Genomic DNA, 111601 nt, shown 5'->3' with positions numbered 1-111601 from the left:
TCGCCGCCGCGCACATGCTGGTCCGGGCCAGCGGGACGCTGCTGAACGGCCGCGAGGTCGACTACTTCGTACGGGTCAGCGACATCCTGCGCCGTTCACCCGAAGGCTGGCGGATCGCCCACGAACACGTCTCGATCCCGGTCGACCTCGCCACCGGAACCGTCGCGCTGGACCTGCGGCCCTGACGTCGTTCCTCGGCCCGTCGATGTGCGGCTGTCCGATTCCGCGCGGCCGGTTCGTAGAGGGGGCAAGCGGACCGATGACGGTCCAGACCCGAGGAGTATCACGATGAACGAGCAGGCCGAGCGAGCGACCAGGCCCCTCCGATTCGGCGTCGTCGCCCCGATCACGTCCGACCTGGCGACCTGGCGAGACCGCGTCCGCCTTATTGCCGACAGCGGCTACTCGACCCTGTTGATGCCCGACGTACCCACCTGGCAGCCGTCGCTCGGTCCCACGCTGGCCACCGCGGCCGCGCTGACGGACCTGCGGATCGGCTCCTGGGTCTACGCTGCCGCGCTGCACCAGCCGCCGGAGGTGGCGTGGGAGGCCCACTCGCTCTCCGTACTCACCGAGGGCCGCTTCGAGATGGGACTCGGCGCGGGCCGGCCCGGGATCGAGGTCGAGCTGGGACGACCGGCCGTCTCGCCGGCGGAACGTCGCGCCCGGATGCGCGAGACAGTGGCCGCCTTGCGGACCTTCGACGGCCCGGACCTGCACACCCCGGTCGTCCTGGCGGTCAGCGGACCGAAGTCGCAGGCGCTGGCGCTCGAGGTCGCCGACGCGGTCACCTTCGTCCTTCCCGCGGACGACGATCGGGCCGAGACCACGCGGAGCGTACGAGAGTTCGGTTCGCACCGGGACCTCGAACTCGCCCAGCACGTCGCGGCGATCGGCGACCGCGTCGCACCGTTCATGGCGCCGCCGGACCTCGACACGGCGGCACTCCGCGCGGCGGACTCGCTCGTCATCCTGCCGAGTGACCCCTCGGCGGCGGCCGAGGAAATTCAACGGCGACGCGAGGAGATCGGCTTCTCCTACTTCGTCATCGGCGCCGACTTCGCCGAAACGCTCGCGCCGGTCGTCGCCCAACTGGCCGGGCAGTAGGCGATCCCGACGGGTCCTGAGCGATCGATCGCCCAGGACCGGCCCCTCCCAGCGCCGTCATCCGTAGGCTGAGCCGCATGCGATGGCGCCGGGCGACGGTCGATGATCTTGCCGATGTGCACCGGATCCTGACGGCCGACGCGGGCGGCCCGCCCGGCCCGGCCGAGGACCTGCTGCCGCTGCTCCGCGAATGGCACGTCGAACTCGGCACGGGCGATACCGGTCCGGATGCCGTGGTGGCGTTTCTGCGGCCACCGCCGGAGCACGGCCGCGGCTACGGCGCTTGGTGGCCGAAACCCTCCGATCCGGCACTGGCGAAGCTGATCGACCTCGCGCGGCGGTACGGGGTGTCGGTGCTGCAGGTGACGCTCGACGATGATCGCCCGGACGCCCGGGAACGCTGCCTCGCCCACGGGTTCGATGCGGCGTTCCCGCTCTGGTCCATGGCCCACGACGGCGCCACCTGGCCGAGCACGAGAACGCTGCCCGTACCTCTGCGACTGGTGTCCTGGGACGAGCTCGCGCCGGGCGCCTTCCAACGCGCCTACGAGGCCGCGTACGCCGACCAGCGCATCGTCGAACCGCACAGCGCCGAGACCTGGGCCGGCATCCTGGCTCACGGAGCCCTGCACCGCGACGTCACCGCGATCGCGCTGGACCCGGACGATCAGGTGGCCGGCTTCGTCCTCGCCTTCGGCCTCGACACCAACGCCGACCTCGGCCCGATCGGCACCGTCCCGGCCTGGCGACGCCGCGGCATCTCCGACGCCCTGCTGGCCCTTGCGCTAGACCGCTGTCGCGAGAACTCGCTCGCGCCGATCACGCTGACCGTTGACGGCGCCAGTCCGACCGGCGCCCAGAACCTCTACCTGCGGGCCGGCTTCGTCGTCGAACGATCCCACCACGCCTACCAATTCCGCTTCGACGGTCAGTGAGCGTGGTCGCCGCGGTAGAACTCGTAGACCAGGCCGGTGCAGGTGACGATCCCGACGCCGAAGCCCAGCAGCATCAGCCACCAGCCGAACACCGGGCCGAGCACGATCAGCACCAGGGTCAGCGCCACGTACAGCGGCCAGATGCTCGACGGCGGGAAGAAGCCCAGCTCGCCCGCACCCTCGGCGATCTCGCCGTCCTTCTTGTCCTCCGGCCGCTGCTCCATCCGGCGCGCGATCAGGCCGAGGTAGCCGGTGATCATCAGCGTCAGGAAGAAGCAGAGGGTGAGCGCGGCGGTGCCGGTCGGGTCACCGCTCATCAGGTAGTAGATCGGGGTGACGATCAACAGGAAGATCGCCAGGATCGCGAAGATCCACGCCTCGGCCTTCATCAGCGTTCCTTCCCATCCTCGTCGACCCGCTGCTCCAGGACCTCGACCCGGCCCTCGTCCTCACCGTCGTCGGTTCCGGCCTTCAGCAGGCGGCCGTCGTCGGCGGCGTTGTCCTCGTACTCCTCCAGAGCCAGCTCCGGATGGTGCAGGTCGAAGGCCGGCGACTCGGAACGGATCCGCGGCAGCGAGACGAAGTTGTGCCGCGGAGGCGGGGAGGAGGTCGCCCACTCGAGCGACCGGCCCCAGCCCCACGGATCGTCCACGCCGACCAGCGGTGCCCGCCGGGTCTTCCAGACGTTGTAGAGGAACGGCAGGATCGAGGCGCCGAGCAGGAAGGCACCGGCCGACGAGACCTGGTTGAGGATCGTGAAGCCCTCGGTCGGCAGGTAGTCGGCGTAGCGCCGCGGCATGCCCTCGGCACCCAACCAGTGCTGCACCAGGAACGTCGTGTGGAAGCCGATGAACAGCAGCCAGAAGTGGATCTTGCCCAGCGTCTCGTCGAGCATCCGGCCGGTGAACTTCGGCCACCAGTAATAGAAGCCGGCGAACATCGCGAACACCACGGTGCCGAACACCACGTAGTGGAAGTGCGCCACCACGAAGTACGAGTCGGACAACTGGAAGTCCAGCGGCGGGCTGGCCAGGATGATGCCGGTCAGGCCGCCGAACAGGAACGTGGTCAGGAAGCCGATCGCCCACAGCATGGGGGTGTCGAAACTGACACTGCCGCCCCACATCGTGCCGATCCAGTTGAAGAACTTCATCCCGGTCGGCACCGCGATCAGGAACGTCATGAACGAGAAGAACGGTAGGTTCACCGCTCCGGTGACGAACATGTGGTGCGCCCAGACCGCGATCGACAGTGCGGCGATCGACAGCGTCGCGATCACCAGGCCGACGTAGCCGAAGACGGGCTTGCGGCTGAACACCGGCAGGATCTCGGTGATGATGCCGAAGAACGGCAACGCGATGATGTAGACCTCGGGGTGCCCGAAGAACCAGAACAGGTGCTGCCACAGCATCGGACCGCCGGTGGCCGGGTCGAAGACCAGCGAGCCGAGCGTACGGTCCGACTCCAGCAGCAGCAGCGCCGCGGCCAGGATCGGGAACGCGATCAGCACCAGGATCGACGTGACCAGGATGTTCCAGCAGAAGATCGGCAGCCGGAACATGGTCATGCCCGGGGCCCGCATGCACAAGATCGTCGTGATGAAGTTCACCGCGCCGAGGATGGTGCCGAGGCCGGCCAGGTAGAGGCCCATGATCCAGAGGTCGCCGCCGACGCCCGGGGAGTTGATCGCGTCACTCAACGGGGCGTAGGCGAACCAGCCGAAGCTGGCCGCGCCGCCCGGAGTGAGGAAGCCGGACACGGTGATCAGGCCGCCGAACAGATACAGCCAGTACGACAGCATGTTCAGCCGCGGGAACGCGACGTCCGGCGAACCGATCTGCAGCGGCATGATCGCGTTCGCGAAGCCGGCGAACAGCGGCGTCGCGAACAGCAGCAGCATGATCGTGCCGTGCATGGTGAAGAACTGGTTGAACGTCTCGTGGGAGACGTACTGCAGGCCGGGGAACGCGAGCTCCGCCCGGATCGCCAGCGCCAGCAGCCCGGCGAAGCCGAAGAACACCATCGAGGTGATGAAGTACAGATTGCCGATCACCTTGTGATCGGTCGTGGTCAGCCAGGACCACGAGATCGTGCCGAGCCGGCGTCGTGCCGGCGTGATCTCGGCGTCGACGGTCCGTTCCGCCGTCGTCATCGCGCGCCTCCTGCTTCCGGAATGGCCGGGCCGTTCTTGTTGGCCGACTCGTTGCCCAGGGCCTCGCCGATGTTGCCGCGCTCGGCCAGTCCCTTCAGGTACGCGTTGTACTCGGCCTCACTGACCACGTGCACGTTGAAGATCATCGCCGAGTGGTACGTGCCGCAGAGCTCGGCGCACTTGCCGGCGTAGACACCCTCCCGCGTCGGCGTCACGTCGAAGCTGCTCGTCCGGCCCGGGATCACGTCGCGCTTGAACGCGAAGGACGGGATCCAGAACGAGTGGATGACGTCCGGCGAGCTCAGCTCGAACCGGACCGACTGACCGACCGGCAGGTAGAGGTCCGGCGAGTGGTTGACCGTACCGGCCTCCCACACGTTCTCGCCCACCGCCGGGTTGTCGGCCTCGTTGTAGTTGAAGGTCCAGGACCACTTCTGGCCGACGACCTTGACCACGTGGTCCGGCTTCTGCACCGGTGCCAGCACCTGATCCTGGGCCAGCACCGTGTAGTAGAAGAGCACGCCGATCACCACGAACGGGGCGATCGAGTAGAAGATCTCCATCGGCAGGTTGTAGCGCTTCTGCTTCGGAGCATCGGCGTTGCGCCGGCGGTACCGGACCGCCGCATAGAGGATCAGACCCCAGACGCCGACACCGACCACGGCGGCCGCGATCCAGGTGCCGATCCACAGGTCGTGCATCACCGGGGCGCGATCACTCGCCATCACCGGGTAGCCGAGCCGGGCCAGGTCCTCGACACTCTCGCAGCCGGTCAGCGCCACGACGCCGAGAGCGGAGAGCGCCAGCACCGCACGCCGAGCGACTGCCCCGGGACGTCCTACCGGGGCTGACCTGTTGCCAGTGCCACGCACATCGCGCCCTTTCACTTCTACGCCAACTCCGTGTTCTTCGGCCGATCCGGGCCACCGGACAGAACCCGGCGGCGCCCTGGTGACACGTCACCAGTCGGACCTCACCCTAACGCAGATCCTCCGGCCCGAAGCGGCGGGGCGCGGGTGCGCTGCGCCACGGTTTCCGAGGGTAGGTTTACGCCCGTGACGGGACCGAATCCGACGGTCTTTCTGGACGCCTCGACGGCCGAGCCGCTGCTGCCGGAGGCCAGGCAGGCCTGGCTCGCCGCGCAGGACTCCGGCTGGGGCGATCCGCTGCGGCTGCACCGTCCCGGTCGGCTCGCCGCGCAGGCCCTGGACCGCGCTCGTGAACTGGTCGCCGAGGCGGTCGGGGCCCGGCCGGACGAGGTCGTCTTCACCGGCGCCGGACCGCAGACCGCGACCGCGGCGATCGACGGGCTGGCCCTCGGCCGGCGCCGGGTCGGCCGCACCATGATCACGTCGGCGATCGAGCATTCGGCCGTGCTCGCCGCGACCGGGAAGGCCGGCGAGGCGGTACAGGTCGGGGTGGACCCGACCGGCCGGATCGACCCGGACGCCTGGGCTGCGACGGTCGCCAGGCCCGGCGTCGCGGCTGCGGTGCTCCAGGTCGCCAATCACGAGGTCGGAACCCTGCAGCCGTACGCCGAGGCGGCCGAGGCCTGCCGGTCCGCCGAGGTGCCGTTGCTGTTGGACGCGACCGCGGCCCTGGGACGGATCGACCTGACCGAGGCCGGCCCGTGGTCGATCATGATCGGCTCCGCGGCCGCGTTCGGCGGGCCGGCGTCGGTCGGGTTCATGATCATCCGGCGCGGGGTCCGGTGGCGAGCCCCTTATCCCGTGGACGATTACCAGGACGGCCGCTGGCCCGGCCCGCCGGACGTGCCGGCGATCGTCGCCGCCGTCACGGCTCTGCGGAGCTGGCTGGACGACCCCGAGGCCGGAACGCGACAGCACGCCCTGATCGACCGGGTCCGGGCCGAGGTCGGCCACCGGATCAGCGACGTCGAGGTGGTCGGCGACCCGGTCCGCCGGGTCCCGCACCTGCTCACCTTCTCGGTGCTGTACGTCGACGGCGAGACGCTGACCCTGGAACTGGACCGGGCCGGGATCGCCGTAGCCAGTGGATCGGCCTGCAGCGCCTCGTCGGAGACCCCCTCCCACGTCCTCGCCGCAATGGGCGCACTCACCCACGGCAACGTACGGATCGGGCTGACCCGGTCCAGCACCGAAGCCGACGTCGACCGGCTGCTCAACGCGCTGCCGCCGATCGTCGACCAGGTCCGCGCCCGGCTCGGCGCACCATGATCGACAGGAGTCCGTGATCATGGAAGAACTCGACTGCCTCGGCCTGAAGTGTCCCCGGCCGATCATCGAACTGGCCCGCCGGATCGAGTCCCTGGCCGACGGCGACCAGATCTTGATCATGGCCGACGACCCGGCGGCCGGGCCCGATCTCGTCGCCTGGTGCCGGATGCGCGGCCACACCCTGGTCAGCAGCGACCCGCCCCGGTTCGTGATCATGAAGAACTCTTGATCATGAACCCGGATCGTCAGGCGACTCGCCGGGCGATCTCCGCGAGCGCCGGGGCAGCCGAGTCGGCCCGGATCACGATCTCGTCGCCGTCCGCGGCCGTCAGGCCGATGGCCCGCAACCCGGCCGGCCCGTCGACGAGTCGGAGCGACAGGAACTCGAAGGTCTCGGCGCCGACGTGGTCGACGAGTTCGGCCCGGTCGGCGCCGATCTCGAGCCAGGCGATCTTCGTGACCGGACGTTCGTGCTCCACCCGGGGCTGCGCCGCCTGATCGTCACGGAGGTAGAAGTTGGGCAGACCCCGGGCCCACGTCATGGCGGCGTTGCCCGGCGCCATGACGGTCGTGGTCGTCGTACCGTCGGGCCGGTTGGCCCCCGGGGCGGTGACCACCTCGCCGCCCAGCCGGTCGGCCACGGCCTGCAGCTCGGCCCGGCTGCGGACCCGCAGGTTCCAGGTCATCCAGTGGTCGCCGGCCGCCGTGACATCTTCGAACCAGCCCGCGAACATCCTGACGCCGGGGTCCAGCTCGGCCGGCCGTGCGATGACGGACTCGACGTTGATATACGCACCGCCGGGCAGCGGTACCACCCGGTGCGCCGTCGGCATCCCGGTCAGCCAGCCCCCTTCCGCGCTGCGCAGTCCCGTGGCCCGGCGCAGTCGCTCGGCGCCGTCGTACAGATGGGACACCCCGAGCGTCACGTGGTCCAGTTCATAGGCCGTCATGCGTGCTCCGATCGCTTAGGATTGAGTTGACAACAACTCTGATTTGTTTTCAAAGCTAAATCAGGAGGTGCGCCGTTTCAAGCGATCCGAGCTCCGTAAAACCCTTGACCGTGGACCGGAGCGTGCGGGATCTGATCTTGGTGATGCCGCGACTGATGGCCCGCGCCAAGCGGATGCCGATCCCGGAACAGCTCCAGGACTTCGCCCTGACCCCCCGTCACCTGTCCCTGCTCGCGCTGCTGCTGTTCGACGACGAAGCCACCGTCAAGGACCTCGCGGCCGGCCTCCAGGTCGCGTCGACCACGGTGAGCCTGGTGGTCGGCGACCTGAGCCGGAAGGGCATTCTGGAGCGCCGCGAGGACGAGCAGGACCGGCGGCGGACGATCGTCAGGATCGCCGACGAGCACCGATCCGCGGTCGAGGGCTGGCTGGCCGCCGGCGCCGACTCCTGGCGCAAGGTGCTGCAACCCCTGACCGCGCACGAACGGGGCGTGGTGGTCACCACGCTCCTTGCGTACGAGCGCGAGTCGATGACCGCCACGGGTCAGCAGGACTGACCGTTCGGCGGGCAGCGAGATGGATCAGATGATCATGAACGACAACGCGGGTCAGCGGGCCTCGGCGAGCAGGGCCTCGAGTTCGGCGGCCCGGCGGAGATCCTTCGGCCGGCCGACGGCCCGCCGCATCGCGATCAGATCCTCCGGCCGGAGATAGCCGACGGACCAGCCGTCCGGGCTCTCCAGTCGCAGCGCGCGGCCGAGGTAGTCCTCGACCTTCAACGAGCCCCAGGGCAGTGCCGGGGTGCAGGAGTCACCACTCGCGCCCGGCGCCTCGAAGACCACCTTGGGCAGCAGGAACGACTCCGGCCCGCAGGGCACCGGCCGCCCGTCGTCGTCGGCCAGTTCGGCGCCGGCCGTCGCGAACCCGGCCGCCATCGCCGGCGCGTGCCGCGGGTCGCCGTCCCAGAGCAGGTCAAGATCACCGGTCAGCTCGGCCGAGCCGTGCAGGATCCCGGCCACCTGGCCGATGATCACGACCCGTGCGCCGGCCCGGTGCAGCGAGGCCAGCAGCGGCCGCGGGTCGTAGCCGAGCGCGCCGTCGGTGGCCAGGGTGCCGACCACGTCGTCGGCGTCGTCATGGGTCCGACCGGTCGGTGTCCGGCCACGGACCGCCTCGGCCGTCCGGTGCACGGCCCGCTCGAGGAGTTGGTACGGCGTCATCGGTTCCCGTCCGCAGAAGCAACATCGCCGCCCGGATATCCCGGACGGCGATGCAGATGATGTCAGATCAGTGGAAGCTGTCGCCACAGGCGCAGGAGCCGGTGGCGTTCGGGTTGTCGATGGTGAAGCCCTGCTTCTCGATGGTGTCGACGAAGTCGATCGTGGCGCCCATCAGGTACGGGGCGCTCATCCGGTCGGTCACCACGCTGACGCCTTCGTACGACTTCAGAACGTCGCCGTCCAGCTGCCGCTCGTCGAAGAAGAGCTGGTAGCGCAGTCCCGAGCAGCCACCCGGCTGCACCGCGATCCGCAGCGCCAGGTCGTCGCGACCCTCGCCCTCCAGCAACGCCTTCACCTTGCTCGCGGCCTCTTGGGTCAGCACCACGCCGTCGGTGGTCGGGGCCTCGGTCAGCTGGTCGGTCGCCGCCATCTCTGTCTCCAAACGTCCTGGACGAATTACACCTACAACCGGGCCAACCCCCTGCTGGGCCAATGTATTCCCCGGCCGTTTCAGTGTAGTCACCAGCGCCAGGACCGGGCGACCCGGCGAACCACCGCGGACAACTCGTCCGGCTCGATCCCCTCGGTGACCGGGGCGTCGGCCGTCGAGGCCCGTACCGGATAGGCGGATTCGATGCCCAGCGCGCGCATCTCCCGGCCGCCGATCAACACCTCGCCGGCGATCACCACGGCCGGGCAGAGCGACCGTTCGGCCACCCGGGCCGCGGCCGCGACCACCTCGCCGCCGCGCTCGGCGAAGTCGAACACGCCGCAACCGGTGACGACCAGGTCCAACCGCCGCTCCGGTACGGACTCACACGCCAGTTCGGGACCCGAGACCAGGCGCCCGCCGAGCGCCAGGACGGCGAGCGCGACGCCACCGCCGGCCCCGGCACCGGCCTGGTCCGCGACACCGAGCAGACCGGCCCAGCGCTCCAGCGTGGCGTCGGTGCGCAGCAACCGCTCCGGATCGACCGCGCTGCCGCGCCGGACCGAGGTGATCCCACGCAGCCCGAGCAGTTGCTGCCCGGCCTGGTCGGCCGGGATGACGCCGATCACCTCGGCGTCGCCGACCAACTCCCGGACCCGGTCGAGCGTGACGGCGCCGACACCGTCCAGCCCGGCCACGCCGCCGTCCAGCGGCACGTCGGCCGTCGCACCGAGCCCGGCCAGCAGCCCCGCTCCCCCGTCGTGGGCGAGCGCCCCGGCGGCACAGTCGATCACCAGCCGCTTCGGCCGGGGCTGCGCGCGCAGGGCGGTCGCGGTCACCTCGCCCAGCGCCAGCGTGCTGGCCTGGTACGGAATTCCTTGATCATCAGCGGTGGCCGCGACCTCGAGCCCGGCCACCACCGCGTCCTCCCCGGCCGCCCACCAGGCGGGGACCGAGCCGGCCATCCCGGTGATCAACTCGGCGCCGATCAGGTCCGCATAGGCGCGGCCGAACCCCGCCCCGGCACCACCGGCCGGCACCACCACCGCCCCCGGCCAGCCCTCGGCGAGCACCCGCCCGGCCTGCGCCGACGTGAGCATCCCGATCCGGTCCGTGATCACCAGCACCTGCATGCGCCGATGCTGTCACGACCGACCCGGGCCGCAACGGCGGGGAGCCCCGACCCGGGTCCGTACGTGGGCTGGGAGCTGGACAGGATTCCGCCGGCATCCGCGTCCGACGTCAGGAACCCGAACGGCCCGGTGATCTTCATCTCGCCCACGGTTCCCGGCTCTGGGACGGCGCATCCGCGGAGTTATGGTGTGCGAATGGCGATCACCAGCCCGCTCCCGCTTTTCGTCCTGGGCAGCGGCACCGATCCGGACACCGAACGTGGCGTCGAATGCCCCGGCGAGTTGCCGCCCGCGTCCGACCCGGACCTGGTCGAACGGGCCCGCCGGGCCAAGGAGGCCTTGGGCGACCGGGTGTTCATCCTCGGCCACCACTACCAGCGGGACGAGGTGATCCAGTTCGCCGACGTCACGGGCGACTCGTTCAAGCTGGCCCGTGATGCCGCGGCACGGCCCGAGGCGGAATACATCGTGTTCTGCGGCGTGCACTTCATGGCCGAGTCGGCCGACATCCTGACCGGGCCGGACCAGCGGGTGATCCTGCCGGACCTGGCGGCGGGCTGCTCGATGGCGGACATGGCCCGGCTGGCCCAGGTCGAGGATGCCTGGGACGTGCTCGCCGACGCCGGCGTCGCGGAGTCGACCGTGCCAGTCACGTACATGAACTCCTCGGCCGACATCAAGTCGTTCTGCGGCCGCAACGGCGGCGTGGTCTGCACCTCGTCCAACGCCAAGCGGGTGCTCGAGTGGGCGTACGAGCAGGGCGAGAAGGTGCTCTTCCTGCCGGATCAGCACCTGGGCCGCAACACGGCCGTCCTGCAGCTCGGGTACGAACTCGACGACTGCGTCGTCTACGACCCGCACCAGCCGAACGGCGGGCTCACCCAGCAGCAGCTCCGCGACGCGAAGATGATCTTGTGGCGCGGCCACTGCTCGGTGCACGGCCGGTTCACCCCGGAGGCGGTCGACGACGCGCGGGTCAGGATCCCGGGCGTCCAGGTGCTGGTGCATCCGGAGTGCCAGCACGAGGTGGTCCTGAAGTCCGACCTGATCGGCTCGACCGAGTTCATCATCAAGACGATCGAGGCGGCCGAACCGGGCAGCAAGTGGGTGATCGGCACCGAGCTCAACCTGGTTCAGCGCCTGGCCCGGGCCCATCCGGAGCTGGAGATCTCGTTCCTGGAGCGCAACGTCTGCTACTGCGCCACGATGAACCGGATCGACCTGCCGCACCTGGTGCAGTCGCTGGAGAACCTGGTCGAGGGCCGGGTGGTCAACCAGATCGAGGTGGACGCCGACACCGAGCGGTACGCCAAGCAGGCACTGCAGCGGATGCTGGACCTGCCGGGCGATTCCGCCCAGGACTGACCCGGACCGTGCCCGGTTCCGGGCCGGCATGACATCGAGCGGGCACCAACCCGTGGGCGTACGACGCTGTCGCCCGAGGTCGGTACCCGCTCGATGGGGTTCGTGAGGCTCGCGCCGAGGTCAGCCGCGGCGCCGGAGGACGGCGATCAGGATCACGGCCGCGCCCACGGCGGCGGTGGCGCCGACCAGGACGGCCCGCCGCATCGGTGACCAGTCGTCCGCCTCGTTCTCGGTCCGGGCGGTGGCCGCAGCCGTCATCGCCTCGTCCGGCTCGGGACCGTTCAGCCAGTCCTCGACCTCGTCCTGCGGTTCGCCGAACATCGCGTCCTCGACGGCCTGTTCGTCCGGTTCGAGTACGCCGTCCACGTCGAGCGGGTCCTCGCTCGGCGGTCGCCGCTCGTCGTACAGATCGTCCGGATCCCAGTCATTCAGCATCGTGTGAACCCCCTCAACCCCTGTAGTCACTGTCACGTTCGGCGAGCCCGCGGAGTTCCGGAAAGGCGGTGTGGTCAGGGGCGGCGCCTCGGCTCAGCCGGAAACCAGCGGGATCACGGCGCGGTGGCCGGCCGCCGAATCGCCACTGCCGCCGCTACCGCTGCCGCTGCCGCCGGTGGCGTGACCGGTGAGCAGTTGGATCCGGATCCGGATCAGGTCACCGCCGGCGGCCGGACCGAACCAGGTCCGCAGGCCAAGATCGGCGAGCGACTCCAGCTCGGCCGTACCCGCCACCCGGAGGGCCTCGCCGACCGCGACCACCGACCAGCCGACCGCCGTCTCGGGATCGACGGCATCGGCCTCGAACGCCACCACACTGCGATGGAGGGCCGCGGCCAGGCGACCGCCGTCGTCGGCCCGGAAGACGATGTCGTCGCCACGGACCCGGTGGTTCACCACGGCGATCGCCGGCAGCGCCTGATCGGTGTAGACGACCCGGCCGACGGGGGTCGACGCCAGCAGCCGGCGACAGTGCGCCTCGGACAGACCGTCCACGCGTCCCCCTTCGACCATGCCCTTGATCATGAACCGGTGTGCCGCGACGACCCAGGGCCGAAAGGCCCGAGCCGTACGGCGACCGACCCGGGGCGACGCCCCGGGGTGGAACCATGGAGCCGGGCCGGCGCAAGCCCCCACCAACGACGGGCTGCAGCACTCCCTGACACCCGACGCCCGGGGGTCACCCTGTCGTCACACCCCGTGTCGCCGGACCCCCTCCGACGATTCGACAGTGCGCCGCTCGCTCGCCCGGCCCGTTGGCGTCGACCCGGCTCCAGGGACCACTGTCAACCGGGCCGAGAGCGACCCGCCATGGCCGTTCGGCCCACCGGCTCGGGACGTTCGGACCTAGTGGCGCGTCGCCCAAGTAAGTTAACGCTTGGCGACGCCCAGGCACGCACCTCGCGGCGTTCTCCTCAGGCGATATATGACCCGATATGTCTTCCTCGTCGGCCTGGCGATGCACGCACCTGGACGCCGCCAAACGTCAACCTACTTGGGCGACACACCACTAGCGTCGTGCGTCGATCCCGGCGTCCCGTCCCATCGGGCCGGACACGAAAAAGGCCCGCCGCCGGACCACGGTGGGTCCGGCGGCGGGCGTGACGCTGGAAGGCTCGCGCCGGTTACTGCTGCGGCGGGTGCTGACCCGGATCGCCGGAGTACCCGGTCTGCCCCGGATCGCCCCCGTAGCCGCCCTGGCCCGGGTCACCCGCGTACCCGGTCTGGCCCGGATCGCCGACGTAGCCGGTCTGGTCCGCCGGCCCGGCGGCACGCGCCGGCTGCTCCGGCGCGTTCTGGGGCGGAGCCGCCAGCTGCTCGGAGATGTTCTGCAGCCAGCCCTCCCACCGCTGCTGCATCGGACGGATCAGGCCACCGCCGACGCCGACGATGATCACGCCGCCGATGGTGCCGAGGACCGTGATCAACACCGGCGTGGTCACCGTGGTCGCGACGCCGAGCTGGTTCACGGCCGCGATGGCGCCGAGCGCGATCACGAGGCCGTACACCAGATTGGCCAGCAGATTGGCGAACGAGCGCCCGCTGAGCACGGAGAGCACCAGGTCCTTCAGGACCTTGGCCACGGCCGCCGCGATGACGACCAGGATGATCGCGACGATCACCCTGGGCAGGAACGTGATGATCGTGGTCAGCAGTTGCTCGACCGGGTTCGGCCCGAATGCGCTGAACGCGAACTGCAACGCGATCAACAACACGAAGTAGTAGACGATCTTGACGATCAATCCACCGACGTCGATATTCGCTCGTGCAACGAACTGCTTCAGGCCGGCCTTCTCCAGCAGATTGCCGAAGCCGATCTTGGACAGCAGCAACTCGACCAGTTTGGACAGGCCCTTCGCGATGAGCCAACCAATCAGAAGAATGATCAAGAAGCCGAGCAACCGTGGCACGAAAGTGACCACAGCAGAAAGTCCGTCCCCGAGGGCACGGCTGAGTGCGTCGATCATCGATTTCTCCCTTCACCTGCGACCGGGGATGGTTCGACGAAAGGTTGGCGCGCCACACTCGCGAATGAACCATCCCCGAGTCGGCCGACAATAATCGATATAGAGGAACTGTGATCAGATTTCGGTTCCTGACATTGCCGCGTTAGCGATATTCTGTCAAGTGTCGCGGCCGCCGTTGATCATGGCGATTCGGGATACGACCTTGGTGCGCTGACGCCCGGAGGCTTGACCGAGTGCGATCTCATGGGCGTCCAATCGGTCCCATTCGGCCAGCGTCGTGAAGTCGATCTTCTTCACCCGGAGCAGTTCGATGATCGCCTCCGGAGCCGGCGCATCGGGCTCCGGCAGCACCTCGAGATCGGCCAGCAGCGCACCGACGGTCTCCGCCGCGTCGGATTTCGTGTGGCCGATCAGGCCGACCGGACCGCGTCTCACCCAGCCGGTCGCGTAGAGCCCCGGAACCGCCAGCTGATCAAGATCGACGACCCGCCCGGCCGTGCCCGGGACGACTCCCCCGGCGTCGTCGAACGGCACGTCCGGCAGTGCCGTCGACCGGTAGCCGATCGCCCGATACACCGCCTGCACGGGCCAATCCCGATGATCACCGGTGAAGTTGATCATGCCGTCCGGACCGGGCTCGGTGCGCTCGGTACGGAGCCCCTCGACCCACCCGCCACCCAGCACCGCGACCGGCGCCGACCGGAAGTGCAGATGGATCCGTCGCGGTGCTCCGGTGGGCTCGCGGCCGACCCAGTCGAGCAGGGTACGGAGCACCGTCCGCCGCTGCCGGCTCCGCCCGATCGAGGCCTCCTCTTCCGCCGTGACCTCCGCGCCGACCGGGTCGACGATCACGTCGACGCTCGGCGACTCGGCCAGTTCGCGCAGCTCCAGCGGGGTGAACTTCGCGTCCGCCGGACCGCGGCGGGCGAACAGGTGAACGTCCCGAACCGCGTTTCCGGCCAGGCCGCGGGCCACGTTGTCGGGGATCTCGGTGGCCGCCTGCTCGGCGACCGGCTTGGCCAGCATCCGGGCCACGTCCAGGGCGACGTTGCCGGCGCCGAGCACGGCGACCGACCGCGCGGTCAGCGGCCAGTCCCGCGGTACGTCCGGGTGGCCGTTGTACCAGGCGACGAAGTCGGCGCCGCCGTAGCTGCCGGGGAGGTCGATCCCGGGAATCGGCAGCGGCCGATCCGCCGCCGCCCCGGTCGCGACGACGATCGCGTGGTAGCACTGCCGCAGCTCGGCCAGCTTCAGGTCGCTGCCGTACTCGACGTTGCCGAAGAACCGGATCCCCGGACCCGCCAGCGCCGCCCGGAGCGCGACCACGACCTCCTTGATCCGCTGGTGATCGGGCGCGGTGCCGTACCGGACCAGCCCGTACGGGGTCGGCAGCCGATCGAACAGGTCCACCAGCACCCGTACGCCGTGTTCCGGACCCGCCGCCGCCAGGCCGGCCGCCGCATAGATCCCGGCCGGCCCCGCCCCCACGATCGCCACTCGCACCGTCCGCACCCGTACCTCCGAATTAGGAAACGTTCTTCTTGCGTAATCCTAGCGGGGTCGGTTGGGCGAACAACGTGAAACTGGCGCCCCACCAGAAACCTGGTGGAGCGCCAGTCACGATGGCCAAGCGGATCGATCAGCCGGGGATCAGGCCCTCTTCGGAGTCGTCCAGCAGCTGCCGTACCTCGTCGACGGTCGCGTCCGACGACGGCAGGATGAGGTCCGAGTCGTGCAGTTCGTCGGCCGGCAACTCGGAGCCGGAGCGCACCTTCTCCAGCAGCTCGTGCAGGGCCGTGGCCAGCCGGTCGGCGTCGTTCGCGGACACCGCCTGCTCGACCGCGTCGTCCAGGGCGTTCAGCTCGGCGAGCGCATCTTCGGCGAGGCGCCACTGGCCCTCACCGAGAATCCGGACGATCATCGCAGGTCGCCCTGGTTCGGCTGCTGCGGAGCGGGCTGGCCCAGCGACGGATCGGACGCGGCCGGCTGCTGCGGGGCTGCCTGCTGGGGAGCCGCGGCCGGCTGGCCCTCGATCGCCTGCGGCGCGCTGCCGCCGCCGATCGACGCCTTCATCTGGGCCAGTTCGCTCTCGACGTCGGAGGTCGAGGCGAGCTGCTCCAGCTCGAGCGTGATGTCGTCCTTCGCGGTGCCGGTCGGATCTTCCAGCGCACCGGAGGCCAGCAGCTCGTCGATCGCACCGGCGCGAGCCTGCATCTCCGCCGTCTTGTCCTCGGCCCGCTGGATCGCCATGCCGACGTCGCCCATCTCCTCGCTGATGCCGGAGAAGGCCTCGTTGATCCGGGTCTGCGCCTCAGCCGCCGAGTAGGTCGCCTTGATCGTCTCCTTGCGGGTCCGGAAGGAGTCGACCTTCGCCTGCAGCCGCTGGCTGGCGCGGGTCAGCTTCTCCTCTTCACCCTGCAGCTGTGCGTGCTGGGTCTGCAGGTCCGCCATCTGCTGCTGGATCCCGGACCGGCGGGTCAGCGCCTCGCGGGCCAGGTCCTCGCGGCCGACCTGCAGCGCCTTCTGCGCCTGCTGGGTCAGCTTGTCCGCCTGGGTGCTGAGACCGTTGGCCTGCAGCTCCACCCGCTTTCGGCTGGTCGCGACATCCGCCACGCCCCGGCGCACCTTTTGCAACAGCTCGAGCTGGCGCTGGTAGGAGTAGTCAAGGGTCTGACGCGGATCTTCCAACTTGTCCAAGGCCTTGTCGGTCTTGGCGCGAAAGATCAGCGAGATGCGCTGAAAGATGCCACTCATGACGAGAGCTGGTCCTTCCGATGGCGGATGTGCGGTCCACGGCTTGGCTGAGGTCGACTGAAACTGAGGTCAACCCTATGCCCGCCATGGTAACGAGCCCACCGTGCCGGGCCGAAGAGTTTGGGCATTTGGGTTGCATCCCTGAGAGAATCGGTGTCCTGGCAGGGCATGCGCCCTAGACCGAAGGACGCAGCCGACCTGACGAGCCGCGTCCGAAGAGAGATCGAGAAGCCGAGAGGGACCCGTGGCACTGTTCCGCCGCCGTACCGAAGCCGCTCCGGAGCCGGAGCAGTCGGAGCCGAACCCGTCGCCGGCCGGCGGGCCGGCCAAGAAGGACCGGCCGACGCCGACGCGCAAGGAGGCCGAGGCCGCCCGACGGCAACGCGTCGGCCGCAACCTGAACTCGAAGGAGGCCAAGCGGGAAGCCACCCGCAGGTCCCGCGAGGATCGGCTCCGGGCGATGAACGAGCGCGAGGCGACGCCGGAGAAGGTGCTGCTCCGCGACTACGTCGACTCCCGGTTCAACATCGGCGAGTTCGTCCTGCCGGCCCTGGTCGTGATCTTGGCCCTGACCTTCCTGAACACCGTGTTCCCGTTCGTCACCTACATCACCACCGTGTTGATGTACGTCTTCCTGCTGGTCGCCGTGATCGACGTGTTCCTGATGTGGCGCGGCTTCAAGAAGGTGCTGGCCGAACGGCTCCCGCGGGCGTCCACCCGGGGGCTGCTGATGTACGGCATGAACCGCTGCATCCAGATCCGGCGCTTCCGGATCCCGCCGCCCCGGGTCAAGCGCGGCGAAGGGTACTGACGCCGGTGCCGACAGCGTGAACGCGCTCTACCGGCAGCTGTACGAGAAGCTGCGGTCCGACATCGAAGAGCATCGGATCGCGGTCGGCGACCGGCTGCCGCCCGAGGCCGAGCTGGTCGAGACGCACCAGGTCAGCACGATCACGATCAAGCGCGCCCTCGACCTGCTTCGGACCGACGGGTTCATCGTCCGGCGGCCCCGGCTCGGCACGTTCGTGATCAGCGACGTGCAGACCGCCGGGTTCGCCGAACAGCCCGCCGGCGGTGCCCGTCCGCTGATCGGCTTCGTGATCACCAACTTCGACGACACCTTCGGCACCAAGATCATCGGCGGCGCCATGGACGAGGCGCAGGACCGGGCGGCGCTGGTGATCAACCGCACCCTGGGCGACCAGAGCGCCGAGGACCGGGTGATCCGGGCCCTGGTCGATTCCGGTGCCAAGGCGATCATCCTCGAACCGAGTTCGTCGGAGTTCGTACCGCCGGTGGTGCTGGAGTTGATCACCCGGTCGTTCCCGCTGGTGATCATCGACCGGCTGCTGGACGGCGTACCGGTGTCCACCGTCGCCTCGGACAACGTTGCCGGGGCCAGGCAGGCGACCGAGCACCTCATCAAGCTCGGGCATCGGCGGATCGGCCTGATCACCAGCGCCGGCCCGGTGTCCACCCTGGACGAGCGACGGCAGGGTTTCCTGCTGGCCAACGCGACCGCCAGCGTCGACCACGACGAGCGCAACGAGTTCCGCGGCGTCGAGTCGACCCGGCCGTTCTCCAGCACGCCCATCGAGGACGACCTCGACGCCCTGACCGAGTTCGTCGCGGCGCGACGCGACCTGACCGGCTTCGTCGTGTCCGAGTTCAACATCGCCCTGATGCTGCGCGAGGCCTGCCGCCGGCTCGATCTGGAGATCCCGCGGCACCGCTCCGTCGTCTGCTTCGACCACCCGGACCTGTTCTTCGACCGGGCCGCCTTTCGGTTCACCCACGTCCGGCAGGATCAGGACGCCCTCGGCCGCCGTTGCGTCGAGCAGGCGCTGGCCCAGCTGGACGACCCCGGCGCGATCGGCAAGCACACCCTGCCGACCACCCTGGTCCCCGGCGATTCAACCCGGAAGCTGCGGACCCGGAAGCCGGCCTGAGGCCGCCGATCTTGGTCAGGCGGTGGCGAAGCGGCCGAGGACCGACTCGCTGATGCCGTCCAGGGAGGCGGCGAACAGCTGCTGGTAGGCCAGTTCCTCCCGCGTCCGGGGCGGCTCGAGGTCGGCCACGCGGTGTTCTCGCCAGTCGGCCGGAAGATCGAGTTGATGGCCGTGGGTACGGATCAGGTCGGCCATCCCGCTGCCGTCGCCGAACTGCTCCTTGACCCGCCACAGCAGGTCGTCGGGCAGCCAGCCGGCGAAGGCCTCGCGGAGCAGCGCCTTCTCCTGGCCGAGCCGGCCGGGCAGGCGCCACTCGATCGGGATCTGCTCGGCCAGCGCGACCAGATCAAGATCAAGGAACGGCACCCGGGCCTCGAGCCCGAAGGCCATCGTCACCCGGTCGCAGCGCTGCAGGTTCAGGTTGTGCAGGCCGCGCACGCTGCGTTCCAGCTCCGCCTGGAGTTGATCATGGTCGAGGGCGCGCAGGTGGTCGTAGCCGGCGAAGAGCTCGTCGGCGCCCTCGCCGGTCAGCACCACCTTGACCGACCGCGCCGTGGTCTCGGCCAGCAGGTAGTTCGGAATCGCGCTGCGGACCAGGGACGGCTCGTACGACTCGATGCTGGCGACCACCTTCGGCAGCACCGCCAGCGCCTCCTCGGCCGTGTACACCCGCTCGGTGTGGTCCAGCCCGAGATGCTCCGCGACCCGGCGGGCCGCGGCAAGATCACTGCTGTCCGCCGTACCGGCCGCGAACGACCTGACCGGTCCGTGCGCCGGGTCCGCGTACCGCGCCATGATCGCGGCGACGAGGCTCGAGTCCAGCCCGCCGGAGAGGAACACGCCGACCGGCAGGTCCGCCATCAGCCGGCGCCGGACCGCCGTGATCAATCGCTCCCGGACGAGCCGCCGAGCCTGCTCCCGATCGGACGGCACCGGCGCACCGGCGACGCGCGGCCGGAGCCGGACCAGCCCGGTCGCGGCCGTCCAGGCGTGACCAGGCGGGAACTCCACCACCGCGGGCCGGACCGCCCGGTCGAACGCGCGCAGCTCCGAGGCGAACTGCACGGCCCCGTCGACGTTCGCCCAGTACAGCGGCTTGATGCCGAGCTCGTCCCGGGCGGCGACCAGGTGGCCGTCCGGGCCGGCGAAGACGAACGCGTACATGCCCCAGAGCCGCTCGATCCCGCGAATCCCTTCGGCCAGGATCAGTGCGGCGATCGCCTCGCTGTCCGACCGGGTCCGGAACGGGTAGTCGAGCTCACCGCGCAGTGCCGCGTGGTTGTAGATCTCACCGTTGGCCACCAGCCAGTGATCACCCGGCGCCACCATCGGTTGGTGCCCGTCGGCAAGATCAACAATCGACAGTCGGGTGTGGCCGAGAACGGTGGGCCCCACCGTGTGCAGCCCCTCGGCATCGGGCCCGCGATGACCGAGCCGCTCGACCATCCGCCTCCCCCGGTCGAGATCTTCCTTGGTCAGGACGACTGAATTCGGACGATGGATTGCGACGATGCCGCACAAGTGGAGATCCCTCCAGGCGCCGGTGATCTTGGTACCGGCGAAATCGGTTGCGGGTAAGGATCTTACGTGGCCGTCCCGCGTCGCGGCCCGCCGGGGTTCGACGCCCGCTGGCGTTCGCAGCCGAGAGCGGCACCAGAAGAGTGCTGGAAATGCGCCGGAGCGGGGGCGGTCCGGGACGCGGCGGAGCGGGCCGGGACGCGGGCCCGAGCGAGGGTGGACCCGAACGCGGGCGGACCGCGACGAGGGCGCCCCACAACGAGCGCGACACGGCGGCGTGCCCCTCGGTGCCCGCGCAGGAGGCGCCGTCCATGGACCGCAGAGCTGTCCTTGGCAGTTCAGGCTGGTGTCAGCGGAGGTCAGTGAAGGTCTGACGACGGTCGAGTCGGCAAGCGTGATCGCGCATCGAGTGGATGCCTAGCCGGCAGGGAGTCGACGGCGCTGTCGTCGAAGGGGAGAACGGCGGGCCGTTGCCAGGCCGATGTCAGCTGGGCCGGGACGCCCGGATCGTCGCCGTCGGTGATCTTGCCGGGACGTCACTGATCTTGTCGGGAGGTCAGTGATCTCCAGGGGCGTCGGCGGACGTGCGGATCGACGTGGACCGGCCGGTCGTCGCGCCGAAGTTCGTCGACCTGCGCGGGCACGCCGACCAGGCGATCCTGATCATCACGTCGCCATTCTCCGCCCCTCCGCGGACTCCCAAGGAGAGCTGGCCCCGATTTGGCACGTTGCCGCTGTCCCCCGGACAAGGGATCGGGGCGGTTGCGGCCGGGTGTACGCGGCCGAATGTTCCCCGATCTAGGGGTGGTGGATCCTGCCCCGCACGCGCGGTTGTCCTCAATCTGCAACGCAAGACGTCGATCGGGCCGAAATCGGCTTCAGGGAACCCGTTGCTTTGCAGACTTGTGACAGCAGGGTCGCGACGCGCCCTCAGGGGACGTAGCGGGCACGGACCTCCAGGGCCATGATCGCGCTGAGCTGGGTCGAGTAGTCGATCGGACCGTCCAGCGGTCGGCGCCAGTCGTTGGCGGCCAGTTGGGTGCCGCCGGCGGTGGAGTCGATCAGGGCGTCGGTGCTGGTGATCACGAAGTCCTTCAGCCTGGTCAGCTCGGCCGACTCCGCGTCACCGACGGCGTCCAGCAGGACGCCGAGATAGCGATAGTAGACGCCCTTGAACAGGCCGCAGTCGCCGTCGCCCTCGTCGGTGAACACCCCGCCGTCGGTGAGCTCGTCGACGGCGGTGACGGCGGTCCGGATCGCGGTGTCGATCATGGACTGCGGGTCGTCGGCGGTCCGGGACAGCTCGACCGCGGCGCCGACGTAGAGGCCCTGGTTGTAGGTGAACCGCCACTGGGTGTCGATCTTGCCGTCCTGCTGCCGGTTGATCCCGTCCTCGACGAAGCCGTTGTCCGGATCGACCAGGGTCTCGGTCAGCCAGGCGAAGGCCCGCCGGGCATAGTCGAGGTACGGCTGATCGTCGGCGAGCGCGGCCAGCCGGCAGGACAAGATCACCAACGGGCCGTTGGCCGGGGTGTTCTTGTAGTCCAGCTGGGGCTTCCGCCAGGCCAGGCTCGGGCCGAGTTGATCATTCCAGCCGTGCTCGACCACGTGGGCCCAGATCGCCTTGGCGTCAGCCAGATACGACTCCTCGCCGGTCGCCCGGTACAGCCTCAGGATGGCGAGGGCGTACCAGAGCATGTCGTCGAAGTAGTCGTTGAACAGCGAGCCGCCGTTGCGTTCCAGGATGTTGCGGTACGTGTCCGTCGCCGCGGCCAGCCGACCGGGATCGCCGGACCGGAGGTGGGCGTCCAGCCGGGCGTCGATCACGTGGGCCAGCCACCAGTAGTTGAAGGTGGCGTTGTCGCCGGCCGGATGACGGTTGTGCAACAGCTGCGGCCACGGAGCACCAAAGCTGCGGTCGAGGGTGTCCTGGGCGCGGTCGGCCAGCTCGCCGATCGTGGTGATCTTGGTGGGTTCGGTCACTTGCGCTGCTCCGTCAGGATCTGGTTGCCCCGCTTCTCGGCCTCGGCGAGCGCCTCCTCGGCGCTGATCTCGCCGGACATGAATCGCTGCAGCTGCGGGATCAGCGCCTTGCCCTCCATGTCGGCGTACCCCTTCAGGGTCGGCCGGGTCTGGGCGTACTTCATGGTGGCGACGAAGCCGGAGTACTTCTCGTTGTCGGTGAAGTACGGGTCCTCGGCGGCCTCGACCAGCGCCGGGATCCAGCCGGACAGCTTGCCGAAGGAGATCGCGTTCTCCTTCTCGGTCGCCCACCACTTCAGGAACGCCCAGGCACCGTCAACGTTCTTGGCGCCGCGCGGAATGATCAAGCCGAAGCCGCCCATGTTGGCCGCCTTGTCGCCGCGCGGTCCGGCCGGCGGCTCGGCGATGCCGTACTTCAGCGTCTTCACCTTGTCCAGGTCGGCCAGGGCCCACGGGCCGTCGTACTTCATCGCGGCCTTGCCCTCGGCGAACGCGTTACCACCGGCGCCGAAGCCGAGCTGGTACACCTTGGCGTCCAGCAACTGCTTCCAGAAGTTGAGCACCTCGACGCCCTCGGGGCTGTTGAACGCGACCGCGGACTGATCTTCGGTGAGCATCCGCCCGCCGGCCTGGCGGATCCACATGTTGAACAGGCCCGGGTCGTCGAGCGAGAAGCCGGTCCGGGTCAGCTTGTTGCCGTCCCGCTTGGTCAGCGTGGTCGCGGCCTGCTTCAGCTCGTCCCAGTTCGTCGGCGGCTCGAGGCCCGCCTCTTCGAACAGTTCGGTGTTGTAGAACAGCGAGCGGTTGTCCACCAGCAGCGGCAGGCCGTAGTGCTTGCCCTCGACGACCATCTCCTCGACCGCCGGGCCGTAGAACCGGCCGAGATCGATCTTGTCGGCGGCGATCTTGTCGTCCAGCGCGGTGAAGGCGTTCTTGCCGGCGTAGACCGAGGTGTTGAAGCGGTCCCACAGCACGATGTCGGGCACCCGGCCACTGGCCATGCCGGTGAGCAGCTTCTGCTCGACCTCCTCCTGCGCCACGAAGGTGACCTTGTAGTCGGTCTGGGCCGCGTTGAACGCGTCGGCCTGCGCCTTCAGCTGCTTGGCCTGATCACCGGACCAGCCACCCCAGAAGGTGACCTCCTTGATCTTGACGCCACCGCCGGTGCCGCCGGTGGTACCGCCGCTCGGGCCGCCACAGGCGGCCAGGACCAGGGCGAGCAGGCCGGCGACGATCGCGGTCGCGATGGATCTGATGGTGCGCATCGTGAAACTCCTATTTGCTGGCGCCCAGATGGGCGACGCCCTCGATGATGTGACGCTGGGCCAGGACGAAGATGATCAAGACCGGGACGCTGGACATCACGGTGCCGGCCATCAGGGGACCGAAGTCGGTCACCTTGTCGTTGACGAAGGTGGACAGGGCGACCTGGACCGTGAGCATGGACGGATCGTTCAGCACGATCAACGGCCAGAGGAACGCGTTCCAGCCCGCCTGGAAGGTGAGTACGCCGAGCACGGCGAGACCGGCCGCGGCCAGCGGCAGGTAGACCTGGACGAAGATCCGGAACTCGCTGGCGCCGTCGATCCGGGCCGCCTCGCCCAGCTCGTCCGGCAGGCTCTCGAAGAACTGCTTCATGAAGAACACCGCGAACGGTCCGGCGGCGCCGGGCAGGATGACCGCCCAGTACGTGTTGATCAAGCCGAAGCCGCCCTGCCCGAGCAGGTCGTTGCCGCCGGCCAGCGGCCAGTAGCGCAGTACCAGGAAGGCCGGCACCATGGTGACGATCCCCGGCACCATCATCGAGGCCAGGAACGCCCCGAAGACGATCTTGCGGCCGCGGAACCTCAGCTTGGCCAGCGCATAGCCGCCGAGCCCGCCGAAGAACAGGTTGGTCACGCAGCCGGCCAGGGCCAGCAACAGCGAGTTGAGCAGGTACTGGGCGAACGGGGTCTCGGCGAAGACGCGCTGGTAGTTCTCCAGCGTCGGCACCTTCGGCAGCAGCGAGAGGTAGTTGCTCAGCGCCTCGCTGGCCGGCTTGAACGAGGTCGCCAGCGTCCAGACCAGCGGCATCACGGTGCTGAACGCGATCGCCGACGCCCCGATCCACCAGAGCACCCGCTTGATGATCTTGCCGGGCTTGAGCGGCTTGGTCACGACTGACCTCCCATCCGGTTGATCCGTACGTTGATCACGGTGAAGACCAGGATGATCGCGAACAGGATGAACGACAGGGCCGAGGCGTAGCCCATCTCGAGGGCTCCGAATCCCTTGTCGTAGATGTAGTAGACGATCGTCACCGTCGCGTTCCCCGGCCCGCCCTTGGTCAGGATGAAGGCTTGGTCGAACACCTGGAAGGACCCGATGATCAACAACGTGGAGACCAGGAACATGGTCTTCGAGATGCCGGGCAGCGTGACGTGCCAGAAGCTCCGCCAGGCGCCGGCACCGTCCAGCTGGGCGGCCTCGTAGAGATCACGGGGCACGCCCTGCAGGCCGCCCAGGAAGATGATCATGTTGCCGCCGAAGCCGGCCCAGACGCTCATCGCGACGATCGACGGCATCGCCCACTGCGACTCGTACAGCCAGGCCGGTCCATCGATGCCGAACCAGCCGAGCACGACGTTGAAGATGCCGTACTGCGGGTTGAGCAGCCAGAACCAGATCGAGGCCGTCGCCACCGACGAGGACACCACCGGGATGTAGAACAGGGTCCGCATCACCTTGGTCGCCCGGCTGCTCCGGTTCAGCAGCAGCGCCGTGGCCAGCGCGACGATGATGCCGAGCGGCACGTACATCACCGTGTAGTAGGCGGTGTTGCGCAGCGCCACCCAGAAGAACGGGTCGCCGAAGACCTTGGCGTAGTTCTCCGGCCCGACCCAGGCCAGCTCGTCGACGATCGAGTAGTCGGAGAAGCTGAGCACGGCCGCGACGACCATTGGGACCAGCAGGAACACGACGAACAGGACGATCGGCAGCGCCAGGAACGCCCAGCCGTTGATGGTCTGCTGCCGCGCGGTGGTCATCCCGCGGCGCTTGCGTTGGACCGGCGCCACGGGTGTCAGCCGCACCGGATCGTCGGTGATCGACGCCATCGAGCCCCCTCGCCGAGATGGTGTTGGTGTGGTGTGTGCGGGCTATTCCTACACCATTGATCTCCCCATCGACAATATGAATATATTAATTGGGATGAATCCTTGACGCAGGCTCCCGGAGACACCTACCGTCAGGGCATGACCCGACGCGCCATTGGCGCCGCGATCGCGGCCCTCGCCACGCTTGGAATGATCACGCTCGCCGCCGCTCCGGCGGCCGCCTCCGAGGGGGATGCCACGACCAGACGCCCGGCCAAGGCCGAGCCCGCGGCCGTCCCACTCGCCGCGACCGAGGATCGGCTGGCCGACGGTGCCACGATCTTCGGCCGCCAGATCGAACTGCACCTGTCCGACGCCGACGCCCTCGGCTGGGCCCGGATCTCCAGCGGGGACCCGACCGACGAGGTGTGGCTGGACCGCTCCTTCGACGGCGGCGCGACCGTCGCCGACGAACGGCTCGGCTACTCGACCATCCCGGCCGGCGCCCGGTCGGTGACGACGCCCGAGTTCGCGCTGAACGTGGACGGGAAGGAGGGCGTCCTGCGGGCCTGCGGCAAGGCCGGCAACCGCGACGACGTCGTCTGCACCGGCTGGTTCGGCGTCGAGGAACCGCAGACCGAGGGCACTCCCGCCAAGCGGGCCGTCGATGCCCTGATGCGCCTGTACAACAAGGACACCGGGCTCTGGAAGACCACCGGCTGGTGGAACTCCGCGAACGCCCTGACGGCGGTGCTGGACTACCAGCTGGCCACCGGCGACGACCGGTACGAGTGGGTGATCGCCAACACCTTCGACAAGAACAAGGACGCGCAGGGCGGCAACTTCACCAACGAGTACATCGACGACACCGGCTGGTGGGCGCTGGCCTGGATCCGGGCGTACGACCTCACCGGTGATCAGCGCTACCTGGACACCGCGATCTTCGACGCCGAGTACATGTGGGACACCTGGAGCGACGTCTGCGGCGGCGGCGTGATCTGGAACATCAACGTGAAGTACAAGAACGCCGTGACCAACGAGTTGATGATCAAGGTGCTGGCCAGCCTGGCCAACCGGTCCGACGACCCGAGCTTCCTCGCCCGGGCCAAGCAGAACTGGGCCTGGTTCCAGGGCAGCGGCATGATCAACTCGAAGAACCTGATCAACGACGGCCTGAACGACGCGTGCGAGAACAACGGCCAGCCGACCTGGACGTACAACCAGGGCATCGTGCTCGGTGCGCTGACCGAGCTGCACGCGGCGACCGGCGACCGGGGCTACCTGAACACTGCCCAGAAGCTCGCGACGGCCTCCACCCAGGATGCCGGGATCAACCCGAAGGGCGTGCTGCGCGAGCCGTGCGAGTCGGGCGACTGCGGCGGCGACGGCCCGACCTTCAAGGGCGTCTACGTACGCAATCTCGGCGAGCTCAACGCGGCCCTGCCGAACCGGCCGTACCAGGCCTACCTGGTGAAGCAGGCGAAGACCTCCTACGCCAAGGACCGGAACCGGTTCGACCAGTACGGGCTGCACTGGGCCGGGCCGATCCGCTACCTCTCGGCGGCGACCCAGCAGAGCGCGACCGAGGCTCAGATCGCCCCGCTGAGATAGTCAGGGCCGGTCCCCTGACCGCCGACGCCTGTGACACGCTGACGCCATGGAGTTTCGATTTCTCGGCCGCAGCGGCCTCAAGGTGTCGGCGGTCAGCTACGGCAACTGGGTGACCCACGGGTCGCAGGTCGAGGCCGAGCAGGCCGGACGGTGCGTCCGGGCGGCGCTGGACGCGGGGATCACCACCTTCGACACCGCGGACACGTACGCGAACACGAAGGCCGAAGTGATCCTCGGCGAGGCGCTGGCCGGCGAGCGGCGGGAGAGCCTGGAGATCTTCACCAAGGTCTACTTCCCCACGGGTCCCGGCGGCCCGAACGACACCGGCCTGTCCCGCAAGCACATCCACGAGTCGATCAACGGTTCGCTGAAGCGGCTGAAGACGGACTACGTCGATCTCTACCAGGCGCACCGGTACGACCACTTCACGCCGCTCGAGGAGACCATGGAGGCGTTCGCCGACGTGGTCCGGCAGGGCAAGGCCCTCTACATCGGCGTCAGCGAGTGGACCGCCGAGCAGCTCCGGGCCGGTCATGCGCTGGCCCGGGAGCTGCGGTTCCCGTTCGTCTCGAACCAGCCGCAGTACAACGCGCTGCACCGGGTGATCGAGGCCGAGGTGGTGCCGACGTCGTACGAGCTCGGGATCAGCCAGGTGGTCTTCTCGCCGATCGCGCAGGGCGTCCTGACCGGGAAGTATCTGCCGGGCCAGCCGCCGCCGGAGGGATCGCGGGCGACCGACGAGGCCAGCGGCGCCGGCTTCATCAAGCGGCTGGTCGACAACGACGAGCTGCTGACCCGGGTGCAGAAGCTGGCCCCGCTGGCCGAGGCCGAGGGTCTGACCATGGCCCAGCTGGCGATCGCCTGGGTGCTCAACAACGAGAACGTGGCGACCGCGATCACCGGCGGCTCGCGCCCCGAGCAGGTCACCGCGAACGCTGAGGCGGCCGGCCGGAAGCTCTCGGCGGAGACCCTGCGCGGCATCGACGAGGCGCTCGGCGACGCCGTCGTGACGGACCCGGCGCTGACCGCGCGGTCGGCCCCGACGAAGCGGCTCACCTGATGTCCTGGCACTGGACCTACCAGCCGGTTCCGGCCGGGACGCAGGGCCGGAGCAAGGCCTTCCCTCGGCAGGGCGACGCCGAGTCGTGGCTCGGCGAGACCTATCCCGACCTGTACGAGGACGGCGTCCGCTCGGTCACCCTGTACGAGGACGAGCGGAAGGTCTACGGACCGATGAGCCTGGAGCCCGACGAGGCCTGATCCGGGTCGCGGTCAGCTGCCGAAGCCGCCGTTGCTCGACAGCAGCTGGCCGTTGAGCCAGGAACCCTGGTCCGAGAAGAGAAACCGGACCAGGTTGGCGGTGTCGCGCGGCGTGCCCAGTCGGCCGGCCGGCGTCTGGGCGGTGCCGGCGGCGCGGATCTCGTCGGTCATCCAGCCGGTGTCGATCGGGCCCGGATTGATCACGTTGGCGCGGACGCCGCGATCGGCCAGTTCGTGCGCGGCGGCGATCACCAGCCGGTCCAGGGCTCCCTTGCTGCACCCGTACGGCAGGTTGTGCACGTAGTGATCACTGGTCAGGGCCACGATCCGGGCCCGGACCTCGCCGCCGTGATCGACGACCGGCAGCCGCTCGGCGTACTCCTTGATCAACAACCAGTTGGCCCGGGCGTTGACGTCGAAGTGCCGGTCCCAGCTCTCCAAGGACGTGGTGAGGATCGAGCTGTCCACCGACTCGCAGTGGGACAGCACCAGCCCGGCAAGATCATCATGGGCCGACGCGGCCTTGATCAACTCCGCCGGCACGGCCGGATCGGCAAGATCACCGGAGACCAGCTCGACCCGGCGGCCGAGGGCCCGGCAGACCTCGGCGACCGCCGCCGGGTCGTCCGGGCCGGCCTCCATCCCGAGCCGGTCGTCGTACGGGCGCCAGTAGCTCAGCGCCAGGTCCCAGCCGTCCTCGGCCAGGCCGAGCGCGAGCCCGGCCCCGATCGAACGCCGCCGGCCAACCCCGGTGATCAACACGGTGCCCCGACTCATTTCCGCCTCCCTTCGCCCGGCTGCCCATCGTCGCAGCCGGCCGCATCAGGTCGGCGGCAGGTCCCGGTGCATGATCCAGGCGTGCTTGCCGACCTGGCGGACGCGGGCGAAGTCGTACTGCTCGAGGAGTTCGACCGTGCCGCTGAACAGGAACCGGCTCTGCGCGACGCGGCCGTCGGTGACCTCCGAGATCGCCTCGACCAGGCCGCCGCCGCGCGCCGCGATCTGGTCCAGCGCACCTTCCAGCGCGGCGCCGGCCACGCCCTGTCTGCGGTGGGTCCGGTCGGTGAAGATGCAGGTGATCCGCCAGTCCGGGGTGGGCGGCGGATCCTGTTCGTACCGGATCCGGTTCTTGATCTTGAGGTCGGCCGTCGGCCCGTACTGGGCCCAGCCGCGGGCGACGCCGTCCTCGTCGAGGACCAGCGCGGCGTGGGCCCGGCCGGTCCGGACCAGCTGTTCCTTGGCCGTGCGGTGGTCGAGCCCGGGTTCGCCGCGGTCGGTGTGGAACGAGAGGCACCAGCAGCCGCCGAAGATCCCGTCGTTGCGGTCGACCAGTTCGGCGAACAGGTCCCAGGTCGACGCCTCGAGCGTCGTGATGGCGTACGTCATCGGGCCAGGTCGGCGAGCGCCTGGGCCAGTGCGGCCGCGCAACTCGCCATCGGCCAGTGGCCGGAATCCAGGTCGACGTACGACACGTCGCGGGCCCGGTCCAGCTCGGGCAGATCACCGTCCGCGATCCAGCCCTTCACGTCCTCCGGGCTGAACTCGGGACAGACCAGCGTCACCGGCACGTCGTAGCGCCGCTCGTCGGTCAGCCGGACGACGCCGGTCGCGACCCCGCCGGGCACCGGGACCGTCTCGGCCGCCAGCCGGTCCCGGGTTGCCGTGTCCAGGTCGGCGGTGTCGGGGCCCTCGAACGGTTCCCAACCCGGGAACGGCACCACGCCGTCCTGCACCGGGAAGACGTCGAAGTAGGTCTCGCCGTCGGCCGCCGGGAAGCCGCCGACCAGGGCGATCCGGGCCACCGCGTCCGGCCGCCGGTCCGCGATCAGCCAGGCCAGCGAACTGGCCGCCGAATGCCCCACCACCAGGGGCCGGTCCGCGGCATCGACCGCCTCCAGGGCGGCGGACAGTTGGTCGTCCAGCGTCGCGTCGGCGCGACCGTCGGCGAGGCCGGGCAGGGTCAGCGAGGTCGGGCGGTGGCCGAGGCGGCGCAACGCGTCGGCCGTGTCGTCCCACGCCGAACCGGTCAGCCACATGCCGGGAATGAGGATGAGGTCCATGCTGTGACCCTAGAAGCGGTTCCGGACACTCGGCTTCCTGTTTAGGCTTCGGAGCGTGACGACGCGCGAGGACAGCCCGACGGCGCGGGCCCTGTTGGCGCTGGAACTGCTGCAGGCCAGGCCCGGAATCTCGGCCGCCGACCTGGCCGAACGACTGGCGGTGACCGACCGCGCGGCCCGGCGCTACATCGCGATCCTGCGTGAGGCGGGCGTGCCGGTGGAGTCGGTCCGCGGTCCGTACGGCGGCTATCGGGTCGGCCGCGGGGTGCGGCTGCCGCCGCTGGTGTTCTCCTCGTCGGAGGCACTCGGCCTGGTGATGGCGGTGCTGGACGGACATCACGCGGCCGCCGATCCCTCCGACCCGGTCGGTTCGGCGCTGGGCAAACTGCTCCGGGCCCTGCCGGAACGGGTCGCCCGGCAGGCCTCGATGCTCAGGGAGAACGCCCTCACCGCCCCCGACCGGGACGCGGCCCGGCCCGATCCGGAGATCGTCACCACGGTCGTCGACGCCGTCGCGGCCGGGCGACGGGCCCGGCTCTCGTACCGGACGGCGTCGGGGACGCCGCTGGAGACCGAGGTGGATCCGTGGGCCGTGGTGGTCCGCAACGGGCGCTGGTATCTGCTCTGCCGGGCGCACTACGTGGACGAGGTACGGACCTTCCGGATCGACCGGGTGACCGGGTTCGAGACTCTGGCCGACCGGTTCCAGTCGCCGCCCGACCTGGATCCGGTCGCGCTGCTGGAGCAGCATCTCGGCAGCAGCTGGGAGTATCCGACCCGGGTCGTCTTCGAGGCGCCGTACGCCGAGGTGTCGCCGTGGGTGACCGGTCCGATGGGCCGGCTGGAGCCGCTGGACGCCGGCACCCGCTGCCTGCTCACCGGCAGCACCAGCAATCCGGACATGTACGCCGGCGAGTGGCTCTCCGCGATCCCCTTCCCGTTCCGCGTCGAGGGCGGCCCCGAACTCCGAGCCGCCGTTACCGAGGTGGCCGCCCGAATGACCGCCGCCGTCCGACTCTGACCGTCCGGCCCTGACCGGTCAGCTTGGGTGAAATTCAGCCGGTTACTCGCGGCGAAGATTCACCCAAGATCCGCTAGGCCCCTGCACCACGCGATCTCGGAAGGCACGCCAGGCCGCGAAGCTCTCGCGGGCCGCCGCCGGCTCGAAGAACTCGCCGTTCTGCGCATCGACCGCTCGTAGTTCCAGCGCGGCCAGCAACTCGGCCACCAATCCCAAAACGTCGCCGCCGCCACGGATGTGGAGCATGATCGAGTTGATGGGTTCCTCCTCGCCCAGGCTGACCTCGACCGAGAAGTCCGAGGTCTCGATCTGGCCCCACGAAGGATCGGTGAAGTCGGCGGAGGGCACGACAGACTGGATCTTGCGGATCAGTTCCGACCGCGGCCCGAGGTCCACCGGCTTGAAGTCGTGTGGAATCTCGGCCACGGAACGAGCGTCCCGCGGCAGGTCCATGATCAAAAGGTCCCAGCTCATGTTGGCAAGGTAGCCCAGGACCAGAGTCAGCCCTGCAGTTCGGCGAGCCAGAGGTGGCCGGGGTGGACGCGGGCGAGGACATCGTGGAGCCAACGGCGGGCGTCGGGATCGAGCGCCGGCAGGACGGCCTCGAAGTCGTACTGGTCCTTCGGCCGGCGGCGGGCCGCCTTGTGCAGCAGCTGGAGCTCGGCGCGGAGGTAGTCGAGCCCGTCGACGGTCCGGATGATCTCCGGCCAGGGCAGCCGGATGCTGCTGTCCCGCTTGAAGATCCAGCCGTCCTCGTCGCCGTCCATCAAGATCACGTCGTATTCCCACGGATCCGCGCCGCTGGCCCTGGTCCACAGGTTCTCGCACTCGTCCGGCAGCAACCGTTCCGGCGGCTCGTCCGGATCCTCGTCCGGCAGCAGCGGGGTCAGCGAGCCGCGGTCGGCGATCCAGACGTCCAGCCGGCCGGCCAGGTGCCGCCGCAGCAGCGCCAGGTCGGCCCGGGGCACGCTCAGATCAAGATCACCATGAACCCGCGGCGCGCCGCCCTGAGCCTCGACCGCCCAGCCGCCCGCGATCCACCAGCGCCCCGGATAGCCCGCCATCAACGCCGCGGCGTCGGCCGGCGTCCGTCCCGCCGACGGTCCGTACAGCCGGTGCACTTCGTCCTCGACCGGGTCCTCGATGATCATGGTTGCACCGCCGAATCGTGATCATGGTCGTCGTCCTCGGAGCCGAGCAGCTCGCCGAGGCCGATGGTCGCCATGGCGCGCCGGACCACGCGGCCCTCGCCGGCCGGGATCAGGTCGGGCAGGAAGGCGTAGTCGCGGGCGTAGCGGGTGGACTCCTTCGCCTCGGCCCACCAGGTGGAGAGGTCGGCCCAGCCGGGGGCGGCGAGGGCGCCGCCGAACTGCCGGACCGACAGGGCGGCGCACAGTCCGGCGAACCGGAGCCGGTGGGTCAGCGACAGGTCGTGCAGGGTGCCGAACATCAGGCCGGCCAGGAACACGTCGCCGGCGCCGGTCGGATCCAGCGCCGACACCGACAGGGACGGGACCCAGGCCGTCTCGCCGGTCTCCGCGTCGGCCGCGAACGCTCCCCCGGTGCCGGCGGTCACCACGGCCAGCGGCACCCAGTCGCGGAGCACCTCCAGGGCTGCGCCGGGTGAGCCGGTCCGGGTGAAGGCCATCGCCTCGCCGGCGTTCGGGACGAAGGCGTGGCAGCCGGCCAGCCTGGTGATCAACAACTCGGTGTCCCAGACCTCGGTCTCGTCCCAGCCGACGTCGGCGAAGACCTTGACGCCGCGGTCCTGTGCCCGGTCCAGCCAGCTGGCCCGCTCCGCGGCCATGTCGGCATAGGCGAGCCGGGTCGAGGGCGGGTCGATGATCAGATCGGTCGGGCCGGAGGGCGGCGGGTGCGCGTGGGTGACCATGGCCCGGTCGTCGTCGTACGCCATCGAGACGGTGACCGGCGAGTGCCAGTTGCGGAACTGGCGGGCCAGGCTGAGGTCGACGTCCTCGAGCTCGGCCAGCACGTGCCAGCAGTACTCGCCGTAGATGTCGTCGCCGAACGCGGTCGCCAGCGAGGTGCGCAGGCCGAGCCGGGACGCGGCGACGGCCAGGTTCGCCACGCCGCCCGGGCTGGACCCCATGCCGTCGGTCCACACCTCGTGCCCGCCGGCCGGAGGCCGGCTCAGCCCGGTGAAGATCAGGTCCAGGAACACGGTCCCGGTGACGAACACGTCGAACTCCGGTTCGTCCATCAGGACTCCTTTCCCGGGTGGGTGGCGCCGAAGGGGCGCCGATCGGGCCACGCTACCGTTCCGGACATGGGGCTGGACGACGGCGGACTGGGCGACGGAGGACACGGATGCGGCTGACGATCGTCGGGGGCGGCGGTTTCCGGGTGCCGCTGATCTTCCGGGCACTCGCCGACGACCCGGAACCGGTGATCGACGAACTCGTCCTGTACGACACCGATGCGGGCCGGCTGCGCCGGATCGGCGCGGTGATCGAGGCGATGTCCGCGGATCGGATCGGCCCGTCCGTGCGGTTGGAGACCGACCTGGCCGCGGCGGTCGCCGGGACCGACTTCGTGTTCCAGGCGATCCGGGTCGGCGGAGTCGCGGGCCGGGTCTGCGACGAGCGGGCCGCCCTCGACGTCGGCCTGCTCGGCCAGGAGACGACCGGCGCCGGCGGTGTCTGTTACGGCCTGCGTACGGTTCCGGTGGTGCTGCGGATCGCCGAGACGATCCGGCGGGTCGCGCCCGACGCGTGGGTGATCAACTTCACCAATCCGGCCGGGCTGGTCACCGAGGCGGCCCGGTCGGTGCTGGGCGACCGGGTGATCGGGATCTGCGACTCACCGGTCGGGCTGTTCCGGCGCGCCGCCCGGGCCCTCGGCGTCCGGCCCGAGGACGCCGAGTTCTCCTATGCTGGGCTGAACCATCTCGGCTGGCTGCGCCGGCTCACCGTCGACGGCGTTGATCGACTTCCGGAGCTGCTCGCCTCGGAGCCGCTGCTGGACCGGGTCGAGGAGGGCCGGCTGTTCGGCGGCGACTGGCTTCGTACGCTCGGCGCGATCCCGAACGAGTATCTCTGGTACTGGTACGCCACGGCGGATGCGATCGCCGCGATCGGCGGTGGCGCCGAGACCCGCGGCGAATACCTGGCCCGGCAGCAAGATCATTACTTCACCGGCGATGATCATGATCCGCTCCGCCGCTGGGAGGAGACCCGGAGGGCCCGCGAGGAGACGTACCTGGCGGAGGAACGGGAGGCCACCGGGGCCGGTGACCGCGACGATGATGATCTTGCCGGCGGCGGCTACGAGGGCGTCGCGCTGGACCTGATCCGCGCCATCGCCCGGGACCGGGCGGCGCGGCTGGTGCTCAACGTCAGGAACGGCGGCACGCTGGCCGGGCTGGACGACGACGCCGTGGTGGAGGTGCCCTGCGAGGTCGGCTCGGCCGGTCCCCGTCCGCTGCCGGCCGAGCCGCTGGAGCCGTACCAGCAGGGCATCGTGATCACCATGAAGGACGTCGAACGTACGGTGATCGAGGCCGCCCGGACCGGCTCCCGCTCACTGGCCGTACGCGCGCTGGCGCTGCACCCGCTCGTCGATTCGGTACGGCAGGCGCGGTTGATCATCGACCGCCAGCTGGCCGACGTCCCCGAGCTGCGGCAGGTCTTGATCAACTAGGCGCCGGCTTGGAGGGCCGTCCAGCTCTCCGACCCGACGATGCCGTCCACCCCGAGCTTCCGCGAGGTCTGGTAGTCCTCGACGGCCTGCTCGGTGATCGGCCCGAACGTCCCGTCGATGCCCACGGTCCGCCCGAGCGCCGCCGTCAAAGCGCGCTGCAGGCGGGACACGTCCGGGCCCGAGGCTCCGCTGCGCAGGGTCGGCCTGGAGCCGTACGCCAGCAGAGCGGTCCAGGTGTGGGAGTCGACCACGCCCGTGGCCGACAGCGAGACCGACGTCTGGAACGTCTTGACCGCCGTCTCGGTGGCCGCGTCGAACGTGCCGGACGGCTCTCCCGCCGGCAGCGACCCGGCCTTCTGCAGCAGGCACTGCGCGGCCTTGACCAGGTTGCCGGTCGACCCGGCCTTCTGGTCCGGATAGGCCGTGGCGTCCAGCGGGACCGCGGCGCACGGAGGCGGCGGGCCGCCGTTCGCGGTGTCGAAGAAGTCGCGGTCGATCGCGATCGTCACGCCGCCCCAGGTCTCGCTGACGTCGCCCGCGTACTGCTTGATCCGCTGGTGGTCGGCCCAGTAGCTGGCCGGGATGTACTGGCCGCCGTCGGTGTTCGCGACGTTGTTCCACCAGGCGAAGAAGACGTGGTCCGGCCGCTGGTAGGTCGTGCTGTTGTAGTTCGCGACGAGGTCGGCGATGCCGGAGGCGGCGCTGGAGTAGACGCCGGACAGGTAGCCGCGCGCGTGCAGTTCGTCGGTCCAGCCGGCCAGGAACGACATCACCGCGGTCGTGCATGCGCCACCCCGCTGATAGGCCTCCATGTCGTTGTAGAGCACGCTGCCGGCGACGATCCCGAGCGCCTGCGCGGCGGTCACCGACTCGACGGCCGCCTGGTGTCCCTGATTCCGCGCGGTCGCCGGATCGGACGACATCATGTGCCCGGTCCCGCGGCACGGTGCCTGCAGGCCGACGTGCAGCGGCAGGAACTTCCAGCCGCGGTTGTGCTGGTTGGTGATCCAGGTCGCGGTCAGGTTCGGCTGGGCACAGGCCCGCTGGATGCCCGAGATGTAGATGCCGACCGCCTTGTACGGCGAGGCGTTCCACCAGGTGTCCATCGCGCTCTGGGAGGGCGCGGCGCACTGGTCGAAACCCTTGCCGTTGTACGTTCCGGGCGCGACCACCGCCGCGGTCGGCTGGACCGCCCTGGCCGTCTTCGACTCCGCATCGAGCGTGGTCGCGCGGCCGCCGGCGACGAGCCTGCCGGTGGCGAGGACCTTGCGTACGGCTTGCTCGTTGTTCGGCCCGTGGGCCGCGGTGACCAGCACCCCGGCATCCTCGACCGCGATCTGCAGCGTGCCGCTCGCCGACGGCGCAGCGGGGGCGACGGCGGTGCCGGCCGCGGCGGGTACGACTCCCGGGCGGGTCGCGGCCGGGCCCTGCAGCGGCTCGATGAGCAGGCCGGCGTCGCGGCCGGTGAGGTCCGCCGGACAGCTCTCCTGGTAGCGGGGCGATCCGAGATAGACGGCCGGGCGGTCGAACCGTACGCAGGCCTTCTCGTCGGCCAGGTCCACCACCGGCCACGCCGCCGGGACCGAGACCTGGTAGCCGTGGTACGAGACGAGCTTGCTGTCCTCGGCGGTCGGCTCGGCCATCGCGGTGGTGCCGAGGGCACTGATCACGGCGACGACGCCGGCCAGGGCCAGTCCGGCTCGGACGAAACGACGGGTTGTCTGCGCCATGATGCACTCCTCGCAGTCGGGCTATGCCAGATTGGAACGCGACTTACACCCTCGATGTAGGAAATTTCCCATCTCGGCACCGCTTCAGGCAAGCCCCCTGACCACCGGACGACCGGTAGCGGACGTGGCCGAAGGAGCACTCAGGCGCTGCGGTCCCGGGCCAAGCGGGCAGAGTTGGCGCGGCCGGTCGCCGTCAATGAGCGGGTCGCGCCGGGACGCCGCGGCTCATCCGGCGGCCTGGACCGCCGGATCCCTGCTCCTACGGGCGTACGAGTCCAATCCGGGAAGTCGCCCGAAAGAGTAGATGGTCGTGACGATCACAAAGATCGGCGTAGCGAGACCGAAGCAGACGAGAATCCCGGGCCACGTGTACCACGCCCAGGCGACGACGGCGAGCAGGACGATCAGGGCCAGACTGCACACTGGTCGCGCCAGAACCATCCGCAGAGACGCGCGTACGAGCCACCACGGCCGCTCGTCGAAATGGGAACGGATCGCCCACGACACCGCCACGAACAGGGCGAACAGGACAATGATCGCAAAGAGCAGCCCGGAAACGGCGATGCCGGCTATCCCCATGTCGTTCTGGTTGGCAAGATAGCGGTCCCACAGCAGCAACACCCCGACTGCCAACTGGGGCCAACCGAAGGCGTTGGCGGAGAGCAGTTCCTGCCTCCATGCGCGATGGAACACGGTCCAGGTCTGCCCGAAGGCCCATGACCGATCGCCGTCGAGCACCCAGGTGCGGAAAGTGGCATAGGAGGCTGCCACCGAGGGGAAGAACCCTGCGAAGATCACGCCCATGACTGTGTGTACGAGAAACGCGACGTTCACGACGAATACCATCACGATGGTGCGCGCGAGGCGCTCGTAACCCACGGCGAACTTCCTCATGATGTCCTCAGCCCTTCACTGCGCCGATCATGACGCCCTTGTTGAAGTACCTCTGCAGCAAGGGATACAGCACCAGGAGCGGCAGCGTGGAGACGATGATGATGCCGAACTTGATCTGATCGGCGAACTCCTGGGCCTGCCCGGCGGTCTGGCCAACGGAGGTCGAGCCGCCTTGCTGCGTCTGGTTGGCCATGAGAATCTGCTGGAGCACGTTCTGGAGCGGCTGTAGTTCCTGCGACCGGACATAGATCAGGCCGGTGAAGAAGTCGTTCCAATGGCCGACGAAATAGTAGAGGCCGATGACAGCGATGATCGCTGTGGAGAGCGGGAGCACGACCTTGAAGAAGTAGCCGAAGTACGAAAGGCCGTCGATCTGAGCGGCATCACGCAACTCTTCCGGGATCGAGGTCTCGAAGAAGGATCTGGCAATGATCATGTTGAACACGGAGAATGCACCAGGCAACATGAAGACCCAGATCGAGTCCAGTAGTCCGAGCTGTTTGATCAGCAGGAAGCTGGGGATCAGGCCGCCGCCGAAGAACATCGTGAACGCGAAGAGGAACATGATGATCCGTCGGGGACGGAACTCGGGTCGTGACATCGCGAATGCTGCCGGGAGAGTCACCAGGAGATTCAAAGCGGTGCCGGCGAACGTGTAGATGAGCGTGTTCTTGTAGCCGGTCCAGATCCTGGAGTCGCTGAGGAGGAGCTCGTACCCCGCGGCACTGAATCCGACCGGGAGCAGTGTGACCTGCCCGGTGGCGACGGCCCTAGGAGCGGAAACAGACGAGATGATGATCCACCAGAGGGGGTACATCAAGGCGATCAGGATCAAGGCGATCAGGATGCCGATGATGATGTCAACGGCCCAGTCGCCGGCCGTTCGCTGCTGACTCCGCCGGCGCCGGTTCTGCGGAACGCCGGTGATTGTGGCCGAGTCCAGCTTGGGTGCGAGCGATCCAGGAGACGCTTTCGTGGTCATGATCTGTGGCTCCTTAGAAGATGCTCGTGTTGCTAGCCCGCTTGGCGATGTAGTTCGCCATGATCAGGAATGCGAAGTTGACCAGTGCGTTGAACAGCCCGATCGCCGTCGAGTACGAGAACTGGCTGCCAAGGATTCCGACGCGGTAGGTGTAGGTGGAGATGACCTCGGCCGCGGTGATGTTCAGCGTGTTCTGCATCAGGAAGACCTTCTCGAACCCGACACCGAGGACACTTCCCATATTCATAATGAGGAGGATTCCGGCCGTCGGCAGGATGGCAGGAATGTCGACGTGACGAATCAGTTGCAGTCGGCCGGCTCCGTCGATCTTCGCGGCCTCGTAGAGTGCGAGGTCAATGGAGGAAAGGGCAGCCAGGTAGATGATGCAGTTCCAGCCGGTGTGCTGCCATATCTCGGATATCCAGTAGATGTGGACGATCGCACTTGGCTCCCCCATGAGATTAGCGCCACCGAGGAGCCGCCCCAGAACGCCACTGTCCGGGGCAAGGAAGATCTGGATGATCGAGACCATCACCACGGTTGAGATGAAATGCGGCATATAGGTGACCGTCTGGGTAAACCCCTTCAACCGCTTGCTGGCGATCTGGTTGATCAGAATGGCAAGGATGAGCGGTGCGACGAATCCCATCACCAGGGTCCAGAGGCTGATCCACACCGTGTTGACCATGATCTGGCCGAACAGCGGGTTGGCGAAGAACTGCTCGAAATACTTAAGCCCGACCCAGTCGCCCCCGCTGAGGCCTTTGGTTACGTTGTATTCGCGGAATGCCAACTGGACGCCGTACATCGGCACATACGAGAACACGCCGATGAATATGATGGCAGGCAGCGTCATCAACCACAGCTGCCAGTAGCGATGGAGATGGGCCGCAAGGCGAGACTGACCTCTGGGGCTGCGGGGCCGCCGAGTCTGAGCGACTGCGGCAGCGACCGCCTCCCGCCCGGTCGGGGCCGCGATGCTTGAGGCGGAGGTATCCGACACGATCTTGCCTTCCTTGGACTGTTCGTGGTTTGACGGCACCCGGCGGCGAGTTCCGCTAGAGCCTCCGGAGAGGTGATGCCGGGCTTCCCCCGACGGAGCCCGACATCACCCAGCGACACCTACTTTGGTCGCGACATGGTTGCTGATCCGTCCGGGTTGTCCTTCCAGACGAGATCAGGATCGGTCAACTGGATATTGAGGTCGACCTTGTTGTCTGCCATCACCTTGACAAAGCGGTCGTATGCCTGTTGCTGGAGCTTGATCTGCTCAGCCAACTTGTTTCGCTCGAGGTCAGCGACGTAGGCGTCCCACTCGTCCTCTATGCCGCCCTTGGTGACCCACTGGGCGAATTTGCTCATCGCGGCCTGGGTGATTCCGGTATTGTTCAGGCTGTACTGCCTGCCCTCATCCGCCGTGAATGAGACCCCGCTGTAGATCAGATCGGTGTTGAGATCCATATTGGCGATCTCCCTGTCGTACACGGCATCCGCCGCCCTGACTTCAGCGAACTCCTTGGGAATGGTCAGCGTCACCCCAGGTTGAGTGACCCAGCTGGGCGCGCGATCACCGAGCGAATTGATGAACTGCCAGTCCGAGAGATTCTTCGAAGAATCCGCGGGATCAAGGACGGTGTAGTTCAAGTCACTGTTCTTCTTCACCCCAACACCGAAGGACCCGTAGCGCATCTGCACACCGATGTCCGGTGTGTACATGCTGTCGACGAGCCTGAGCGCAGCCTCTTTGTTCCTGACGTCTGCGGCGATCGAGATCTTGTTCGACTGGTAGTTCATGCCGTCGCCGCCGAACATCCATTTGGTCTTCTCGCTCTGTCCGGCTTCGGCCTTGAGCTGTGGGATCGTGATGTACTGATCGGCCAGCTTGCTGCCGAAGAGGTCAGACGGAGTCCACATCCAACTCACGCCCATCCGTGCCGTCTTGCCGTCGCCCTTCGCCGTGGCCGTCCACTGAGACCAGTCATGGGTGAATGCTTCCTTGGAGATCAGGCCCTTACTCCAGAGGTCTCGCATGTACTGGATGAACTCCTTGTATGCGGGATCCGTCAGATAGCTTTTGACCGTGCCCTGATCGGCGTACATGCCCATGCCACCGCTGGGCGAAATTCCCCGACCTCCGAGAAGGATATTCGGCTGGAATCCTCCCCATCCACCAGTACCGGGAGAGTTGAAGTCGAGTGGGATTTCGTCCGCCTCGCCGTTGCCGTTCGGGTCGCCGGTCTTGAAGGCCTCCAGGACGGTCTCCAGTTCATCCCAGGTGGTGGGGACGTCGAGCCCCAGCTTGTCCAGCCACTGCTTGTTGATGAACATGTGACTGCCGGTATCGGCCATCGTGCCGAGCATGACCCCGGGGCCACCATAGATCTTGCCGTCCCACGTCGACACGACGCGCGCGAAGGACACTTTCTCGAACACCATCGAGAGGTTCGGCATGGACGTCAGTTCGGGCGCCAGATCCAGAAAAAGACTTCCGTAGTCACCCCAGTCGCCACCGCCGTAACCGCCGATGGTCACGTCGGCGACATCGCCGGCCGCCAGCGACGCTTGCTTCTGCGTACTCCAGGAGGACGCAGGGGTCTCCTGCCAATTGATGGTGCACTCGCACGCCGCTGCGAGATCCTTCGTCCAGGGCATGTCCTTCATGGGAATCGCGCGCGAGTCCGTGATGACCTGAACCGTCACGATCGGCTTGCCCGACTCATCGGTACCGGGATCGGCTGTGCAACCGGCCAGTACGAGAGCGGCAGCGAGCCCGGCCAGTACTGCCCTCACCTGCCAGCGGGATCGATGCATGTTCATCTGTTGCCTCTCTTCTTTGAGTGCTTGCCGAACCGCTGCGAGCGCGCCGAGCGCACAAGGGAGCCTGGTCTGCTCCGCACGGCCGAAACATCTAGATTTAGACTCTAAATCTAGCGGCAAGGACAAGTTAGCCTTCCGCGGCTAGCTCGTCAATAGGCAGCCCGACGACGGACCAGGAAGCGCTGACCGGGCGCGCTCGATGTCGCATCGCTGGCGCGAAAGGGGCCGGGTCCGGACCTCGTTGCTAGGGAGAGTTGTGACGGATGCTGCTGATGGCGCTGTGGACTGCGCCGGTGAGCACCACATCACGTCCGAGCGTGGAGACCTCGATCTGCGGGGAGTACGGAAGGAGCTCCGCAAGTCGTACCCGCACCTGGGGGAGCAAGGCAGCGACGACCACAGCGACGCCGCCGGCGAGGACCACCCGTGCGGGGTCGATGAGATGGCACAAGGTGGCAATGGTCACGGCAAGCCGTTCCGTGAGCTTCTCGACGATCTCGGCCGAGAGAGCATCGCCGTTGGCCGCAGCGTCGACGACGCTCTCGAGGACGCCGTCTTCAGGGCCTCCGTCGCTACTCCCACTGTCACGTCTGCCCCGGCCGCTCGAACGCAACTGGGACGCGCGCCCTGCAGCAAGTGCCTCGTCTCGCAGCCAGCGGGCTATGAGCGAAAGGCCGTAGGGCCCGCCGACCCCTACGACGTGATCCAGGTAGGCCATCTCGCCTGCTGATCCTTTCGCACCGCGCAGCAGCTCGCGCCCGACCATGATTCCTGCTCCGAACCGATCGGACACGAGGAGGGTGATCGATGGCGACGGGGCATCACCTGTCACGGCGTGCAGCTCGGCGACAGCAGCGAGGTCAGCGTCGTTCTCTATCTGGAGCGCGAAGGGCGCGTAATCATGCACTTTCCCGAGATCGATGCGAAACAAGTCCCAGAACGGGTTTCCGGGTAGCGGTTCTCCGGAGCGATCGACGGATGCAGCGACGCCCACACACGAAGTCGCGACCTGCTGACTCGAGACTTCGGCCATCCGGAGTGCTTCATCGGTGCACTGGATGAGGTGATCGGTGCGATCGGTGGCACGCGGAACCCGATGACGCGCACGCCCCAGGACCTTGCCCTTGAGATCGGCCACGACTGAAGTGACCGAGTTGAGGCCAACATCAGACCCCACGACGAAATGCTTCCTGGCATTGAAGGTGAAGCGCCGCGGCTGCCGGCCCTTGCCAGCAGCCGTATTCTGGGCACGGTCTTCGATCAGCCAGCCCATCTGCCGTAGGTCGTCACACACCGCGAGTACGGTCGCCCTCGTCAACCCGGTCTTCGTCACGAGCTCGGATGCAGTCAATCCGGTCCCCGCAGGTTCATCCCAGAAGAGGCCCAACACCGCAGTGGCATTGACGCCGCGCATCTGCTGAGGGCTCCTGGCGACGAGCGGCTGGGTGCCGGTCGATTGTTCTGGCAAGACCTCGGACGGCATGCCGCAATTGTGCCGTAGGTGATGAACTACTCCCCGACCGCCTTCGAAGCTGACGGCTTCCTCCGATCGCGCGACGAAGAACCACAGTCAGCGCGCGGAACGGGCGAGGGATCGGGCCAGGTCGAGCAGGACCGACGCGCTGTGGTCCCAGGAGAAGCGGGCCGCGTTGGCGCGGCCGGTGTCGACGATCCGCTGCCGTACCGACGGGTCGTCGAGGGTCTCGATCTGCTTGGCCAGCGTGACCGGGTCGTCGGGCGGGAAGACCAGGGCCTCGGGTCCGGCCACCTCGGTGAAGATGTCGGTCTCGCTGCAGATCACCGGCACGCCGGCCCGTTGCGCCTCGACGATCGGCAGCCCGAACCCCTCCACCTTGGAGGCGGTGAGCAGGGCGTAGGCCCGGCCGAGCAGGTCCAGATACTCGGCCTCGGTGACGCCGCGATGGAAGATCACCGTCCGCCCCTCGGGGATCAGCGCGGCCAGCTCCGCCTCGCGGTCGGCCTTGATCGGGCTGACCAGGTGCAGCGTGAAGTCGTCCGGCAGGTACGCCAGCGCCTTGATCAACACGTCGGTGTTCTTGTACGGCATGAAGGAGCCCACGTACACAAGATCACGACCGACCGTGCCCGGCTCCGGGACGTCGAGCAGCGGCGACGGGGCGTTGCTGACCACGGTGATCGGGCGTCGGGTGAGCCGGTACTTCTCAATGTAGGAACGAGAGGTCTCGCTGACCGTGACCACGGCGTCGGCCCGGTCCAGCACCAGCCGCTGCGGCCAGTAGGCCTGGTGGAAGAGCCACCAGCCGAGCCGGATGTGCGGCGGCAGATTCGTCGGCGGCGTCGGGTCCCGATAGTAGATGATGTCCTGCAGGGTCAAGATCAACTTGTGGCGGCGGCCCAGCGAGCCCATCGTCTGCAGCGGGGTGAACACGACGTCCGGCCGGTGCGCGTTGAGCCGCAACGCGGTGAACGGTTCCAGCGCCGACGTGGGTCCGTGCAACATGATCGTTTCGGCGCCGTCCGGCAGCAGGGCACGCTGTCCCGGATCGCTGACCAGGAAGGTCACCGGCGCCTGCGCGGCCACGGCCCGGCCGAGCTCGGTGCTGTACCGACTGATCCCGTCGTGGAAGTCGGTCCGGATGTAGCGGGCGTCGAAGAAGAACCTCACGCGGCGACCCTAAGCTAAACAGCGTGGTGGACAAGCTGCGCGGCGCCGTCGGCGGGTACCTGCACCGGGTCGCCGCCGTCCGGGTCCCCCACGTCACCCTGGCCGAGGACGCGCGGCCGCTGGTCCCCCGCTGGCCGTTCCCGGTCTTCGCCGCGGTCCTGGTCCTGCTCAACCTTCCGGTGTACGGGTTCAGCCTCGGCTACGGGCCCGCCGCGATCCCGGCGTCCCTGTTGCTGGCCGCGCCGGTGGCCGTCGCCCGCTCCCGCCCGATGTTGGGCTGGGCGATCGGACTGATCCCGCTGATCGTGTTCCTGCCCGTGCACCGGCTGCTGTTCCCGGAGACGATGACGCCGTTCCCCTGGCTGGCCAACCAGCTCGCCGCCCACCTTCCGGTGATCTATCTGGTCGCGCTGTCGGCACCCCGGGTGATCTGCTACCCGGCGGTGCTGATCACCATGATCGCCGGCCTCTCCGCGATCCCGCAGGGCTTCGGCTACAGCGCCAGCGTGGTGATCCAGGGCGGCGTGATCTGGACCCTGGCGACCGTCCTGGCCGTGGTCCTCGGCCGGACCCGGCTGCAGCGCCGCGACGCGACGATCCAGCTCGCCGAGGAGCAGAGCCAGCTGCGGGTGCTCGAGGAGCGGACCCGGATCGCCCGCGAACTGCACGACGTGGTGGCGCACCACATGTCGGTGATCGCCGTCCAGGCGTCGACCGCCCGCTACCGGATCCCCACCGAACGATCGGCCGAGGTGGACCGGGAGTTCCAGTCGATCGGGGCGGCGGCGCGCACCTCGTTGCAGGAACTCCGCCAGGTGCTCGAGGTGTTGCGCGGCGCGACGCCTCCGACGCCCGCGCTCGCCGATCTGCCCAAGCTCGTCGAGTCGACCCGGGCCGCTGGCGTCCCGGTCCGGTTGATCATGGACCAGGCACCGGAGCCCCGGCCCGACCTGCAGTACGCCGCGTACCGGATCGTTCAGGAGGCGCTGAGCAACGTGGTCCGGCACGCCCCCGCCGCGGCGACGACGATCCGCGTCACCGATGATCATGGCGCGCTCGCCGTCGAGGTGATCAACGATCCGCCGGCCACGCCGGTCAGGTCGGGACCGGGTGGGCACGGGCTGACCGGGATGCGCGAGCGCGCGGCGTCGATCGGGGGTACGGTTCAGGCCGGACCCACCGACGCCGGTGGCTACCGGGTCGCGGCCCTGCTGCCGCTGTCCGTACCGAATCCGGAAGGGCGTTCATGATCACCGTACTGGTCGCCGACGATCAGGCGATGGTGCGCGCCGGCTTCGCCTCACTGCTCCGGGCCCAGCCGGACCTGACCGTGATCGGCGAGGCGTCCGACGGCGCCGCCGCGATCCGGGCGGTCCGCGAGCTCCGGCCGGACGTCGTGATCATGGACGTCCGGATGCCGGAGCTGGACGGGATCGAGGCGACCCGGCAACTGCTCGCCCCGGACGCGGCCTACCGGCCCAAGATCGTCGTGCTGACCACGTTCGACGTCGACGACTACGTCTATGCGGCCTTGCGGTACGGCGCCAGCGGGTTCCTACTCAAGGATTCGCCGCCCGAAGACCTGGTCGCCGCGATCCGGGTGGTGGCGGCCGGCGACGCCCTGCTCGCCCCCTCTGTGACCCGTCGATTGATCGAGGACGTGACCTCACGGCGCCCCGCCGACCGGGCCCTGACCGCTCGGCTGCGGACGCTGACCAACCGCGAACTCGAGGTGCTGACCTTGATCGCGAAGGCCCGTTCCAACGCGGAGATCGCCGCGGAGCTGAGCGTCGCGGAGGAGACGGTGAAGTCCCACGTCGGACGCCTGTTCGGCAAGCTCGGGCTGCGCGACCGGGCCCAGGCCGTCGTGTTCGCGTACGAGAGCGGGCTGGTGACGCCCGGGGCCCGATGAGCGACGGCGACTCGCGGGCGCGGCCGATCGTCTCGCTCCGGCCGTTCCTCGTCATCGCCGTGGCCCTGTTCCTGGCCACCACGGTGGCCTTCACCGGCCTCGTCTACCACGAGCCCTTCGCCTCAGCGGTTCTGCTGGCAGTCGCCGTCGGGGCCGGCCTGGCGGTGCCGGTGGTGGTCGCCTGGTTCCGGCCCGTGTTCGGCTGGGCGCTGTCACTGCCGTCGCTGCTGCTTCTGCTGCCGATCGACCGGTGGTTCAGCCAGGACATCGGGCTCGAGTCGTACGGCTGGTTGACCCTCCAGGCCGCGTCCCACGTTCCCGTGATCTACGTCCTCGCACTCTCGACCCGGCGCCGGATCTGCTACCCGGCGGTGGCGATCACCCTCGTCGCCGCGTCGGTCGGTCAGCTCAACTCCGAGTTCAGCCAGGGCGACGTGTTCCAGACCGCCGTGATCTTGGTGCTGATCATGATCCTGACGGTCCTGGTCGCCCGGTTCCAGCTGCACCGCCGCCACGCCAGGGACCGGATCGCCGAGGAGGAAGGACTGCGCCGGGTGCTGGAGGAACGGGCCCGGATCGCCCGTGAACTGCACGACGTGGTCGCCCACCACATGTCGATCATCGCCGTCCAGGCCTCCACCGCGCCGTACCGCCTCGATCCCGGCCGGCCCGACGTCGTCGACGAGTTCCAGAGCATCGGCGCCTCGGCCCGGGCCTCGCTGCAGGAGCTGCGCCAGCTGCTCGACGTCCTCCGCGGCACCGGCCCGGCGGCGATGCCGGGGCTGGCCGAGCTGCCGAAGCTGGCCGAGTCCGCCCGGGTCGCCGGCGTTCAGGTCGAGTTGATCATCGACGGCGAGGCCGGCCCGGGATCCGAGGCCGGTTCGACGGCGTACCGGATCGTCCAGGAGGCCCTGAGCAACGTGGTCCGGCACGCGCCCGGAGCGGCGACCGTCGCCCGGATCACCGCCGAGGCCGACGCCCTGGTGGTCGAGGTGATCAACGAACCGTCGCGGCAGCCGGTCCGACCGACCGCACCAGGTCACGGGCTCACCGGCATGCGCGAGCGGGTGACCGCAACCGGCGGCGCCCTACGGACCGGCCCGACCCCCAACGGCGGGTTCCGGGTCGAGGCCAGACTGCCCCTCCGCGCAGAGCAGTGAGGTCAGAGGGGCCCCTGGCCGGACCCGCACAAGATCATGACCTGGTTCGGCAGACTTTGATCAGAGCCATCGTGGGCCGCACAGCCGATCCCGCGCCGGCACTGTGACGAGCACTGGGCCGCCGTCAGGCGGCGGCGTGATCTTGGTCCACGGTCATACTGAAAAGGGCCTCGACACAGTTATGGAGGCTGAAGCCTTCGCCACCGCCGACGGTACGGATCGTGGTGGCGTCCGGATGATCATGACCATTCGGGCCGGACGGGCGGGTGGCGGAGAGATCTTGGACAAGCTGGTCGGCTGTCCTCACCCGCCAGCCCGTTTCGGCGACGGGCTGCCCGTCGGGGAGCAGGAACCGCCAGCCAGGATCGCCGGTCCGCGCACCCAGGTAGGGGGCGCCGTTGCGGCGGGTGATCGTGATGCCACCTTCGTGGACGACCGTGTGGTGTAATCCGCAGAGCAAGATCAAGTTCGCCAGATCGGTGGAGCCGCCGCGGGACCAGGGCACCCTGTGGTGGGCTTGCAGGCGCCGGCCCCGCCAGCAGCCGGGGAACTGGCACAGCTGATCGCGGATGAGCAGGGCCCTGCGCTGGCGTTTGGACACCAGTCGCCGGGTCCGGCCGAGGGCGAGGACGTCACCGTGCCGGTCCACGATCGCACCGAGAATCGACCGGTACAGATCATGCGCTGCGCGGTCTGCGGCTCGATCGGCCCTGCCCCACGGACCGTGCACACCTGAGCCCGCAAGCTCGACTCCCGGTTGACCGGGTGGGATGTCGTCGGCCGCTGGAACTCCGGCTTGTCGGCCCGGTCCGCTGTGCCTGGACGCGTTCCCGCGGGAACGTCCACCGGGTCGGCGATCGGGGAAGGGACCCCGGCCGCTTGCGACGTTCCCGCGGGAACGTCTCCGTTGCGCGAGCGCGGAGAGGAGGCGGTGGTGGTCGACCAACCGTCCGTCGCGGCACGCACGTCTACCGGGTCGGCGATCGGCGAAGGAATCCCGGCCGCTTGCGACGTTCCCGCGGGAACGTCTCCGTTGCGCGAGCGCGGAGAGGAGGTGGTGGTGGTCGACCAACCGTCCGTCGCGGCACGCACGTCTGCCGGGTCGGCGATGGGGGAAGGAATTCCGGCAGGTTGCGGCGTTCCCGCGGGAACGCCTCCGTCCCGCGAGACCGGAGAGTAGGTGGTGGTCGACCAACCATCCCTCGCGGCAGGAGCGTCCACCGAGTCGGCGATCGGCGAAGGGATCCCAGCCGGTTGCGACGTTCCCGCGGGAACGCCTCCGTCCCGCGAGACCGGAGAGTAGGTGGTGGTCGACCAACCGTCCCTCGCGGCAGGAGCGTCCACCGGGTCGGCGATCGGGGAAGGGATCCCAGCCGGTTGCGACGTTCCCGCGGGGACGCCTCCGTCCCGCAAGAGCGGAGAGGACGTGGTGGTCGACCAACCGTCCGTCGCGGCACGCACGTCTACCGGGTCGGCGATCGGCGCAGGAATCCCTGCCGGTTGCGGCGTTCCCGCGGGAACGCCTCCGTCCCGCGAGACCGGAGACGTAGAGGCCGACCAACCGTCCCTCCCCGCAGGAACGTCCACCGGGTCGGTGGCCGGAGAGGTGATCCCAGCCGGTCGCGACGCTCCCGCGGGGACGCCTCCGTCCCGCGAGACGGAGGAGGTGATCATCGGCCCATCACCCCTTCGGCCGCGTCGGTGGTCGGAGAGGTGATTCCGGCCGAACGGTGTCCCGCAGGATCGTCTCCTTCTCGCGTGACCGGGGCGGTGATCTTCGACCACCCATCCATCTCAGCGGAAGCTTCACCGGCTTCGACAGTCCGGGAGGCGGGAAGGCTCGCCGGTTGCCGCGTTCCCGCAGGAACGCCTCCGTCCCGCGCGATCGGAGCGGTGATCACCGGCCGACCACCCGTTCCCGCGGGGACCTCACCTGCATCGGCGGCCCCTGTGGTGAAGGCGCAAGGGTACGGCGTTCCCGCGGGAACGTCTCCGCCTCGCGCGGCCGGGGAGATCATCGTCGGCCAAACAGCCGTTCCCGCGGAGGCCCCGCTGGTATCGGCGGCCCGGGTGGTGAAGGCAGACAGGTCAGGCGTTCCCGCGGGAACGTCGTCCAGCTCGACCGTGGCGAACTGTCCCGGCGTGACCGGGTGCTCTCGGGCGGCCACACGAGCCGGAACGTCGGCGAGGGCCAGTTGTTCGGCCGCCACCTCGATGATCACCAGACTGCGGTCCTCGCCTGATTCATCCTCGGTGACCGCGGTCGCCAGGTAGTGCCGGCACACGTCCAGGAACGCATCGGCGTCGGTGTAGGGCGGGGTGGCGTCGTGCTCATCGGGATCGGCCTGCGCCGAGTCGTCGGCCGGTGGGGTGCTGTTGAGGTCTCTGGCCCGTTCCAGGGCCGCGGTCACGATCGCGACCTCGTCGGCAGGCAGGCGACCCGTGATACCCGTCAGCGGGTCGCCGTCCCGGGCCACCAACCGGAACAGCCGGCGACCCTCCGCCCGGACCCTGGTGCCGGCCGCTGCCCGATAGCTGGAGATCATCCGGGCCAACTGAGACGCCGTGGCATACCTCGCGAGTTCGCAGAGCTGGGCTTCGTCGACGACATCGACCACCCGGGTGACTTCTCGTACTTTCGAGTAGGACAGCTCACCGGCGCCGAACGCCGCGGTCACAGTTGGCATCCGTCGGAGCGCGCGGGCGACCCGAATGTGTTCGCGGGCGGTGGCCGGGGTCATCGAGCAGGTCCAGGCCAGCCAGTGGGCGACCGACTTGAAGCCCTGCGACCAACCCCAGCCCTGGCCGGCGTCGAACTCGCCGATCAAGATCAACAGTTCACAGCTGTCGCGGGCCTGCCGGGCCGCATGGGCACAGATCCGGCCCGCCAATTCCTCGGCTTCCTCTCGACCCAACGGAGCCACTTCGGCCGCCGGATCCACGACTGTCGCCACGCTCATCGCCATCCCCCCGATTCCTCTACCAGTAAGGGGAACGCTAGCCACACCCACTGACACTCTCGCCCGGTCGATCCCTGAGCTCCACAGGGTGAGTCGGCCGGCCACGAATGCGCTCCGCAGGGGGATGGGGTCCTCGGTTCGCCGGCTTTAGCTTCGGAGGACATGGCCACCGATCAGCTCCTGCGCACCCGCAAACCCAACAGCCCGGCTGCCCTGCTCCGCCGGGGTGCCGCCCTCGGGATCGCCGAGCCGGAACTCCTCGGCCTTGATCAACTCGTCGGGCCCGGCGACGTCTGCTTCGACGTCGGGGCCGGCTACGGCGTGTATACGTTCCCGTTGGCCGATCTGGTCGGTCCGGCCGGCCGGGTGTACGCGTTCGAGCCGCTGCCGGTGCCGTACCGGATCCTCAGTGTCCTGCACCGGCGGACCCGGTTGGGCCAGGTGATCATCCGCCGGGCGGCGCTGGGGCCGGTCGCCGGTGATCACGAACTTGTGCTGCCGTACCGGTTCGGGCTGCCGATCCACGGCTGGGCCCACCTGCGCACGGGCCAGGTCCGGCCGGGCCGGCGGATCTCCTTCTCCACAACGCGAATCCTGCCGACGCCGGTGCTCACGGTCGACGACGTCTGCCGGGAGCAGGAGATCGAGCGGGTGGCCTTTCTCAAGATCGATGTCGAGGGCTTCGAGCCTTCCGTGCTGTCCGGCGCCCGGGAGGTGCTGGCCCGGGACCGGCCGGCCCTGCTGCTGGAGATCGAGGACCGGCACCTGGACAAGTACGGCCGCACCGCGGCCGAGGTGGCCGGCTCCCTGCGCCGGCTCGGCTACACGATGCTGGCCTGGCGCGACCGCCGCTGGACGCCGGTGACCGAGGTGACGACGCAGGGCCGGAACTACTTGTTCAGTTGCGATCCGGCCGGCCTGCGGTGACCGCACCGACGCGGGTCGCGATCGTCTGCGACTACCAGCTCGGCTACCTCGGCGGCGCCCAGACCGCGCTGCTGGAACAGGCCCGGGTGCTGGCCGGAGCCGGTCACCCGGTGATCATGATCGCGCCCGAGGAGCCGGTCGCGCCAGCGCTGCCCGACGGAGTTCCAGTGCTGCGGATCCCGAGCCGTGGCACGCTGCCCGGGCTGCGGCTGCCGTTGATCATGAACACCCCAGCAGTACGAGCTCGGCTGCGCGGCTGGCTTCGTGATCACCGGATCGACGTGGTCCATCTGCACTCGGAGTTCGGGCTGGCGGCGGCCGCGATCGACGTCGCCGCCGAGCTCGGCGTGCCGGTCGTGCACACCGTGCACACCTTCTTCTGGCAGACCCGGTTCCCCGGCCAGCACGCCCTCGCCACCGCCGTGACGGCCTTCCACCGCAGGCTGACCGGCTGGCCAGCGGACCCGGCACCCCGGCTCGCCGACCGCGCCGGCGAGTCCGCGCTCCGGGCGATGACCTGGCGGATCGCCCGCCGGGCCACGGTGGTAATCTCCCCCTCCGCGCACCAGGCGGAGCGGCTGCGCGAGGCCGGGGTCGGCCGGGTGGAGGTGGTCCCGAACACGCTCGCGTCGGCCCCGGACCCGTCCGAGCCGCCGCAGCCGTACCGTCCGGTCAAGATCATCTGGCTCGGCCGGTGCACTCCGGAGAAGCGGATCCTGCCGTTCGTCCGGGCCGCCGTCGCCGCGATCCGGCGGACCGGCCCGGGCCGGCTGCGGTTCACGGTGGCAGGCTCCGGCCAGCAGCTCGCCGCGGCCCGGCGGATCGCCGCCGGGATCGATGAGATCACCTTCCTCGGCGCCCGGCCGCACCACGAGGTGGCCGGACTGCTCCATGATCATCATCTGCTCGCCCTGACCTCGTACGGCTTCGACAACCAGCCGATGTCGATCACCGAAACCGTCCTGGCCGGGCGCGGCGTCCTGTACTGCGACCCGCGGTTGACCGAAGGAACCGCCGACGGATCGGGGCTGCTGACCGACGGGCCGGACGAGTCCGCCCTGACCGACCGGCTGGTCCAGCTCGCCGACAGCCCGGACCAGGTGGCCGCCGCCTGTCACGCCGCCCGGTCGAACCGGGTGATCTTCGAACCGCCTGCGTTCCTGACCAAGATCAACGAGATCTACCGGTCGGTGCACCCGGGAAACACCCGGCTCCTCCCCGATGCGTCCGGCGAACGGCGGCCGCAGGCTTGACCGCATGACGCCCGCGTACCCCACTCGACTGTCCGCGGCCCTGGCCGGCGGCACCGCCCTGATCGTCATGATCACGGCCGGCCTACTGCTGCGCGGGTCCGCCATGCCGCCGCTGGACCTCCGGCTGACCGACCTCCTCTACGCCCCACCGGGCACCTTGACTGCGCAACTCGCCCAACTGGGCAGCGCTGTCCCGCTGCTGGTGATCTTGATCGGACTCGTGATCGTCTGCGTCCGGGCCGCCCGCACTGACCGCCCGCAGTTCCTGCGAGCCGCGCCGCGCTTCCTCGCCGTGCTGGCCGCCTGCCCGGTCCTGCTGTTGCTGCAGGAGATCATCGCGCGGCCCGGACCGGTGCATCAGCCGAACTCCACCTACCCGAGCGGCCACGCGATCGTCTTCGGCGGGCTGGTGGCGATCACCGCCATGATCGTGGCCCACCGCCCCAGCCCCCTGGGCCGGACCGTGCTCCTGATCGATGCCGTCGCGGTGATCATCGTCTGCGGAAGCCGCATGGTGCTCGCCGAGCACTATCTCAGCGACCTGATCGGCGGCCTGCTCGGCGTGACCGGGATCGCGCTCCTGCTCGGCGGCACACTCGGCCTGATTCCTCCGCAACGAAGGCCGGCCGCGGCCTGAACCCGGGTGTTGACAACGCTCCCTCGGCCCGTCTACCTTGCCGCCTAAACCGGTTCAAATGAGGCGCAAGGGAGCGAGATCATGACGAAGTCGTCGTACATCAGCCGCCGGCAACTGCTGCGCACCGGCGTCGCGGCCGGAGCCGTCACGACGGTCGGGCTGGCCGGCTGCAGCAACGAGGGGCGCGGCGGCGCCGAGGGCTCGCAGGCCGAGAACGACGCCGTCAAGCTGCCGAATCACCTCCCGTACCAGGGCGTCAAACCCGACCTGGTCGGCGCGGACGGCGTCAGCGACGCATTCCTCGCCTACCCGGCGGACCCGGTGCGGGCCACCGACGGTCCGGCCGGAGACGGCAAGCCGGTCGCCGCGCTCACCATGTCCGGCTCACCGCCGCCGCCGGCCCTGGGCCGGAACGCCTTCTGGCAGGGCCTGAACGAGCGGCTCGGCTTTCCACTGTCGGTGCAGCTGGTCCCGCGCGCGGACTTCACCGACCGGTTCCAGACCGCGGTGGCCGGTGATCAACTTCCCGACCTGTTCAGCTTCACGATGGACCTGCCGTCGCTGCCGGCGATGCTGGCCAAGATGGCGGTCGACCTGACCCCGCTGCTGTCCGGCGACGCTGTCGCGAAGTACCCGTTCCTCGCCAACGTCCCCACCGACAGCTGGCGGCAGACCGTCTACGGCGGCAAGATCTTCGGCGTCCCGATTCCGCGCGGCGCCGCCCTCAGCAGCATCCTGTACGGCCGCAAGGATCTGCTCATCGAGCGCGGGCTCGACGCCGCACCCGATTCGTGGGAGTCCTTCCACGCCCTCTGCAGCGAGGCCACCGGCGGCAAGGTCAACACCTGGGCCCTGGCGGCGGTCCCGCTGGCAGCGATCCGGCAGATGTTCGGCATTCCCAACACCTGGGCCGAGGACGGCGGCCGACTGACCAGCGCGTACGAAGCCGAACGGCAACAGGACGCGCTCGAGGCCGGCCGGAAGCTGGTCGCGGACGGGCTGGTCCACCCGGACGCCTTCGCCGTCGACCAGAACCAGCGCAAGACCTGGATCGCGAACGGGACCACCACGTTCGTCGAGGACACCTTCAGCGCCTGGCACGGGTTCGCCCAGCTGGCCGAGCCGAAGCGGATCGAGGTCACCGCGTACCCGCCGCCGCTGGCCGAGGGCGGCGGCGCCGCGAAGATCTGGCTGGGTTCGCCGAGCCACAACGTGACCGCGATCAGCATCAAGTCCGAGGCCCGGGCCGAGGCGCTGCTCGGCGTCCTGAACTACCTGGCGGCGCCGTTCGGCACGGCGGAACACCTTTACAAGACGTTCGGTGCGCCGGGGGTCCACCACGAGCTCCAGGGCACCGACCCGGTGCTGACCGAGAAGGGCAAGATCGAGACGCCGCTCAGCCTCGGCTACCTCGCCGAGGGACCGTGGCCGCTCTACGCGCCGGGCAAGGCGGACGCGGTGCAGCTCGAGTACGACGTCATGAAGTCGATGGTGCCGGACGGCGTACGCAATCCGGCCCACGGACTGTTCAGCCAGACCCAGAGCCGGAAGGGTGCCCAGCTCAGCGGCGTCCTGGAGGACCTCGAGTCCGACATCCTGCAGGGCCGCAAGCCGGTGGCGGAGTGGGCCGGCGCCGTCGCCACCTGGAAGAAGAACGGCGGCGACACCATCCGGGACGAGCTGCAGCAGGCCCTGGACGTACGCAACGGTGGCTGAGTGCGCATGCCGAACGTGACGATCCAGGACGTGGCCCGGCGGGCCGGGGTGTCGAAGGGCCTGGTCTCGCTGGCCCTGAACAACCGGCCCGGGGTCGCCGCGGCCACCCGGCAGCGGGTCCTCGACACCGCGGCGGAGCTGGGCTGGATCCCGAACCAGTACGCCCGCGGCCTGTCCCTGCGGACCACCTTCACCCTCGGCCTGGTGGTCCGCCGTGACCCGTCGGTGCTGATGGCGAACCCGTTCTTCGCCTCGTTCATCACCGGCGTCGAGTCGGTGCTGAGCACCCGCGGCTGGTCCCTGCTGCTCAGCGTCGTCCCGGATGAGGACGCGGAACGCGACGCCTACCGCAACCTGGCCGGCAACCGGGCCGACGGCTTCTTCCTGACCGACCTGCGGATCGACGACCCGCGGCCGGGGCTGCTGGCCGAGCTCGGGGCCGAGGCCGTGCTGGTCGGACCGCCGCAGCCCGGTACGGACCTGCCGGCGGTCAATCTCGACGACCGGCCCGGGGTGACCGCCTCGGTCGACCACCTGGTGCAGCTGGGCCATCGGCGGATCGCCCATGTCACGGGGGACGTCCGGCTGGTGCACGGTGCCGGCCGGCTGGACGCCTTCCGGCGGGCGATGGAACGGGCCGGGCTGGCGCCGGACCTGGTCCGGCCGGGCGACTTCTCCGCCGCGTCGGGGGCCGCGGCCACGGCGGCGCTGCTGTCCGGTCCGGACCGGCCGACCGCGATCGTCTACGGCTCCGACTCGATGGCTGTGGCCGGCCTCAAGGTCCTGCAGTCCGAGGGGGTACGGGTGCCGGAGGACGTGTCGATCGTCGGCTTCGAGGGGATCGAGCTCGGCGAATACCTCAATCCCCCACTGACCACCGTCCGCACCGAACCGGTCCGCTGGGGCGTCGAGGCGGCCACGCTGCTCTGCGCCCGGCTGGCCGGCGAGCCGAACCCGGACCAGCCGGACCTGCCGCCCGCCGAGCTGCTGGTACGGGACTCGACGGCGGCACCACCCAGCACAGGAGACCCCGTATGACCTTCGAGTACCGACTGGAACGCCTCGGCGTGATCATGAACCCGCTACCGGGCGACCCGAACGAGGTCGAGGGGGTGCTCAACCCCGGCAGCGGGCGCGGGCCGGACGGCGAGCTCTACCTGCTGCCGCGGCTGGTCGCCACGGGCAACGTGTCCCGGGTCGGGCTGGCCCGGGTGATCATCGAGGACGGCGTGCCGACCGGGGTCGAGCGACAGGGCGTGGTGCTGGCGCCGGACCGGTCCTGGGAGCGCGGCGTCGGCAACGCCGGCACCGAGGACCCGCGGATCACCTGGATCGAGGAGCTCGGCCGGCACGTGATGACCTACGTCGCGTACGGGCCGCTGGGGCCGCGGACCGCCGTGGCGTCCTCTGTTGATCTTCGTACCTGGACCCGGCACGGACCGGTCCACTACGCGTACGACGACGCGGTCGACCTCGACCTCAATCTCTTTCCGAACAAGGACACCGTCTTCTTCCCGGAGCCGATCATCGCGCCGGACGGCACCGAGAGCCTGGCCGTGCTGCACCGCCCGATGTGGGAGCTGGAGGACATCCGGCCCGGACAGGGCAGCCGGCCGCCGGCCTGGCTGGACGATCCGCGGCAGGCGATCTGGATCTCGTTCCTGCCGATCGCCGAGGCTCGTCGTGATCTTGGTGCGCTGACCCGGTGGAGTGGACACCGGTATGTCGCCGGTCCGGAGTTCGCCTTCGAGGAGCTCAAGATCGGCGGCGGGCCACCGCCGCGCCGGGTGCCGGAGGGCTGGCTGGTCCTGCACCACGGCGTCACCGGAAAGATCGGCAACGCCTTCGAGCCGCAGCAGCGGGTCAACTACGCCGCCGGCGCGATGATCTTGGACGCCGCCGAGCCGTGGCGGGTGCTGCGCCGGACCGCCGAGCCGCTGCTGGCCGCCGAGACCGAGGCCGAGCGGACGGGCACCGTACCCAACGTCGTCTTCCCCACCGCGATCGAGGACATCGACGGCGTACCGCACGTCTTCTACGGCATGGCCGACTCCCGGATCGGCGTGGCCCGCCTCGTCCGGGACACCACCGAACCGCCCTCCACCGACCGCTGACCGTCCCCGTCTGGAGTTCACCGCGATGTCCCTGTTCCTGCGCGCCCTCGACCTCTCGTTGGCGGGCCGCGACACCGATCCCGCCTACGCCGACGCCTGGCGGACGGCCCGCGCCGCGGCCGATGCCTCGCTGGCGTCCACGCTGACCGGCCGCGGCATCACCGACCGGCTGTCCGGCTGGGGCCACAACTACTACTGCCCCGATCACGGCGGCGCCCTGGAGTTCAACGAGACCCTGCCGGACCGCCACCGGTGCGCGGAATTCGATCATGAGGTGACCGGCGAGCAGTTCGACTCCGGCTGGGCCTACGTCCGGAACAACCGGCTCCTTGATCATCTCGCCGCGTCGTCGCTGGCCACCGCCATCACCGGCTCGGTCCGGGACGCCGAGCGCGCCGTGGAGATCCTGACCGGGCTGGCCGAGGTCTATCCCGAGCTGCCCCGGCACGGCACCAAGGTCGGCCAGGGCCGGTTGCTGGCGCAGAGCCTGGAGGAGGCCGTCGCCGCCACCGGCCTGGCCCGCAGCTATGCCCTCATCGAGCACCGACTGTCCGGTGATCAACGGAAGTTGATCATGGAGCAGCTGTTCCGGCCGATGGCCGATGTGATCGCCGACCAGCTGATGAACCGTACCCACAACATCGAGGTGTGGCACCTGGCCGGGCTGGCCTCCCTCGCCGTGGTCCTCGATGATCACCCGCTGGCGTACGCGACGCTGGACCGGCGGCACGGGATCCGGGACCAGCTCGCCGACGGGGTGCTGCCGGACGGCTGGTGGTACGAGGGCGCGCCGGGCTACCACTTCTACATGCTGACCGCGGTGCTCGCGGCCGTGGAGAGCTACCGGGCGCTCGGCATCGAGACCGACGCCACGGACACCCTGGAGCGGATGCTGCTGACGCCGATCGAGACGGCCCGCAACGACCTGACCGTGCCGGCGTTCAACGACGGCAACCCCCAACTGACCGTCGCGCCGGGCCTCGCGCTGCGCAGTGATCTCTACGTCCGCGGCGCCCGCGTCTGCCGGTCCGCGCAGCTGGACCGGTTCCTCGATTCCCCACTGAGCCAGGGATTCGACCGGACCAGCAGCAGCTATCTGATCTTCGGCCGCGGTGGTTCACCGGCGCCGGGACCGGTCGACGGCTGGCCGGTGGACCGGCGGGACGTGCTCCCCGACAGCGGGTACGCGATCCTGCGCCGGCCCTCCGCCCAGGACGGCGGCGAGCCCGACACCTGCGTGTTCCTCAAGTACGGTCCGCACGGCGGCGGCCACGGCCAGCCGGACAAGCTCGAGATCGACCTCATGATCAACGGGGCCCGGGTGATCGCCGATCCGGGCTGCGTCGCGTACACCAATCCCTTGCACCGGCCCTGGTATGTCCAGACCTGGTCCCACTCGACGATCATGGTCGACCGGATCAGCCAGCCGCCGATCAAGGGCACCCTGCTGGGCCACCGCCCGGTGACGCCCGACGCGTTCGGCTGCATCGACGCCCGGGTCGCGTTCGGCGAGGAGCCGGACCCCGAGGGTATCCAGGTGCTCTGGCACCAGGACGACCCGGCGCCGGTCGCGGCCTATGCGGGCGTCACCCTGCGGCGGTTGTTGATCATGACCCCGCCAGCACTCGGCGACTACCTGCTGGACCTGGTCCTGGTGGAGGCCAAGCACCGGCACAGCATCGACCTGATCACTCACGTCCGCGGCACCCGGGACTCCGCCGAGCCGGGCCGGCCCGCGACGGACCGGATGTTGCTGCCCCGCTTCGAGCAGGTCCGGCGCGCCGCCGACCCGACCGGCCGGACCGACTACCTGCTCACCGACAACGGCCGGCCGCTCACCCGCTGGCACGCCGGCGCCGACGAGCTGCTGACCGCCGTCACCCCCGACAACCCGCCGCACCAGACCTGCGCCAGCACCGTCGAACGGGTGGTCGGCGACCGTGCGCTGTTCGCCTCGGCCCTGTCCCTCGGTCCGGCCGGGCTCACCGGCCTGCGGCTGATCGACGGCGGCGTCGAGGTCCTCCTCGACGGCACGTCCCACCACTGGCGACTCGACCCCACGTTGCGGGCCGATCCGGCCGCGGCCCCGTGGACCACCGACCCGCCGCTCCGTCTCGACGGCCGACCGGTCGGCTGACTGGTCAGCCGAGTCCCCGCAGGCCCGCCTCGAGGAAGGCGTCCCGCCGGAGCGCCGCCAGTTCCGGGGTCACCTCCGGCCTGCCGTAGCTCTCGGCGACGTCCATCCCTCTGATCATGTCCGCGGTCGTGTTCAGCGCCACCCGGACATCCCAGTAGGCGACGGTCGCCGGATCCGGCCGCGTTCCGGTCGCCTGCTCCCAGCCGGCCAGGACGGGCCCGGCCGCCTCGGCGCCGAAGAACAGCACGGCATCGTGCCTGACGCAGCCGAGGTCGATGCCGGGATGACCGACTCCGGCGGAGTCCCAGTCGATCAGGGCGGTCAGCCGGTCACCGTCCCACATCGTGTTGCCCTGCCACAGATCGCCGTGGACCAGGACCGGCTCGCCGGCCGGAACGGGAAGCCGGTCCAGCAGCTCCGCGGCGTCCTCCAGGAGCCGGGACCGACCGCCTTCGGGGTCCGGGATGGTCCGGCGCGCCCGCTCCGGATCCCAGCCGGTGGCGGCGCACAGGTCGTCCACCATCGCCTGCCGTTCCGGCTCCGTGGCGGCCTCCCACCGGACCGCCCGCCGACGACCGGCGGCGCCTCCGCCGATGTCGATCGGCCCGGTCACCGCGGGCAGGTCCGGAGTGGGTTCGGTACGAATCCGCGCCATCATCGCGGCGCCGCGGCCGAGCGCCTCGAGTCGCTCCACCGTTGCCGTACCGGGAATGCGGCTCGTCCCGGGCACCGCCGTCATCAGCAGCGCCGGGTGCCCGGCGACCGACCCGTCGAGGTCGACCGCGATCAGCCGCGGCGCCGGCACCCGGTGTTCCTCGGCCATGATCATCGCGGCCGACTCGTGGGCGAACCCGTCGTGCCGGCCCACCCGGCCGGGCGCCTGCCGGAGCACCGCCTGTCCCCCGCTGTCGAGCTCGAGCAGCTGCGGCGCACCCGGTCGCCAGGTGTACAGCGGCCGACTGTCGCTCACGCCGGCGCCCGTCTCGGACCTGATCCAGGCGGTGATCTCGGGGGTGAGTCCCATCCGTCGACGGTAGCAGCAGGACCTTGCTACGGCATCAGTCCGATGACGAGCGACATGCCCAGGAACAACACGAGCTGGTACGCGTTGTTGATCATGGTGAGCCGAACCGGTTTCTGCTCGAAGCCGTTGTGCTGCGCCAGGGTGGACGCCGAGAAGCCCAGCCAGGCCACGGCCCCGACGGCCAGCTCGATCCAGGGCGAGCCGCCGCCGAAGAAGCCGACCGCGACCGCGCAGGCGAGGGCGAGAGCCACCGCCGTCACGATGATCGATCCGACCAAGATCACGAACGGACGCTTGCCGGCTCGCACCGAGTCGGCCTTCGTCACACCGGTGAGCTGGCGCCACCTGGGGCCGAGGAGCCCCCAGTCGCTGTACCAGACCCAGGCGATCACCATCCCGACCATGATCGCGGCGACCACGGCCAACCAGCTGATGCTCAACTCCACCACGATCTCCTTCACCGGAACGCAAGGAGCTTGATAGAATCAACCGTGATGGAAAAAGTCAACCAGGCGGTGAAGGCCTCCCGCAGCTACGGACAGTTCTGCGCACTGGCGCGCTCGCTGGATGTCGTCGGTGACCGCTGGACCCTCCTGATCGTGCGTGAACTGCTTCCCGGCCCGCTGCGCTACACCGAGCTGAAGACCTCGCTCGAGGGCATCGCGACGAACCTGCTGGCGACCCGGCTGCGGACCCTGGAGGAACACGGGATCGTCGAGCGCCGGCTGGAGGACGCCGGCGTCGCCTATGGACTGACGCCCTGGGGCGAGGGCCTTCGGGAACCGATGGAGGCGCTCGGCCGGTGGGGCGCACCACTGCTGGCATCGGGCCGGGGCGACGATGCGTTCCAGCCACGCTGGCTGACCCTCGCCCTGCCCGCGCTGCTGCGGGGCGTGACCGCGAGCCCGCCGGTGGAACTCGGCATCGACACCGACGGCTTCCGCATGGTGCTGCGCCTGGACGAGGACGGCCCCCGGGCCTTCGTCCGCCCCGAGGACGAGCCGGAGGCGCTGCTCACCGCCACACCGGACGTCATCGTCGCGCTCGCTGCGGGCGGGCTCACCGTCAAGCAGGCCCTCGCGACGGCCGAGTTCACGGGCGATCGGCGCATCCTCCGGACCGTCTTCGCTGCTGGGCGGGCCACCGCCGCTCCGGTACGGAACTGACCGCCGCCCGCCCGGTCAGCGGTGTCCGATTCGGATCGGTCTGTTCGTAGAACTCCCGACAGCACCGACAAACCCAGGAGGAACCAGCCATGACCGATCAACCCGACCCGGCACACGTGATCGAGCCGCAGAGCGCAACCCGGCCGCCGATCGTCGACCGAGCGGCGTTCCAGGCCGAGGTGGACCAGGTCCTGGTACGGGAGAAGACCCACACCCGGGAAGGCGATGCGATCGCCGCGGCGCGACGCCGGCTGCCGATGGTCGAGGTCGATCCGCGTACCCCGCTCGCCGGTCCGAACGGGGAGGTGCCGTTGATCGACATCTTCGAGGGCAGGTCCCTGTTGATCGCGTACTTCCACATGTGGCACCCGGGCCGGCCCGCCGGGGAGCAGTGCGAGGGCTGTACGTTCTCCACGGCACAGGTCACCGAACTCGGCTACCTGCACTCGCGGGACGTGAGCTACGCGGTCCTCGCCGAGGGTCCGTACGGGGAGGCCGCGCGGTACCGGGAGTTCATGGACTACCCCGTCCCCTGGTACGCGGTGCCGCCGACCTCGGCCGACCGCCTGATCGCCGACCGCCACTTCGGCATCCTGGTCTGCTACCTGCGCGACGGCGATCGGGTCTTCGAGACGTACTGGACCACCAGCCGCGGCAACGAGATCATGGCGCCGTCGTACGGCCTGCTCGACCGGACCGTGTACGGCCGGCAGGAGACCTGGGAGGACTCGCCGGAGGGGTGGCCGCAGCGGTGGGGCAAGCTCGGCGGGCAGTTCCGACTGGATGGCCGCCCGACCTCGCAGTGGTCCCGACTCCGGGCCGGCCGCGACGACGACCTCGGCCCCTTGGCCGAGGGCTGGACCGCCTGCGACTGCGGCGGCCACGGCGAGAGCTCCGCGCACTCCTGCCATTGATCAACTTCGGCCGGCCCCGAGCCGCGATCCAACGATCGCGGCCCGGGGCTTAGGCTGAACCCGTGCCGACGCCCGACTACATCGCCCGCCTGCGCACCAAGATCGGCAACGAGCTGTTGCTGCTGCCCGGGGTCTCGGGGGTGATCATCGACGGCGAGCCCGGTGCCGAACGGGTCCTGCTGGGCCGGCGTGCCGACAGCGGCCGCTGGGCCTCGGTCGGCGGGATCGTCGAACCCGGCGAGCATCCGGCGACTTGCATCCTGCGCGAGATCACCGAGGAGATCTCGATCGTGGCCCGGATCGACCGCGTGGTCTTGATCACCACCGGCGCCCCGGTCACGTACCCGAACGGTGATCAGTGCGAGTTCGTCACCACGGTGTTCCGCTGCAGCCCGGTCTCCGGCGAGCCCGCCGTCGGCGACGAGGAGTCGACCGACGTCGCCTGGTTCCCGATCACGGACCTGCCGGACATCACCGATCATGAACGCCGCCGGATCCAGCTCGCCCTACCCCTGGAAGCCCCGACGATCTTCGACCTCTGACCGAGATCGACCTCCGAAACGTCCTGGACCATCGATTGACGGCCTGGGCCAGAGCCCGCGGCGCGACAGCCGCCTGGTATGCCGATCCGCTCGTCCCGCTGACCCGTGGAGAAATGCCGACATATCCGGGGTACAGCCGGGGAGGGTGGGGCGGTGAGGTCGCGTCCGGTCCCGCCGGATCTCGGTGCCGACACCTGCACCTGAATGACCGCCGTCCCGCTCGCGGACCGACTCAGGCGTCGGTGCGCTTGCGGCGGAGGTCGGTGATCAGCAGGTACGTGCCGAATGCGGCGAGCAGGGCGCCGGCGCCGATCACGATCGGGCGGGCCACGGCGGCCTTGGAGATTCGGTCGGCGTAGCTCTCCGCCTCGCTGCCGTCGGCCTTGTGACAGACGGAACCCGGCGTCATCGGCTCGCCGCGGCAGGTCAGGGTTTCGCTTGCGCCCAGGGTGAACGGGTAGGCCATGATCAACAAGCCGACGATGATCACCACCACCTGGGCGATCCGGTTTCTCACGGCTCGCGGACTCCTGGCGTGACGAAGGGCGGCTTGGTGATCACGAATTCCTCGGTACGGCCTCGGACGTCGACCCCGACCACGTCGCCGTCGCTGAACGCGGTGTCGATCAAGGCCAGCCCGACCGGCGTCTTCAGCGTGGGCGAGAAGGTCGCCGAGGTGACCGTACCGATCACCGCGCCGTCGTTCACCACGTCCATCCCCGGCCGGGCGGGCCGGCGGCCGGTGGCCTTGAGTCCGCGCAACAGCCGGTCCGGGCCCTGTTCCTTCAACGAGCGCAGGGCTTCGGCCCCGAAGAACGTCTCCTTCTTCCAGCCCACCGCCCAGCCGAGCCGGGCGTGCACGGGCGTGATCACCGGTGAGATGTCCTGGCCGTGCAGCGGGTAGCCCATCTCGGTCCGCAGCGTGTCCCGCGCCCCGAGCCCGGCCGGCTGCAGCCCGTACGGTTCGCCGGCGGTGATCACCCGGTCCCACAGCGAGAGGGCCACCGCGGCCGGGGCCACCAGTTCGTAGCCGCGCTCGCCGGTGTAGCCGGTCCGGCAGACCGTGACCTCGGCTCCCTCATGATCGGCGACCACGAAGGACATGTACGGATGCCCGGCCTCGAACCCGGCGCCGCGCAGCACCTCGTCGGAGTGCGGGCCCTGCACGGCCACCACGATGTAGTCCTGGTGCCGGCCGGTGACCGTGATTCCCTCCGGTGCGGCCTCGGCCAGAATCCGTACCACCTCGGCACAGTTGGCCGCGTTCGGGATCAGGAACACCTCGTCCGGCGACCGGAGGTAGGCGATCAGGTCGTCGACGACGCCGCCGGATTCGTTGCAGAGCAGGGTGTACTGCGCCTTGCCCGGCGTGATCTTGGCCAGGTCGGCGGTCAGGCAGCGGTTCAGGAACTCGGCGGCGCCGGGCCCGGACACCGTGGCCTTGCCCAGGTGGCTGACGTCGAAGATGCCGACCGCGTCGCGGACCGCTGCATGTTCGGCGAGCACGCCCGCTCCCGCGTACTCGATCGGCATCGTCCAGCCGCCGAACTCCGCGAACTTGGCGCCCAGCGCGACATGCCGGTCGTGCAACGGCGATGGGATCGGATCGAGTTCACCCCTGGTCACGTCGCGAACCTACCGCACCGGACCAGCGGATCCGGCCCCGACGGTAACCTGAGGCGAGCAGTTCTCCTGCAGACGAAAGGATTCACCTTGCCCGCCCCCACCCTGCCGTCGATCGACCTGGCCAAGACCCTGCCCCGAAGCTGCGACGTGCTGATCCTCGGGTTGGGCGGATCGGGCGCGATCGCCGTACCGGAAGCGATCGAGCGGGCCCAGACGAAGCGGTACGGCGTGTCGGTGACCGATCTCGCCCGCTCCGTCGGCGCCAAAGCGGACGAGGGCCGGACCGTGATCCTGCCGGCCGCCGGCGACGGGCCGCGGCTGTTGATCATCGGCCTCGGCGAGACCGACCCGACCCCGGAGGGGCTGCGCAAGCTCGCCGGTGCCGCGGTCCGGCAGGCCGGCGGACTGGCCGAGGAGGCCTCGCTCTCGGTCGCGCTGGCGCTGCCGGCCGAGGATCCCGAGACGCTGCAGGCGATCGCCGAGGGCGCGCTGCTCGGCAGCTACCGCTACCAGCCGATCTCCAGCAAGGTCGCGTCGGCGCAGATCGACCAGCTGACGGTCGTCAACGACGCCAAGCTCGCCGGCACCGGTCCACTGCTGGACCGGGCCCGGACCATCGCCGCCGCCGTCGCGCAGGCCCGCGACTGGGTCAACCTGCCGCCGAACCTGCTCTACCCGGACAGCCTGGCCGAGGACGCGCGGACCCTGGTCCGGGACGCCCGGGTGACCGTCGAGGTGCTCGACGACAAGGCCCTGCAGAAGGGCGGCTACGGCGGCATCCTCGCCGTCGGCGGCGGCTCGTCCCGGCCGCCCCGGCTGGTCCGGTACGGCTACACGCCGCGCGGCGCCAAGGCGCACCTGGCGCTGGTCGGCAAGGGCATCACGTTCGACTCGGGCGGCCTCAATCTGAAGCCGGGCGACGGCATGTACACGATGAAGTCGGACATGGCGGGCGCCGCCGCCGTGCTCGCGGCCGTCTCCGCGATCGCACGGCTCGGGCTGCGGGTCACCGTCACCGGGTACGCCCCGCTGGCCGAGAACCTGCCGTCGGACACCTCGTACCGGCCGTCCGACGTGCTGACGATGTACGGCGGCAAGACGGTCGAGAACGGCAACACCGATGCCGAGGGCCGCCTGGTCATGGCCGACGCGATCGTCCGGGCCGGCGAGGACAAGCCGGACCTGATCGTCGACGTCGCCACCCTGACCGGCGCCTGCGTGGTCGCCCTCGGCAACCGGACCAGCGGCCTGATGGCCACCGACGACGAGACCGCCGACCGGGTCCTGGACGCGGCCGAGGCCGCCGGCGAATCCTTCTGGCAGCTGCCGATCCCGGCCGAGTTCCGGGGCAAGCTGGACTCGAAGGTGGCCGACCTGCGCTCCACCGCCACCGACCGGGCCGGCGGCGCGCTGACCGCCGCGGCCTTCCTCCGCGAGTTCGTCGCCGAGGGCGTGAGTTGGGCCCACCTGGACATCGCCGGCCCGTCGTTCAACGGCGGCGAGCCGTACGGTTACACACCGTCTGGCGGCACCGGCGTCGCGGTCCGGACCTTGATCGCGCTCGCGGAGGCGATGCAGGACTGAGCCCGGGCCGGCCGACCGGAGGGTGAGCAGGCCGGCTGGACTCCGTTGACATGGAACGGCGTGCCAGATGTCATGGTGACATCGGACGCCGCCCGTGTTCTCCGGGTCCGGCCAGCCTCGAGGGAGCCCAGAAATGTCGTTGCCCCGCCGTACCCTGCTGACCTCCATCGCCGCCGGCGCCACCACCGTGGCCCTCGGCAGCCGCGCCGCCCAGGCCCAGCCGAGCACCGCCTCGGGAACCGGAACCCGGACCGATCCGGTCATCGTCGCGTCCGCACCGTCCGGCCGGATGGCGTTCTTCCCCGACATGATCAAGCTCCACGACGGCCGGCTGCTGGTCGGCTATCGGGACTCGGTCAGCCACATCGCCCAGGACGGCCGGATCCTGGTCGTGGAGAGCTCGGACCGCGGCCGCACCTGGTCGGAGCCGAGGGTCGCCGTGGACACCGCGATCGACGACCGCGATCCGAAGCTGGTGCAGCTGCGCGACGGCACGATCCTGATGAACTTCTTCCGGACCGACTGGACCGGCTATCCGAGCCAGAACCCGGCCACCCTGGTCGGCACCTTCGTGGTCCGGTCCACCGACGGCGGCGCCACCTGGAGCGAGCCGGTTCAGGTCGGCACCGCGATGTCCGGGCCGTCCGACGTGATCGTCGGCGCCTACTACGCCGGCCACGCCGCGACCCACGGGCCCATCGTCGAGCTGCCGGACGGCGACCTACTGGTGCCCCTGTACGGCCGGCTGCCCGAGGGTGGCAGCGGACCAGCGACCGTCGTGCGCTCCACCGACGGCGGCCGGACCTGGCCGAAGGAGGGCGAGGCGTTCATCGGCCGGACCGCCGGACTGGACTACCAGGAACCCAACCTGTCGGTGCTGCGGGACGGCACCCTGCTGTCGATCCTGCGCACGTCGCGGAACCTGGCCTACCTGTCCTGGTCCGACGACGGCGGCCGCAGCTGGAGCGCGCCCGTCGACAGCGGGCTGCCGGCCTCGTCGCACCACCAGCTGAGCCTGCGCGGCGGCCCCATCCTGTTCACCTACGGCGACCCGTCCGGCAAGATCAACGCCGGCCGGCCGACCCTGGGCCGAGTCCTGCGCCACCCCGAGCGAGGGATCGGCGACGAGCGGGAGATCCTGATCTACGACGCCGCGATCAACGGGGCACCGACCTTCGACCAGGCCAACCCGTCCAGCGTCGCCCTCGACCCGGACCGGTTCTTCACCGTCACCTCGGACCCGTACCTGAAGTCGATCGTGGGCGTCTACACCAGCCTCGAGCAGTACTCCGGCCGGGGCTGAGCCCGGCGGCTCGAATCGGTCAGCTGGGCGGGCGCTTCTTCATCCGGCTGTTGTAGTCCCGCATCCGCTGCGGATAGCCGACGACGGCCGCGTCGTAGCCCGGGATCTCGAGGTGCTCGGCGAACGCGTGACCCCACTCGGGTGACGGAATGGTGCGGCGGGTCCACTCCCCGTCGTACGCGACCAGGAGCAACGACGTCTGGGTCACCGACGTCTGCGGCTCGACGAAGGCCTCGACGCCCCGCCGGGTCCGGGCGAACTCGGTCAAGTGCCGGGTCACGGCGTCGTCGACCGTGCGATTGTCGCGTGCCGTACGGGCACCACGCCGCAACCGTTCGGCACCGCGTCTGAGCCAACCCATGCGCTCCATTATGAACGCGTGACCCAGCGCGGGGCGACAACAACGCGGCACCACCCTCCTAGGTCCCGTCGACGCGCTCCTCGGCGAGCCGGCGGGCCAGGGTGTCCGGGTCGGCTCCGTTGACCAGAACGACGGAGCCGTCAGCGGCCAGGACGGCGAGGCTGCGGCGCAGGAAGGCTGCGCCGGACTCGCTGACCAGGATCCGTCCCGGCTCGGCGGCGGTCACCACGGCGGCGACCGGAATCGTCTCCGCGTCGGTGATCAGCGCGGGGTCGTCCGGGGCCGTGGTGGTCGGGGCGACGAACACGTCGGGGTAGCCGGCGATCTCGGCCGCCTCGTCCAGGGCGCCGCCCGGAACCGGCCCGGGATGACGGCGGGCCAGCACCGGCAGGCTGACCAGCACCCCGCCGTCGGCCAGGTCGGCGGCGTCGGTGCTGATCACGGCTTCGGCGTCGGCGGACCCGGTCAGGTCCACCGCGGCACCGACGGACCAGATCGCCAGCGCCCAGTAGAGCGTGCGCCAGTGCCGGTCCGGCAGCCGCAGCGTGATCACGGTGCCCGGTCCGGCGTCGTACTCCTCGATCAGCAGGTTCGCCGCCTTGGATACCCAGTTGTCCAGCGCGATCGCCGACAGCTCGATCCGCTCACCGAGCGTCTCGTCGTAGTACGTGACCCGCGGCCGCGCCCCGTCGGACCGGAGCAGGGCCTTCATGATCATCACTGGCGTCGTCACGGGCGCAAGCCTAGGTGGTGTCACACCCGTGCCGGCACCTGCTACTCGGTCAGCGCGGCGGCCAGCTGATCGACGGCGAAGTCGATCTCGTCGGCGGTGATCACCAGCGGCGGCGCGATCCGGATCGTCGAGCCGTGGGTGTCCTTGACCAGGACGCCGCGGGCCAGCAGCCGTTCGCCGAGCTGTCGTCCGGTGCCGATCGCGGGATCGATGTCGACCCCAGCCCAGAGCCCGGCGCACCGGACCGCGGTCACCCCGGAGCCGATCAGCCCGCGAAGTCGATCATGGAGTCGTACGCCGAGCTCGGTGGCCCGCTGCTGGAACTCGCCGGTCTCGAGCAGCTCGACGACGGCCGAACCGACCGCCGCCGCCAACGGGTTGCCGCCGAACGTCGACCCGTGCTGGCCGGGCTGCAGCACGCCGAGCACCTCGGCGTCACCGACCACCGCCGACACCGGCACCACCCCGCCGCCGAGCGCCTTGCCGAGCAGATAGAGGTCGGGTACCACGCCGACGTGATCACTCGCGAACGTCGTACCGGTCCGGCCCAGCCCGGACTGGATCTCGTCGCAGATCAACAGCATCCGGTTCCGGTCGCACAGCTCCCGCAGCCGGGGCAGGTAGTCGGCCGGCGGGATGATCACGCCCGCCTCGCCCTGGATCGGCTCGACCAGGACCGCCACGGTGCGCTCGGTGATCGCGGCGGCGACCGCCTCGGCATCGCCGTACGGGACGACCGTGAACCCCGGCGTGTACGGGCCGAAGCCGGTCCGGGCCTCCGGGTCGTCGGAGAAGCTGATCACCGTGATCGTCCGGCCGTGGAAGTTGCCGCCGGCGACGATGATCTCCGGCTCGGCGATGCCGCGGACGTCGTGGCCCCACTTGCGGGCCACCTTGATCCCGGACTCGACCGCTTCGGCGCCGGTGTTCATCGGCAGCACCATCTCCTTGCGGCACAAGGCGGCCAGCCGGTTCGCGAACGGGCCCAGCTGGTCGGTGTGGAAGGCCCGCGAGGTCAGCGTGACCCGGCCGAGCTGACGTACCGCGGCGTCGATGATCACCGGGTGCCGATGGCCGAAGTTCACCGCCGAATAGGCGGCCAGGCAGTCCAGGTAACGCCGCCCGTCCACGTCGGTGACCCAGGCCCCGTCGGCGGAGCTGATCACCACCGGCATCGGATGGTAATTGTGCGCGAGGTGCCGCTGCTCCTGCTCGATCAGGCCCGCTCCGTCGGTCACGGTGATCATGGAATCATTCCTTCTGGTTCGGTGTCGCGGCGGATTTCGAGGGTGCAGCACTTGATCCCGCCGCCGCCCTTGAGCAGCTCGGGCATCGCCACCGGGACCGGGAGGTACCCGCGCAGTTCAAGATCACGGGCGAGTCCGGTCGCGGCCGCGGCCATGATCACGTTCCGGCCGTCGGACACGAGGTTGAGGCCCAGCACGACGGCGTCGGCCTCGGCGGCGATCACGGCGTCCGGATAGCGCCGCTCCAACTCGGCCCGGCTGGCCGGACTGAACGCCGCCGGCAGGTAGGCGATCGTCGCGTCGTCCAGGACCGCGAGCGCGGTGTCCAGGTGGTAGAACCGCGGGTCGACCAGTTCGAGGGTGACCACCTCGAGCCCGGTCAGCCGGGCCACCTCGGCATGCGCGGCCGGCGTGGTCCGGAAGCCGGTGCCGGCCAAGATCACCGAGCCGACCAGGAGCAGGTCACCCTCCCCCTCGTTGACCTCGGCCGGCAGCGCGACCGGCCCGAGCCCGGCCCGCTCCAGCCAGTCGGCGTAGACCGCCGCCTCGGCCGCCCGCTGCGGGTACGCGAACCGGGCGCCGACCGTGACCCGCGGCGTGACCAGGGCCCCGTTGGCCGCGTACACGGCATCGGGCAGCCCGGCCGGCGCCGGCAGTTCGTCCACCCGGTGCCCGAGCCGGCGGTAGGTATCCCGCAGGGTCCGCCACTCCGCCAGGGCCCGGGCGGCGTCCACCGGCACCGAGGGATCCATCCACGGGTTGATCGCATAGGTCACCGCGAAGTGTTCCGGCGGCGTCATCAGGTACCGGCGGAGCCGGGCCCGGCGCTCTGGTGCCTCGCTCGGCGCCAGGGTCAGATCTGTCATGAGCCAAAGCTAGGTTCGGCAGGCCTCTGCAATCAATCCACATCCATTGCCTGATGATCATTGGTTCGTTGCACAAATCTCTGGGATATGGAGATCCATTGCGCGACTGTCGTACGGTGGAGCCATGGACGGACTGGACGAGCAGATCATTCACCGGTTAGTCGGCCATGCCCGGGCGACGTTCGCCGAGATCGGGGCCGAGGTCGGGCTGTCCGCGCCGGCCGTAAAGCGACGGGTGGACCGCCTGGTCGCCGACGGCACCATCGCCGGCTTCACCGCGATGATCGATCCGGCGGCGCTGGGCTGGGGCACCGAGGCGTACGTCCAGGTCTACTGCAAGGGCATCATCTCGCCGGAGAACCTGCTGCGGATCTGGGAGCCGATCCCGGAGATCGTCAGCGCGAGCACGATCACCGGCGGCGCCGACGCGATCCTGCGGGTCCGGGCCCGCGACGTCCAGCACCTGGAGCGGGCCCTGGAACGGATCCGCGAGGACGACACGGTGGAGCGGACCGAGTCGATCATCGTGCTCTCCCGGCTGATCGAACGCGGCTGATCAGGCACGGGACCGACGCGGCCCCGACACGGCGGCGGGTTGCGCCCGACGACCGATAGCGTTGTCCGCGCCATGGCAGACCCCGGCTGGTACCCCGACCCCAACGGCACCCCGCAGCGGCTCCGCTACTGGGACGGTACGTCCTGGTCCGGACGCACCACCTTCGATGCGGAGCGACCGACACCGAAGCGACCCGCGGCCACGAAGACCAAGGGCCGGGTGCCGTTGGTCTGGCTGGCCGGCCTGCTGCTGTTGATCTTGATCGGCGTCGCGACCGTCCTGATCCGGCAGGACCCGGATGACGAGCCGGACATCTGGTCCACCTCGCTCACCGACAGCCCGATCGGCCAGGTCTCCAACCTCTTCTGACTGGGCCGATTCACCGGGGCCGGTTGGAACCGGCGACATGGTGCAGGAGTTGCTCATGCCGGAACTGGAAGACCGGCCCGGGCTGGCGCAGGACACCTCGCTGGTAGGCGTCGTCGAGGAAGCTCGGCAGGTTCCACGGCAGCTTCCCGGTCAGCGGCAGCCACAGGCGGCCGAGCACGATCCACTGGCCCCAGGCGGTGAGCGAGAAGCCGTAGACGAGCGCGGCGGTGGCGCCTCCGGTGACGCCGATGGCGATCATGGATCCGAGATCGAGGGGTAGCGAGATCCCCCGGGTCAGGTGCGGCGCCAGCCGGCCGAGCAGGTCGAGCAGCAGGTGGTTGAGCGGGACGATGCCGAGCGCGAGGATGAGCCCGCCGACCAGCCAGGTGATCAACATCTGGAGTAGGGCGGTGGCACGGTTGGCGCGCAGAAAACCGCGATGGGACGCACCGGATTCGCTATCGGCCGGCGACTCGAGCCAGGAGGCGAGCGCGACCACCGTGGCGATGGCGACGGCGACGACCACCCCGACCGACAGCGTGTAGGTCAGGACGATGGCCGCCGGCAATCCGAGCAGGGCCAGCGTGAGACCGGACACGGCACCGAACGCGAGGCCCCCGAACAGGGCCCGCACCGTCCTGATTCGCCCTCGTCGCGCGGGGACGGCGGCCGGCGGTTTGTCCCGGCCGAGCCGCATCGTGATGCGCGACGGCCCGGGTGCGGCCGATCGGTGCCGGCGGACGAGGCCGTAGATCAGCCCGGCGGTCAGCCCGGCGACGCACCCGTTGACGGCTCCTGCCCTCAGTTCCAGGAGCAGGGTCGCCACGAACGGTGCACCCGTGGTGAGCAGGACCATCGTGGTGCCGAGGAGCACGAAGATCATCATCACGGCGAGAGCCGTCACGGCGCCGATGGTGACGGCGCGCGAAGGCAGGCTCATGCCGGTGCCGACATGCCACCAGGCGAGGTCGGTGATCTTGGTCTGCCGAGCCTCGAGGGCGAGTTGGCCGAGCCAGCGGTGGACGCGGGCCAGTGGCCAGTCCCTGGTCACTCCGGGCCGGCCGTGCCGGAAATCGGCGGCGTACCGGGTGGCGATGAAATCCGCCTGAAGATGGCGCTCGACCGCTGCCCGGTCCGGAAACCGGCTCTCGTCGCAGAGTTCCGCGGCATCGGCGCCGGGCGAGTCGCGGTAGATCGTCCGGGCGAGAGCGACCAGCAACGGGGTGTCGATGGCCCCGGCGACGGCTCCCGCCAGCCGCCCCTCCGCCACGGCCGGAAGGACGTAGTCCTGCCAGGCAGCGACCGTCAGGTCGCACAGCTCGATGACGTGCGCGTCGGCGAGGCCTCCCGTGGCCTCGGTGGCCGTCTCGTACTCCCCCGGTCGGCTCGTCAGGACGAACGGCAGCCTGATCTGGTCGAGCACCCGCAGCGCCGGCCCCCGTAGGCCGGACGGGATCTCGTCGAAGCCGTCCAGGATCGGCAGCACCTCCTGGGCCTCGGTCAGTGCGGCGGCCATCGTGAGTTCGCCAGGCAGGGTCTCCGCGAGGTGTGGATAGTCGCCGATCAGCTCGGCGGCCACCCAGTCACGGAACGCGGTCCGGCTGGGATCCCACGAACCGATCCGGAGCACCACCGGAATCGGGTCGGTCTCACGTCGCCGGCCGAGCAGGTCCAGTGCCAACCGCAGGGTGACGATCGTCTTGCCCGAACCGGTCTTGCCGAGCACGACGAGCCGCCGCTGCGGGAGCTGGTCGTAGAAATCCGCGATCTCGGCGACCTCGGCCGGCTCAGCGTCGGAGTCCACGGGCTGCCAGTGGACCGGCGGAAAGTCTCGAGCCACCTCGTGTTCGTACTCACGGGCCGCGCGTGAACGCGCCGCAACCGCGAGAACCTCCGCCGCTTCGGTGAGTCGGCCCAGGCAGTGCGGCAGTCGGCGCTCGTGCGAGTCCGTGGTCTGGTCGGACGGCTCGGGCTCGGAGTGCCGGGAAGGGGCCGGCGTGGCCGAGGCGATGAACCTGGCCTTCTCATCCTCCGACGATCCCAGGACGTCAGCCAGCTGCCGAACCGAATGGGCGCTCGGGTTCTGGTGCCGACCGCTCTCGTACCGCCGGATGGTGGACTCGCTGAGCTGCGACTTCGCCGCCAGCTCCTTCTGAGTCAGCCCGGATCGTTGCCGCAGTTCGTGCAACAGCTCTCCGAACTCACCGGCCACGTGTGTCCTCCCGTAAGGCGGAAATCCTCCGGCAATCGACCCTATCGGGCCCGCCGGACGACCGTGACCGGTGGATGACCGGTGCCTGACCGCTCCAAACCATGGCGCCGATCTGCTCGTCATCGCCAGCATCGAGACATGACGCCAACCCCTGCCATCGGCCACCCCCGGACTTCCTCGCAGCCCGCGACGCGCCTTCGCGCCGGAAGGGCCGGACTCCGTCTGTTGCTGCTCGGACCACTCTGTCTCGCACTCGGGCTGTCGACCGGCTGCACCGCGTTCAAGTCGGATCAGGAACAGGTCCGGGACGCGATCCAGACGTATTACGACTCCTTTGCCGAAGCCTCCGCCAAGAACGACATCGAGATGATCGCGAAGAACGCCTGCGACAGGGTCGCCGCGGAACTCAGGAAGACCGAAGGGTCGGACAGCACGGGATCGTTCTCCGCGACCGTCGATTCGATCTCCGACATCCAGGTGGTCGGTGACAGCGCTACCGCGTCCGTGGTCTTCCACACCAGCACCAAGCCCGACCCGAGAAGCTACGTCGCGACCGTGATCAAGGAACGCGGGAACTGGAAGTTCTGCACCTGGAGCTGACCGTCGCACCGGCACCAGACGCCCTGCGCCTGTCGATGGTGACGCCGGTGTAAGGATGAGGCCCATGGCGGACTATGACGTTGTGGTGCTGGGCGCCGGAAGCGGCGGCTACGCGACCGCGCTGCGGGCGGCCCAGCTGGGTTTGACCGTAGCCATGATCGAGAAGGACCAGGTCGGCGGTACCTGTCTGCACCGCGGCTGCATCCCGACCAAGGCGATCCTGCATGCCGCCGAGATCGCCGAGGCGGCCCGGCACGGCGCCGAATTCGGTGTCCACACGATCTTGGAGCGGGTCGATCTGGCCGGAGTCCGTTCGTACGCGGACGCGACGGTGGCCCGGCTCTACAAGGGGCTGGCCGGCTTGATCAGGTCCCGCGACATCACCGTGATCTCCGGCACCGGGCGGCTGCTCCCGGCCGAGGCGCCGGACGCGCCGCCGCGGGTCGAGGTCGGCGATCAGGTGATCACCGGCAACCACCTGGTGCTCGCGTCCGGCTCGGAGGCACGCAGCCTGCCCGGGCTGGAGATCGACGGGCGCCGGGTGATCACCAGTGATCACGCGCTCCGGCTGGACACCCTGCCCAAGTCGGCGATCGTGCTCGGCGGTGGCGTGATCGGCGTCGAGTACGCCTCCGCGTGGCGGTCGTTCGGCACCGAGGTCACCGTCGTCGAGGCACTGCCGCGGCTGCTGCCGAACGAGGAGCCGGAGCTGTCGGCCGGCCTGGAGCGCGCGTTCCGGCGACGCAAGATCACCGCGCTGACCGGCGCGCCGGTGGCCGAGGTCGACGCCGGTGATCATGGAGTCCGGGTCACCCTGAGCACCGGCCGGGCCGTCGAGGCCGAACTGCTGCTGGTCGCCGTCGGTCGCGGGCCCCGTTCGGCCGGGCTCGGCTACGAGGAGGCCGGCGTCGAGCTGGACCGCGGGTTCGTGGTCACGTCGGAGCGGCTGGTGGCCAGCACGCCGAGGACGTACGCGGTCGGCGATCTGGTGGCCGGCCTGCAACTGGCCCACCGCGGCTTCGCGCACGGCATCTTCGTCGCCGAGGAGATCGCGGTGGCCGAGGGCAAGCTGGACCGTTCGCCGGTGCCCGTCCGGGACCGGGACATCCCGCGGATCACGTACTGCGATCCGGAGGTCGCCTCGGTCGGCCTCGGCGAGGAAGCCGCCCGGGCCGAGTACGGCGACGCGGTCACGATCAGTTACGACCTGGCCGGCAACGGCCGCTCCCAGATCCTGAAGACCGCCGGCCTGGTCAAACTCGTCCGGGCGCCGGACGGCCCGATCGTCGGCGTCCACCTGCTCGGATCGCGGGTCGGCGAGCTGATCGGCGAGGCGCAGTTGATCACCACCTGGGAGGCGTACCCGGAGGACGTCGCCGCCGCCATCCACGCCCACCCGACCCAATCCGAGGCCCTCGGCGAGGCCCACCTCGCCCTCGCCGGCAAGCCGCTGCACGTCCACGGCTGAGGCCTGTCGCGAAAACTCCACAGCTCGAACGCTGGAACGCTCTACGGCCTCCAGCAGCCGAGTTGTGGAGTTCTGGCGACAGCAGGAGGACCCGGTTCCGGCCGACGGCACGGCCCGAGTCGGCTGGCGTTAGGCTGATCCCCGAACCGAGCACCGTACTGAAGGAGTCTCAATCCATCATGTCGACTTCTGTAACCCTCCCGGCGTTGGGCGAGAGCGTCACCGAGGGGACGGTCACCCGTTGGCTCAAGCAGGTCGGTGACACCGTCGCGACGGACGAACCGTTGCTCGAGGTCTCCACCGACAAGGTCGACACCGAGATCCCCTCACCGGCGGCCGGAGTGCTGCTGGAGATCAAGGCCGCGGAGGACGAGACCGTCGAGGTCGGCGCCGTCCTCGCGGTGATCGGCGAGGCCGGCGAGCAGCCGGCCGGCGACGCGGGCGGCCAGCCGGCCGAGCAGGCGCCCGCCGAACAGCCCGCCGCCGAGGCCGCGCCCGCACAGCCGGAGCCCGCTCCGGCCCAGGAGGCGCCCGCCGCCGAGGCTCCCGCCGCGCCGGCCGAGGCCCCGCAGCCCGAGCCGGAACCGGTACCCGCCCGTGCCGCCGCCGAGGCTCCCGCCGCCGCGTCCGGCACCGAGGTGACGCTGCCGGCCCTCGGCGAGAGCGTGACGGAAGGTACGGTCAGCCGCTGGCTGAAGCAGGTCGGCGACAACGTCGCGGCCGACGAGGCCCTGCTCGAGGTCTCCACCGACAAGGTCGACACCGAGATTCCGTCCCCGACCGCCGGGACGCTGCTGGAGATCCGGGTCAAGGAGGACGAGACCGTCGAGGTCGGCGCCGTCCTCGGCGTGATCGGTTCCGCCGACGCCGCGCCGGCCCCGGCCGCCGAATCGGCTCCGGCCGCACCCGCCGCCGAGCCCGCCCCGGCTGCCGAGCCCACTCCCGAGCCGGCCGCAGCTCCCGCAGCCGAAGCACCGGCCGCCGCCCCGGCACCGCAGCCCGAGCCCGCCGCGGCAGCGGCTCCCGCTCCGGCCGCTCCTGCTGCCCCGGCCCCGGCCGCTCCGGCTCCGGCCGCCGCCCCGCCGGCCGCGCCGGCTCCGACGGCCGAGTCCGCCGGCGATGGCCCCGGTTACGTGACACCGCTGGTCCGCAAGCTGGCCGCGGAGCACCAGGTCGACCTGGGTTCGATCACCGGCACCGGTGTCGGCGGCCGGATCCGCAAGCAGGACGTGCTCGCCGCCGCCGAGGCAGCGAAGGCCGCCGCGGCCAAGCCCGCCGCCGAGGCACCGGCCGCTGCCGCAGCGCCGGCCGCCGCCCCGGCTGCCGCGGTGCAGCCGAGCTCGCTGCGCGGTACGACCGAGAAGCTGAGCCGGCTGCGCAAGATCATCGCGAAGCGGATGGTCGAGTCGCTGCAGACGTCGGCCCAGCTGACCACGGTCGTCGAGGTCGACCTGACGGTCATCTCCCGGCTCCGGGCCAAGGTGAAGAACGACTTCCTGGCTCGCGAGGGCGTCAAGCTCTCGTACCTGCCGTTCTTGATCAAGGCCACCGTCGATGCGCTCAAGATCCACCCGAAGCTGAACGCGACGCTGGACACCGAGGCCGAGACCGTCACCTACCCGGCGACCGAGAACGTCTCGATCGCGGTCGACACCGACAAGGGCCTGGTGGTCCCGGTGATCAAGAGCGCCGGTGACCTCAGCATCACCGGCCTGGCCAAGAAGATCGCCGACCTGGCCGACCGGACCCGGAGCAACAAGCTGAGCCCGGACGACATCGCCGGCGGTACGTTCACGGTGACCAACACCGGCAGCCGCGGCGCCCTGATCGACACCCCGATCGTCAACCAGCCCCAGGTCGCCATCCTCGGCACCGGCGCGCTGGTGAAGCGGCCGGTGGTGCTGACCGACAAGGTGCTCGGCGAGACGATCGCGGTCCGCGACATGATGTACCTCTCGCTGTCGTACGACCATCGGATCGTCGACGGCGCGGACGCGGCCCGGTTCCTGGTCACCCTCAAGGAGCGGCTGGAAGAGGGCGACTTCGGCTCGGAGTTCGGGCTCTGACCCACCGATGAAATACCTGCTCGCCGGAGCTTCCGGATTCCTCGGTACCGCCCTGCGGGTCCGGCTGGCCGAGCAGGGGCACGAGGTGGTCCGGCTGGTCCGGACCGACCCGATCGCCGGGACCGAGTTCCGCTGGCACCCCGAGGCCGGCACGGTCGATCCGCGCGCCTTCGCCGGCGTCGACGTGGTGATCAACTTGTGTGGCGTCGGGATCGCCGACCGGCCCTGGACCGCCGGTCGGCGCCGGCTGCTCCAGTCGTCCCGGGTCGATCCCGGGCGTACGCTCAGCCAGGCGCTGGCCCGGCTGGACCGGAAGCCGTCGGTCTATCTCCAGGCCAGCGGGATCTCCGGGTACGGCACCGAGACCGGTGACCCGGCGGCGACCGAGGACAGCCCGCCCGGTACGGACTTCCTGTCCCGGCTGATCCTGGCCTGGGAGGCGGCCGCCGAGCCCGCCGAAGCGGCCGGCATCCGTACCGTCATCCTGCGCACCAGCCCGGTCCTGGATCGGACCGGCGGCCTGCTCGGCCTGGCCCGGATCCCCTGGTCGCTCGGACTCGGCGCCCGGCTCGGCGACGGCCGGCAGCGGACCCCGATGATCAGCCTGACCGACTACCTGCGCGCGGCCGAGTGGGCGATTGCCACCCCGGGCGCCCGGGGCCCGTACAACCTCACCCTCCCGGAACCCACCACCAGCGCCGAGTTCACCGACACCCTGGCCAGGCTGCTGCACCGGCCCCGGGTGCTCGCGGTCCCGGCGCCGCTGATCCGCCGCGGCATGGGCGAACTGGCCGAACAGCTGCTCGGCGACATGAACGTCGTCCCGGCCCGGCTGCTCGCCGAGGGCTTCACCTTCTCCGGGCCCGACATCGAGGCGACCCTGCGCCTGGCCCTCGCCCGCTGACCCGTGGCCGCGACCCTGCCCCGCCGGGCCACCGCGATCGTCGCGGCCGTTGCGCTCGCCGGCTGTGCCGCGACCGTCCTGCTGATCGTCCGTGGACTGCTGGTGCCGCCGCTGGGTGTCCTGTGGCCGGTCCAGGACTCCGGGATCGAAGACCGCACGATCCTGGTCACGGTCCTCGACACGACCGGCGATCCGCTGATCATCTACGGCACCGAGGCCGGCGCCACTCCCCTGGCGTGCTCGATGCGCTGGATCGACGACCTGCCGCTGCAGAGGGTGACCGAGTCCGCCCCGCGGCAGGAACGCAACGGCATCTCCTGGCGGCCGCTCTGGGAGACGGTGGGCGACGTCCCGCCGCGCGGCCAGGAGATCCTCGCAACCTGCACCGTCGAGTCCGGGCCAGCCATCGGGAACTTCATGGCGGGGCCGCGCGACGTGCCCCAGGACAGTCCGCGGGATTGGAACAGGGCCGCCGCCTGGACCGGCGCCGCGACGCTGCTCTGGCTGATCGTCGCCGCCGTCGTACTGGTCCGGCGGTCGGCGTAGGGTGGTTTCCATGACGCTGGACGTACGCCTGCTCGGGCTCGGTTCGACGCTGATCGACTACTCCGAGGCGTGGTTGGCCCAACAGGAGGTACGCCAGCAGGTCGAGACCGGCGGGCTGCCGGACACCCTGCTGCTGCTGGAGCACGCGTCCGTCTACACGGCCGGCAAGCGGACCGAGCCGATCGAGCGGCCCACCGACGGCACTCCGGTGATCGACGTCGACCGCGGCGGCAAGATCACCTGGCACGGCCCGGGTCAGCTGGTCGGCTATCCGATCGTCAAGCTGCCCGAGGCGATCAAGGTGGTCGACTACGTCCGCCGGATCGAGGAGGCGCTGATCCGTACCGTCGCCGAGTTCGGGCTCACCGCGGGCCGGGTGCCCGGCCGGTCCGGGGCCTGGCTGGCCGCGGGCGACGGCCGGCCGGAACGCAAGCTCGGTGCGATCGGCGTGCGGGTCGCCGGCGGGGTCACGATGCACGGCTTCGCGCTGAACGTGAGCCCCGACCTGAGTGCGTACGACAAGATCATTCCGTGCGGCATCGCCGACGCCGGCGTGACGTCGATGGCCGCCGAGCTGCCGTACCCGCCGAGCCTGGTCGAGGTCGCCGCGGTCGCGGTCACCCAGCTGCAGGAGTTGCTCGCGTTCGCCCCGTACACGATGGCGCCGGATCTGCCGGCCCAGTCCGAGGTCCGGTACGGGCTCGCGGTCGGTCACGGCTGAACGTGAGCGACATCGGGGCGCCGGACGAGCGCCGCTGGGAACTCACCCGCCTGGTCCTGCGCAGCCTGGTCATGGTCCAGCTCGGCCTGGTCGTGGCCGGTCTGCTCGCGCCGGTCACCCGGACCGTGGACGACGAGCCGGAGCCGCTGTCGGCGCCCGGCCTCTTCAACGCGATGGCCCGGGTGAACGACCCCGAGGACCTGGCCGCGGAGCGCGGCTTCTTCCTGGTCGTGGCCGCGGTGGTCGTGCTGGCCCTGATCGGCACGGCGGTCGGGGCACTGCTGCTGATCGGCGGCCAGTGGCACCCGGGCCGGCTCCCGCTGCTGCAGTACGTGCTCGCCGGGATCCTCATCCTCGGCACGCTCGGCCTGTTGCTGAGCGGTGACTGGCTGGGCGTCGAACATCCCCGGTCCGACCGGTTCATCCTGACCGAGTCCAACACCGGCGGACCAGCCTGGGGTCTGTGGATCCTGCTCGCCGCCGCAGCCTGGGCGATCAGCCTCGGCCGCGGCGTCCAACAGCTCGCCGAGTAGGCTGAGCGGGTGACGATCGCACCCGAGGGACGGAAGATGCTGCGGCTCGAGGTTCGCAACGCCGCGGTGCCGATCGAGCGTAAACCGCCGTGGATCAAGACCACCGCGAAGATGGGCCCGGAGTACACCGAGCTGCGCCAGCTGGTGCAGCGGGAGGACCTGCACACGGTCTGCCAGGAAGCCGGCTGCCCGAACATCTTCGAGTGCTGGGAAGACCGCGAGGCGACGTTCCTGATCGGCGGCGACCAGTGCACCCGGCGCTGCGACTTCTGCCAGATCGACACCGGGAAGCCGGCCGAGTTCGACGCCGCCGAGCCGTTGCGGGTGGCCGAGTCGGTGCAGAAGATGGGCCTGCGCTATGCCACGGTGACCGGCGTCTGCCGGGACGACCTGCCCGACGAGGGCGCCTGGCTCTACGCGGAGACGATCCGCAAGATCCACGAACTCAATCCCGGCGTCGGGGTGGAGATGCTGGCCCCCGACTTCTCCGGCAACCGGGACTACCTGGGCCAGATCTTCGGCACCCGGCCGGAGGTGTTCGCGCACAACGTCGAGACGGTGCCGCGGATCTTCAAGCGGATCCGGCCCGGTTTCCGGTACGAGCGGTCGCTGGACGTGCTGCGCTGGTCCCGCGAGGCGGGCCTGGTCACCAAGTCGAATCTGATCTTGGGCATGGGCGAGACCCGGGACGAGGTGTCGGAGGCCCTGCGGGACCTGCACGACGCCGGCGCGGAGATCATCACGATCACGCAGTACCTGCGGCCGAGCCCGCGGCACCATCCGGTGGAGCGCTGGGTGAAGCCGGAGGAGTTCATCGAGTTGCAGGCCGAGGCCGAGCAGCTCGGCTATGCCGGCGTGATGAGCGGCCCGTTGGTCCGTTCGTCGTACCGGGCCGGAAGGCTGTACCGTCAGGCGATGGACCGCCGGACGCAATGAGCCCGGTGAAGTTGATCATGGAAAGAATGTGGGTGAGGGTTGATGGCTGACGCGAAGAGCGCGCGGGCCGCGGCCAAGGAGGCCAAGCTGCAGGCGAAGGCCGCCGAACGGGCCGAGAAGGAACGCCGCAAGAACAGCACCGACCCGGCCGACATGGGCCGGATCCGGCAGATCCGTCGTGCGTACCAACTCACGCACGAGTACGACAAGCCGCTGCCCTTCCTGCTCGGCGGCGCGTTCCTCGGCGGCATCGTCGTCTGCCTGGTGATCGGGTTCCTGATCGGGCAGCCGATCTACCTGGGCATCATCGGCCTGATGGTCGGCCTGCTGGCGGCCATGATCGTCCTGGTCCAGCGGGCCAAGGGCGCCACCTACAAGCGGTACGCCGGCCAGGCCGGATCGGCCGAGGTGGCGCTGCAGATGCTGCCGAAGAAGTGGGTCTCGGAGCCGGCCGTCGCGGCCAACAAGCAGCTCGACGTGGTGCACCGGACCCTCGGTCCGGGCGGGCTGGTGCTGATCGGCGAGGGCGAGCCGGGCCGGCTGAAGGCGCTGTTGGCCAGCGAGGTGCGCAAGCACGAGCGGGTCGCGTACGGCGTCGAGGTGACCACCATCCAGATGGGCGACAAGGAAGGCCAGGTCCCGCTGGACAAGCTGGCCGACCACATCCGGAAGCTGCCGAAGCGCCTGCAGCCGCACCAGATCACCGACGTCAAGCAGCGCCTCCGCGCGCTGGACGCGGTGCGGCCGAAGATCGCCGCCCCGAAGGGCCCGATGCCGACGAACCCGCGGCAGGTCCGCGGGGTCCGTCAGGCGATGCGCGGCCGCTGATCCTCCGGGAGATCGATCAGCTGCCGCACCGGTGAGCAGACCAGCCACAGGCAGGCCAGCACCGTGCCGGCGGCGGCCATGATCAACAGCGCCCTGGTTCCGATCGCGGTGGCGACCAACCCGCCGAGGAACGCGCCGAGCGGCGCAGCGCAGCCGACCAGGACCGACAGGGTCGCGGTCGCCCGCCCCTGCAGCTCGGGCGGAACGATCGCCTGCCGCAGCGCCGACTGGTTCACGTTGTAGAGCGGCTGTCCCAGGCCACTGCCGAACGACGCGATCATGATCATGCCGATCGTGACCGGCTCCGGCCCGAAGGCCAACGGCAGCGCCAGGTTGGCCGTGCCGGCGACCGCGAAGCCGATGATCATGGTCGGGCCGATCCCGTACCGGCCGGCGATCCGGGCCGCCAGCGCCGAACCGAGCAGCGCACCCGGCCCGATCGCCCCGAGCACCAGGCCGATCACGGCCGGCGACAACCCGAGGTCGCGGGAGAGATAGAGCACCTCGACCGCCAGGATCGCGCTGAGGCAGCCGTTGTAGGTCGCGGCGGCCGCCGCGCTGGCCCGGAGCAGGGGGTTGCGCACGATCACCGCGATCCCCTGCCGGAGCTCGCGGCCGAGGCGGCGATCGGCGGGAGCGGGAACCGCAGCCTCCTCGACCCGGGTCCTCGCCAGCACCACCGCCGAGACCAGATAGCTGACCACGTCGGCCAGGATCGCGACCGGCGCGGTGACCGCCTGCACCAGCACGCCGGCCGCGCCGGGCCCGCAGATCCGGGCCAGCGCCGCGGACTGGGTGAGCCGCGCGTTGCCGTCGACCAGCCGGCCGGACGGCAGCACGCTGCGCAGGAACGCCGACCCGGCGATCTGGCCGATCACCGCGAACGACGCGGTCAACACCGCGATCACGGTGAGCACGGGCATGCTCGCCACGCCCGCCGCGACCGCCACCGGGATCGTCAGCAGTAGCCCGGCCCGGGCCAGGTCGGCCATGATCATCAGGCGTCGCCGCCGTACCCGGTCGACCCAGACTCCCACCAGCAGACCGATCGCGACGACCGGCACCTTCGCCGCCGCGGTCAGCAGACCCAGTTGGCTCGCGGTGGCGTCGAGCAGCACCACGGCCAGCAGCGGGATCGCGACGGCCGAGACCTGATCACCCAGGAACGACAGGGACTGCCCCGCCCAGAACCTGCGGAACGCCGGCACCCGCCAGGCGGACGTTCCATGATCACGCACCGGTCAGCGCTCGTCCGCGAACCGCTCCCAGGCGGTCTGCCGGCTCACCCCGAGCGCCCGCCCGATCCGCTCCCAGCTGATCCTGCGCTCGCGCAACGCCCGAACATGATCACGCACCGCCCGCTCCACCTGCTCCCGCGACCCGTCGAGCCGGACCATCCGCGCCAGCAACTCCTCGTCGGTCGACTCGTCCACCGTGATGAACGACGCCACCCCCTCCTTGGCGAGCAGCTGTTCGGCGAGCCCGACACAGTCGTTGCAGATGTACGCCCCCGGCCCCGCCACCAGCCGGTCCACCTCCCCGTCACCCTTCCCGCAGAACGAGCACCGCCGCTCCACCCGCTCCGCATCCCGCTCCCGCCTCCGTACCATCGTGTCAGGCTAACCCTGACACCCCAAATCCGTCGACCGGGCACAAAAGCAGGAGTTCTGGCGGTGTGTCGCTGCCGAAGTGACGAGTCGGCGACCGGGTGGGCGGCGGAGACCGGGGCACGGACGGCGGCAACCTGCACGGCGGCAACAACCAGGACCGCGGGCGTCGGCAACCCGGGCCGCGGGCCAGCGGCGACCGGAGCGCAGAGCGGCGGCACCCGAGCGCGGGGCCGCGGCGACCGGGCGCGGGTGGCGGCAACCCGTCAGCAGGTGACGTCTTTGCCTTCGCTGCCGAAGATGTCCAGGCGGCGTTGGTCGGGGATCTGCGGGGTGCCGACCGGGATGTAGTGCAGCTGGACGGCTCGGCGGCGCTGGTCGGTCCGGTTGGCCGGGGTGCCGTGTTGCAGCAGGCCGTGGAAGAACAGGGCGCCGCCGGGCGGGAGCGGGATCATGGTGTCGCGGCCACGGTCGACGTCCTCGTCGCAGAGCTGCCAGTCCCGGCGGCGGAAGTGGACCACCGGGCCTTCGCGATGGGTGCCGGGCATGACGTGCATGCAGCCGTTCTCGGGCGTCGCCGGGTCGAGGGCCAGCCAGACTCCGACGATCGGGGTGCCCGGCTCGAGGGCGAAGAAGGCGTTGTCCTGGTGCCAGGGCTTCTCCCGGCCGCCGCCGGGGGGCTTCAGCAGTGCCATGTCCTGCATCATCGTGATGTCCTCGCTGCCGCAGAGGCGGCGGACGATGGACAGGATCCGGTCGTTCTTCGCCAGCGCGGTCAGCCGGTCGTCCTCCTGGACGAACCACATGAACTTCCGGATCAGGTCCATCCGCTCGTCGCCCGAAGCGGCCTCGACCCGGTCGGCGGCCCACGCCTCGTACTCGATCATCGCCTCGCCCGGCCGGACCAGGACCGCGGCCATGGCGGCCAGCACGCCGGCCACCTCGTCGGGCGTCAGCAGCTGCCGTACGGCCAGATAGCCGAGTTCGTCGAACTGGGCGAAGTCGGCCTCGGTCAGTTGATCAACACTCTCCGCCACCCGGCCCGGCTGGTCGAACCGATAGAGGTCCTCCGGATAGGGCGCCGGAAGCTCGCCGTCGATCGGGACAGTGCTGGCGTACGACATGAACCCTCCCCTGGGCTCGTGATCAAGTTCATGATCAACGCTAGGTCGTACGGCCTCCGAGCGGCCATGACCTGAGACACCGCGTTCATGCACCGATCCGACCCGGAGGCGGGATCAGCTGTCCGCGGCCGCTCTCCGGGCGAGCATCCCGCGCAGCGCCAGCACTGCCATCGGCACCGCAACGACGGCGGCGATCAGGTTGAGCGCAGGGAACCCGGCCAGGCCCATCACGAGCCCGGACAAGGCGGACGACCCGGCGGCGGACAGGCTCATCAGCGCATCCGTACCGCCCTGCAGGGAGACTCGGTTCTGGTCCGAGACCGACGCCGCGAGCAGCGACGAACCGCCGATCATGCCGGCCGACCAGCCGAGCCCGAGCAGCCCGAGCGCCAGCGAGATGATCGGACCGCTGGTCGTGTCGGCGAACCCGCCGAGCACCAGAGCCCCGGCGAAGATGATCACGCCGATCCCGATCACGGCGGCACCGCCGAGCCGGTCGGTCAGCCAGCCCATGATCGGACTCGCGCCGTACATGCCGAAGATGTGGATGCTCAGAACGACTCCGACCAGGTCGAGCGTCATCCCGTGATGGGTCATGTGCAGCGGCGTCATCACCATCACGCCGACCATGATCGTGTGCGAGCAGATCACGGCGACGATCGCCAGCCGGGTCCGCGGATCCTGCAGACCGTTCCGGATCGCCCGGACCAGGCCGGTCGGCCGCTGCGCCGGACGGCTCGGATCATGATCAACTTCGGCCGGCCCGCGGCCCGCCAGACCGACCGAGAGCACGACGGCCGCACCGGCGAAGGCGATCAAGGAGAAGAGGTACGGCCCCGTCAGCGGCTCGATCCCGAGGGACCGGCCGAGCCGGCTGCCGACCTCGGACAGGTTGGGCCCGGCCACCGAGCCGAGCGTCGTCGCCCACATCACGACCGAGAGCGCCCGGGCCCGGTAGCGGAGGCTGACCACCTCCGCCGCCGCGAACCTGGCCTGCAGACCGGCGGCGGTGGCGGCGCCGAACGCTGCCGTACCGACGAAGAGCAGGGGTACGAACTGAACCGCCGCAGCGAGGAAGACCAGGCCGGTCCCGGCCAGCGCCAGGAGGTAGCCGGCGGCCAGGCCCCAGCGCCGGCCGCGGCGACCGGCCAGCCGCGCCAGCGGGATCGCCCACAGCCCGGCACCCAGCACCGACGAGGTCTGCGCGAACCCGGCCAGGGCGACCGTGCCGGACAGCTGTTCGGCCAGCAGACCGCCGACCGCGATGCCGCTGGCCACCCCGACTCCGGCCAGGATCTGACTGATGATGAGGGCCGCCAGCCTGCCCCGGCCCCGCGTCTCCGGCAGGCTCGCCTCGTTACTCACCCGGACATGGTGACAAGCCGGGCCGACAATCCACTAACCGGCCTGCCCGGACCGCCGCCCCGCGGTCCGGCCGGGTCACCGCCGGGAGGCGATCCGCTGGTCGTGCCGGGCCATCGCCCGGTGGCCGAGGTGCATCGCGGCGGCCCCGCCGACTGCCGCCGCGGTGCCCCCGACCAACGCCGCCACGAAGGCGGCCGGCTGCCAGGCCCCGGCCACCAGGAGCAGCAGTCCCGACACCATCAGCCCGCCGATGAGCAGCAGCAGGCAGATGACGTCGAAGCCGTTCCAGGCCAGGGTCCGGTCCGGATTGGGGCCGGGCGCGGTGCCCGGATGGGGTGCCGGCGCCGTCGGAGCCCGACGCGGCAGATCGGAGACCAGCTCGATCAGGTCGACGACGGTCTGGGCCCGCATCGCTCGGGCCAGCCGATCGTCCAGTTCCTCGCCGGTCAGCCGGCCCGCGGCGAAGTGCGCGGCGAGTTCGTCACAGACATCGGAGCGTTCCCGGTCACCGACGCGTTTGGTCAGCCCGGCGCCGCCGTCATGAATCGGTTGAAGGTCCACGGCCTCAGTTTTCGTGGCCAGGCGGGTCGAGGAAACCGATCGGAGCCACCCGGAGACCGGAGCCGGACGGCCGCCGGGCAATCCAAGACCATGGTCGTATCGGCCTCTGGCCGGGAGGCCGGCTCACCGTCCGCGCGCCGCCAGGCGGTGCAGCCGGATCGCGGAGATCAGGAAGAAGATCCCGCCGAGCGTCGCGTACCCGGCGACGGTGGTGAGGGACGCGTTCGGCCCGCCGGCCATCAGGATGAAGCTGGTGCCGGCCAGAACGGAGATGCCGCCGCTGAAGATCATCGCCCACTGGCCACCAAGCCGGTAGCGCCGGACCGCGACGATCACCTGGACGATCCCAGCGGTGATCGCCCAGACACCCCAGACCCGAAGCACGGCAGGGATTCCGGAGGTCACCACGAGCGCCAGCCCGACCGCGGTGAGCAGGCTCAGCGCCATGTTGAGGTAGAGCGGAAGGCGGGGCCGGGCCGCACCGGAGGTACGGAAATCGATCACGGCGGCCGCGACATCGAACAGCGGATAGATCACCAGCATCGCGATCGTCGCGGGACTGATCGCCTGGGCCGAGGCGAACACCAGGACCGCCCACACCGCCGCGAAGCCGAAGCGGACGTAGTACAGGTTGCGCAGTGCCTTGGCGGAGCCGGCCGCGACGGCGGCGTCGCGGCCGTCGATGGTGTCGGTGGAACTGGACATCACAATCCCTTTCGCAGGAGGTGGCCGATCACCACCAGAGAGACAGAACGATCGGTACACCTGAGCATGCCTCGCAATCCGAAGAGATGTCAAGACCGACCGTTCTGTCTGCTAGCCTCGATCTCGCCACCACCGAGAAGGAGGACCGGATGTCGGAGGCACGGGATCGGCTACTGAACAAGGCATCCGAGCTCTTTTACGCCGAGGGACTGCATGCCGTCGGCGTCGACCGGGTGATCGCCGAGGCGCAGGTCACCCGGGCCACCCTCTACCGGCACTTCCGCAGCAAGGACGACCTCCTCGTCGCGTACCTGACCGGAGCCGACGAGGCGCTCCGGGCCCGGCTGGAGGCGATTAGGGCCGAGCAGACCAAGGCCGCAGAGGTCATCCGGGCCGTGGGCCGGTCGATCGCCGACGACCTCGGCCGGCCCGGCTTCCGCGGTTGTGCGTTCCTCAACGCCGCGGCCGAGTACCCCGATCCGGACCATCCGGTGCACCGGGCCGTGCTGGAGCACCGGGAGTGGTTCCTGTCCACGATGACGGAGCTCTTCTCCGGGATCGGGAAGATCGACGCCGAGCCCGCGGCCCGGCACTTCGTGATGCTGCGCGACGGCGCCATGGCGGCCGGCTGCCTGACCGATCCGCGGCCGATCGGCGAGACCTTCCTGCGTGGCGTCGAAGGGCTGCTCACGTACCGGAGCCGGCAGAGCCGACCGTAGGGTCGCCCGACACTAGACTCGGCCCGTGAACGCGCCCGAGGATGCCGTCCGTCGCGGCGCCGCCGAGGTGCCTGCGCCGGTGCTGGACGCCCTGCTCGGGGCGGCGGTCGTGATCGTCATCGCGATCGGGGTGGCCACCAACCTGACCAGCCCCACCGGCCCGACCGTCGGCGCCTATCTGTTCGCGGTCTTCTTCGGTGCGCTGCTGATGTTCCGGCGCCGGTTCCCGCTGCCCGTGTTGATCATCACGGCTCTGGGTATGTGCGCCTACTACACACTGGACTACCCGGCGATCGGACTCGCCCTGCCGATGGGCGCCGCACTCTTCTCGGCCGCCGAGAAGGGACTGACCCTGGCCGCCGCTCTGACCGGGCTGGCCATGATCGTGCTGTCCATCGTGTTCCAGCTCCAGGAGGGCGTGAATCCCGTTGCCCTGCTGGGATTCGAGCTGTTGTCGACCGCGGCGCTGATGGCCGCGGCGATCGCCCTCGGCGACGGCGTCCGGTCCCGCCGGGAGCTCCGCCGACTCGGTGACCTGAGGGAACGAGACGCCCGGATCCAGGCGGAACGGGAGCGGGCCGAGGAACGCCTGGCCCTGTCCCGGGAACTGCACGACGACCTGGGCCACAGCCTGTCGGTGATCGCGCTGCACGCCGCCTCGGCCGAGGAGGCGGTCGCCGACGATCCCGAGAGCGCCCGCGGTTCCCTGCGCAACGTCCGCCGGGCGGCGTCCGAGGCCCTGCGCCAGCTGCGCGGCACGGTCAAGGTGCTGCGGCGGACCGACGAGCCCGTACCGACGGCGCCGGAGGCCACGCTGGCCGAGCTGGACCGGATCGTCGGCACCCTGCGCGAGGCCGGAATCGACGTCACCCAACGGATCTCGGCGCCGGAACTGCCCGGCGGGGTGTCCGCGGTGGCGTACCGGATCGTCCAGGAGGCGACCACCAACGTGATCAAGCACGCCGCGGCCCGGCACGTCACGATCGACGTCCACGCCGACGGGCCGGTGCTGCGGATCGAGGTCACCGACGACGGGATCGGCGCCGGCGAATCCCAGGCCGGCCGAAGTTTCCGGTCGGGACAGGGGATCCGCGGGATGGCCGAACGTGCCGCGGCCCTCGGCGGCACCCTCGGTGTACGATCCGAGTCCGCCGGCACCACCGTTTCCGCAGCACTGCCCCTGGACGAGGAGGGACCATGATCACCGTCGCCGTCGTGGACGATCAGGCCCTGGTCCGGACCGGGCTGATCTCCTTGCTGGACAGAGATCCGGAGATCTCCGTGGTCGGTGAGGCGAGCAACGGCAAGGACGGCATCGCGCTGATCCGCCGGACCCGGCCGGACGTCGCCCTGATGGACATCAGGATGCCGGTGCTGGATGGCATCGAGGCGACGACCATGATCACGGCCGATCCGGAGCTGAACGGGACCCAGGTGGTGATCTTGACCACCTTCGACGAGGACGAGCACGTCCTCGGCGCGATCCGGGCCGGCGCCGCCGGCTTCCTGCTCAAGGACGTCGAGCCCGACGAGCTGCGCCGCTCGGTCCGCCTGGTTGCCACCGGGTCGGCGCTGCTGGCGCCGGCGGTCACCGGCCAGGTGCTGGCCGAGATCGCCCGGGCCAGGTCACCGAAGGCGCGGCCGGAGCTGGTCGCCGAGCTCACCGACCGGGAACGCGAGGTGCTGGCCGAGGTCGGCCGCGGCCGGTCCAACGACGAGGTCGGTGCCGTCCTGTTCATCAGCCCGGCGACCGCGCGGACGTACGTCAGCCGGCTGCTCAGCAAGCTCGGGGTTCGGGACCGGGCCCAGCTCGTCGTCGTCGCGTACGAGAGCGGCCTGGTCACGGCCGGGGAGCGCACCGACCGCGCGGCCAATCTCGGCGGTGCCGAATCGTGAGCAACCTGCTCAACGCCGAGCGGATCAGCATCGCCTTCGGCACCCGGACCCTGCTCGACGAAGTGAGCCTCGGCCTGGACCGCGGCGACGTGATCGGCGTCGTCGGCCGCAACGGCGACGGCAAGACCACGCTGTTGCGCATCCTCACCGGCACCCTGGAACCGGACGACGGCCGGGTCACCCGGTCCGGCGGCGCCTCGATCGGCTACCTGCACCAGACCGACGACTTCGCGCCCGACGAGACCGTACGGTCCGTGATCGTCGGTGGCGCCGATGATCATGTCTGGGCGGCCGACCCGAACACCCGGTCGATCGTCCAGCACCTGCTCGGCGACGTCGATCTCGACGCCCGGATCGCGACCCTGAGCGGCGGCGAACGGCGACGCACCGCGCTGGTCCGGCTGATGCTGGCGGGCCACGACCTGCTGGTGCTCGACGAGCCGACCAACCATCTCGACGTCGAAGCGGTCGCCTGGCTGGCCGAGCATCTCCGTGCCCTGCAACAGGGCCGCACCGCGATGCTCGTGGTGAGCCACGACCGCTGGTTCCTGGACGCGATCTGTACCCGCATCTGGGAGGTCCACGACGGCATCGTGGACGGCTACGACGGCGGCTATGCGGCGTACGTGCTGGCCCGGGCCGAACGCTCCCGGCAGGCGGCCCAGATCGAGTCGCGGCGGGCCAACCTGCTGCGCAAGGAGTTGGCCTGGCTGCGCCGCGGCGCTCCGGCCCGGACGTCGAAGCCGAGGTTCCGGACCGAGGCCGCGACGGCGCTGATCGAGGACGAACCGCCGCCGCGGGACACCGTGGAGCTGCGCCGGATGTCCACCAGCCGGCTGGGCAAGGACGTGTTCGACCTGCACCGGATCGAGCTCCGGGTCGGCGACCGCGAGTTGATCAAGAACCTCGACTGGTCGATCGGCCCCGGCATGCGGATCGGCCTGATCGGGATCAACGGCGCCGGCAAGACGACCCTGCTCCGGCTGCTCGCCGGGGAACGGGAACCGGACGCGGGCACGATCAAGCGCGGCCGTACGGTTCAGCTCGGCCAGCTCAGCCAGACCGTCGGCGAACTGCCCGAGGACGACCGGGTCCGGGACTCGGTCAGCGCCAACGTCACCCAGCTCGCCACCGGCCGCGAGGTCAGTGCGACCTCGCTGCTGGAGGACTTCGGTTTCACCGGCGACAAGCTGATGGCCCGGGTCGGCGAGCTGTCCGGCGGCGAGCGGCGGCGGCTGCAGTTCCTCCGGATCCTGCTGGCCGAGCCGAACGTGCTGCTGCTCGACGAGCCGACCAACGATCTCGACATCGACACCCTGACGGTGATCGAGGACTATCTTGATCACTGGCCGGGGACGTTGATCGTGGTCACCCATGATCGCTACTTCCTGGAGCGGGTCTGCGACGTGACGTACGCCCTGATGGGTGACGGCCGCTGCGTCCTGCTGCCGGGCGGGATCGACCAGTACCTTGATCATCGACGGGCCGCCCCGGCGACCGCGGCCACCGCACAGCCGGAGCCGGACGCCGCCCCGGTCCCGCGGATCTCCGCGGCCGAGGAACGGCAGACGAAGAAGGACCTGGCCCGGATCGAGCAGCGGCTGCAGCGGACCGAGACGGCGATCGGCAAGCTTCATGATCAGATGGCGGAGGCGGCGGCCGACTACCAGCGGCTGGCCGAACTGCAGCGCGACCTGGACGGCGTGACCGCCGAACGGGACACGCTGGAACTGGAGTGGCTGGAGACCGCCGAGCGGCTCAGTTGATCATCGCCAGGACTTGGGGTACCGCTTGCCGGCCTTGGGCTTGCCGAGCAGTTCGCTGACCGTGACCAGTGTGTAGCCCCGCTTCTGCAGGCCCTTGATGATGTCCCGCTGGGCGGCGATCGTGGACCGGTGGATGTCGTGCATCAGCACGATCCGGTTCCGGCCCGCGCCCCGCAGCACCTTGCGCTTGATCTTGCGCGCATCGCGGCTGGACCAGTCGAGCGTGTCGACGTCCCAGAGGATCTCGGCCACGCCGAGCTTCTTGGCCGCCTTGTCCACGCCCCGATCCGTCGCACCGTACGGCGGACGCATCAGCCGCACCCGGCAACCGCAGCTTCTCTCGATCGCCGCCGAGGCCCGCTTGAGATCCTGGTACGCACCCTTGACCGACTTGCGGTCCAGCGAGTCGTGGTCCCACGAGTGGTTCGCCACCTCGGAACCGATCTTGTGGATCTTCCGGACCAGCTTCGGATGCCTCCGGGCGAGCCGGCCGAGCTGGAAGAACGTCGCCTTCGCCTTGTACTTCTTCAGGAGCTTGATCAACTTGGGCGTCGTCCGCGGGCTCGGCCCGTCGTCGTACGTGAGCGCGATGCACTTCAGCTTCTTGCAGTCGACCGCCCGCCGGGCCGGTTTGGCGGCGACCTTCGGAGCCGGTCTCGTCGCTGCCGCGGCGCGCGGCGCGGCCAACGGGGCGACGGCGGCATCGACCCGGGGCCGCTCCGACGACGTCGTAGTGGTCGGCGGAGCCCCACCACAGGCACCGAGAACCAGGGACAACCCGACGAGTAGCACCGCAGCCGCAGAAACAGGCGCGGATCCTTGGATACGCACGCGACTGACAGTACTCGCCGCGGCGCACGCCCGCCGCGCGACACGACCGCCGACAGCGGCCGATCGCGTGCCAGGTCGATCAACGCCGGCCGGATTTGATCATGGTGGTCAGCGCCGCGTCGGCGGCCAGCAGCGCACTGTTCACGGAGATCTCGCCGCGCATGCCCGGTGCGGCGACCAGGTCGCCGGCCAGGAAGACCCCGTCGCCGCGGTCGATCGCCGGCCGGTCGCGCCAGGTCCGGCCCCCGGCAGGTCCAGCGCTCCGGTGCGGCCCTTGGCCGAGCCGGTGCGTTGCCAGGTCACGCGCTCCCGCCAGCCGGGCACCGTGTGGTCGGCGAAGGCCGCCAGCCGCTGCTGCGCGGCCGCTCTGCCCTCCCCCGCCCGCACCGGGAGGTCGAGCTGGAAGAGCGACTCACCGGCCGGCGCGACGGTCGGGTCCTGCATCGAGTAGCTCTCGTGGAACCCACCGTCGTCCAGATCCCAACAGAGGAAGCGATCCCGCGGGTCGGCGCGGACCGCCAGGTCCAACAGGACGCAGTCGCCGCTCTCCCAGTGCAGGGTGTCGTCACCGAGCAGCCGCCGGGCCGAGGCCAGCTCGGTCGCGACGATCGTCGGCCCGCCGGACAGCTCCGTGATTCGGGAGCCGAGCTCGATCCGTACCCCGAGTGCGCGGGCCCGGTCCGCCAGGCGTCCGATCACCGCCTGCCAGCCGCCGATCACCCAGCGGACCGCGGGCGGCTTGGTCGCGAAGACCCGGCGCAGCAGCTCCCAGACGAAGGCGGCCGACAGTCTGCCGGTGTCGGCGTCGAACGTCACCACGCTGATCGCGTTCGCCGCGATCCGGGCGGTGCGCTCGCCGTACCGCGCCGATGCCCAGCTGAAGAAGTCACGATCGACGGGTGCGTCCCGGCCCCGGTCGAGCAGCATCATCCGGAGGAATCCCTGCGGTGGCAGGCGATGCAGCCGCCCGTCCAGCAGGAAGCTGATCTTGATCGAGTCCCGTACCGACGGTCGGCCGAGCGGACCGGTCAGCCCGCGCCGGACCAGCCACCGCCAGTGCGGACCGTCGGCGTAGAAGACGTGCGCACCCTCATGGGCGACGTACGGCGCGGGCGTGGCCCGGCCCCGTCCGCCCAGGGTGCGGTGCGCCTCGTGCAGGGTCACCCGGGCGCCCGCTTCCGCACAGGCGACGGCGGCCGTCAGCCCGGCCAGCCCGCCGCCGACCACCGTGATCATCGTCCGTCGCCCGACCGGATTCACCGGCGCGATTCCGAGAGGTAGCGGTCCAGTCGCTGCAGCGCGTTGCCGGCCCGGGTCACGCCGAGTTCGGCGGTGAACCGGACGGCGCTGCGGACCGCGGCCTGGTCGGCGACCTGCAGGGCGAGGTCGAGGTGCCGGTCGAACGGTTCGCCCAGTTCCCCGAGCGTGATCAACGCGGTCAGCGCGACGAAGGCCCGCTCCCGTACCGAAAGGCGGGCTTCGGCCCAGGCCCGACGGAGCCGGGAGTCGACGAACTCCGCCAGCCACGCGTCGGCGATCGGCCAGTTCGGCGTGTGCTCGGGCTCGACGGTCTCGGCCTCGAGGTCGTTCGGCGTCTCCCGGCCGAGCTGCTCCGTGTGCTGGCGCAGGGCGAGCATCGCGCTCGCCGCGGCCGGATAGCCGGCGTAGGGGGCGACGAACCGGATCAGGGCCAACTGATCGGCATAGCCGATTCCGTTCGCCCCGCCGGCCAGGACGTGCATCCGGTACGCGAGCCCGAGGTTCGCGAGGCAGACGTCGTGAGCCGTGACCTGGAGCAACTTCTCCCGCGCCGACGTCGCGGTCTGCGCGAAGGTCAGGCCGCCGGTCTCCAACGCCACCCGCTCGAACTCGGCATCGATCTCGGCGAGCGGGCTGCTCGGCAAATCCACCATGAGGGTCTCCCTTCCGTTCTGGTTGCCCTGGACGCTAGGCGCCGCGACGGGACGCCCGCATCGGTCACTTGACCGGTGACCTGACGGATGCGCTCCCGCTCCGATGGCGTTGAATGGTTCCATGATCAACTTTGTTCTCGTCCATGGCGCCTGGTACGGCAGCTGGGGCTGGCAACGGGTCGCGCCGCTGTTGCGGCAAGGCGGTGCCGAGGTCCACACCACCGACCTCAGCCCCGATCCGGAGGCCGGCCTCGGCCGGCACGCGGACCAGGTCGTCGACACCGTGCGCCGGACCGACGGCGACGTCGTCCTGGTCGGCCACAGCTACGGCGGTCTGGTGGTCCGGCAGGCGGCCGACCGGTTCCCGGACCGGATTCGCCGCCTGGTCCTGATCGACGGTTGGGCCGGCCCGGACGGGGCCAGCCTGTTCGATCTCGCGCCCGACACCTTCCGTACCGCGATCCTGGCGCTGGCCGAGCGGAACGACGATCCTCGGCTGATTCCGGTCCCCAGCCCGAAGCTCTTCGGGCTGACCGAGCCGGCCGACATCGCGCGGCTCCGGCCCGAGCCGCTGCGCTCGTTCACCGAACCGAGCCGGCTCTCCGGTGCGGTCGACGCCATCCCCGGTACGGCGATCTACTGCCGGCCCCAGACCTACCCGTTCGACGAGTTCGGCCGGGCGCTCGGGTACCGCACGGTCGGGGTCGACGGGCCGCACGACCTGATGGCCGCCGTGCCGACCACGATCGCCGCGCTGCTGCTCGACGACAGCGGACCGGTCGACTGACGGATTCGGTGGTGCCGCCGGGCTTCCTACAGTCGGATCTGTCAACCAAGATCAACGGCAGAGGAGTCACGAGCATGTACACAGCCATCAGGCACTACCGGATCGGCAGCGGAACGGTCGAGGAGATGACCAAGGTCGTCGAGCAGGAGTTCGCCGACCGGATCCCCGAGCTCGTGCAGGCGGTCGCCTACACGGCGATCGACACCGGCGAGGGCACCGCCGTGACGATCACCGTGTTCCCCGACGAGGAACTGTTCCGCAAGGCGGCGCGGGTGGTGGCCGACCTGCAGCGCGATCTCGGCGAGCGGTTCGGTGTCGTCGAGGAATCGCTGCTGCATGGCGAGGTCATGATCAACCGGGCCTCCGAGACGGTGGCCGAGACCGTCCACTACGCGCCCTGATCGGCCAGGGAGAGGGCGGCCAGCTCACCGCGGCTCGCGACGCCGAGCTTGGGAAAGGCCTTGTGCAGATGGTAAGCGACCGTTCGATGGCTGAGGAACAATCGGGCTCCGATCGCCTTGTTGGTGAGGCCCTGCGCGGCCATCCGGACCACCTGCAGTTCCTGCGCAGTGAGCTGACCGAGGTCGGCCGCCGGAGACTCGGCCGTCGCCGGTCGACGCCGGCCGGCGGCCCGCAGCTCACTGCCGGCCCGGTCCGCCCAGGGCCGGGCACCCATCCGGTCGAAGTGTTCCAGCGCGGACTCGAGCAGTGGTGCCGCCTCGGCCCGGCGCCGAGCCCGGCGCAGCCATTCCCCGTACAGCAACTCGGTCCGGGCCCGTTCGAACGGCCGGCCGCCGGCCAGGTGCAGCCGGACCGCCCGCGCGAAATGATCATCGGCGGAGGCCGGGTTGATCAAGGCGGCACAGCGGGCGGCCACGGCCGCCGACCAGGCCTGGCCGGTGAGCGGCGCCCAGGCCTGGATGCGCCGGTCGAACGCCCGGGCAAGATCATGATCATCCGCCTGCACCGCCGCCTCGACCAGGTCGGGCATCCGGTGGATCAGCATCATGGTCCGGGCCACCGGCGCGTCATGATCGAATTCGCGGGCCCGCCGTACCACCGCCTCGGGCCGGCCGAGGGCGAGATCGAGCAGGTCCTCCGACACCGCGAGCATCCCGAGTGACCCGGCATCCCTGGCGGTGGCCAGCCGGGCGGCCAGCTCACGTACTCGCGGCTGATCGCCCTCGATCGCGGCCAGGTACGCCTGCGTGCCGGTGAGCAGCGCGACCGCCTGCTGCTGGTCCGTGTCGCGGGCGATCCGCAGCCCCTCGGCCGCGCTGGCCCACGCCTCCCGATGCCGGCCGCGGAAGAGCTGCGCCCGCGTGACCAGGGTCAGGGCGGCCGGCAGTACGCCGATCGCCCCGCGGTCCCGGGCGTCCCGTTCAAGATCAACAGCGGTCGAGTACGCGGCGTCGTCGTCACCCACCAGGAGATCCCAGATGGCCAACTGGGCCCGTTGCTGCAGCCCGCCGGTCCGCCGCGCGGACCGGACGCCGTCGATCAACGCCCCGAGCCAGGGCAGTCCGTCCGCCGCGTCGTCGGCGGCCAGGTGGCCGAGCCCGACGGTCGCCCGCCACAGCGGTCCGCGGGCGCCCTCGGCCGCCGCTTCCGTACTGTGCCGGGCGATCTCGGCGACGGCCGCAAGATCACCGGCCAGCCAGGCGGTGGTCGCCGCGTCGAAGGACAGGGCGACGGCGCCGACCTGATCGCCCGATTCGGCGGTTGCGGCGGCCGCGTACGCCAGCGCGACGTGGGCCCGCGCCGCGTCCCCGTGTGCGGCGGCGATCCGGGCCTCGGCCTCGGCCAGCCGAGCCCGGGCCAGCGGGTCGACCAGTTGATCACGGGCCCGGCCGGCCAACTGGGACACCCGCTGGCGCTGGCCCGCGTCGGCGGCGGCGAAGGCGGCCGCGGCGAGCCGACGGCCCCGTTCGGCCGGGTCGCTGCTGAGGCGCGCGGCACGCTCGTACGCCACCGACTCGGCCGCATAGCCGCCGCGGGACCGGATCCGCCGGGCGCTGCGCTCCAGGGCCTCGGCCGCGGCATCGTCCGGACCGATCGCCGCCGCAGCCAGGTGCCAGGCCTGCCGCACCGGGTCGCGTCGCTCGGCGAACTCCGTTGCGAGGGCGCGGTGCACGGAGAGCCGGGCCGCCTCCGGCAGTTCGCGGTACGCCACCGCCCGCAGCAGCGGATGCCGGAAGACGACCCGCCCGTCCTCGATCCGTACCAGGCCGGCGGACTCGGCCGGATCGACCGCGGCCAGCGTGAGGTCCAGGCTCCGGCCGGCGGCCAGCACCAGGTCGAGCTCGCCGGCGTCCGCGGCGGCCAGCCCGAGCAGCCGGCGGGTGGACTCCGGCAGCAGGTTCAGCCGGTCCCGGAAGCTCCGCCGGACCCGGTCGGTCACCGGCAGCGTGCCGACCGGGAGGACCGGCGACTCGCCCGACTGCTGTTCCGGGGTGAGCGTCGAGGCCAGTTCGACCAACGCCAGCGGATTGCCCTGCGCCTGCCGGATGATCGCCGGCCGGACGGCGGCCGCCAGGTCGGGCGACCGGTCCGCGATGAGCCGGTCGGCCAGGGCGTCGTCCAGCCGCGCCAGGCGCAGCTCGGCGAGGCCGGTCGCGGGGAACGGCCGGTCGTCGTCCCGGGCCGCGAAGATGATCACGACGCCCTCGGACTCCAGCCTGCGGCCGGCGAACAGCAGGGCTTCGGCCGAGTCGTGATCGAGCCAGTGGGCGTCGTCGACCAGGCAGAGCAGCGGCCGGTCCTCGGCCAGCCGGGCGAGCAGGGTGAGGACGGCGAGCCCGACCAGGAACCGGTCGGCGGTGTCCCGCCCGGACGGCGGCCCCAGCCCGAGCGCGTTCCGCAGTGCGGCGGTCTGGCCGTCCGGCCCGGCGTCGAGGCCGTCCAGGTGTCCCCGGAGCAGCAGATGCAGGCCGGAGTACGGCAGGTCCGACTCGGTGTCGACGGCGGTGGCCCGGAGCAGCCGCACCCCGTCCGTCGCGGCGGCGTGGTTGATCAACGCGGTCTTGCCGGCCCCGGCCTCGCCGCGAACCACCAGGGCGCCGCTCCGGCCGTTCCGCGCGTCGGCCAGCAGCCCGGCGATCCGAGCCAGCTCCTCCGCCCGTCCGTACAGCATGCCGACGCCACCTCCACCCTTGCGTGGATAAAGTCCCCACCTGGGGACTTTATTCCTATTCTGGGGGAATGACGACGAGCCCGAGGACCGGCCGACGGCCGGGGCGGCCGACCACCCGTGCCGAGATCGTGACGGCAGCCACGGCCCTGTTCGCCGAGCGGGGCTACCAGGGCACCAGCCTGCGCCGGGTCGCGGCCGAGGCCGGCGTCGATCCGGCCCTGGTCCGCCGTTTCTACGGATCCAAGGAGGAACTCTTCGGCGTGGTGATGCGGTCGGTGCTGCGGCCCGAGGACGTCGTGCCGGTCGCGCTGAACGGCCCGCGCCGTACCGTCGGGCGCCGACTGGCCACGACGATGCTGCAGCTGTTCGGCGCGAGCGGGCAGCCCACGCCGGCGCTCGGCGTGATCAGGTCCGCGATCGAATCCGACCAGGCCGCCACCTTCGTCCGTACCTTCGTGGCCGAGGAGATGCTGGGCCGGCTGACCCGGGAACTGGGCGTGGACCAGCCCGAGCTGCGGGCCGCGCTCGCCACCAGCCAGTTGGTCGGACTGGCCATCGGCCGGTACGCCATCCGGGCGCCTGGCCTGGTCACGGCGGACACCGAGCAGCTGGTGGCCTGGATCGGGCCGGTGCTGCAGCGCTACCTGACCGGCCCGGCGCCGGCCGCCTGACCCGGCGACCGGCGGGGGCGGCCGTACCTGATCAGTGCTCCTCGCCGTCCGGCGGCGGCTCGGTGATCACGCCGATCTTGGCCACCTTCACGGTCCGGTGGCCGTTCGTACCGCCGATGGTCACCTTGCGGTACGTGGTGTTGTTGCCGGTGCTGGTCTCGACCAGCTTCCGGTCCGGGTTCGCCGTCACCTCGATGTAGTAGACGCCGTTCTTCAGGCCCTTGAGGTCGAAGGACTGGCCGGGCAGCGACTGGACGTAGGTGTCGCCGGAACCGCTGGCCAGCACCTCACGGATCCCGATCGACGAGCGGTCGCCGCAGGCGGTGTGCAGGTCGGTGTTCTCGGGCTTCCAGTCCGCACCCTTGAGCGTGTAGTCGATCGCGTCGGTGTTGGCCAGGCAGAACGCCTCCTTCTGGCTGCGCAGGACGACCTTCTTGTTCTCGTCCAGCAACCGGTAGCGCGCGAAGTCGGTGAAGTGCCAGTGCTCGTGGCCGTCCCGCGCATCCCATTCCATGGTGCCGACCTGACGGTGGCCGATCTGCTGACCGGAACCGTTGAAGAAGTACTGGTACGCGTCCATCAGGTCCTCGTTGCGGTCCTGCCGGAAGCCGTCCACCACGAGCGGCGACGGCCCCGCATTCCACACCGTGGCAGAGAAATCGAGATAGCGGCCCCGGTCCATCATGATCCCCCAGGCCGGCAGCGAACGAAGATCAGGAAGCGGCCCGGCCGGCTTCCTGATCATGGACCGGCCGGTCGGCCGGACCGGAGCGGGCTGCTCGGCCGGCGCCGTCCGACCCGGCTGGCGAGCCCGGTCCTTCCCCTCGACGCCCTTGATCACCTTCAGGTCGACCGTGCTGGTCGCGGCGGCCGCCGGGATCTCGAACAGGTCCCGGTAGCCCGGCGCGATGGTCGTGGTGATCTTGTAGTTCCCGGGCTTGAGCTTGGTCTCGAGATAGTCGATCGCACGCACCCCGAAGCCCCGCTCGATCCCCCACACCGCTCCGATCGTGTACGGGTTCGCCACGCACCCGACCGGATAGGGCGACGTGGCCGGCGCATCCGGCCGCCGCCGGACCTGCTCCGACGCGTTCGGGCAGAAGTCCAGCCCGCGCCGCAGGACCTGCTTCCCCTTCGCGTCGACCACCCGCACGGTGAAGAACCCGTTCAGCCCGCCGAACGTCGGCACCGCGGACTCCGGGATGGACCGGTCGGCGCCGGGCCTGGCCTGCCAGGCGCTGATCGGCCGGTGGTACGACGTCCGATAGGCCCGGATCTCGAACGGCCGCTGACCGGCGACCGCGTAGACGTTCAGCGGGACAGCGGTGTCGCCGTCCCAGTTCTCCGCCGTGATGGTCCTGGTCGCCGCTTCGAGCTTGAGCGGCGGATCCTTCGGCGCCGCCGCCACCGGCGCACCCGTCGCTCCGCAGATCCCCGCGCTCATGGCCACCGCCGTCAGGGCGCCCACAGTCGCCCTCCGCAGTCGGTTTCTGGTCATCAGACCCCCTCGATGTCGAGCGGCCCCGTGCCGCTCAACCCCGATACGGATCGGCGTGCAGATCCGTTGCACGCCGATCCGAACAATCTCTATCGGTGTTCGGGGCCCGCCGGGTCAGGCGTTCTGACGGCGGAAGGTCCGAGTGCCGATCCAGAGTCCGGCCGCCGCCAGCACGATCGCCCAGAGCACACCCCAGAAGGTCTGGCCGCTGAGCAGGTCGCCGCGGAACACCGCCCGGACCCCGTCCACGATGTGCTTGGTCGGCAGCACGTTGCTGATCGCCTGCAGCCAGCCCGGGCCGAGCGTCATCGGCAGCAGGATCCCGCTGAGCAGCAGCAACGGCAGGGTGACCATGTTGAGGATCGGGGCCAGTGCGTCCTCGCTCTTGGTGGCCAGTGCGAGGGCGTACGAGCTGGAGGCGCAGGCCGTACCGACCAAGATCACCAACAGCAGCCCGAGCAGCATCCCGCCGACCGAACCGCGCAGCCCGAAGGCGAAGGCGAGCCCGATCAGGATCAGCCCCTGGACGGTCAGCTGCAGCACGTCGCGGAGCACCCGGCCGAGCAGCAGCGCGACCCGGCTGGCCGGCGTCACCCGCTCGGACTCGATCACGCCGTCGCGCCACTCCCCGATCAACCCGAAGCCCGCGAACAACGCACCGAACAGGCCGAGCTGCACCAACAGGCCCGGCACGAAGAGCGTGTACGCGTTCGCGGTGCCCAGCTGGCCGGCGATCGGCTCCAGCAGCGGACCGAACAGGACCAGGTAGAGCACCGGCTGCAGCATCCCGATGATCACCCAGGCCGGGTTGCGGAGGGCGAGCCGGAACTGCCGGCGGAACACGATGAACGTGTCACGGAAGAAGGTCATGATCAGACTCCTGCCGACTCGAGTTCGGGACTCGGCGCGGCGTCGTCGCGCAGCGAATGCCCCGTCAGGGTGAGGAACACATCGTCCAGTGTCGGCCGCCGGACTTCGACCGCAGCCAGCCCGATGCCCTCGGCATCAAGATCACGGAGCAGCCCCGGAAGCACCGCGCCGGCCTTCGGGATCCGCGCGGTCACGGTGGACTCGACCGCCGCGATCTCGACCGCGCCCGGCAGGTCGCGCAGCCGTTCGATCGCCGGCCCGAGCCGATCCGGGTCGGCCAGCGTCACCTCGATCAGGTCGCCCCGGACCGCGGACTTCAACGCCTCCGGGGTGTCGGCGGCGATGATCTTGCCGTGGTCGATCACGAAGATCCGGTCACAGAGCGCGTCCGCCTCGTCCAGGTAGTGGGTGGTCAGGAAGACCGTGCTGCCGAGCCGGTCCCGCAGGGCGGAGATGTGCTGCCACAGATTGGCCCGCGCCTGCGGATCGAGGCCGGTCGTCGGCTCGTCGAGGAAGATCAACTTCGGCTCGTGGACCAGGCCCATCGCGATGTCGAGCCGGCGCCGCTGGCCGCCGGACAGACTGCGCCCGGTACGGGTCCAGATGCCGTCCAGGTCGAACCGGGACAGCAGGTCGCGGGCCCGCGCGGTCGCGGTGGCGCGGTCGATCCCGTACAGCAGAGCATGATCGACAAGTTCGTCACCCGCCCTGGCCTCGCTGGACGCCGACCCGGACTGGGAGACGTAGCCGATCGAGCGCCGGACCTGGACCGGCTCGGTGGCGACGTCGAAGCCGGCCACGGTCGCGCTGCCCGAGGTCGGCCGGAGCAGGGTGGTGAGCATCTTCAGGGTGGTCGATTTCCCGGCGCCGTTCGGGCCGAGGAAGCCGACGATCTCCCCGGAGTCGACATCGAGATCGACCCCGTCGACGGCGTTGACCTCGACCTTCTCGCGACCGCGACGGGTCAGGAAGGTCCGGCTGAGTTGGCGTGCATGAATCATGGATCGCTCCTCCTTCGATCCACGATTATTCAAATTTGAATGCCGATAGTCAAATTTGAATGCGTCAGCCCTTCCGCTTCGCGAGCTCCTCCCGGTACCGCCGCGCCTGCTCGACCATCTCCCAACCGGCGTCGTCCTCGGGCGGCTGCCACGGGTCGCCGGTCTCGCCCGCGAACCAGAGGAAGCCGTTCTGCACCATGTCGGCGAACTCGGTCACCCAGCTGAGTTCCGCCTCGGCCACGCTGTGGTTCAGCGTCATCGCGTGCCGGACGTGGCTCGGCACGTTCATGTTGCCGATCTTGGCCCGCAGGCCGTCCCGGTGCCGGGTGACGGCCTCGATCCGGTGCCGCATCGCCGCGACCACGTCGTCGCGCGGAAGCAGCGGGGCGAACGACATCCCGACCTGGAACATCACCTGATTGAGCCCCGCCGACCCGTCCAGCGCCCGCCGGACCAGGACCGGGAACTCGTCGAGACCGGTCGGCGACAGCTCGTAGATCGCGACCGCCCGGTCCGCCTCGGTGAGCTCGTGCCGGGTCAGCATTCCCTGCTTGGACAGGGAATTGAGCATCGAGTAGATCGACCCGGGCCGCACCTCGGCCCAGTCCTCGACCGCCCAGGAACTCAGTTCCCGGAGCACCTGATAGCCGTTCACCGGTTGGAACAGGGAGACGACGCCCAACACCAGCATTCGGGTCACCGCGGCACTCGCCATGCGGCGGAGTTTAGTGCCGCGGCTGCCGGGTGACGCCGTGCCGCTGGGCGGGCCAGTCCTCGGTGCGCCGGGTACGGACGACGTACCGTGAAAGCATGTCCGAGTCGCCGCTGCAGGAACTGGTCGCCGCACTGCCACCCGGCGTCGTGACCACGGAGGCGGCCACGATCGAGAACTACCGGCACGACTGGTCCCGGGACCCGTCCGCCGGTACGCCGATCGCGGTGGTCCGGGCAACCGACGCCGACCAGGTCCAGGCGACCGTACGGTGGGCGGCCACACACCGGGTCCCGATCGTTCCGCGCGGCGCCGGCAGCGGCCTGTCCGGCGGCTCGTCGGCCGTCGACGGCGGGATCGTGCTCAGCCTGGAGCGGATGCGCGCGATCGAGATCGACACCGACTGCCGGGTCGCCGTGGTCGAGCCGGGCCTGCTCAACGCCGAGGTCAAGGCGGCCGCTGCCGAGCACGGCCTCTGGTATCCGCCCGACCCGTCCTCGTACGAGATCTGCTCGATCGGCGGCAACATCGCGACCAACGCGGGCGGCCTCTGCTGCGTGAAGTACGGCGTCACCACCGACTACGTGCTCGGCCTCGACCTGGTCCTGGCCGACGGTACGGCGATCACCCTCGGCGGCAAGCGGGTCAAGGACTCGGCCGGCCTGTCCCTGCTGAAGCTGTTCGTGGGCAGCGAGGGCACGCTCGGCATCGTCACCCGGGCGATCCTCCGGCTGATCCCGGCCCAGCCGCCGCGCTCGACGATCGTCGGCACCTTCCCGAGTGTGGTCGCGGCCGCCGAGGCCGTGGTCGACATCGGCCGCTCGCTCCGCCCGTCGATGCTGGAGTTGATGGACCAGACCTCGATCAACGCGGTCGAGGACTACCGCCCGATGGGGCTGGACCGGGACGCGGCGGCGATGTTGATCGCCCAGTCCGATGCCCCGGAGGGTGCCCGCGAGGCGGAGATCGCGATCATCGAACAGGCCTTCACCAGGGCCGCCGCGAAGGACGTCTTCCTGACCCACGACGCCGACGAGGGCGAGCTCTTCGTGGCCGGGCGCCGGGCCTGTTTCGACGCCCTGGACGCCCGCGGCGCGCTGCTCCTCGAGGACGTCGGCGTCCCGGTCCCGGTGCTGCCGAAGCTGGTCGAGGGCATCGGCGCGATCGCCGCCAAGCACCAGGTCGAGATCCCGGTCGTCGCGCACGCCGGCGACGGCAACACCCACCCGAACGTCGTCTACAACGCCGCCGAGGAAGGCGCCCGGGACCGTGCCCTGGTCGCGTTCTACGAAGTGATGGCGCTGGCGATCAAGCTCGGCGGGACGATCACCGGCGAGCACGGCGTCGGCCGGGCCAAGAGCCCGGCCCTGCCCGACCAGCTCGGCCCGGACGTGATGGCACTGACCCGCAAGATCAAGAACGCCCTGGACCCGGACAACATCCTCAACCCCGGCGCCATCCTGAGCTGACCGCGGCGGACCGGGCCGAGGTCAGCCACCGACTCCGTTCGGGAACCGGTCGCCCACCCCGTTGAGGGCGATGCCGTGCTCGAGCAGCGCCTTCGCGGAGCAGAGGGCGATCGTGAATCCCTCGGCCGAACCGATCGCGTGCGCGACCTGGTCGTCACCGGTGCCGGAAAGCTCCGACTCGGCGACCTCGACGAACGTGGCGCCCTCCCCGTGCGGCGTGAAGCGCAGCTCGACCGCCGTGCGGCCGTCGTTGGTCCAGTGGAACCGGATCAGGCGGTCCTCGAGGAGCTCGTCGACCGTGACGACGGCCGAGACGCCGTACATCTCCCAGTCCCAGGTGACTTCGGCCCCGGCCGTCAGCGGCCCGCTGCTCCGGGTGAACCAGAAGCGGGTCGTCACGGTCGGGTCGGCGAAGGCCCGGAACACCTCGGGCGCGGGCCGGCGGATCAGCATCGCGACCCGTACGGTCGGGCTGTGGCTGAGCTGAAGCGTGGACTCGGTCATCGGTCTTCTCCTGTCTCGAGCAGGGTCTTGAGGTCGGAGAGCAGCTGGGGCCAACCGCCGCTGATCATCTGCAGCAAGAGACCGCCCGGCTCGCAGTCACCGTGAATCACCGTGAGGCGGACCTGTTCGCCGGCCGGCTCCAGCTCGAAGCTGATCTTGGAACGTCGCTCACCGCGGAGTGCGGCGAGGTCCGGCTCGCTGACGCCGGCGGCCTCGGCCCACTGGGGCGTGAAGGTGTGCCAGGTGTACGACAGCCGGCGCGGCGGATCGGCTTCGAGCACGATCTGCTCCGGATCCTGGGTCCGATGACCGTTCTCGTCGATCCACACCATCGGCGAGCCGGGCTGCCAATCGGTCTCGAAGGCCGTACCCCAGTAGCGGCGGGTGAAGGCCGGTTCGGTGAGCGCCTGCCAGAGCCGCTCGGGCGAGGTCTTGATGTACGTCGTGTAGACGAACTCCGTGTTGCCCATCGGATTCTCCAAGGCTGTCTTCAGATCGGCGAGCGTTGCCGCCCGGTGGCGGTCGTAGTGCGTCATCCAGCGATCCGCGACGGCGTTGATGGGCGCCGCGTTGAGGTAGTGCAGCTTCTCCCTGCCGCGGCGGGTGGTCGTGACGAGTTGGGCATCCTCGAGGACGGCGAGGTGTTTGCTGACCGACTGCCGGGACAGCTCCAACCCGTCGCACAGTTCCCGCAGCGTCTGCCCGTTGCGTGCATTCAGGCCGTCCAACAGCCGGCGTCGCGTGACGTCCGCCAGAGCCTTGAACACCTCGTCCATCTCATCCCATCGATAGGCAGCCATTTGGTTGCCCATTCAGGATAGGCAACCAAACGGTTGCACGTCAAGATCGATGAGGACTCAGCGGTGGTCGCGCCAGAAATCCACCGTGTGCAAGGCACTCCGGGCCCGCCAGCGGCTGATCACGTCGGCCAGTCGTGCCTTCGCCCGGCCCGCCTCGGAGTCGGCCGGCGCGTCCCAGAGGGTACGGAGCTCGTCCGGGTCCGCGTCCAGGTCGAACAGCTGGCCCTGGTCCGAGTCGACGAACTCCACGTACTTCCAGCGGTCGTCGCGCACCATGGTCATCAGGTCGGTGCCGGTCAAGATCATGTCCCGGGCGTGCTCGGAGAAGACGTGCTCCCGGCCCGGCCAGGCATCGCCGCGCAGGGCGGGCAGCAGCGACTGCGCCTCCATCCAGTGCGGGACCTCCAGCCCGGCCAGCTCCAGCACCGTCGGACCCAGGTCCATCATCGCCGTCAGCGCGTCGATCTGCTGCCCCGCCGCGACGCCCGGGCCCCAGACGATCGCGGGCACCCGGACGCTCGACTCGTACATGGTCCATTTCTGGCTGTGTCCATGATCACCGAGGCAGTCGCCGTGGTCGGAGGTGAAGATGATCACGGTGTCGTCCAGCACACCCCGTGCCTCCAGCGCGTCCATGATCAACCCGAGCTGTTCGTCGATCTGGGTCACGTTGGCCAGGTAGTGCCGGCGTTGCCGCAGCGACTGCTCCGCGGCCGGGTCGGCCAGGTGCACCACCGAGTCATGATCGTTTTCCTGGTGGTGCCGGCGCAGTTCCTGCAGCGCCTCCGGCTGTTGCTCGAGATCGACGTCGTCGCGGACCGGCAGCGGCACGTCCCGGTCGCGGTACGCGTCGAGGTGCCGGTCCACCGGGTCATAGGGCGGATGCGGTCCGGGGAAACCGACCTGCAGGAAGAAGGGCTCGGTGCCGGGATAGGTCTCCAGCCACCAGCGGGCGTGCGCGGCCACGAAGTTGTCCGAGTGCAGGTCGTCCGGCAGGTCCCACTCGAACGCGCCCAGCCGTTCGGCGTAGTCGGGCTTGGTCCGGTGCACCTCACGGGTCGGCTTGGTCAGCCCGTGGGTCCACAGGGCCTTGTCCCATTGATCATGGTAGAAGGGCACGTTCGGATGGAACCGGTCCTTGTTCTCGACCACCGTACGTTCATGGAAGCCGAGCGAGGTCTCCCACGGATGGGTGTGCATCTTGCCCACGTTGACGCACCGGTAACCGCTGTCGGCCAGCCGCTCGACCCAGGAGTGCCGCCACACCTCCTCGTTCCGCAGCACACCGAACGTGTGCGGGTAGAGGCCGGTGAACAGGCTGGACCGGGACGGCGCGCAGGAGGGTGCACTCACGTAGGTCCGGGCGAAGCTGGTCCCCTCCCGGACCAGGCGGTCGAGGTTGGGGGTGTCGACATGATCATGGCCGAGCGCGTTGATGGTGTCGAACCGCTGCTGGTCGGTGATGATGAAGACGACGTTCGGCCGGGTCGGGCCACTTCCGGTCACGTGATCAGTTCCTCTCTTCGGTCAAGGTGCTGCGGTAGGTCTCGCGGGACAGCAGGATGCAGACCAGACTGATCACGCAGACCGCGGCGAGGTAGATCGCGACCGGCCAGTAGGACTGGCTGAAGGCCGCGGCCAGTGCGGCCGCGATGAGCGGAGTCGGGCCGCCACCGATCAGGGCCGACGCCTGGTACGCGACGCCGATCCCGGTGTAGCGGGTGTGGGTACTGAACATCTCCGCGAACAGGGTGCCCTGGATCGCGAACATGCAGCCGGTGCCGATCGCGAGCATGATCACGATCACCAGCCAGGCCAGCACCGGGTTGCCGGAGGCGAGCGCCGGGAAGTACCAGAAGCCGACCACCCCGCAGACGACGACGCCGAACGCGTAGACGGGCCGCCGACCGATCCGGTCCGACAGCGCACCGATCAACGGGATGACGGCGATCTCCACCGCGGCGGCGATCACGAAGCCGGTCAGCATGAACTGCTTGTCCATGCCCAAATGCGTTGTGGCGAAGGCGATGCCGAAGACGTTGATCACGTTGTACGTGACCGCGTCGGCGAGCCGGGCACCGACAGCCAGGATCACGTTCTTCGGATGGTTCCGGAGCAGGGCCAGGATCGGCATCCGGCGGGTCGGCTCGGCATCGGTGCTGAAGACCTCGGTCTCCGGCAGCGCGCGCCGGATGTACAGCGCGACGAACAGGAACAATCCGCTGAGCAGGAAGGGAATCCGCCAGCCCCAGGACAGAAGTTGATCTTCGGGCAGCAGCTGCACCAGGGCGAACAGGCCGGTCGCGGCGAGCAGTCCGGCCGGGGTGCCGAGCTGGTGCACGCTGCCCATCACCCCGCGGCGGCCGGTCGGCGCGTTCTCCAGGGCGACCAGGGCACCGCCGCCGAACTCGCCGCCGATGCCGAGGCCCTGGATCAGCCGCAGCAGCACCAGCAGGATCGGGGCCAGCACGCCGATCGTCCCGTACGTCGGCAACAGGCCGATCAGGAACGTACAGCCGCCCATGATCGCGACGGTGATCAACAACATCCGGCGGCGGCCGATCCGGTCGCCGAAGTGGCCGAACACGACCGCGCCGACGGGACGCATCACGAAGCCGGCCGCGAACGCGCCGAAGGACTCGATCAGGGCGGCGGTCGGCGACGCCCCGGGGAAGAACAGGCGCGGGAAGATCAGCCCGGCCGCGATGCCGAACAGGTTGAAGTCGTACCACTCGAGGAACGAGCCGGACACCGCAGCGGTCAGGGCCTTCCGGGTCCGGACGGCGGCCGGAAGCCGTTCGCCGGTGCTGGTGTCGGACATCATCGTCTCCCGAACTCTCAAATGAGCGATACTTACTCTCAGATGTGCACGAGGCTAGGCGGCACCGGCGCGGAACGTCAAGGGCCGCCGCGGTGTGCGCCAGACTGTGGACTCGACGCGAAGGCAGGTGGGACGACAGGTGGTCACGGCGAAACGCCCGGGCGGGACGGTGCCCGAGGGTGCGGACGAGACCGCCCTGATGCTGACCATCGCCCGGCGCTACTACCGCGAGGACCAGTCCAAGGTGGACATCGCCCGCGAGCTCGGGCTGAGCCGGTTCCAGGTCGCGCGGCTGCTCCAGGAGGCCCGGCGATCCGGGCTGGTCAGGATCGAGATCGGTTCGCCCGGGCACGTCGACGAGGAGCTGTCGACCCGGGTCGCGGAACGCTGGGGCCTGTCCCGGGTGATCGTCGTCGAGGCCCACCCGAGTTCGCCGCAGGCCACGTTCGACTTCATCGGTGCCGCCGTCGCGGCCGAGCTGGAGCGGCTGGTCACCGAGGACGCCGTGATCGGCCTCGCCTGGAGCCGGGCCGCGCCGGCGATGGCCCGCGAGCTGCGCCGGCTGCCGCCGTGCACCGTGGTCCAGCTGTCCGGCGCGATCTACCCGCCGGGCGGGCTGCCCGGCTCGGTCGAGGTGACCCGGGAGGTCGCCGCCGCGGCGGGCGGTACCGCGCACATCCTGTACGCGCCACTGGTCGTCCCCGACGCCGAAACCGCGGACGGGCTGCGCCGGCAGCCCGAGATCGCCGCCGCCCTCGGCCGCGGCGACCGGCTGGACGTGGCCGTGCTCTCCGTCGGCGCCTGGCAGTCCGGCTCCTCCGCCGTGTACGACCTGCTGCCCGACGCCGACCGCCGGGCGCTGCGTGATCACGGAGCCGTCGGCGAGATCAGCGGCCGGGTGCTCGACGCCGAGGGTGCCGCCGTGATCACCGACCTGGACCGCCGGGTCGTCGGCGCCACCCTTGATCAACTCCGGGCCGCCGCCGTCCGGCTCACCACCGGCAGCGGCGCCGAACGCCGGGACGCGATCGTCGCGGCGGTCCGGGCCGGGCTGGTCAGCACCCTGGTCATCGACGACGCCCTGGCTCACGTACTCAGCGAGGATTGATCACGATCGGACCGTTCCGTGGCGGCGACACTCCCGGCTGTTACATCCGTGAAACAATCGCGCAACTGGACGGAAATTCCGGGTGTCTAGCCTCGGGGAGCACCGAGCGAGAACTCACCGGCCGCTCGTCCAGCCCTGGTCGGTGGTCGGCGCCCGTCGGGTACCGGCCATCCGCCCGACAACTCTCACCGGAGGACAGATGTTCCAAGGAGCCGACGACCTGTTGGCCTATGTCAAGAATGAGGGCATCGAGATCATCGATGTCCGATTCACCGACCTGCCCGGCATCCAGCAGCACTTCACCGTGCCGGCCGGTTCCTTCGGCCCGGAGGTGTTCGAGGAGGGCCTGGCCTTCGACGGTTCCTCGATCCGCGGCTTCCAGAAGATCCACGAGTCGGACATGGCCCTGCTGCCGGACCCGACCACGGCCTTCGTCGACCCGTTCCGCGAGGCCAAGACGCTGGCGCTGAACTTCTTCGTGCACGACCCGCTGACCAAGGAGCCGTACAGCCGGGACCCGCGCAACATCGCCCGCAAGGCCGAGGCCTACCTGGCCTCGACCGGGATCGGCGACACCGCGTTCTTCGCTCCGGAGGCCGAATTCTACGTCTTCGACGACGTCCGGTTCGAGACCAAGGCGAACTCCGGCTACTACTCGATCGACTCCGAGGCCGGCGCCTGGAACACCGGCCGGGTCGAGGACGGCGGCAACCGGGGCTACAAGGTTCGCTACAAGGGCGGCTACTTCCCCGTCGCGCCGATCGACCACTTCTCCGATCTTCGCGATGTGATCACCAAGCATCTCGAGGCGTCCGGGCTGGTCGTCGAGCGGGCCCACCACGAGGTCGGCACCGCGGGTCAGGCGGAGATCAACTTCCGCTTCGACACGCTGCTGACCACGGCGGACAACCTGCTGAAGTTCAAGTACATCGTCAAGAACACCGCCTGGGCGGCCGGCAAGACGGCGACCTTCATGCCGAAGCCGATCTTCGGTGACAACGGCTCCGGCATGCACGTGCACTCGTCGGTCTGGAACGGCGGCGAGCCGCTCTTCTACGACGAGACCGGCTATGGCGGTCTGTCCGACATCGCCCGCTGGTACATCGGCGGCATCCTGGCCCACGCCCCGGCCCTGCTCGCGTTCACGAACCCGAGCGCGAACTCGTACCACCGCCTGGTGCCCGGCTTCGAGGCTCCGGTCAACCTGGTCTACAGCCAGCGCAACCGGTCCGCCGCGATGCGGATCCCGATCACCGGGTCCAACCCGAAGGCCAAGCGCGTCGAGTTCCGTTGCCCGGACCCGTCGTCGAACCCGTACCTGGCGTTCTCGGCCCTGCTGCTGGCCGGCCTCGACGGCATCCAGAACAAGACCGAGCCGCCGGCGCCGATCGACAAGGACCTCTACGAACTGCCGCCCGAGGAGCACGCCTCCGTGCCCCAGGTGCCGACCGACCTGGCCTCGGTGCTGGACGCCCTCGAAGCGGACAACGAGTTCCTGCAGGCCGGTGACGTCTTCACCTCCGACCTGATCGAGACCTGGATCGAGCTGAAGCGGGCCGAGATCGACGCCATCCGGCTGCGCCCGCACCCGCACGAGTTCGAGTTGTACTACGACATCTGAGCACAGGCGATCATTTACCGCTTGAATCAGTCGCAACGGCGGCTGACCTGAGTAACGGCCTTCGCGGCCCGACTCACGGTCAGCCGCCGTTGTGCATGGTCCGGGTAGGCCTTGTCGCCACCAGCTGTCACAAATCTGCAATGGAACCGCCCGGGTCGGGCGGCGGTTTCAAGTGTTCGTCGCAACGGTGAGTAGTTGATCAAGCTTCTCAGCTGGGGTGGCGAAGTCCAAGATCTTGCGGGGTCGGGTGTTGAGGAGTCGTTCGGCTTCGAGGACTTGGTGGTCG

110 protein-coding genes (1 of these 110 cut by a window edge) are annotated in these 111601 nt (G+C 70.0%); 50 read left to right on the top strand and 60 right to left on the bottom strand.

The features are described from left to right. The 3 genes from ACFQU4_RS30895 to ACFQU4_RS30885 all read left to right on the top strand — a co-directional run. Positions 1-185, top strand: partial view of a YybH family protein gene (locus tag ACFQU4_RS30895; RefSeq protein ID WP_377499575.1) — the end only. It extends 244 nt beyond the left edge of the window; the window shows 185 of its 429 coding nt (coding positions 245-429); the start codon falls outside the window, past its left edge; the stop codon is at positions 183-185. Positions 186-288: 103 nt separating this feature from the next. Further along, on the top strand, positions 289-1107 hold the full coding sequence (locus ACFQU4_RS30890) for an LLM class flavin-dependent oxidoreductase (RefSeq protein WP_377499573.1): 819 nt from the start codon (positions 289-291) through the stop codon (positions 1105-1107). Between the two features lie 77 nt (positions 1108-1184). Further along, positions 1185-2042: a GNAT family N-acetyltransferase gene (locus tag ACFQU4_RS30885; protein ID WP_377499571.1), complete on the top strand. Its 858-nt coding sequence runs from the start codon at positions 1185-1187 to the stop codon at positions 2040-2042. Here ACFQU4_RS30885 and ACFQU4_RS30880 read toward each other — a convergent pair. Genes ACFQU4_RS30880 through coxB form a run of 3 tightly spaced genes read right to left on the bottom strand, consistent with a single transcriptional unit; the run spans position 2036 to position 5003 of the window. Next, positions 2036-2431, bottom strand: coding sequence for a cytochrome c oxidase subunit 4 (locus tag ACFQU4_RS30880; RefSeq protein ID WP_377499569.1), 396 nt, complete (start codon positions 2429-2431; stop codon positions 2036-2038). The two genes, ACFQU4_RS30885 and ACFQU4_RS30880, sit on opposite strands and share 7 nt — an antisense overlap. Next, on the bottom strand, positions 2431-4194 hold the full coding sequence (gene ctaD / locus ACFQU4_RS30875; protein ID WP_377499567.1) for a cytochrome c oxidase subunit I: 1764 nt from the start codon (positions 4192-4194) through the stop codon (positions 2431-2433). Before ctaD ends, ACFQU4_RS30880 begins: the two co-directional genes overlap by 1 nt. Next, positions 4191-5003 carry a cytochrome c oxidase subunit II gene (gene coxB / locus ACFQU4_RS30870; protein ID WP_377499565.1) on the bottom strand — a complete coding sequence of 271 codons (813 nt, stop codon included), beginning with the start codon at positions 5001-5003 and terminating at the stop codon, positions 4191-4193. Before coxB ends, ctaD begins: the two co-directional genes overlap by 4 nt. Before the next feature lie 246 nt (positions 5004-5249). Here coxB and ACFQU4_RS30865 point away from each other — a divergent pair, with 246 nt between their 5' ends. Then, positions 5250-6392: a cysteine desulfurase family protein gene (locus ACFQU4_RS30865; RefSeq protein WP_377499563.1), complete on the top strand. Its 1143-nt coding sequence runs from the start codon at positions 5250-5252 to the stop codon at positions 6390-6392. A 19-nt stretch (positions 6393-6411) separates the two neighbouring features. Further along, positions 6412-6621 (top strand): sulfurtransferase TusA family protein, encoded by a 210-nt coding sequence (locus ACFQU4_RS30860; protein WP_377499700.1) that lies wholly within the window; start codon positions 6412-6414, stop codon positions 6619-6621. Between the two features lie 16 nt (positions 6622-6637). On the opposite strand, the gene ACFQU4_RS30855 is transcribed toward ACFQU4_RS30860, so the two are convergent. After that, positions 6638-7342 carry a VOC family protein gene (locus ACFQU4_RS30855; protein WP_377499561.1) on the bottom strand — a complete coding sequence of 235 codons (705 nt, stop codon included), beginning with the start codon at positions 7340-7342 and terminating at the stop codon, positions 6638-6640. 110 nt (positions 7343-7452) lie between these two features. On the opposite strand from ACFQU4_RS30855, the gene ACFQU4_RS30850 reads away from it, so the two are divergent. Then, positions 7453-7899, top strand: a complete 447-nt coding sequence (locus tag ACFQU4_RS30850) for a MarR family transcriptional regulator (protein WP_377499559.1) — start codon at positions 7453-7455, stop codon at positions 7897-7899. A 51-nt stretch (positions 7900-7950) separates the two neighbouring features. On the opposite strand, the gene ACFQU4_RS30845 is transcribed toward ACFQU4_RS30850, so the two are convergent. From ACFQU4_RS30845 to ACFQU4_RS30835, 3 genes are all read right to left on the bottom strand, one after another. Continuing rightward, positions 7951-8562 carry a hypothetical protein gene (locus ACFQU4_RS30845; protein WP_377499557.1) on the bottom strand — a complete coding sequence of 204 codons (612 nt, stop codon included), beginning with the start codon at positions 8560-8562 and terminating at the stop codon, positions 7951-7953. Between the two features lie 67 nt (positions 8563-8629). Beyond that, complete coding sequence (locus tag ACFQU4_RS30840) at positions 8630-8992, bottom strand: HesB/IscA family protein (RefSeq protein ID WP_377499555.1); 363 nt, start codon at positions 8990-8992, stop codon at positions 8630-8632. Positions 8993-9081: 89 nt separating this feature from the next. Continuing rightward, complete coding sequence (locus tag ACFQU4_RS30835) at positions 9082-10125, bottom strand: glycerate kinase (RefSeq protein ID WP_377499553.1); 1044 nt, start codon at positions 10123-10125, stop codon at positions 9082-9084. Positions 10126-10320: 195 nt separating this feature from the next. Here ACFQU4_RS30835 and nadA point away from each other — a divergent pair, with 195 nt between their 5' ends. Beyond that, the gene (nadA, locus tag ACFQU4_RS30830) at positions 10321-11490 is read left to right on the top strand and encodes a quinolinate synthase NadA (RefSeq protein ID WP_377499551.1); all 1170 of its coding nucleotides are present in this window, start codon (positions 10321-10323) and stop codon (positions 11488-11490) included. 120 nt (positions 11491-11610) lie between these two features. Here nadA and ACFQU4_RS30825 read toward each other — a convergent pair whose 3' ends face one another. The 6 genes from ACFQU4_RS30825 to ACFQU4_RS30800 form a co-directional block, all read right to left on the bottom strand. Continuing rightward, positions 11611-11925, bottom strand: coding sequence for a hypothetical protein (locus tag ACFQU4_RS30825; protein WP_377499549.1), 315 nt, complete (start codon positions 11923-11925; stop codon positions 11611-11613). Between the two features lie 93 nt (positions 11926-12018). After that, a complete protein-coding gene (locus ACFQU4_RS30820; protein ID WP_377499547.1) occupies positions 12019-12510 on the bottom strand; it encodes a pyridoxamine 5'-phosphate oxidase family protein in 492 nt (163 codons plus the stop codon). Between the two features lie 599 nt (positions 12511-13109). After that, complete coding sequence (locus ACFQU4_RS30815; RefSeq protein WP_377499545.1) at positions 13110-13952, bottom strand: hypothetical protein; 843 nt, start codon at positions 13950-13952, stop codon at positions 13110-13112. Positions 13953-14108: 156 nt separating this feature from the next. After that, entirely contained in the window at positions 14109-15464 is a 1356-nt protein-coding gene (locus ACFQU4_RS30810) for an FAD-dependent oxidoreductase (protein ID WP_377499543.1), read from the bottom strand. Positions 15465-15591: 127 nt separating this feature from the next. After that, entirely contained in the window at positions 15592-15873 is a 282-nt protein-coding gene (locus ACFQU4_RS30805) for a hypothetical protein (protein ID WP_377499540.1), read from the bottom strand. Further along, entirely contained in the window at positions 15870-16706 is an 837-nt protein-coding gene (locus tag ACFQU4_RS30800) for a PspA/IM30 family protein (RefSeq protein WP_377499538.1), read from the bottom strand. The genes ACFQU4_RS30805 and ACFQU4_RS30800 overlap by 4 nt, the downstream gene beginning before the upstream one ends. A gap of 244 nt (positions 16707-16950) precedes the next feature. Here ACFQU4_RS30800 and ACFQU4_RS30795 point away from each other — a divergent pair, with 244 nt between their 5' ends. Further along, on the top strand, positions 16951-17517 hold the full coding sequence (locus tag ACFQU4_RS30795; RefSeq protein WP_377499536.1) for a DUF3043 domain-containing protein: 567 nt from the start codon (positions 16951-16953) through the stop codon (positions 17515-17517). 16 nt (positions 17518-17533) lie between these two features. Then, positions 17534-18655, top strand: coding sequence for a GntR family transcriptional regulator (locus tag ACFQU4_RS30790; RefSeq protein WP_377499534.1), 1122 nt, complete (start codon positions 17534-17536; stop codon positions 18653-18655). Between the two features lie 15 nt (positions 18656-18670). On the opposite strand, the gene asnB is transcribed toward ACFQU4_RS30790, so the two are convergent. The 5 genes from asnB to ACFQU4_RS30765 all read right to left on the bottom strand — a co-directional run bounded on the left by asnB (position 18671) and on the right by ACFQU4_RS30765 (position 25251). Next, positions 18671-20176, bottom strand: a complete 1506-nt coding sequence (gene asnB / locus ACFQU4_RS30785) for an asparagine synthase (glutamine-hydrolyzing) (protein ID WP_377499532.1) — start codon at positions 20174-20176, stop codon at positions 18671-18673. Between the two features lie 927 nt (positions 20177-21103). Then, positions 21104-22156, bottom strand: a complete 1053-nt coding sequence (locus ACFQU4_RS30780; protein WP_377499530.1) for a glycoside hydrolase family 76 protein — start codon at positions 22154-22156, stop codon at positions 21104-21106. After that, positions 22153-23421 carry an ABC transporter substrate-binding protein gene (locus ACFQU4_RS30775; protein ID WP_377499528.1) on the bottom strand — a complete coding sequence of 423 codons (1269 nt, stop codon included), beginning with the start codon at positions 23419-23421 and terminating at the stop codon, positions 22153-22155. The genes ACFQU4_RS30780 and ACFQU4_RS30775 overlap by 4 nt, the downstream gene beginning before the upstream one ends. A gap of 10 nt (positions 23422-23431) precedes the next feature. Beyond that, positions 23432-24313: a carbohydrate ABC transporter permease gene (locus ACFQU4_RS30770; protein WP_377499526.1), complete on the bottom strand. Its 882-nt coding sequence runs from the start codon at positions 24311-24313 to the stop codon at positions 23432-23434. Then, positions 24310-25251, bottom strand: a complete 942-nt coding sequence (locus tag ACFQU4_RS30765) for a carbohydrate ABC transporter permease (RefSeq protein WP_377499524.1) — start codon at positions 25249-25251, stop codon at positions 24310-24312. The genes ACFQU4_RS30770 and ACFQU4_RS30765 overlap by 4 nt, the downstream gene beginning before the upstream one ends. Positions 25252-25389: 138 nt before the next feature. On the opposite strand from ACFQU4_RS30765, the gene ACFQU4_RS30760 reads away from it, so the two are divergent. From ACFQU4_RS30760 to ACFQU4_RS30750, 3 genes are read left to right on the top strand one after another with little or no spacing between them, the layout of a single operon-like run. After that, positions 25390-26841, top strand: a complete 1452-nt coding sequence (locus ACFQU4_RS30760; protein ID WP_377499522.1) for a glycoside hydrolase family 76 protein — start codon at positions 25390-25392, stop codon at positions 26839-26841. Between the two features lie 46 nt (positions 26842-26887). Next, positions 26888-27901: an aldo/keto reductase family protein gene (locus ACFQU4_RS30755; RefSeq protein ID WP_377499520.1), complete on the top strand. Its 1014-nt coding sequence runs from the start codon at positions 26888-26890 to the stop codon at positions 27899-27901. After that, positions 27901-28101: a hypothetical protein gene (locus ACFQU4_RS30750; RefSeq protein WP_377499518.1), complete on the top strand. Its 201-nt coding sequence runs from the start codon at positions 27901-27903 to the stop codon at positions 28099-28101. Before ACFQU4_RS30755 ends, ACFQU4_RS30750 begins: the two co-directional genes overlap by 1 nt. A gap of 12 nt (positions 28102-28113) precedes the next feature. On the opposite strand, the gene ACFQU4_RS30745 is transcribed toward ACFQU4_RS30750, so the two are convergent. From ACFQU4_RS30745 to ACFQU4_RS30735, 3 genes are read right to left on the bottom strand one after another with little or no spacing between them, the layout of a single operon-like run. After that, positions 28114-28878 (bottom strand): SDR family oxidoreductase, encoded by a 765-nt coding sequence (locus ACFQU4_RS30745; RefSeq protein ID WP_377499516.1) that lies wholly within the window; start codon positions 28876-28878, stop codon positions 28114-28116. A gap of 45 nt (positions 28879-28923) precedes the next feature. Next, on the bottom strand, positions 28924-29487 hold the full coding sequence (locus ACFQU4_RS30740; RefSeq protein WP_377499514.1) for a GNAT family N-acetyltransferase: 564 nt from the start codon (positions 29485-29487) through the stop codon (positions 28924-28926). Then, a complete protein-coding gene (locus tag ACFQU4_RS30735; RefSeq protein WP_377499512.1) occupies positions 29484-30161 on the bottom strand; it encodes an alpha/beta fold hydrolase in 678 nt (225 codons plus the stop codon). The genes ACFQU4_RS30740 and ACFQU4_RS30735 overlap by 4 nt, the downstream gene beginning before the upstream one ends. 55 nt (positions 30162-30216) lie before the next feature. Between ACFQU4_RS30735 and ACFQU4_RS30730 the strand changes: the two genes are divergently transcribed. Next, entirely contained in the window at positions 30217-31182 is a 966-nt protein-coding gene (locus ACFQU4_RS30730; RefSeq protein ID WP_377499510.1) for a helix-turn-helix transcriptional regulator, read from the top strand. Positions 31183-31224: 42 nt separating this feature from the next. Here the strand turns inward: ACFQU4_RS30730 and ACFQU4_RS30725 are convergent, their stop codons facing one another. The 3 genes from ACFQU4_RS30725 to ACFQU4_RS30715 are packed head-to-tail and all read right to left on the bottom strand — an operon-like array spanning position 31225 to position 33403. Further along, positions 31225-31641, bottom strand: a complete 417-nt coding sequence (locus ACFQU4_RS30725; protein ID WP_377499508.1) for a hypothetical protein — start codon at positions 31639-31641, stop codon at positions 31225-31227. Between the two features lie 41 nt (positions 31642-31682). After that, positions 31683-32333 (bottom strand): nucleotidyltransferase domain-containing protein, encoded by a 651-nt coding sequence (locus tag ACFQU4_RS30720; RefSeq protein WP_377499506.1) that lies wholly within the window; start codon positions 32331-32333, stop codon positions 31683-31685. Then, the gene (locus ACFQU4_RS30715; protein WP_377499503.1) at positions 32330-33403 is read right to left on the bottom strand and encodes a carbohydrate kinase family protein; all 1074 of its coding nucleotides are present in this window, start codon (positions 33401-33403) and stop codon (positions 32330-32332) included. Before ACFQU4_RS30715 ends, ACFQU4_RS30720 begins: the two co-directional genes overlap by 4 nt. A gap of 107 nt (positions 33404-33510) precedes the next feature. Here ACFQU4_RS30715 and ACFQU4_RS30710 point away from each other — a divergent pair, with 107 nt between their 5' ends. Next, positions 33511-34842 (top strand): 6-phospho-beta-glucosidase, encoded by a 1332-nt coding sequence (locus ACFQU4_RS30710; protein ID WP_377499501.1) that lies wholly within the window; start codon positions 33511-33513, stop codon positions 34840-34842. On the opposite strand, the gene ACFQU4_RS30705 is transcribed toward ACFQU4_RS30710, so the two are convergent. From ACFQU4_RS30705 to ACFQU4_RS30675, 7 genes are all read right to left on the bottom strand, one after another. Next, positions 34839-36572, bottom strand: a complete 1734-nt coding sequence (locus tag ACFQU4_RS30705) for a glycoside hydrolase domain-containing protein (RefSeq protein WP_377499499.1) — start codon at positions 36570-36572, stop codon at positions 34839-34841. The two genes, ACFQU4_RS30710 and ACFQU4_RS30705, sit on opposite strands and share 4 nt — an antisense overlap. 225 nt (positions 36573-36797) lie before the next feature. After that, positions 36798-37466 (bottom strand): YesL family protein, encoded by a 669-nt coding sequence (locus ACFQU4_RS30700; protein WP_377499497.1) that lies wholly within the window; start codon positions 37464-37466, stop codon positions 36798-36800. Between the two features lie 7 nt (positions 37467-37473). Further along, positions 37474-38448: a carbohydrate ABC transporter permease gene (locus ACFQU4_RS30695; RefSeq protein WP_377499495.1), complete on the bottom strand. Its 975-nt coding sequence runs from the start codon at positions 38446-38448 to the stop codon at positions 37474-37476. A gap of 13 nt (positions 38449-38461) precedes the next feature. Further along, positions 38462-39304: an ABC transporter permease gene (locus tag ACFQU4_RS30690; RefSeq protein ID WP_377499492.1), complete on the bottom strand. Its 843-nt coding sequence runs from the start codon at positions 39302-39304 to the stop codon at positions 38462-38464. 266 nt (positions 39305-39570) lie between these two features. Further along, on the bottom strand, positions 39571-41265 hold the full coding sequence (locus tag ACFQU4_RS30685) for a hypothetical protein (protein WP_377499490.1): 1695 nt from the start codon (positions 41263-41265) through the stop codon (positions 39571-39573). Between the two features lie 244 nt (positions 41266-41509). Then, positions 41510-42748 carry an ROK family protein gene (locus ACFQU4_RS30680; protein WP_377499488.1) on the bottom strand — a complete coding sequence of 413 codons (1239 nt, stop codon included), beginning with the start codon at positions 42746-42748 and terminating at the stop codon, positions 41510-41512. A gap of 87 nt (positions 42749-42835) precedes the next feature. Continuing rightward, a complete protein-coding gene (locus ACFQU4_RS30675) occupies positions 42836-43912 on the bottom strand; it encodes a glycosyltransferase family 4 protein (RefSeq protein WP_377499486.1) in 1077 nt (358 codons plus the stop codon). 23 nt (positions 43913-43935) lie between these two features. Here ACFQU4_RS30675 and ACFQU4_RS30670 point away from each other — a divergent pair, with 23 nt between their 5' ends. From ACFQU4_RS30670 to ACFQU4_RS30660, 3 genes are read left to right on the top strand one after another with little or no spacing between them, the layout of a single operon-like run. After that, on the top strand, positions 43936-45162 hold the full coding sequence (locus tag ACFQU4_RS30670; protein ID WP_377499484.1) for a sensor histidine kinase: 1227 nt from the start codon (positions 43936-43938) through the stop codon (positions 45160-45162). Continuing rightward, the gene (locus ACFQU4_RS30665) at positions 45159-45824 is read left to right on the top strand and encodes a response regulator (protein WP_377499482.1); all 666 of its coding nucleotides are present in this window, start codon (positions 45159-45161) and stop codon (positions 45822-45824) included. Before ACFQU4_RS30670 ends, ACFQU4_RS30665 begins: the two co-directional genes overlap by 4 nt. Further along, the gene (locus tag ACFQU4_RS30660) at positions 45821-46984 is read left to right on the top strand and encodes a sensor histidine kinase (protein ID WP_377499480.1); all 1164 of its coding nucleotides are present in this window, start codon (positions 45821-45823) and stop codon (positions 46982-46984) included. The genes ACFQU4_RS30665 and ACFQU4_RS30660 overlap by 4 nt, the downstream gene beginning before the upstream one ends. Positions 46985-47108: 124 nt before the next feature. Here the strand turns inward: ACFQU4_RS30660 and ACFQU4_RS30655 are convergent, their stop codons facing one another. Continuing rightward, a complete protein-coding gene (locus tag ACFQU4_RS30655) occupies positions 47109-47633 on the bottom strand; it encodes an HNH endonuclease signature motif containing protein (protein WP_377499478.1) in 525 nt (174 codons plus the stop codon). A 1021-nt stretch (positions 47634-48654) separates the two neighbouring features. Next, entirely contained in the window at positions 48655-49944 is a 1290-nt protein-coding gene (locus tag ACFQU4_RS30650) for a DUF222 domain-containing protein (protein ID WP_377499475.1), read from the bottom strand. A gap of 162 nt (positions 49945-50106) precedes the next feature. Between ACFQU4_RS30650 and ACFQU4_RS30645 the strand changes: the two genes are divergently transcribed. The 7 genes from ACFQU4_RS30645 to ACFQU4_RS30615 all read left to right on the top strand — a co-directional run bounded on the left by ACFQU4_RS30645 (position 50107) and on the right by ACFQU4_RS30615 (position 58728). Further along, a complete protein-coding gene (locus ACFQU4_RS30645) occupies positions 50107-50871 on the top strand; it encodes an FkbM family methyltransferase (RefSeq protein WP_377499473.1) in 765 nt (254 codons plus the stop codon). Continuing rightward, a complete protein-coding gene (locus ACFQU4_RS30640) occupies positions 50868-52124 on the top strand; it encodes a glycosyltransferase family 4 protein (RefSeq protein ID WP_377499471.1) in 1257 nt (418 codons plus the stop codon). The genes ACFQU4_RS30645 and ACFQU4_RS30640 overlap by 4 nt, the downstream gene beginning before the upstream one ends. Positions 52125-52128: 4 nt before the next feature. Beyond that, positions 52129-52761: a phosphatase PAP2 family protein gene (locus ACFQU4_RS30635; RefSeq protein ID WP_377499469.1), complete on the top strand. Its 633-nt coding sequence runs from the start codon at positions 52129-52131 to the stop codon at positions 52759-52761. Between the two features lie 81 nt (positions 52762-52842). Next, positions 52843-54477 (top strand): extracellular solute-binding protein, encoded by a 1635-nt coding sequence (locus ACFQU4_RS30630; RefSeq protein WP_377499467.1) that lies wholly within the window; start codon positions 52843-52845, stop codon positions 54475-54477. 6 nt (positions 54478-54483) lie between these two features. Next, entirely contained in the window at positions 54484-55515 is a 1032-nt protein-coding gene (locus ACFQU4_RS30625) for a LacI family DNA-binding transcriptional regulator (RefSeq protein WP_377499698.1), read from the top strand. Continuing rightward, positions 55512-56591, top strand: a complete 1080-nt coding sequence (locus ACFQU4_RS30620; RefSeq protein ID WP_377499465.1) for a glycosidase — start codon at positions 55512-55514, stop codon at positions 56589-56591. Before ACFQU4_RS30625 ends, ACFQU4_RS30620 begins: the two co-directional genes overlap by 4 nt. 25 nt (positions 56592-56616) lie before the next feature. Beyond that, entirely contained in the window at positions 56617-58728 is a 2112-nt protein-coding gene (locus tag ACFQU4_RS30615) for a heparinase II/III family protein (protein WP_377499463.1), read from the top strand. 4 nt (positions 58729-58732) lie between these two features. Here the strand turns inward: ACFQU4_RS30615 and ACFQU4_RS30610 are convergent, their stop codons facing one another. Both ACFQU4_RS30610 and ACFQU4_RS30605 read right to left on the bottom strand, forming a co-directional pair. Next, complete coding sequence (locus tag ACFQU4_RS30610) at positions 58733-59752, bottom strand: phosphotransferase family protein (RefSeq protein WP_377499461.1); 1020 nt, start codon at positions 59750-59752, stop codon at positions 58733-58735. 26 nt (positions 59753-59778) lie between these two features. Then, the gene (locus tag ACFQU4_RS30605; RefSeq protein WP_377499459.1) at positions 59779-60198 is read right to left on the bottom strand and encodes a DUF1761 domain-containing protein; all 420 of its coding nucleotides are present in this window, start codon (positions 60196-60198) and stop codon (positions 59779-59781) included. Between the two features lie 48 nt (positions 60199-60246). On the opposite strand from ACFQU4_RS30605, the gene ACFQU4_RS30600 reads away from it, so the two are divergent. The 3 genes from ACFQU4_RS30600 to ACFQU4_RS30590 all read left to right on the top strand — a co-directional run bounded on the left by ACFQU4_RS30600 (position 60247) and on the right by ACFQU4_RS30590 (position 62374). After that, a complete protein-coding gene (locus ACFQU4_RS30600; protein ID WP_377499457.1) occupies positions 60247-60918 on the top strand; it encodes a winged helix-turn-helix transcriptional regulator in 672 nt (223 codons plus the stop codon). Positions 60919-61007: 89 nt separating this feature from the next. After that, positions 61008-61832, top strand: coding sequence for a DUF899 family protein (locus tag ACFQU4_RS30595; RefSeq protein ID WP_377499455.1), 825 nt, complete (start codon positions 61008-61010; stop codon positions 61830-61832). 62 nt (positions 61833-61894) lie between these two features. Continuing rightward, entirely contained in the window at positions 61895-62374 is a 480-nt protein-coding gene (locus ACFQU4_RS30590) for an NUDIX domain-containing protein (protein WP_377499453.1), read from the top strand. Positions 62375-62606: 232 nt separating this feature from the next. Here ACFQU4_RS30590 and ACFQU4_RS30585 read toward each other — a convergent pair whose 3' ends face one another. Continuing rightward, positions 62607-62891, bottom strand: a complete 285-nt coding sequence (locus tag ACFQU4_RS30585; RefSeq protein ID WP_377499451.1) for a hypothetical protein — start codon at positions 62889-62891, stop codon at positions 62607-62609. Further along, on the bottom strand, positions 62888-64000 hold the full coding sequence (gene gcvT / locus ACFQU4_RS30580; protein ID WP_377499449.1) for a glycine cleavage system aminomethyltransferase GcvT: 1113 nt from the start codon (positions 63998-64000) through the stop codon (positions 62888-62890). The genes ACFQU4_RS30585 and gcvT overlap by 4 nt, the downstream gene beginning before the upstream one ends. Here gcvT and ACFQU4_RS30575 point away from each other — a divergent pair. Next, positions 63950-65584: a leucyl aminopeptidase gene (locus tag ACFQU4_RS30575; protein ID WP_377499447.1), complete on the top strand. Its 1635-nt coding sequence runs from the start codon at positions 63950-63952 to the stop codon at positions 65582-65584. The two genes, gcvT and ACFQU4_RS30575, sit on opposite strands and share 51 nt — an antisense overlap. 133 nt (positions 65585-65717) lie before the next feature. Continuing rightward, positions 65718-66887 (top strand): sialidase family protein, encoded by a 1170-nt coding sequence (locus ACFQU4_RS30570; RefSeq protein WP_377499445.1) that lies wholly within the window; start codon positions 65718-65720, stop codon positions 66885-66887. A gap of 19 nt (positions 66888-66906) precedes the next feature. Here the strand turns inward: ACFQU4_RS30570 and ACFQU4_RS30565 are convergent, their stop codons facing one another. From ACFQU4_RS30565 to ddaH, 4 genes are read right to left on the bottom strand one after another with little or no spacing between them, the layout of a single operon-like run. Continuing rightward, positions 66907-67248, bottom strand: coding sequence for a hypothetical protein (locus tag ACFQU4_RS30565; protein ID WP_377499443.1), 342 nt, complete (start codon positions 67246-67248; stop codon positions 66907-66909). Between the two features lie 58 nt (positions 67249-67306). Next, entirely contained in the window at positions 67307-67981 is a 675-nt protein-coding gene (locus ACFQU4_RS30560) for a TIGR03089 family protein (protein WP_377499441.1), read from the bottom strand. 41 nt (positions 67982-68022) lie between these two features. Beyond that, positions 68023-69228, bottom strand: coding sequence for an ornithine--oxo-acid transaminase (rocD, locus tag ACFQU4_RS30555; RefSeq protein ID WP_377499439.1), 1206 nt, complete (start codon positions 69226-69228; stop codon positions 68023-68025). Beyond that, positions 69225-70094 carry a dimethylargininase gene (ddaH, locus tag ACFQU4_RS30550; protein WP_377499437.1) on the bottom strand — a complete coding sequence of 290 codons (870 nt, stop codon included), beginning with the start codon at positions 70092-70094 and terminating at the stop codon, positions 69225-69227. The genes rocD and ddaH overlap by 4 nt, the downstream gene beginning before the upstream one ends. Before the next feature lie 124 nt (positions 70095-70218). On the opposite strand from ddaH, the gene ACFQU4_RS30545 reads away from it, so the two are divergent. Then, positions 70219-70650, top strand: coding sequence for an Lrp/AsnC family transcriptional regulator (locus tag ACFQU4_RS30545; RefSeq protein WP_377499435.1), 432 nt, complete (start codon positions 70219-70221; stop codon positions 70648-70650). Positions 70651-70722: 72 nt separating this feature from the next. After that, positions 70723-71019 (top strand): DUF2510 domain-containing protein, encoded by a 297-nt coding sequence (locus ACFQU4_RS30540; RefSeq protein WP_377499433.1) that lies wholly within the window; start codon positions 70723-70725, stop codon positions 71017-71019. A gap of 10 nt (positions 71020-71029) precedes the next feature. Here the strand turns inward: ACFQU4_RS30540 and ACFQU4_RS30535 are convergent, their stop codons facing one another. Beyond that, a complete protein-coding gene (locus ACFQU4_RS30535) occupies positions 71030-73231 on the bottom strand; it encodes a helix-turn-helix domain-containing protein (protein ID WP_377499431.1) in 2202 nt (733 codons plus the stop codon). Positions 73232-73312: 81 nt separating this feature from the next. Here ACFQU4_RS30535 and ACFQU4_RS30530 point away from each other — a divergent pair, with 81 nt between their 5' ends. From ACFQU4_RS30530 to ACFQU4_RS30490, 9 genes are all read left to right on the top strand, one after another. Then, a complete protein-coding gene (locus ACFQU4_RS30530; protein WP_377499429.1) occupies positions 73313-73831 on the top strand; it encodes a hypothetical protein in 519 nt (172 codons plus the stop codon). A 64-nt stretch (positions 73832-73895) separates the two neighbouring features. Then, entirely contained in the window at positions 73896-75299 is a 1404-nt protein-coding gene (lpdA, locus tag ACFQU4_RS30525; protein WP_377499427.1) for a dihydrolipoyl dehydrogenase, read from the top strand. Positions 75300-75478: 179 nt separating this feature from the next. After that, a complete protein-coding gene (gene sucB, locus ACFQU4_RS30520; protein ID WP_377499425.1) occupies positions 75479-77365 on the top strand; it encodes a 2-oxoglutarate dehydrogenase, E2 component, dihydrolipoamide succinyltransferase in 1887 nt (628 codons plus the stop codon). Between the two features lie 7 nt (positions 77366-77372). Next, a complete protein-coding gene (locus tag ACFQU4_RS30515; RefSeq protein WP_377499423.1) occupies positions 77373-78269 on the top strand; it encodes a TIGR01777 family oxidoreductase in 897 nt (298 codons plus the stop codon). Between the two features lie 3 nt (positions 78270-78272). Then, positions 78273-78815, top strand: coding sequence for a hypothetical protein (locus tag ACFQU4_RS30510; protein ID WP_377499421.1), 543 nt, complete (start codon positions 78273-78275; stop codon positions 78813-78815). Positions 78816-78825: 10 nt separating this feature from the next. Then, complete coding sequence (gene lipB, locus ACFQU4_RS30505; RefSeq protein ID WP_377499418.1) at positions 78826-79536, top strand: lipoyl(octanoyl) transferase LipB; 711 nt, start codon at positions 78826-78828, stop codon at positions 79534-79536. Positions 79537-79538: 2 nt separating this feature from the next. Continuing rightward, positions 79539-80069, top strand: a complete 531-nt coding sequence (locus tag ACFQU4_RS30500; RefSeq protein ID WP_377499416.1) for a hypothetical protein — start codon at positions 79539-79541, stop codon at positions 80067-80069. A 36-nt stretch (positions 80070-80105) separates the two neighbouring features. Then, positions 80106-81005 (top strand): lipoyl synthase, encoded by a 900-nt coding sequence (lipA, locus tag ACFQU4_RS30495; RefSeq protein WP_377499696.1) that lies wholly within the window; start codon positions 80106-80108, stop codon positions 81003-81005. A 42-nt stretch (positions 81006-81047) separates the two neighbouring features. Beyond that, positions 81048-81833 carry a DUF4191 domain-containing protein gene (locus ACFQU4_RS30490; protein WP_377499414.1) on the top strand — a complete coding sequence of 262 codons (786 nt, stop codon included), beginning with the start codon at positions 81048-81050 and terminating at the stop codon, positions 81831-81833. Here ACFQU4_RS30490 and ACFQU4_RS30485 read toward each other — a convergent pair. From ACFQU4_RS30485 to ACFQU4_RS30460, 6 genes are all read right to left on the bottom strand, one after another. Beyond that, on the bottom strand, positions 81812-83071 hold the full coding sequence (locus ACFQU4_RS30485) for an MFS transporter (RefSeq protein WP_377499412.1): 1260 nt from the start codon (positions 83069-83071) through the stop codon (positions 81812-81814). The two genes, ACFQU4_RS30490 and ACFQU4_RS30485, sit on opposite strands and share 22 nt — an antisense overlap. 3 nt (positions 83072-83074) lie before the next feature. Further along, positions 83075-83443: a ClpX C4-type zinc finger protein gene (locus tag ACFQU4_RS30480; RefSeq protein WP_377499410.1), complete on the bottom strand. Its 369-nt coding sequence runs from the start codon at positions 83441-83443 to the stop codon at positions 83075-83077. Between the two features lie 263 nt (positions 83444-83706). Continuing rightward, the gene (locus ACFQU4_RS30475; RefSeq protein WP_377499408.1) at positions 83707-84564 is read right to left on the bottom strand and encodes a phytanoyl-CoA dioxygenase family protein; all 858 of its coding nucleotides are present in this window, start codon (positions 84562-84564) and stop codon (positions 83707-83709) included. 114 nt (positions 84565-84678) lie between these two features. Next, positions 84679-85929 carry an MFS transporter gene (locus ACFQU4_RS30470; RefSeq protein WP_377499406.1) on the bottom strand — a complete coding sequence of 417 codons (1251 nt, stop codon included), beginning with the start codon at positions 85927-85929 and terminating at the stop codon, positions 84679-84681. Between the two features lie 75 nt (positions 85930-86004). Further along, positions 86005-86490 (bottom strand): DUF1707 domain-containing protein, encoded by a 486-nt coding sequence (locus tag ACFQU4_RS30465; protein WP_377499404.1) that lies wholly within the window; start codon positions 86488-86490, stop codon positions 86005-86007. A 123-nt stretch (positions 86491-86613) separates the two neighbouring features. Continuing rightward, positions 86614-87195: a hypothetical protein gene (locus ACFQU4_RS30460; protein WP_377499402.1), complete on the bottom strand. Its 582-nt coding sequence runs from the start codon at positions 87193-87195 to the stop codon at positions 86614-86616. Between the two features lie 149 nt (positions 87196-87344). Here ACFQU4_RS30460 and ACFQU4_RS30455 point away from each other — a divergent pair, with 149 nt between their 5' ends. From ACFQU4_RS30455 to ACFQU4_RS30440, 4 genes are read left to right on the top strand one after another with little or no spacing between them, the layout of a single operon-like run. After that, on the top strand, positions 87345-87914 hold the full coding sequence (locus ACFQU4_RS30455) for a TetR/AcrR family transcriptional regulator (protein ID WP_377499400.1): 570 nt from the start codon (positions 87345-87347) through the stop codon (positions 87912-87914). Positions 87915-87939: 25 nt separating this feature from the next. Beyond that, entirely contained in the window at positions 87940-89115 is a 1176-nt protein-coding gene (locus tag ACFQU4_RS30450; protein WP_377499398.1) for a histidine kinase, read from the top strand. Continuing rightward, complete coding sequence (locus ACFQU4_RS30445; protein ID WP_377499396.1) at positions 89112-89810, top strand: response regulator; 699 nt, start codon at positions 89112-89114, stop codon at positions 89808-89810. Before ACFQU4_RS30450 ends, ACFQU4_RS30445 begins: the two co-directional genes overlap by 4 nt. After that, complete coding sequence (locus tag ACFQU4_RS30440; protein ID WP_377499394.1) at positions 89807-91576, top strand: ABC-F family ATP-binding cassette domain-containing protein; 1770 nt, start codon at positions 89807-89809, stop codon at positions 91574-91576. The genes ACFQU4_RS30445 and ACFQU4_RS30440 overlap by 4 nt, the downstream gene beginning before the upstream one ends. On the opposite strand, the gene ACFQU4_RS30435 is transcribed toward ACFQU4_RS30440, so the two are convergent. The 3 genes from ACFQU4_RS30435 to ACFQU4_RS30425 form a co-directional block, all read right to left on the bottom strand. Next, complete coding sequence (locus ACFQU4_RS30435; RefSeq protein WP_377499392.1) at positions 91577-92353, bottom strand: polysaccharide deacetylase family protein; 777 nt, start codon at positions 92351-92353, stop codon at positions 91577-91579. Between the two features lie 195 nt (positions 92354-92548). Beyond that, a complete protein-coding gene (locus ACFQU4_RS30430) occupies positions 92549-93643 on the bottom strand; it encodes an NAD(P)-binding protein (protein WP_377499390.1) in 1095 nt (364 codons plus the stop codon). Positions 93644-93663: 20 nt separating this feature from the next. After that, positions 93664-94320 (bottom strand): hypothetical protein, encoded by a 657-nt coding sequence (locus ACFQU4_RS30425; protein WP_377499388.1) that lies wholly within the window; start codon positions 94318-94320, stop codon positions 93664-93666. 121 nt (positions 94321-94441) lie between these two features. Here ACFQU4_RS30425 and ACFQU4_RS30420 point away from each other — a divergent pair, with 121 nt between their 5' ends. Together ACFQU4_RS30420 and ACFQU4_RS30415 are read left to right on the top strand one after the other, a co-directional pair. After that, positions 94442-95107 (top strand): alpha/beta fold hydrolase, encoded by a 666-nt coding sequence (locus tag ACFQU4_RS30420; protein WP_377499386.1) that lies wholly within the window; start codon positions 94442-94444, stop codon positions 95105-95107. A gap of 74 nt (positions 95108-95181) precedes the next feature. Next, entirely contained in the window at positions 95182-95508 is a 327-nt protein-coding gene (locus ACFQU4_RS30415; protein ID WP_377499384.1) for a hypothetical protein, read from the top strand. Here ACFQU4_RS30415 and ACFQU4_RS30410 read toward each other — a convergent pair. Next, positions 95496-98240, bottom strand: coding sequence for an ATP-binding protein (locus ACFQU4_RS30410; RefSeq protein WP_377499382.1), 2745 nt, complete (start codon positions 98238-98240; stop codon positions 95496-95498). The genes ACFQU4_RS30415 and ACFQU4_RS30410 overlap by 13 nt on opposite strands. Before the next feature lie 68 nt (positions 98241-98308). Here ACFQU4_RS30410 and ACFQU4_RS30405 point away from each other — a divergent pair, with 68 nt between their 5' ends. Next, positions 98309-98911, top strand: coding sequence for a TetR family transcriptional regulator (locus ACFQU4_RS30405; protein WP_377499380.1), 603 nt, complete (start codon positions 98309-98311; stop codon positions 98909-98911). Between the two features lie 31 nt (positions 98912-98942). On the opposite strand, the gene ACFQU4_RS30400 is transcribed toward ACFQU4_RS30405, so the two are convergent. The 4 genes from ACFQU4_RS30400 to ACFQU4_RS30385 form a co-directional block, all read right to left on the bottom strand. Beyond that, positions 98943-100409 carry a lysyl oxidase family protein gene (locus ACFQU4_RS30400; RefSeq protein WP_377499378.1) on the bottom strand — a complete coding sequence of 489 codons (1467 nt, stop codon included), beginning with the start codon at positions 100407-100409 and terminating at the stop codon, positions 98943-98945. Positions 100410-100523: 114 nt separating this feature from the next. Continuing rightward, positions 100524-101279, bottom strand: coding sequence for an ABC transporter permease (locus ACFQU4_RS30395; RefSeq protein WP_377499376.1), 756 nt, complete (start codon positions 101277-101279; stop codon positions 100524-100526). 2 nt (positions 101280-101281) lie between these two features. Further along, positions 101282-102280: an ATP-binding cassette domain-containing protein gene (locus ACFQU4_RS30390; RefSeq protein WP_377499374.1), complete on the bottom strand. Its 999-nt coding sequence runs from the start codon at positions 102278-102280 to the stop codon at positions 101282-101284. Between the two features lie 64 nt (positions 102281-102344). Continuing rightward, complete coding sequence (locus ACFQU4_RS30385; RefSeq protein WP_377499372.1) at positions 102345-102995, bottom strand: PadR family transcriptional regulator; 651 nt, start codon at positions 102993-102995, stop codon at positions 102345-102347. Between the two features lie 95 nt (positions 102996-103090). On the opposite strand from ACFQU4_RS30385, the gene ACFQU4_RS30380 reads away from it, so the two are divergent. Next, the gene (locus tag ACFQU4_RS30380) at positions 103091-104461 is read left to right on the top strand and encodes an FAD-binding oxidoreductase (protein ID WP_377499370.1); all 1371 of its coding nucleotides are present in this window, start codon (positions 103091-103093) and stop codon (positions 104459-104461) included. Between the two features lie 21 nt (positions 104462-104482). On the opposite strand, the gene ACFQU4_RS30375 is transcribed toward ACFQU4_RS30380, so the two are convergent. The 4 genes from ACFQU4_RS30375 to ACFQU4_RS30360 all read right to left on the bottom strand — a co-directional run bounded on the left by ACFQU4_RS30375 (position 104483) and on the right by ACFQU4_RS30360 (position 108586). Next, on the bottom strand, positions 104483-104965 hold the full coding sequence (locus tag ACFQU4_RS30375) for an SRPBCC family protein (RefSeq protein ID WP_377499368.1): 483 nt from the start codon (positions 104963-104965) through the stop codon (positions 104483-104485). Then, positions 104962-105741, bottom strand: coding sequence for an ArsR/SmtB family transcription factor (locus ACFQU4_RS30370; RefSeq protein WP_377499366.1), 780 nt, complete (start codon positions 105739-105741; stop codon positions 104962-104964). Before ACFQU4_RS30370 ends, ACFQU4_RS30375 begins: the two co-directional genes overlap by 4 nt. 81 nt (positions 105742-105822) lie before the next feature. Then, positions 105823-107271: a sulfatase gene (locus tag ACFQU4_RS30365; RefSeq protein ID WP_377499364.1), complete on the bottom strand. Its 1449-nt coding sequence runs from the start codon at positions 107269-107271 to the stop codon at positions 105823-105825. A gap of 4 nt (positions 107272-107275) precedes the next feature. Further along, positions 107276-108586, bottom strand: a complete 1311-nt coding sequence (locus tag ACFQU4_RS30360) for an MFS transporter (protein WP_377499362.1) — start codon at positions 108584-108586, stop codon at positions 107276-107278. Between the two features lie 139 nt (positions 108587-108725). Between ACFQU4_RS30360 and ACFQU4_RS30355 the strand changes: the two genes are divergently transcribed. Then, positions 108726-109694: a sugar-binding transcriptional regulator gene (locus tag ACFQU4_RS30355; protein WP_377499360.1), complete on the top strand. Its 969-nt coding sequence runs from the start codon at positions 108726-108728 to the stop codon at positions 109692-109694. Between the two features lie 199 nt (positions 109695-109893). Further along, entirely contained in the window at positions 109894-111315 is a 1422-nt protein-coding gene (glnA, locus tag ACFQU4_RS30350; protein ID WP_377499357.1) for a type I glutamate--ammonia ligase, read from the top strand. The last annotated feature ends 286 nt before the right edge of the window (positions 111316-111601 follow it).

Source organism: Microlunatus sp. GCM10028923 (assembly GCF_042666975.1).
Lineage (GTDB): Bacteria > Actinomycetota > Actinomycetes > Propionibacteriales > Propionibacteriaceae > Microlunatus.
The sequence above is the reverse complement of the archived record's forward strand: the minus strand, read 5'-3'. Positions and strand labels throughout refer to the sequence as shown.

Excerpts from the sequence above, each read along its gene's own strand:
- ACFQU4_RS30885 (WP_377499571.1), top strand. The coding sequence starts at position 1,185 with ATGCGATGGCGCCGGGCGACGGTCGATGATCTTGCCGATGTGCACCGG.
- ACFQU4_RS30625 (WP_377499698.1), top strand. The coding sequence starts at position 54,484 with ATGCCGAACGTGACGATCCAGGACGTGGCCCGGCGGGCCGGGGTGTCG.
- ACFQU4_RS30860 (WP_377499700.1), top strand. The coding sequence starts at position 6,412 with ATGGAAGAACTCGACTGCCTCGGCCTGAAGTGTCCCCGGCCGATCATC.
- ACFQU4_RS30835 (WP_377499553.1), bottom strand. The coding sequence starts at position 10,125 with ATGCAGGTGCTGGTGATCACGGACCGGATCGGGATGCTCACGTCGGCG.
- ACFQU4_RS30740 (WP_377499514.1), bottom strand. The coding sequence starts at position 29,487 with ATGACGTACGCCATCACGACGCTCGAGGCGTCGACCTGGGACCTGTTC.
- ACFQU4_RS30880 (WP_377499569.1), bottom strand. The coding sequence starts at position 2,431 with ATGAAGGCCGAGGCGTGGATCTTCGCGATCCTGGCGATCTTCCTGTTG.
- ACFQU4_RS30765 (WP_377499524.1), bottom strand. The coding sequence starts at position 25,251 with ATGGCGTCGATCACCGACGATCCGGTGCGGCTGACACCCGTGGCGCCG.
- ACFQU4_RS30700 (WP_377499497.1), bottom strand. The coding sequence starts at position 37,466 with ATGAGGAAGTTCGCCGTGGGTTACGAGCGCCTCGCGCGCACCATCGTG.
- ACFQU4_RS30570 (WP_377499445.1), top strand. The coding sequence starts at position 65,718 with ATGTCGTTGCCCCGCCGTACCCTGCTGACCTCCATCGCCGCCGGCGCC.
- ACFQU4_RS30390 (WP_377499374.1), bottom strand. The coding sequence starts at position 102,280 with ATGATTCATGCACGCCAACTCAGCCGGACCTTCCTGACCCGTCGCGGT.
- lpdA (WP_377499427.1), top strand. The coding sequence starts at position 73,896 with ATGGCGGACTATGACGTTGTGGTGCTGGGCGCCGGAAGCGGCGGCTAC.
- ACFQU4_RS30430 (WP_377499390.1), bottom strand. The coding sequence starts at position 93,643 with ATGATCACGGTGGTCGGCGGCGGGCTGGCCGGGCTGACGGCCGCCGTC.
- ACFQU4_RS30695 (WP_377499495.1), bottom strand. The coding sequence starts at position 38,448 with ATGACCACGAAAGCGTCTCCTGGATCGCTCGCACCCAAGCTGGACTCG.
- ACFQU4_RS30845 (WP_377499557.1), bottom strand. The coding sequence starts at position 8,562 with ATGACGCCGTACCAACTCCTCGAGCGGGCCGTGCACCGGACGGCCGAG.
- ACFQU4_RS30630 (WP_377499467.1), top strand. The coding sequence starts at position 52,843 with ATGACGAAGTCGTCGTACATCAGCCGCCGGCAACTGCTGCGCACCGGC.
- ACFQU4_RS30425 (WP_377499388.1), bottom strand. The coding sequence starts at position 94,320 with ATGGTGGATTTGCCGAGCAGCCCGCTCGCCGAGATCGATGCCGAGTTC.
- ACFQU4_RS30840 (WP_377499555.1), bottom strand. The coding sequence starts at position 8,992 with ATGGCGGCGACCGACCAGCTGACCGAGGCCCCGACCACCGACGGCGTG.
- ACFQU4_RS30800 (WP_377499538.1), bottom strand. The coding sequence starts at position 16,706 with ATGAGTGGCATCTTTCAGCGCATCTCGCTGATCTTTCGCGCCAAGACC.
- ACFQU4_RS30855 (WP_377499561.1), bottom strand. The coding sequence starts at position 7,342 with ATGACGGCCTATGAACTGGACCACGTGACGCTCGGGGTGTCCCATCTG.
- ACFQU4_RS30645 (WP_377499473.1), top strand. The coding sequence starts at position 50,107 with ATGGCCACCGATCAGCTCCTGCGCACCCGCAAACCCAACAGCCCGGCT.
- ACFQU4_RS30375 (WP_377499368.1), bottom strand. The coding sequence starts at position 104,965 with ATGACCGAGTCCACGCTTCAGCTCAGCCACAGCCCGACCGTACGGGTC.
- ACFQU4_RS30405 (WP_377499380.1), top strand. The coding sequence starts at position 98,309 with ATGACGACGAGCCCGAGGACCGGCCGACGGCCGGGGCGGCCGACCACC.
- ACFQU4_RS30455 (WP_377499400.1), top strand. The coding sequence starts at position 87,345 with ATGTCGGAGGCACGGGATCGGCTACTGAACAAGGCATCCGAGCTCTTT.
- ACFQU4_RS30685 (WP_377499490.1), bottom strand. The coding sequence starts at position 41,265 with ATGAACATGCATCGATCCCGCTGGCAGGTGAGGGCAGTACTGGCCGGG.
- ACFQU4_RS30545 (WP_377499435.1), top strand. The coding sequence starts at position 70,219 with ATGGACGGACTGGACGAGCAGATCATTCACCGGTTAGTCGGCCATGCC.
- ACFQU4_RS30475 (WP_377499408.1), bottom strand. The coding sequence starts at position 84,564 with ATGTCGTACGCCAGCACTGTCCCGATCGACGGCGAGCTTCCGGCGCCC.
- ACFQU4_RS30480 (WP_377499410.1), bottom strand. The coding sequence starts at position 83,443 with ATGGTACGGAGGCGGGAGCGGGATGCGGAGCGGGTGGAGCGGCGGTGC.
- ACFQU4_RS30665 (WP_377499482.1), top strand. The coding sequence starts at position 45,159 with ATGATCACCGTACTGGTCGCCGACGATCAGGCGATGGTGCGCGCCGGC.
- ACFQU4_RS30815 (WP_377499545.1), bottom strand. The coding sequence starts at position 13,952 with ATGATCGACGCACTCAGCCGTGCCCTCGGGGACGGACTTTCTGCTGTG.
- ACFQU4_RS30720 (WP_377499506.1), bottom strand. The coding sequence starts at position 32,333 with ATGATCATCGAGGACCCGGTCGAGGACGAAGTGCACCGGCTGTACGGA.
- ACFQU4_RS30515 (WP_377499423.1), top strand. The coding sequence starts at position 77,373 with ATGAAATACCTGCTCGCCGGAGCTTCCGGATTCCTCGGTACCGCCCTG.
- ACFQU4_RS30460 (WP_377499402.1), bottom strand. The coding sequence starts at position 87,195 with ATGTCCAGTTCCACCGACACCATCGACGGCCGCGACGCCGCCGTCGCG.
- ACFQU4_RS30370 (WP_377499366.1), bottom strand. The coding sequence starts at position 105,741 with ATGGACGAGGTGTTCAAGGCTCTGGCGGACGTCACGCGACGCCGGCTG.
- glnA (WP_377499357.1), top strand. The coding sequence starts at position 109,894 with ATGTTCCAAGGAGCCGACGACCTGTTGGCCTATGTCAAGAATGAGGGC.
- ACFQU4_RS30595 (WP_377499455.1), top strand. The coding sequence starts at position 61,008 with ATGACCGATCAACCCGACCCGGCACACGTGATCGAGCCGCAGAGCGCA.
- ctaD (WP_377499567.1), bottom strand. The coding sequence starts at position 4,194 with ATGACGACGGCGGAACGGACCGTCGACGCCGAGATCACGCCGGCACGA.
- ACFQU4_RS30400 (WP_377499378.1), bottom strand. The coding sequence starts at position 100,409 with ATGACCAGAAACCGACTGCGGAGGGCGACTGTGGGCGCCCTGACGGCG.
- lipB (WP_377499418.1), top strand. The coding sequence starts at position 78,826 with ATGACGCTGGACGTACGCCTGCTCGGGCTCGGTTCGACGCTGATCGAC.
- ACFQU4_RS30600 (WP_377499457.1), top strand. The coding sequence starts at position 60,247 with ATGGAAAAAGTCAACCAGGCGGTGAAGGCCTCCCGCAGCTACGGACAG.
- ACFQU4_RS30735 (WP_377499512.1), bottom strand. The coding sequence starts at position 30,161 with ATGGACCTCATCCTCATTCCCGGCATGTGGCTGACCGGTTCGGCGTGG.
- ACFQU4_RS30710 (WP_377499501.1), top strand. The coding sequence starts at position 33,511 with ATGCGGCTGACGATCGTCGGGGGCGGCGGTTTCCGGGTGCCGCTGATC.
- ACFQU4_RS30445 (WP_377499396.1), top strand. The coding sequence starts at position 89,112 with ATGATCACCGTCGCCGTCGTGGACGATCAGGCCCTGGTCCGGACCGGG.
- ACFQU4_RS30745 (WP_377499516.1), bottom strand. The coding sequence starts at position 28,878 with ATGAGTCGGGGCACCGTGTTGATCACCGGGGTTGGCCGGCGGCGTTCG.
- ACFQU4_RS30805 (WP_377499540.1), bottom strand. The coding sequence starts at position 15,873 with ATGATCGTCCGGATTCTCGGTGAGGGCCAGTGGCGCCTCGCCGAAGAT.
- lipA (WP_377499696.1), top strand. The coding sequence starts at position 80,106 with ATGCTGCGGCTCGAGGTTCGCAACGCCGCGGTGCCGATCGAGCGTAAA.
- sucB (WP_377499425.1), top strand. The coding sequence starts at position 75,479 with ATGTCGACTTCTGTAACCCTCCCGGCGTTGGGCGAGAGCGTCACCGAG.
- ACFQU4_RS30620 (WP_377499465.1), top strand. The coding sequence starts at position 55,512 with ATGACCTTCGAGTACCGACTGGAACGCCTCGGCGTGATCATGAACCCG.
- ACFQU4_RS30615 (WP_377499463.1), top strand. The coding sequence starts at position 56,617 with ATGTCCCTGTTCCTGCGCGCCCTCGACCTCTCGTTGGCGGGCCGCGAC.
- ACFQU4_RS30820 (WP_377499547.1), bottom strand. The coding sequence starts at position 12,510 with ATGATCAAGGGCATGGTCGAAGGGGGACGCGTGGACGGTCTGTCCGAG.
- ACFQU4_RS30565 (WP_377499443.1), bottom strand. The coding sequence starts at position 67,248 with ATGGGTTGGCTCAGACGCGGTGCCGAACGGTTGCGGCGTGGTGCCCGT.
- ACFQU4_RS30385 (WP_377499372.1), bottom strand. The coding sequence starts at position 102,995 with ATGGCGAGTGCCGCGGTGACCCGAATGCTGGTGTTGGGCGTCGTCTCC.
- ACFQU4_RS30825 (WP_377499549.1), bottom strand. The coding sequence starts at position 11,925 with ATGCTGAATGACTGGGATCCGGACGATCTGTACGACGAGCGGCGACCG.
- ACFQU4_RS30650 (WP_377499475.1), bottom strand. The coding sequence starts at position 49,944 with ATGAGCGTGGCGACAGTCGTGGATCCGGCGGCCGAAGTGGCTCCGTTG.
- ddaH (WP_377499437.1), bottom strand. The coding sequence starts at position 70,094 with ATGACAGATCTGACCCTGGCGCCGAGCGAGGCACCAGAGCGCCGGGCC.
- ACFQU4_RS30760 (WP_377499522.1), top strand. The coding sequence starts at position 25,390 with ATGACCCGACGCGCCATTGGCGCCGCGATCGCGGCCCTCGCCACGCTT.
- ACFQU4_RS30690 (WP_377499492.1), bottom strand. The coding sequence starts at position 39,304 with ATGACGCTGCCTGCCATCATATTCATCGGCGTGTTCTCGTATGTGCCG.
- nadA (WP_377499551.1), top strand. The coding sequence starts at position 10,321 with ATGGCGATCACCAGCCCGCTCCCGCTTTTCGTCCTGGGCAGCGGCACC.
- ACFQU4_RS30410 (WP_377499382.1), bottom strand. The coding sequence starts at position 98,240 with ATGCTGTACGGACGGGCGGAGGAGCTGGCTCGGATCGCCGGGCTGCTG.
- ACFQU4_RS30660 (WP_377499480.1), top strand. The coding sequence starts at position 45,821 with ATGAGCGACGGCGACTCGCGGGCGCGGCCGATCGTCTCGCTCCGGCCG.
- ACFQU4_RS30380 (WP_377499370.1), top strand. The coding sequence starts at position 103,091 with ATGTCCGAGTCGCCGCTGCAGGAACTGGTCGCCGCACTGCCACCCGGC.
- ACFQU4_RS30415 (WP_377499384.1), top strand. The coding sequence starts at position 95,182 with ATGTACACAGCCATCAGGCACTACCGGATCGGCAGCGGAACGGTCGAG.
- ACFQU4_RS30540 (WP_377499433.1), top strand. The coding sequence starts at position 70,723 with ATGGCAGACCCCGGCTGGTACCCCGACCCCAACGGCACCCCGCAGCGG.
- ACFQU4_RS30715 (WP_377499503.1), bottom strand. The coding sequence starts at position 33,403 with ATGGACGAACCGGAGTTCGACGTGTTCGTCACCGGGACCGTGTTCCTG.
- rocD (WP_377499439.1), bottom strand. The coding sequence starts at position 69,228 with ATGATCACCGTGACCGACGGAGCGGGCCTGATCGAGCAGGAGCAGCGG.
- ACFQU4_RS30680 (WP_377499488.1), bottom strand. The coding sequence starts at position 42,748 with ATGCCGTCCGAGGTCTTGCCAGAACAATCGACCGGCACCCAGCCGCTC.
- ACFQU4_RS30420 (WP_377499386.1), top strand. The coding sequence starts at position 94,442 with ATGATCAACTTTGTTCTCGTCCATGGCGCCTGGTACGGCAGCTGGGGC.
- ACFQU4_RS30705 (WP_377499499.1), bottom strand. The coding sequence starts at position 36,572 with ATGGCGCAGACAACCCGTCGTTTCGTCCGAGCCGGACTGGCCCTGGCC.
- ACFQU4_RS30575 (WP_377499447.1), top strand. The coding sequence starts at position 63,950 with ATGCCGGTCGTGCAACGGCGATGGGATCGGATCGAGTTCACCCCTGGT.
- ACFQU4_RS30360 (WP_377499362.1), bottom strand. The coding sequence starts at position 108,586 with ATGTCCGACACCAGCACCGGCGAACGGCTTCCGGCCGCCGTCCGGACC.
- ACFQU4_RS30395 (WP_377499376.1), bottom strand. The coding sequence starts at position 101,279 with ATGACCTTCTTCCGTGACACGTTCATCGTGTTCCGCCGGCAGTTCCGG.
- ACFQU4_RS30490 (WP_377499414.1), top strand. The coding sequence starts at position 81,048 with ATGGCTGACGCGAAGAGCGCGCGGGCCGCGGCCAAGGAGGCCAAGCTG.
- ACFQU4_RS30890 (WP_377499573.1), top strand. The coding sequence starts at position 289 with ATGAACGAGCAGGCCGAGCGAGCGACCAGGCCCCTCCGATTCGGCGTC.
- ACFQU4_RS30635 (WP_377499469.1), top strand. The coding sequence starts at position 52,129 with ATGACGCCCGCGTACCCCACTCGACTGTCCGCGGCCCTGGCCGGCGGC.
- ACFQU4_RS30750 (WP_377499518.1), top strand. The coding sequence starts at position 27,901 with ATGTCCTGGCACTGGACCTACCAGCCGGTTCCGGCCGGGACGCAGGGC.
- ACFQU4_RS30610 (WP_377499461.1), bottom strand. The coding sequence starts at position 59,752 with ATGGGACTCACCCCCGAGATCACCGCCTGGATCAGGTCCGAGACGGGC.
- ACFQU4_RS30775 (WP_377499528.1), bottom strand. The coding sequence starts at position 23,421 with ATGCGCACCATCAGATCCATCGCGACCGCGATCGTCGCCGGCCTGCTC.
- ACFQU4_RS30755 (WP_377499520.1), top strand. The coding sequence starts at position 26,888 with ATGGAGTTTCGATTTCTCGGCCGCAGCGGCCTCAAGGTGTCGGCGGTC.